At 41.6% G+C, this 115,343-nt stretch carries 95 protein-coding genes and 2 pseudogenes (1 of these 97 running past the window's edge); 47 read left to right on the forward strand and 50 right to left on the reverse strand.

The window, feature by feature from the left end:
* The 4 genes and pseudogenes from Q4567_RS13125 to Q4567_RS13140 form a co-directional block, all read right to left on the reverse strand.
* Nucleotides 1-770 (reverse strand): annotated as a pseudogene (locus tag Q4567_RS13125) (hypothetical protein); the annotation flags it as partial.
* Between the two features lie 299 nt (nucleotides 771-1,069).
* Nucleotides 1,070-1,438: a hypothetical protein gene (locus tag Q4567_RS13130; protein ID WP_303500675.1), complete on the reverse strand. Its 369-nt coding sequence runs from the start codon at nucleotides 1,436-1,438 to the stop codon at nucleotides 1,070-1,072.
* A gap of 521 nt (nucleotides 1,439-1,959) precedes the next feature.
* A complete protein-coding gene (locus Q4567_RS13135; protein ID WP_303500677.1) occupies nucleotides 1,960-3,744 on the reverse strand; it encodes a hypothetical protein in 1,785 nt (594 codons plus the stop codon).
* 27 nt (nucleotides 3,745-3,771) lie between these two features.
* A complete protein-coding gene (locus Q4567_RS13140) occupies nucleotides 3,772-4,860 on the reverse strand; it encodes a hypothetical protein (protein WP_303500679.1) in 1,089 nt (362 codons plus the stop codon).
* Nucleotides 4,861-5,056: 196 nt separating this feature from the next.
* On the opposite strand from Q4567_RS13140, the gene Q4567_RS13145 reads away from it, so the two are divergent.
* A complete protein-coding gene (locus Q4567_RS13145) occupies nucleotides 5,057-6,010 on the forward strand; it encodes a transposase (protein ID WP_303500680.1) in 954 nt (317 codons plus the stop codon).
* Nucleotides 6,011-6,304: 294 nt separating this feature from the next.
* On the opposite strand, the gene Q4567_RS13150 is transcribed toward Q4567_RS13145, so the two are convergent.
* Nucleotides 6,305-6,997 carry a DUF6090 family protein gene (locus Q4567_RS13150; RefSeq protein ID WP_303500682.1) on the reverse strand — a complete coding sequence of 231 codons (693 nt, stop codon included), beginning with the start codon at nucleotides 6,995-6,997 and terminating at the stop codon, nucleotides 6,305-6,307.
* A gap of 212 nt (nucleotides 6,998-7,209) precedes the next feature.
* Between Q4567_RS13150 and Q4567_RS13155 the strand changes: the two genes are divergently transcribed.
* Nucleotides 7,210-7,644 carry a hypothetical protein gene (locus Q4567_RS13155; RefSeq protein ID WP_303500684.1) on the forward strand — a complete coding sequence of 145 codons (435 nt, stop codon included), beginning with the start codon at nucleotides 7,210-7,212 and terminating at the stop codon, nucleotides 7,642-7,644.
* Nucleotides 7,645-7,819: 175 nt separating this feature from the next.
* Here the strand turns inward: Q4567_RS13155 and Q4567_RS13160 are convergent, their stop codons facing one another.
* A complete protein-coding gene (locus tag Q4567_RS13160; RefSeq protein ID WP_303475067.1) occupies nucleotides 7,820-8,011 on the reverse strand; it encodes a hypothetical protein in 192 nt (63 codons plus the stop codon).
* 360 nt (nucleotides 8,012-8,371) lie between these two features.
* Here Q4567_RS13160 and Q4567_RS13165 point away from each other — a divergent pair, with 360 nt between their 5' ends.
* A complete protein-coding gene (locus Q4567_RS13165) occupies nucleotides 8,372-8,623 on the forward strand; it encodes a YdcH family protein (RefSeq protein ID WP_303500686.1) in 252 nt (83 codons plus the stop codon).
* 40 nt (nucleotides 8,624-8,663) lie between these two features.
* Nucleotides 8,664-9,131, forward strand: coding sequence for a hypothetical protein (locus Q4567_RS13170; protein ID WP_303500687.1), 468 nt, complete (start codon nucleotides 8,664-8,666; stop codon nucleotides 9,129-9,131).
* 55 nt (nucleotides 9,132-9,186) lie between these two features.
* Here Q4567_RS13170 and Q4567_RS13175 read toward each other — a convergent pair whose 3' ends face one another.
* From Q4567_RS13175 to Q4567_RS13185, 3 genes are read right to left on the reverse strand one after another with little or no spacing between them, the layout of a single operon-like run.
* A complete protein-coding gene (locus Q4567_RS13175; RefSeq protein ID WP_216048639.1) occupies nucleotides 9,187-9,858 on the reverse strand; it encodes an SCO family protein in 672 nt (223 codons plus the stop codon).
* Nucleotides 9,806-10,444: a toxin-antitoxin system YwqK family antitoxin gene (locus Q4567_RS13180; protein WP_303500688.1), complete on the reverse strand. Its 639-nt coding sequence runs from the start codon at nucleotides 10,442-10,444 to the stop codon at nucleotides 9,806-9,808. Before Q4567_RS13180 ends, Q4567_RS13175 begins: the two co-directional genes overlap by 53 nt.
* A complete protein-coding gene (locus Q4567_RS13185) occupies nucleotides 10,431-11,297 on the reverse strand; it encodes a YHYH protein (RefSeq protein WP_216048640.1) in 867 nt (288 codons plus the stop codon). The genes Q4567_RS13180 and Q4567_RS13185 overlap by 14 nt, the downstream gene beginning before the upstream one ends.
* Nucleotides 11,298-11,562: 265 nt before the next feature.
* On the opposite strand from Q4567_RS13185, the gene Q4567_RS13190 reads away from it, so the two are divergent.
* The 4 genes from Q4567_RS13190 to Q4567_RS13205 all read left to right on the forward strand — a co-directional run bounded on the left by Q4567_RS13190 (nucleotide 11,563) and on the right by Q4567_RS13205 (nucleotide 15,806).
* Nucleotides 11,563-12,189 carry a LysE family translocator gene (locus Q4567_RS13190; RefSeq protein WP_216048641.1) on the forward strand — a complete coding sequence of 209 codons (627 nt, stop codon included), beginning with the start codon at nucleotides 11,563-11,565 and terminating at the stop codon, nucleotides 12,187-12,189.
* Nucleotides 12,190-12,440: 251 nt separating this feature from the next.
* Entirely contained in the window at nucleotides 12,441-13,028 is a 588-nt protein-coding gene (msrA, locus tag Q4567_RS13195; RefSeq protein WP_303500690.1) for a peptide-methionine (S)-S-oxide reductase MsrA, read from the forward strand.
* 234 nt (nucleotides 13,029-13,262) lie between these two features.
* On the forward strand, nucleotides 13,263-14,609 hold the full coding sequence (locus tag Q4567_RS13200) for a hypothetical protein (RefSeq protein WP_303500691.1): 1,347 nt from the start codon (nucleotides 13,263-13,265) through the stop codon (nucleotides 14,607-14,609).
* A gap of 255 nt (nucleotides 14,610-14,864) precedes the next feature.
* A complete protein-coding gene (locus Q4567_RS13205) occupies nucleotides 14,865-15,806 on the forward strand; it encodes a LysR substrate-binding domain-containing protein (protein WP_216048643.1) in 942 nt (313 codons plus the stop codon).
* Nucleotides 15,807-15,848: 42 nt separating this feature from the next.
* On the opposite strand, the gene Q4567_RS13210 is transcribed toward Q4567_RS13205, so the two are convergent.
* The 7 genes from Q4567_RS13210 to Q4567_RS13240 all read right to left on the reverse strand — a co-directional run bounded on the left by Q4567_RS13210 (nucleotide 15,849) and on the right by Q4567_RS13240 (nucleotide 25,213).
* Nucleotides 15,849-17,306 carry an NAD-dependent succinate-semialdehyde dehydrogenase gene (locus tag Q4567_RS13210; protein WP_303500693.1) on the reverse strand — a complete coding sequence of 486 codons (1,458 nt, stop codon included), beginning with the start codon at nucleotides 17,304-17,306 and terminating at the stop codon, nucleotides 15,849-15,851.
* Between the two features lie 94 nt (nucleotides 17,307-17,400).
* Nucleotides 17,401-18,756 carry an MFS transporter gene (locus Q4567_RS13215; RefSeq protein WP_303500694.1) on the reverse strand — a complete coding sequence of 452 codons (1,356 nt, stop codon included), beginning with the start codon at nucleotides 18,754-18,756 and terminating at the stop codon, nucleotides 17,401-17,403.
* A gap of 30 nt (nucleotides 18,757-18,786) precedes the next feature.
* Nucleotides 18,787-19,944, reverse strand: coding sequence for an iron-containing alcohol dehydrogenase (locus Q4567_RS13220; RefSeq protein WP_303500695.1), 1,158 nt, complete (start codon nucleotides 19,942-19,944; stop codon nucleotides 18,787-18,789).
* A gap of 68 nt (nucleotides 19,945-20,012) precedes the next feature.
* Nucleotides 20,013-22,655: a TonB-dependent siderophore receptor gene (locus tag Q4567_RS13225; protein WP_303500696.1), complete on the reverse strand. Its 2,643-nt coding sequence runs from the start codon at nucleotides 22,653-22,655 to the stop codon at nucleotides 20,013-20,015.
* A 74-nt stretch (nucleotides 22,656-22,729) separates the two neighbouring features.
* On the reverse strand, nucleotides 22,730-23,758 hold the full coding sequence (locus Q4567_RS13230) for an alpha/beta hydrolase (RefSeq protein ID WP_303500697.1): 1,029 nt from the start codon (nucleotides 23,756-23,758) through the stop codon (nucleotides 22,730-22,732).
* A gap of 428 nt (nucleotides 23,759-24,186) precedes the next feature.
* The gene (locus Q4567_RS13235) at nucleotides 24,187-24,780 is read right to left on the reverse strand and encodes a glutathione S-transferase family protein (RefSeq protein ID WP_303500698.1); all 594 of its coding nucleotides are present in this window, start codon (nucleotides 24,778-24,780) and stop codon (nucleotides 24,187-24,189) included.
* Nucleotides 24,767-25,213, reverse strand: a complete 447-nt coding sequence (locus Q4567_RS13240) for a VOC family protein (RefSeq protein WP_303500699.1) — start codon at nucleotides 25,211-25,213, stop codon at nucleotides 24,767-24,769. The genes Q4567_RS13235 and Q4567_RS13240 overlap by 14 nt, the downstream gene beginning before the upstream one ends.
* A 100-nt stretch (nucleotides 25,214-25,313) precedes the next feature.
* On the opposite strand from Q4567_RS13240, the gene Q4567_RS13245 reads away from it, so the two are divergent.
* The gene (locus tag Q4567_RS13245) at nucleotides 25,314-26,225 is read left to right on the forward strand and encodes a LysR family transcriptional regulator (RefSeq protein ID WP_303475045.1); all 912 of its coding nucleotides are present in this window, start codon (nucleotides 25,314-25,316) and stop codon (nucleotides 26,223-26,225) included.
* Nucleotides 26,226-26,304: 79 nt separating this feature from the next.
* Here Q4567_RS13245 and Q4567_RS13250 read toward each other — a convergent pair whose 3' ends face one another.
* On the reverse strand, nucleotides 26,305-26,619 hold the full coding sequence (locus Q4567_RS13250) for a DUF1840 domain-containing protein (RefSeq protein ID WP_216048652.1): 315 nt from the start codon (nucleotides 26,617-26,619) through the stop codon (nucleotides 26,305-26,307).
* A gap of 649 nt (nucleotides 26,620-27,268) precedes the next feature.
* Here Q4567_RS13250 and Q4567_RS13255 point away from each other — a divergent pair.
* On the forward strand, nucleotides 27,269-29,260 hold the full coding sequence (locus Q4567_RS13255; RefSeq protein ID WP_303500700.1) for a serine hydrolase: 1,992 nt from the start codon (nucleotides 27,269-27,271) through the stop codon (nucleotides 29,258-29,260).
* Between the two features lie 149 nt (nucleotides 29,261-29,409).
* Here the strand turns inward: Q4567_RS13255 and Q4567_RS13260 are convergent, their stop codons facing one another.
* From Q4567_RS13260 to Q4567_RS13270, 3 genes are all read right to left on the reverse strand, one after another.
* On the reverse strand, nucleotides 29,410-30,132 hold the full coding sequence (locus tag Q4567_RS13260) for a tetratricopeptide repeat protein (RefSeq protein WP_216048654.1): 723 nt from the start codon (nucleotides 30,130-30,132) through the stop codon (nucleotides 29,410-29,412).
* A 280-nt stretch (nucleotides 30,133-30,412) separates the two neighbouring features.
* Nucleotides 30,413-32,503, reverse strand: a complete 2,091-nt coding sequence (locus tag Q4567_RS13265) for a TonB-dependent siderophore receptor (protein ID WP_303500701.1) — start codon at nucleotides 32,501-32,503, stop codon at nucleotides 30,413-30,415.
* Between the two features lie 389 nt (nucleotides 32,504-32,892).
* Nucleotides 32,893-33,066 carry a hypothetical protein gene (locus tag Q4567_RS13270; protein WP_216048656.1) on the reverse strand — a complete coding sequence of 58 codons (174 nt, stop codon included), beginning with the start codon at nucleotides 33,064-33,066 and terminating at the stop codon, nucleotides 32,893-32,895.
* Nucleotides 33,067-33,339: 273 nt separating this feature from the next.
* On the opposite strand from Q4567_RS13270, the gene Q4567_RS13275 reads away from it, so the two are divergent.
* Complete coding sequence (locus tag Q4567_RS13275) at nucleotides 33,340-34,278, forward strand: hypothetical protein (protein ID WP_216048657.1); 939 nt, start codon at nucleotides 33,340-33,342, stop codon at nucleotides 34,276-34,278.
* 78 nt (nucleotides 34,279-34,356) lie between these two features.
* Here the strand turns inward: Q4567_RS13275 and Q4567_RS13280 are convergent, their stop codons facing one another.
* Together Q4567_RS13280 and nrtS are read right to left on the reverse strand one after the other, a co-directional pair.
* Nucleotides 34,357-36,006, reverse strand: a complete 1,650-nt coding sequence (locus tag Q4567_RS13280) for a methyl-accepting chemotaxis protein (protein ID WP_303500704.1) — start codon at nucleotides 36,004-36,006, stop codon at nucleotides 34,357-34,359.
* Between the two features lie 27 nt (nucleotides 36,007-36,033).
* Complete coding sequence (gene nrtS / locus Q4567_RS13285; protein ID WP_216048659.1) at nucleotides 36,034-36,258, reverse strand: nitrate/nitrite transporter NrtS; 225 nt, start codon at nucleotides 36,256-36,258, stop codon at nucleotides 36,034-36,036.
* Between the two features lie 446 nt (nucleotides 36,259-36,704).
* Here nrtS and Q4567_RS13290 point away from each other — a divergent pair, with 446 nt between their 5' ends.
* Together Q4567_RS13290 and Q4567_RS13295 are read left to right on the forward strand one after the other, a co-directional pair.
* Nucleotides 36,705-37,193: a hypothetical protein gene (locus tag Q4567_RS13290; protein WP_303500705.1), complete on the forward strand. Its 489-nt coding sequence runs from the start codon at nucleotides 36,705-36,707 to the stop codon at nucleotides 37,191-37,193.
* A gap of 143 nt (nucleotides 37,194-37,336) precedes the next feature.
* Complete coding sequence (locus Q4567_RS13295; protein WP_303500706.1) at nucleotides 37,337-37,720, forward strand: hypothetical protein; 384 nt, start codon at nucleotides 37,337-37,339, stop codon at nucleotides 37,718-37,720.
* A 20-nt stretch (nucleotides 37,721-37,740) separates the two neighbouring features.
* On the opposite strand, the gene Q4567_RS13300 is transcribed toward Q4567_RS13295, so the two are convergent.
* The gene (locus tag Q4567_RS13300) at nucleotides 37,741-39,795 is read right to left on the reverse strand and encodes an ATP-binding protein (protein WP_303500707.1); all 2,055 of its coding nucleotides are present in this window, start codon (nucleotides 39,793-39,795) and stop codon (nucleotides 37,741-37,743) included.
* Between the two features lie 423 nt (nucleotides 39,796-40,218).
* On the reverse strand, nucleotides 40,219-40,680 hold the full coding sequence (locus Q4567_RS13305) for a hypothetical protein (RefSeq protein WP_216048662.1): 462 nt from the start codon (nucleotides 40,678-40,680) through the stop codon (nucleotides 40,219-40,221).
* 461 nt (nucleotides 40,681-41,141) lie between these two features.
* On the opposite strand from Q4567_RS13305, the gene Q4567_RS13310 reads away from it, so the two are divergent.
* Together Q4567_RS13310 and Q4567_RS13315 are read left to right on the forward strand one after the other, a co-directional pair.
* On the forward strand, nucleotides 41,142-41,723 hold the full coding sequence (locus Q4567_RS13310) for a DUF3299 domain-containing protein (RefSeq protein WP_252729193.1): 582 nt from the start codon (nucleotides 41,142-41,144) through the stop codon (nucleotides 41,721-41,723).
* 78 nt (nucleotides 41,724-41,801) lie between these two features.
* Nucleotides 41,802-42,476 carry a DUF3299 domain-containing protein gene (locus Q4567_RS13315; protein WP_303500710.1) on the forward strand — a complete coding sequence of 225 codons (675 nt, stop codon included), beginning with the start codon at nucleotides 41,802-41,804 and terminating at the stop codon, nucleotides 42,474-42,476.
* A 14-nt stretch (nucleotides 42,477-42,490) separates the two neighbouring features.
* On the opposite strand, the gene Q4567_RS13320 is transcribed toward Q4567_RS13315, so the two are convergent.
* The 3 genes from Q4567_RS13320 to Q4567_RS13330 all read right to left on the reverse strand — a co-directional run bounded on the left by Q4567_RS13320 (nucleotide 42,491) and on the right by Q4567_RS13330 (nucleotide 44,238).
* Nucleotides 42,491-43,165, reverse strand: coding sequence for a DUF1826 domain-containing protein (locus tag Q4567_RS13320; RefSeq protein WP_252729195.1), 675 nt, complete (start codon nucleotides 43,163-43,165; stop codon nucleotides 42,491-42,493).
* A 53-nt stretch (nucleotides 43,166-43,218) separates the two neighbouring features.
* Nucleotides 43,219-43,632, reverse strand: a complete 414-nt coding sequence (locus Q4567_RS13325) for a MerC domain-containing protein (RefSeq protein WP_303500712.1) — start codon at nucleotides 43,630-43,632, stop codon at nucleotides 43,219-43,221.
* 105 nt (nucleotides 43,633-43,737) lie between these two features.
* Entirely contained in the window at nucleotides 43,738-44,238 is a 501-nt protein-coding gene (locus Q4567_RS13330; RefSeq protein WP_216048665.1) for a DUF2796 domain-containing protein, read from the reverse strand.
* Between the two features lie 308 nt (nucleotides 44,239-44,546).
* On the opposite strand from Q4567_RS13330, the gene Q4567_RS13335 reads away from it, so the two are divergent.
* Both Q4567_RS13335 and Q4567_RS13340 read left to right on the forward strand, forming a co-directional pair.
* Complete coding sequence (locus Q4567_RS13335; protein WP_303500715.1) at nucleotides 44,547-45,905, forward strand: alkaline phosphatase PhoX; 1,359 nt, start codon at nucleotides 44,547-44,549, stop codon at nucleotides 45,903-45,905.
* Nucleotides 45,898-46,917 (forward strand): GTP-binding protein, encoded by a 1,020-nt coding sequence (locus Q4567_RS13340; RefSeq protein WP_303500716.1) that lies wholly within the window; start codon nucleotides 45,898-45,900, stop codon nucleotides 46,915-46,917. Before Q4567_RS13335 ends, Q4567_RS13340 begins: the two co-directional genes overlap by 8 nt.
* 38 nt (nucleotides 46,918-46,955) lie before the next feature.
* Here the strand turns inward: Q4567_RS13340 and Q4567_RS13345 are convergent, their stop codons facing one another.
* The gene (locus Q4567_RS13345) at nucleotides 46,956-47,378 is read right to left on the reverse strand and encodes a MerC domain-containing protein (RefSeq protein ID WP_303500717.1); all 423 of its coding nucleotides are present in this window, start codon (nucleotides 47,376-47,378) and stop codon (nucleotides 46,956-46,958) included.
* Nucleotides 47,375-47,872 carry a Fur family transcriptional regulator gene (locus Q4567_RS13350; RefSeq protein WP_216048669.1) on the reverse strand — a complete coding sequence of 166 codons (498 nt, stop codon included), beginning with the start codon at nucleotides 47,870-47,872 and terminating at the stop codon, nucleotides 47,375-47,377. Before Q4567_RS13350 ends, Q4567_RS13345 begins: the two co-directional genes overlap by 4 nt.
* Nucleotides 47,873-48,083: 211 nt before the next feature.
* Here Q4567_RS13350 and Q4567_RS13355 point away from each other — a divergent pair, with 211 nt between their 5' ends.
* Together Q4567_RS13355 and Q4567_RS13360 are read left to right on the forward strand one after the other, a co-directional pair.
* Nucleotides 48,084-50,477: a TonB-dependent receptor gene (locus Q4567_RS13355; protein WP_303500718.1), complete on the forward strand. Its 2,394-nt coding sequence runs from the start codon at nucleotides 48,084-48,086 to the stop codon at nucleotides 50,475-50,477.
* A gap of 36 nt (nucleotides 50,478-50,513) precedes the next feature.
* Nucleotides 50,514-51,893 (forward strand): 5-methyltetrahydrofolate--homocysteine methyltransferase, encoded by a 1,380-nt coding sequence (locus Q4567_RS13360; RefSeq protein ID WP_216048671.1) that lies wholly within the window; start codon nucleotides 50,514-50,516, stop codon nucleotides 51,891-51,893.
* A gap of 105 nt (nucleotides 51,894-51,998) precedes the next feature.
* Here the strand turns inward: Q4567_RS13360 and Q4567_RS13365 are convergent, their stop codons facing one another.
* A complete protein-coding gene (locus tag Q4567_RS13365; RefSeq protein WP_216048672.1) occupies nucleotides 51,999-52,691 on the reverse strand; it encodes a phosphatase PAP2 family protein in 693 nt (230 codons plus the stop codon).
* A gap of 343 nt (nucleotides 52,692-53,034) precedes the next feature.
* On the opposite strand from Q4567_RS13365, the gene Q4567_RS13370 reads away from it, so the two are divergent.
* Entirely contained in the window at nucleotides 53,035-54,549 is a 1,515-nt protein-coding gene (locus Q4567_RS13370; protein WP_216048673.1) for an acetyl-CoA hydrolase/transferase family protein, read from the forward strand.
* 46 nt (nucleotides 54,550-54,595) lie between these two features.
* On the opposite strand, the gene Q4567_RS13375 is transcribed toward Q4567_RS13370, so the two are convergent.
* The 5 genes and pseudogenes from Q4567_RS13375 to Q4567_RS13395 all read right to left on the reverse strand — a co-directional run bounded on the left by Q4567_RS13375 (nucleotide 54,596) and on the right by Q4567_RS13395 (nucleotide 61,690).
* The gene (locus Q4567_RS13375) at nucleotides 54,596-55,489 is read right to left on the reverse strand and encodes a CPBP family intramembrane glutamic endopeptidase (RefSeq protein ID WP_303500719.1); all 894 of its coding nucleotides are present in this window, start codon (nucleotides 55,487-55,489) and stop codon (nucleotides 54,596-54,598) included.
* A gap of 144 nt (nucleotides 55,490-55,633) precedes the next feature.
* The gene (locus Q4567_RS13380; protein ID WP_303500720.1) at nucleotides 55,634-57,097 is read right to left on the reverse strand and encodes a carbon starvation protein A; all 1,464 of its coding nucleotides are present in this window, start codon (nucleotides 57,095-57,097) and stop codon (nucleotides 55,634-55,636) included.
* A gap of 211 nt (nucleotides 57,098-57,308) precedes the next feature.
* Nucleotides 57,309-59,492, reverse strand: a pseudogene (locus Q4567_RS13385) (TonB-dependent receptor family protein).
* A 258-nt stretch (nucleotides 59,493-59,750) separates the two neighbouring features.
* Complete coding sequence (locus Q4567_RS13390) at nucleotides 59,751-60,671, reverse strand: glutaminase (RefSeq protein ID WP_216048677.1); 921 nt, start codon at nucleotides 60,669-60,671, stop codon at nucleotides 59,751-59,753.
* Between the two features lie 41 nt (nucleotides 60,672-60,712).
* Nucleotides 60,713-61,690, reverse strand: a complete 978-nt coding sequence (locus Q4567_RS13395; protein ID WP_216048678.1) for an LLM class flavin-dependent oxidoreductase — start codon at nucleotides 61,688-61,690, stop codon at nucleotides 60,713-60,715.
* 305 nt (nucleotides 61,691-61,995) lie between these two features.
* Here Q4567_RS13395 and Q4567_RS13400 point away from each other — a divergent pair, with 305 nt between their 5' ends.
* Together Q4567_RS13400 and Q4567_RS13405 are read left to right on the forward strand one after the other, a co-directional pair.
* The gene (locus Q4567_RS13400) at nucleotides 61,996-62,772 is read left to right on the forward strand and encodes a hypothetical protein (protein ID WP_216048679.1); all 777 of its coding nucleotides are present in this window, start codon (nucleotides 61,996-61,998) and stop codon (nucleotides 62,770-62,772) included.
* Between the two features lie 370 nt (nucleotides 62,773-63,142).
* A complete protein-coding gene (locus Q4567_RS13405) occupies nucleotides 63,143-64,078 on the forward strand; it encodes a 3-hydroxyacyl-CoA dehydrogenase NAD-binding domain-containing protein (protein ID WP_303500721.1) in 936 nt (311 codons plus the stop codon).
* Between the two features lie 86 nt (nucleotides 64,079-64,164).
* On the opposite strand, the gene Q4567_RS13410 is transcribed toward Q4567_RS13405, so the two are convergent.
* From Q4567_RS13410 to leuC, 3 genes are all read right to left on the reverse strand, one after another.
* Nucleotides 64,165-64,824, reverse strand: coding sequence for a dienelactone hydrolase family protein (locus Q4567_RS13410; RefSeq protein ID WP_303500723.1), 660 nt, complete (start codon nucleotides 64,822-64,824; stop codon nucleotides 64,165-64,167).
* Between the two features lie 111 nt (nucleotides 64,825-64,935).
* Nucleotides 64,936-65,544: a 3-isopropylmalate dehydratase small subunit gene (gene leuD, locus Q4567_RS13415; RefSeq protein ID WP_303500724.1), complete on the reverse strand. Its 609-nt coding sequence runs from the start codon at nucleotides 65,542-65,544 to the stop codon at nucleotides 64,936-64,938.
* A gap of 20 nt (nucleotides 65,545-65,564) precedes the next feature.
* A complete protein-coding gene (gene leuC, locus Q4567_RS13420; protein WP_303500725.1) occupies nucleotides 65,565-66,980 on the reverse strand; it encodes a 3-isopropylmalate dehydratase large subunit in 1,416 nt (471 codons plus the stop codon).
* Between the two features lie 570 nt (nucleotides 66,981-67,550).
* Between leuC and glpK the strand changes: the two genes are divergently transcribed.
* Nucleotides 67,551-69,035 carry a glycerol kinase GlpK gene (glpK, locus tag Q4567_RS13425; protein WP_303500726.1) on the forward strand — a complete coding sequence of 495 codons (1,485 nt, stop codon included), beginning with the start codon at nucleotides 67,551-67,553 and terminating at the stop codon, nucleotides 69,033-69,035.
* Between the two features lie 133 nt (nucleotides 69,036-69,168).
* On the opposite strand, the gene Q4567_RS13430 is transcribed toward glpK, so the two are convergent.
* Nucleotides 69,169-69,948 (reverse strand): hypothetical protein, encoded by a 780-nt coding sequence (locus tag Q4567_RS13430; RefSeq protein ID WP_303500727.1) that lies wholly within the window; start codon nucleotides 69,946-69,948, stop codon nucleotides 69,169-69,171.
* A 272-nt stretch (nucleotides 69,949-70,220) separates the two neighbouring features.
* Between Q4567_RS13430 and Q4567_RS13435 the strand changes: the two genes are divergently transcribed.
* From Q4567_RS13435 to Q4567_RS13445, 3 genes are all read left to right on the forward strand, one after another.
* A complete protein-coding gene (locus Q4567_RS13435; RefSeq protein ID WP_216048685.1) occupies nucleotides 70,221-70,964 on the forward strand; it encodes a flagellar basal body L-ring protein FlgH in 744 nt (247 codons plus the stop codon).
* A gap of 19 nt (nucleotides 70,965-70,983) precedes the next feature.
* Nucleotides 70,984-72,153 (forward strand): flagella assembly protein FlgT middle domain-containing protein, encoded by a 1,170-nt coding sequence (locus Q4567_RS13440; protein WP_216048686.1) that lies wholly within the window; start codon nucleotides 70,984-70,986, stop codon nucleotides 72,151-72,153.
* Nucleotides 72,154-72,577: 424 nt separating this feature from the next.
* The gene (locus Q4567_RS13445; protein ID WP_303500729.1) at nucleotides 72,578-73,936 is read left to right on the forward strand and encodes a uracil-xanthine permease family protein; all 1,359 of its coding nucleotides are present in this window, start codon (nucleotides 72,578-72,580) and stop codon (nucleotides 73,934-73,936) included.
* A 30-nt stretch (nucleotides 73,937-73,966) separates the two neighbouring features.
* Here Q4567_RS13445 and ggt read toward each other — a convergent pair whose 3' ends face one another.
* The 3 genes from ggt to Q4567_RS13460 all read right to left on the reverse strand — a co-directional run bounded on the left by ggt (nucleotide 73,967) and on the right by Q4567_RS13460 (nucleotide 77,897).
* Nucleotides 73,967-75,640, reverse strand: a complete 1,674-nt coding sequence (ggt, locus tag Q4567_RS13450) for a gamma-glutamyltransferase (RefSeq protein WP_216048688.1) — start codon at nucleotides 75,638-75,640, stop codon at nucleotides 73,967-73,969.
* A gap of 6 nt (nucleotides 75,641-75,646) precedes the next feature.
* The gene (locus tag Q4567_RS13455; RefSeq protein WP_216048689.1) at nucleotides 75,647-77,023 is read right to left on the reverse strand and encodes a Na+/H+ antiporter NhaC family protein; all 1,377 of its coding nucleotides are present in this window, start codon (nucleotides 77,021-77,023) and stop codon (nucleotides 75,647-75,649) included.
* Nucleotides 77,024-77,387: 364 nt separating this feature from the next.
* Complete coding sequence (locus tag Q4567_RS13460; RefSeq protein ID WP_216048690.1) at nucleotides 77,388-77,897, reverse strand: EF-hand domain-containing protein; 510 nt, start codon at nucleotides 77,895-77,897, stop codon at nucleotides 77,388-77,390.
* A gap of 494 nt (nucleotides 77,898-78,391) precedes the next feature.
* On the opposite strand from Q4567_RS13460, the gene Q4567_RS13465 reads away from it, so the two are divergent.
* Nucleotides 78,392-80,725 (forward strand): TonB-dependent receptor, encoded by a 2,334-nt coding sequence (locus Q4567_RS13465; protein WP_303500731.1) that lies wholly within the window; start codon nucleotides 78,392-78,394, stop codon nucleotides 80,723-80,725.
* Between the two features lie 193 nt (nucleotides 80,726-80,918).
* Complete coding sequence (locus tag Q4567_RS13470; protein ID WP_303500733.1) at nucleotides 80,919-83,003, forward strand: TonB-dependent siderophore receptor; 2,085 nt, start codon at nucleotides 80,919-80,921, stop codon at nucleotides 83,001-83,003.
* Between the two features lie 86 nt (nucleotides 83,004-83,089).
* Here the strand turns inward: Q4567_RS13470 and Q4567_RS13475 are convergent, their stop codons facing one another.
* Entirely contained in the window at nucleotides 83,090-83,662 is a 573-nt protein-coding gene (locus Q4567_RS13475) for a prepilin-type N-terminal cleavage/methylation domain-containing protein (RefSeq protein ID WP_216048691.1), read from the reverse strand.
* 238 nt (nucleotides 83,663-83,900) lie between these two features.
* On the opposite strand from Q4567_RS13475, the gene Q4567_RS13480 reads away from it, so the two are divergent.
* Nucleotides 83,901-84,368: a Tfp pilus assembly protein FimT/FimU gene (locus tag Q4567_RS13480; protein ID WP_216048692.1), complete on the forward strand. Its 468-nt coding sequence runs from the start codon at nucleotides 83,901-83,903 to the stop codon at nucleotides 84,366-84,368.
* Between the two features lie 93 nt (nucleotides 84,369-84,461).
* Here Q4567_RS13480 and Q4567_RS13485 read toward each other — a convergent pair whose 3' ends face one another.
* Together Q4567_RS13485 and Q4567_RS13490 are read right to left on the reverse strand one after the other, a co-directional pair.
* Nucleotides 84,462-85,754 (reverse strand): NAD(P)/FAD-dependent oxidoreductase, encoded by a 1,293-nt coding sequence (locus tag Q4567_RS13485; protein WP_216048693.1) that lies wholly within the window; start codon nucleotides 85,752-85,754, stop codon nucleotides 84,462-84,464.
* Nucleotides 85,755-85,910: 156 nt separating this feature from the next.
* Complete coding sequence (locus tag Q4567_RS13490) at nucleotides 85,911-88,031, reverse strand: TonB-dependent receptor (protein WP_216048694.1); 2,121 nt, start codon at nucleotides 88,029-88,031, stop codon at nucleotides 85,911-85,913.
* Nucleotides 88,032-88,438: 407 nt separating this feature from the next.
* On the opposite strand from Q4567_RS13490, the gene Q4567_RS13495 reads away from it, so the two are divergent.
* The 7 genes from Q4567_RS13495 (at nucleotide 88,439) to Q4567_RS13525 (ending at nucleotide 97,834) form a co-directional block, all read left to right on the forward strand.
* Nucleotides 88,439-89,605 (forward strand): porin, encoded by a 1,167-nt coding sequence (locus Q4567_RS13495; RefSeq protein WP_252729208.1) that lies wholly within the window; start codon nucleotides 88,439-88,441, stop codon nucleotides 89,603-89,605.
* Between the two features lie 153 nt (nucleotides 89,606-89,758).
* Entirely contained in the window at nucleotides 89,759-91,276 is a 1,518-nt protein-coding gene (locus Q4567_RS13500; protein WP_216048696.1) for an aldehyde dehydrogenase family protein, read from the forward strand.
* 126 nt (nucleotides 91,277-91,402) lie between these two features.
* Complete coding sequence (locus tag Q4567_RS13505; protein ID WP_216048697.1) at nucleotides 91,403-92,380, forward strand: ABC transporter substrate-binding protein; 978 nt, start codon at nucleotides 91,403-91,405, stop codon at nucleotides 92,378-92,380.
* Nucleotides 92,346-93,161, forward strand: a complete 816-nt coding sequence (locus Q4567_RS13510) for an ABC transporter permease (RefSeq protein ID WP_252729210.1) — start codon at nucleotides 92,346-92,348, stop codon at nucleotides 93,159-93,161. The genes Q4567_RS13505 and Q4567_RS13510 overlap by 35 nt, the downstream gene beginning before the upstream one ends.
* The gene (locus tag Q4567_RS13515; protein ID WP_216048698.1) at nucleotides 93,155-93,904 is read left to right on the forward strand and encodes an ABC transporter ATP-binding protein; all 750 of its coding nucleotides are present in this window, start codon (nucleotides 93,155-93,157) and stop codon (nucleotides 93,902-93,904) included. The genes Q4567_RS13510 and Q4567_RS13515 overlap by 7 nt, the downstream gene beginning before the upstream one ends.
* Nucleotides 93,905-93,972: 68 nt before the next feature.
* Entirely contained in the window at nucleotides 93,973-95,184 is a 1,212-nt protein-coding gene (gene nosP / locus Q4567_RS13520) for a nitric oxide-sensing protein NosP (protein ID WP_216048699.1), read from the forward strand.
* On the forward strand, nucleotides 95,150-97,834 hold the full coding sequence (locus tag Q4567_RS13525) for a NahK/ErcS family hybrid sensor histidine kinase/response regulator (protein WP_216048700.1): 2,685 nt from the start codon (nucleotides 95,150-95,152) through the stop codon (nucleotides 97,832-97,834). Before nosP ends, Q4567_RS13525 begins: the two co-directional genes overlap by 35 nt.
* Nucleotides 97,835-97,900: 66 nt before the next feature.
* On the opposite strand, the gene Q4567_RS13530 is transcribed toward Q4567_RS13525, so the two are convergent.
* The 5 genes from Q4567_RS13530 to Q4567_RS13550 all read right to left on the reverse strand — a co-directional run bounded on the left by Q4567_RS13530 (nucleotide 97,901) and on the right by Q4567_RS13550 (nucleotide 102,417).
* Nucleotides 97,901-98,566, reverse strand: a complete 666-nt coding sequence (locus tag Q4567_RS13530; RefSeq protein WP_216048701.1) for a response regulator transcription factor — start codon at nucleotides 98,564-98,566, stop codon at nucleotides 97,901-97,903.
* A 61-nt stretch (nucleotides 98,567-98,627) separates the two neighbouring features.
* Complete coding sequence (locus Q4567_RS13535) at nucleotides 98,628-99,425, reverse strand: ABC transporter permease (RefSeq protein ID WP_216048702.1); 798 nt, start codon at nucleotides 99,423-99,425, stop codon at nucleotides 98,628-98,630.
* Entirely contained in the window at nucleotides 99,422-100,186 is a 765-nt protein-coding gene (locus tag Q4567_RS13540; protein WP_303500741.1) for an ATP-binding cassette domain-containing protein, read from the reverse strand. The genes Q4567_RS13535 and Q4567_RS13540 overlap by 4 nt, the downstream gene beginning before the upstream one ends.
* Nucleotides 100,183-101,142 carry a YVTN family beta-propeller repeat protein gene (locus Q4567_RS13545; protein WP_303500742.1) on the reverse strand — a complete coding sequence of 320 codons (960 nt, stop codon included), beginning with the start codon at nucleotides 101,140-101,142 and terminating at the stop codon, nucleotides 100,183-100,185. Before Q4567_RS13545 ends, Q4567_RS13540 begins: the two co-directional genes overlap by 4 nt.
* A gap of 3 nt (nucleotides 101,143-101,145) precedes the next feature.
* The gene (locus Q4567_RS13550) at nucleotides 101,146-102,417 is read right to left on the reverse strand and encodes an ABC transporter substrate-binding protein (RefSeq protein ID WP_216048704.1); all 1,272 of its coding nucleotides are present in this window, start codon (nucleotides 102,415-102,417) and stop codon (nucleotides 101,146-101,148) included.
* Nucleotides 102,418-102,664: 247 nt separating this feature from the next.
* Here Q4567_RS13550 and pedF point away from each other — a divergent pair, with 247 nt between their 5' ends.
* From pedF to Q4567_RS13605, 11 genes are all read left to right on the forward strand, one after another.
* Entirely contained in the window at nucleotides 102,665-103,111 is a 447-nt protein-coding gene (gene pedF, locus Q4567_RS13555) for a cytochrome c-550 PedF (protein ID WP_303500744.1), read from the forward strand.
* A 3-nt stretch (nucleotides 103,112-103,114) separates the two neighbouring features.
* Complete coding sequence (locus Q4567_RS13560) at nucleotides 103,115-104,008, forward strand: transporter substrate-binding domain-containing protein (RefSeq protein WP_216048706.1); 894 nt, start codon at nucleotides 103,115-103,117, stop codon at nucleotides 104,006-104,008.
* Nucleotides 104,009-104,433: 425 nt separating this feature from the next.
* Nucleotides 104,434-106,197 (forward strand): PQQ-dependent methanol/ethanol family dehydrogenase, encoded by a 1,764-nt coding sequence (locus tag Q4567_RS13565; RefSeq protein ID WP_216048707.1) that lies wholly within the window; start codon nucleotides 104,434-104,436, stop codon nucleotides 106,195-106,197.
* A gap of 143 nt (nucleotides 106,198-106,340) precedes the next feature.
* Nucleotides 106,341-108,431, forward strand: coding sequence for a NosR/NirI family protein (locus tag Q4567_RS13570; RefSeq protein WP_303500746.1), 2,091 nt, complete (start codon nucleotides 106,341-106,343; stop codon nucleotides 108,429-108,431).
* 223 nt (nucleotides 108,432-108,654) lie between these two features.
* Nucleotides 108,655-109,137, forward strand: coding sequence for a copper chaperone PCu(A)C (locus tag Q4567_RS13575; RefSeq protein WP_303500748.1), 483 nt, complete (start codon nucleotides 108,655-108,657; stop codon nucleotides 109,135-109,137).
* A 37-nt stretch (nucleotides 109,138-109,174) separates the two neighbouring features.
* Nucleotides 109,175-110,134 (forward strand): MbnP family copper-binding protein, encoded by a 960-nt coding sequence (locus tag Q4567_RS13580; RefSeq protein ID WP_303500749.1) that lies wholly within the window; start codon nucleotides 109,175-109,177, stop codon nucleotides 110,132-110,134.
* Nucleotides 110,135-110,205: 71 nt separating this feature from the next.
* On the forward strand, nucleotides 110,206-111,372 hold the full coding sequence (locus Q4567_RS13585) for an MbnH family di-heme enzyme (protein WP_303500751.1): 1,167 nt from the start codon (nucleotides 110,206-110,208) through the stop codon (nucleotides 111,370-111,372).
* Nucleotides 111,372-112,550 (forward strand): hypothetical protein, encoded by a 1,179-nt coding sequence (locus tag Q4567_RS13590; RefSeq protein ID WP_216048712.1) that lies wholly within the window; start codon nucleotides 111,372-111,374, stop codon nucleotides 112,548-112,550. Before Q4567_RS13585 ends, Q4567_RS13590 begins: the two co-directional genes overlap by 1 nt.
* Nucleotides 112,551-112,584: 34 nt before the next feature.
* Nucleotides 112,585-113,829: an ATP-binding protein gene (locus tag Q4567_RS13595; RefSeq protein ID WP_303500753.1), complete on the forward strand. Its 1,245-nt coding sequence runs from the start codon at nucleotides 112,585-112,587 to the stop codon at nucleotides 113,827-113,829.
* Nucleotides 113,826-114,347 carry a response regulator transcription factor gene (locus Q4567_RS13600; RefSeq protein WP_216048714.1) on the forward strand — a complete coding sequence of 174 codons (522 nt, stop codon included), beginning with the start codon at nucleotides 113,826-113,828 and terminating at the stop codon, nucleotides 114,345-114,347. The genes Q4567_RS13595 and Q4567_RS13600 overlap by 4 nt, the downstream gene beginning before the upstream one ends.
* Nucleotides 114,348-114,528: 181 nt before the next feature.
* A protein-coding gene (locus Q4567_RS13605; protein WP_303500755.1) for a BadF/BadG/BcrA/BcrD ATPase family protein crosses the window boundary here: on the forward strand, nucleotides 114,529-115,343 show its 5' portion. 79 nt of this gene lie beyond the right edge of the window; 815 of the gene's 894 nt are visible here — the first part of the coding sequence; the start codon lies at nucleotides 114,529-114,531; its stop codon lies off the right edge, out of view.

Genomic DNA, 115,343 nt, shown 5'->3' on the forward strand with positions numbered 1-115,343 from the left:
GTGTCGTCGTCACTGCCAGTGTCATCGCCAGTGTCTGTGTCGTCGTCACTGCCAGTGTCATCGCCAGTGTCTGTGTCGTCGTCACTGCCAGAATCATCGCCAGTGTCCGTGTCGTCGTCACTGCCAGAATCATCGCCGGTGTCCGTGTTGTCGTCACTGCTAGTATCATCCCCGGTGTCCGTGTCGTCGCTATTGGCTTCATCATCAATACTAGTGAGAGTGGTGTCTAAGTGCGCAACGGCATTGTCTATGGATACCATGCGTTCGTAGTTATATTCTAAGTGGCTGGCGAGTTGTGCGAGGGCAGCCGTGACTTCACTATTTTCGGCAAAGGCTGCGCTAGCAATATCAAAGCTAATGGTATAATTCTCAGCTTCTAGGCGCACGTTTTCACTAATCTCTATACCATTTGAGGGATCTCCGTCGAGATCCAAAGTTTGTAAAAATCGCGCAATATTAATGGCGATATCCGTAGAGTTTGTGGTTGCAAATGAATAGGGAGAAACAATGGCATCGCCAGTCACCGTGCCAAGTTGAATATTGCCTATCGAAAAGGTAACTGTATCACCTTCACTGTATAAAAATGTACCTTCGTCGTCAGTGATCCCCGAAGTTGTTCCCGTGGTGTATTGTAAGCCCTCTACTGCACTGTCTAGAAATACGCCCTCTATTAATTCATCACTGTCATCACTATCACTACAAGCTGTCAGTGTTAATGCGACTGAGGCACCAACGCAGATGCGCAAAAATTGATTAAACGTAGCTTTCACGATTTTTTCTCCCTAAATATTTCAGTGAACACAGTGCGAATATATCCCCATGAAGAATATAAGTTAGCGCAGCGCTGATCAATGAAACTTACGCTCGTCGATTTTTAAGTAGCGTTAACTGGCGTTAAATATCGCTGAGTATTTATACCGAGTTCACGGTGAAAGGAGATGTGTGGGCCATGAGAGATTGCAGTATTTAGCGTATCCAATATGTAAACGTATTGGTTTTACCGGGCTTGAAGTTTAGGCTATCGCCATCAGGAATTGATGGATATCACAGATTCGCAGTGGTAAGCAGTTTAGCTACCAAACCGATGGCTACTCCTTATTCGATACCAGCGTGTCTTACTTTTTAGATATACGTATTTAAGATTTTCTAGTGTATCTGAAAGGGCGCTAATCTGATCGATACTGAAGCCAAAGTACATATCTCGCTCCTCAAGGATATTACATCTGATCAACGTAGACAGCCATTGATCAACGTGGACAGCCATCAACGTAGGATCAACAACATTAACATCAACAAACATGGACAGCCACACACAACGTAACATGGACAGCCACAAACTAGACCCTAGGGAAGAGATCAACGTAGACAGCCAATAAACTGGGACGTGAGGAACCGTCAACGTGGACAGCCATAAATCACGATCAACGTAGACAGCCACAAACTAGACCCTCAGAAAACTAACTATGTTGAAGTTTGCTTAGTTGAGGTTCGACATATTCTGCTTGTCAACTTTACCCAGGTTTTCGGTCATTGCTTTTAAGAAATGCTTTTAGGCTGGAGTTACGTTTTGGTTTAAGTAGCCATATGAATAAACATTTCCATAGTAGGCATGGCTGAATGCATTAATTTGAGACAAAAAGGCATTAATTTTACAAGGGGTGAGGTGCGCCCGCTTTATTCTTTTTTGGATGGTTCGCCGCAGTACTTGTAAAACAATTTCGAAAAAGCCGACAGTGAATAAGAATTTGTGACAAAGAGTTGTTTCCACGTACTTACTAAAAAATTTACTATTTCAAGGTTGGATGCCGATATATCACTCTATATTTCCCTGTACCAATTGCACTCATGGCCAAGTTAAACCTATATTTGATGGCAAAGATGTTTCACAAAACCAATATGACGCCAAATTTTAGTAGCTTAACCCAAGCAATCAGCCGACTTTGAAGAAGGGCGCAGAGCTTATTTTATCGGTTTCACATCTGCCGGGAATGTATGAAGTGGCAACATGCCTTCTTGCGTCGCAAGGAACAGCACTACATGACTTGAAACCAATTCATATTGATATTCTCTAGCTGTCAGTTTTTTTTCAGTCAGAATTCGCTGTTTGTAGGCTTCGTGGTCTTCTGGAATGAGTTCAATAGTCATAAAGGACGCATAGCGTTTATTGTTAATTTGGGCTTTGTTTATAAGCGTTTCTGCTTCGTCTTCATCCATAGGCAAATAGGCACCATGGGACCCTCTTCCTGATAATCCCATTTTGGGTCCGATGTACATAGTTTCAAACACAGCATATTTCTCTTTGAATTTACGGCTGTAATCACTGGGCGATGTGGTTACGATTTCACCATAGGGATAGAAACCATAATCAGTGAATAGCTGAACTAGAAAGCCTTTGTCGTCGAAGCTATATTCAGACATGAGCGACCAGTTAAGCACAGCAACACGGGTGATATGTTTCAATGGTTCGGCGTACTGCATAAGTTCAGGTATTGCTTCGTCTAAAAAGGTCCTCAGTAATCGTCTTTGCTCAAACGGATTGCCATTAAATACGCTACAACGGCTAAGTGAAAAATCTACGCTTTTCATATTTATATCGGGGCAGAAGTACTTGTGTATATGTGCAACCTCTGCAGAACTTAAAAACGCTTTTTTTAGCCTTTCTAGCATCCAGTCTGCGCGGCGCTTGGCTAGAGCGACATCATAGGAGGGGGCACCGCCATTTTCACCTTTTGGGGTAGTTTTATACCACTTCACCAGTTCGTTTTTGTCAATAAATGAAGCAATGTCTAGAAAATCTCTAAGGGCTCGAAAACGTCCTTGCCAGTCAGGTACATTAGATGGAGTATAATTGGGTTGATAAGATGGCGCTGCTTTTGTCCCCGTGGAAAGAAGTCCGTTGCTGACCAGTGCTGGGATACCCTCATATACCGGCAAATGAAATGTTTTGTAGTTGAGGTTTTTGAGAGTAAAAGCGTGATCCGCGGTGGCCCATTGCTTACCAGCATTGCCTAACGGCTTAGCTGGCGGAGCATTGTGTGGTGGTTCCAACGTTTGGGTTGGCGCACCTTTAGCTACTTCATGCTGTTTAGATTTTTTTGTTGCTGGGGCAGGTGGTGTCACGTCGAATCGCTTCGCATTCTCTGCAATAATTGTTTGGCCATTCAACTTTAATCTTGCGCCACCTTGTGGCTTAAATAACGCGTTTACACTATTTCCATTCTCAAAGTGAATGCTGCCTCCCAATAGTTTTGGCTTTATGGCATAAAAATCAATAGTGTTTAACCCTAATGCACGGCACCTTTCCAGTTGTTTCTCATTGCGTATTTTCCCTTTTTTATTAACGCGATAGAAAGGAGAAAGAGATACCGAAAATGACATCTGAATTTTGTCTTCTAATGCGGTTACTACCTCAAAGGTACATGTCTTTCCATTTACCACTGCGCTAACAGTACCAAATTTAGCGGATCTTAAAAAAGGTGGGTTATTGGGGGTTGGCGGAATTTTAAGGGAATTAAAATTAATGATGATGTTTTGTTGTGAGTTTTCATCCGCCTGAATTCTGGTTACCCAAAAGCCACGGATACCTTTCGCAAATACCGAACTGTCCGGTAGGTTTACTGATTGGTTAGCCGATTTTGCAGAACTTGTCATGTCGCTCATGGTGTTACTAAGGGCATTGTGAGGTATTGCGTAAATCGTAACGATAAGTATCAGTAAAATACTACGAAGTTGTATTGGGGTCATGGTCTATTCCTTAGAGTTTACTGTGCGCTAGATACGCTTTCCTGTTCGCCAGTTGAAGGAAAAGTAAAGTTCATTAAATTGATTATTCGAGTAACAGTCGATCTGATCACTTGCCGACTCCCAAATAGGCATAAACGTTTTACCCCTCAATGTGGAATCAATGCTGTCTGCAAATATCCAATCGAGAGTTTTTATCTTAGCGAGGCAGCGTATACCTTTGTTTATGTATATTTTTTCCGCAAGTACCTCATCGACCTCTATCGCGTAAATGCTCGTTGCACGATCCAATATTTTGATTATCCCGGTTTCTGAAGAGGTGTTATTTTTATCGTAAAGCGCGGGGTTTTCGTATATTGCGGTATGCTTTAATAGTTGGGTTTTATCTTTTGGCTTGTACACACCGCCAGCATAAAAACTCAGTGATATTTCAAGCTTGCCGGTGGCAAAGTTATAGCTACTGTTTCCATTAGAAATGATATACGCGTACGCACTATCAACAGGCAGCGAAGCGTTTTCGATAGCAGGAAACGCCTCGTTCATGAACGTTTGAAAGGTTCTTTTTTGCTCAAATTGATTGGCACCGTTTCCACCCCATCGCGAGGGCAGGCGTTTTTTTCCTGGTTTGCAATTATTACCGCAAAAATAATGCAAATAATACTCATCGTTGAAAAGCGCCCAGGGTAATACATAAACAACCATTCTCGAAAAAACATCATTATTTGGTATCGTGACATTTATATAGCGTCTTTTTCGCCCATCTGAGCGTTTGCGGTAATTATCATACTCGCGGTTTGGCTGTGCGTTACTTGCACTTACTGTATCCCGCTCGAAGTAAATTTTGTTTTGATGGTAGCCAACTAAGCTAAGATACGCATCAGTGTCTTCACCCTCGATTATCAAGGTGTCTTTATAGATTGGTAAACACAAAGGGCGAAAAGCCGGGTGGGTGGAAACCATAATGCGTTTGTGAACAGCGTAACCGTTTTGGGCAGTATCACTTTGCTGACAATCGATTGCCATGTCTTTCTGCTTGCTAGGGGAGGCGAAGGCTATTTGAGATAAAAATATCGCGATGCTTACTGAAATAAAACTCGTGTAAAATGATACTCGTTTCACTGTTCTTCTCCTTAAGATCAGTACTGCATCTCATCAATGTGAGTAATCTAGGATGTGCCAAATAGAACAATAAATGTACTACAGTAAATAGCGTACCTCAACAAAAAGTACCTATTAACATGGACAGCCATAAACTAGACCTTGAGTAACCTCACATCAACTATGCTTAAAGTATTCTTAATTCAAGGAATGAATTATGCCATTACCAAGGAAGCGCCAAATCAGTCTTTCAGACACCCCTTATTATCATTGCGTATCCCGCTGTGTTCGACGGGCTTTTTTGTGCGGCGAAGATAAACTGACAGGGAAAAGCTATGAGCATCGTCGCCAGTGGGTAGAAGACAGATTGTTATTTTTGACCACTGTCTTTGCCATTGACGTGTGTGCGTATGCGGTGATGAGTAATCATACTCATGTGGTATTGCATGTGAACTCTGACAAAGCAAAACATTGGACGGATAAAGAGGTTGCTCAGCGCTGGCATATGCTTCACAAGGGCACGCTGCTTTCACAAAAGTTCACATCTGAGCAAGCTACTGAGCTTAGTGAGGCTGAACGCATCACACTTAATTCAACCTTATCGGTTTATCGAAGTCGATTAATTGATATCAGCTGGTTTATGCGAGAATTGAATGAGCCCATCGCCCGACAAGCAAACCTAGAAGATAACTGTACGGGGCATTTTTGGGAAGGGCGGTTCAAATCACAAGCTCTGTTGGATGAACATGCATTAGCTGCATGTATGGTGTATGTAGATTTAAATCCCATACGGGCTAAAATGGCCACCACCCCAGAATCATCTCACCATACCAGCATAAAACGTCGCATTCATGATTTTAAAAAAGGGTATCAGCCCTCTACGTTAATGCTCTTTGTTGGCAATCCAAAGCAGTCACAACCGGCAGGACTAACGTTTGATTTAGTCGACTATCTACAATTGGTGGACCTATCAGGGCGCAATATCAATCCTGACAAACGAGGGGCAATAGATATGAGTGAATCGCCCATATTGCAGCGTTTAGGATTCGATGAACACAGCTGGCAAGATATGTTTTTAACCTTTGAAACACATTTTAGTGTGGCTGCAGGACAAGCAGACACTTTAAAACACTACAAACGAAAGCGTCGGCAAGCGAGTTCATTGGGTTAACGCCCTCCTTAATCACTTTTCATTTCAGGCATCTTTTTGCACAAGAGGCAGGCCTAGCCTCGCGCTAAATTCACCTCAATGATACTCAGTCACCAGAAATCGATGATTGCCGTATCTATTTACCTAAAATTCGAACGCGTTAAAACGTTTTGTTAAGCCACACTAAAAATAATAAGTCGATATCACGAATACCTTAATAGTGCCTGTCCATGTTTAAAGGTGTAAAGTAAAAAAGATGCCTGTCCATGTTTAAAGCTTTGTTTATGTTTAAAGTATGCATGTTTAAAGTATGACTTAGCTTTTTTCCTTGATGAGCATGCCGTTAACTTTAGCAAAGCTTGCTTTATGATCTTTCAGCAATAGTAGTTGGCCTTCAAAAATATCTTTATAAAGGTTAATGGCGATAATTAAATCCGCTCTGGACCCTGACGATGATACAGCCTCATCCATCGGTAAAACTTGAAGTAAAGAATCTAGCCGTACAAGCGGCGTCACATATGGCCTTGACCACTCACGACTAGCTTGGCTTGCGTGCAAGTATAAGTTCGTTAAAGAAGCATGGTTCACAAGTTCAGCGCGTAAAGATTCGTTGTTTAAAACGCTCATATCACCGTTGGTTATAAGCTGCTGGTATGTATCTGAATGGCCTTCAGGAGGGGGCAAGTTGAATGCCGTTTCAAAGAAACTTTGCATCAGCTCCAAATCCGTACCTTTGGGATAATTGATAATTTGTTGCTGGAACTTTTCTATTATCGGTGCGTTAACCTCAAGAAATTCAATATACTCGTCGGTATTTTTCTCAAGCATCGTAAAGTCGGAGTGTAACCGTTCTATGATTTGTTGCTCACGTTTGTTGTCTTTGCGTTCTTCATTCCAACTGGTGATTTGAAACGCAATCAAGATGCCGGCCACGACTATGAAAAAATCGATGGCAACAGCAAACCAATTCTGTTCTTTGACGTGTTGTGAAATTCTTCGTAATAACAAATCGAATCCCTCCTGATATGTTTGCCAAGCTTAGCACAGTAGTTTTGCAATAAAGAATACAATAATAAAGAAGACACCCATCTTTTAAAAATGATCTTGAAAACAGATTAATGGGTTATAGAAAGGCTAAATTTTCCGGAGTTTTGGTGTAGTCTTTACAGTGTCAATATGACTTTTAAGTTTAAAGTTGATCGTGATGAAGGTGCAAGCCAGTGCAATTAAGAAGCAAAAAAAACCGTATATCAGAATTTATTCTCTCGTTGTTAGATAGAACCTCATACACTAGACATGAGCTGGACAAAATAATTGTCGGTTCAATTAGTCGTCGATATTTGTCTGAGCCGATGTATGCGGTAGATCACTTACGAAGAGCACTTGTTGACTACGGATACATGTCAAAGGATCCTGTTACCGATATTTACACAATAACAGAAACAACCGAAAAGCTTCAGGTACAGCATCATCGTATTGAAAGTGGACTGCAAAAGGCAATAGACGACGCACCCGAAGTGAAAGTGCAGTGTGAGTTTTGCGATAATAAAGCTAAGCCATCAGCAATGCTGAACCACTATTATAAGAAGCATTCACTGAAGGATTATTTAGATACGATTAAACAAGAGTTTGGTAATTCTTACATCAATGGTTAACTAATATCGCCATTTGCACTGTGTCTTTTTAATTAATGATTTACCTGATATCTGAAGAAGGTAGAGGCGTGTCATATCAAGGTGACAGGAATCTGAAAAGCCATGATGACAGCCTTGATTGCAGCCGATGGATTGCCGCCCTAATTACCAGAGTAATAGTGACAAGAAAACTGTGTTAATCAAACTTGCGCTTTCGTTGCTTTAGTCGCTCTTCGCGCTTTTTTCTCTGTTTTATTTTATCCCGCCAAACAGAGACAACGATTGCAACAATTATGGCTACAAACAAAAAAGCAATGCCCACTCCAGACCAAAAACACAATTGCTCGTAAACACATGGTAAGCCAATTTGAATTTCAGTGTTGTTCACAATTTTTGCTTACTCCAAACGTAATACTCTGTCCAATTCGCCAGATGTAAGTGACTTATCATTCTGACCATTTTTACTCTTGATAGAGTAGACCTGTTTTTTGTCAAAAGCCTTTCTGTTTCTGCATTATTGCGATCAAATTCAGTAGGAATCAGTAATATTAGGAAAGTCGACGACACTAACGTAGATTCAAATTTTACTTTCAAAAGCAGGGAGCCTCTAAAAGTTTTGAAAGAATTTAGACGTGCTATTAACTCAGTAGTTTATCCCGTTAAACATGACCTAGATCAATATATAAGGCTGTCTAAGGCGTACACTGAAATTGTCAAATTTAAACCATAAATATGAGGTAAATTCAGCATGCAAGTAGAAAAACATACGCTTAGTCATGATCTTCCAGAGCATAAACACACTATCCGTCATCTTAAAATGAATGATCGGCATTTTGTTAAACAGTTTGACGAGTATCATGATGTCAATAAGCAGATTCATCACATTGAAGAACAGAATGAGGCGGTCTCAGACGAATATCTAGAATCGTTAAAAAAGCAACGTGTGGTACTTAAAGATCAATTGTTTGCGCAAATAACTGAGACTGAGAAAGCGCTTTAATTTTTAGCAAGCTTTTTGACAATGACAAGGCGGCTATAAAATGAAAATGCACAAAGGTTTATTGCTCTTCTCTGTTTCCCTTCTGCTTTTTGGCGTTATGTTCATCCAGGGATGCACCAGTCAGATGGCCACCAATCTCAGAAAAGTCACTTACCCGCCAGATTTTAAATACGTTGAACCGTCGAAATTGCGTTCAGATATGGATCGCCTCGCACAACAAATGCGTGTTTTAGAGTTTGCGCTAAGCCAGCAACATGAGCCGCAAAGTGTCGGTTTTGCTAAGCAACAACAGCAAGTATTATCTACTTTGCAGAATATTGAAAAGATAGCTTCTGGATTGCGCGCAGGAGATGCGGGGGCCAGTCACCCTTTTCTTCAAGACTATATGCGTGACTTTGTAAGTAAAGTAGACAATGCACGCATTGCCGCGTCTTTGGAAAAACCGAGTTATTACTTGGCTGGGAAAGTGTCTGGTGCCTGTACTAACTGTCATAGCGTAAATCGCTAAGCTCGTTCAAAAATAGCAAAAACCTGCGGGGCAGATCCCGCAGGTTTTGTTGGTCTTATTGTTTTGCAGTGTTTGTCTTTTTTAAGCTTTCAATGTCGGCTATTAGATAGGCCACAGAGGCTTTGTTAAGACCATTGTATATGCCACGAACATGTCGGTTTTGATCAATCAATAACAGACTTTCGGTATGTAAAAAATCATCTGTGTTTTGAATGTTACCCAAATCTTCACTGGCAAAATAGGCCGACTTGGCAAGTGAATATATCGCGTCCCTATCTCCGGTGGCTAAATGCCATTTGCCACTAACGATGCCATTGGTATCCGCATAATCTTTCAACAAAGCAACTGAATCAGAGGTTGGTCTAATAGAGTGTTGAAGAATTTTCACTTCAGGATCATCAATGAACCTTTCTTGAACCGCAATCAATTTCGATCTAATCGATGGGCAAATTCCTGGGCAAGTACTAAAGAAGAATCCGGCAACATAGATTTTATTTTCAAAGGTTTTTTCGCTTACTTCTTTGCCATCTTGATCAATAAAACTAAACGGCGGAATTTGATGAAAGTTTTCAAGCTCTTTACTATCTGGCTCTAGCCAGATAGGCGTAAATTCTTCACTATTATAGTAAGGTAAAGTATCGGATGCGTGAGCAAACGCACTTAATACTAATCCGCTAAAGAGAATTGTTTGCTTGATTTTGGTAGTAATCTGGTGAAACGACTTCATCTTCAACCCCAACACAGTTATTTGCTTTTCTAAGACCATAAATCCGTCCATTTTTGTATTCAAAATTGGAAAATAGTTTTCCGTTTAATCGCCAGGCTTGTTGTAACCCTATGGGTTTGCCCGCGAGATAGTTAAATTTCTTAAACTTGGCACCGTTCCTATACCAGCGCCAAGCGGTGCCTTCTGCTTTGCCATTGACATACACAAAGTGAGACCGTGGATTACCATTGATCCACCATGTTTTGGTGTCACCGTCACGTTTACCTGAAACATAGTGGGACTCATAACCTAAAGTCCCATTTTCAAACCATTTCCTTGCATGGCCCTGACGCCTACCATTCACGAATTGGTCGCTGGTCGCGATACTTCCCGATGGGTGATAACTCACCATGTCACCATTAAAGGGTTCGTCTTGGTATACCCGCTGCCCTTGGCTGTTTATCGAAATTTCTGATTTTTCAATAACAAGCGGCGTAACAGGTGCTAATGTCGTAGCCGCCGTTATAGCGCCCACCATCAGCACTGCCAGTACACATATTGAGCGCAGGCCTAAGCAAAAAAACCTTTGCTTATCAGTTGATATCACTCGGTGTACCCTGAAAGTTACCTGGGAAGATTAAATAGTAGTCACCGTTCAAGTATTGTTCGGTTGAAACATGATAATGATATTCAGCATCTTCTTCTGATCCGCCAGTGTACAGAGTGACCGACGTATGGCCATTGGACTCATCTAGATCCGTTGGGTAGCCAGCTGTTGAATAGCAGCGTCTTCCAAATATAAAAAATCCATCGGCCATAATCCCAACCAGTGAATCATCATCATATGAAACTGCCCTAGGCTCTAAATGATAATGGTAGGTTTCGGGCCCTGTGTGAGCACCATTGCGGTCGAATCCTTGAATAACTCCTAAAGATACGTCACCGTTACCTTCTGAATCATTGAATATGGGAGCGCCGCTTATGGCAATACCAATAGCGCCAAGAGGTGTGGCAGACGAAGTTGCGGCAAGCTCAGGATTTACCGGAACGGTTAAATCATAGTCGTTAATATAATCTTCAATATCACCCGGTGAGCGTTGCTGATCAAATAATTCAGCATCTTCAGGTTCAACATATAAACCACTTTCGTTGCCTGAATCCCAATAGGACGATGTGTGGTCGGGTTTACCTGCTGATTCAAGCGCGACTGTGCAGCCATCTTCAGACAGCACAACGGTAACATTTGGTGCAGCTACGAATTCAAGAAAAGCGCTGGATAGCTCTGTCATCGGAGTGTCGCAGGTGCTGGTATCTGAACCTGTATCTGTTCCTGAACCTGTATCAGTGTCACTATCATCTTGGGCAAGCGCAGTATCTGATGAACTGCCTCCGCAAGCGACCAACAATGACAAAACACTGGCAATGCATAGTTCTCTTATTCGATATTTTTTTTCAAACATAATTCACTCACTTTTCTTCACAAAGCTACTTGTTATTCGCATTCATGCGTTTAATTCGTGTGCAATTTAGCATTAAATAAAACGCGGAAATGTGCATTTTTGGAGGAGATTTAGCGCACAATGCTGCAAACTTTATTCGACTATCCCTATATTTTGACTCATAAGAATTCTGGCTATACCGGTTTACAGGGCGTTGTATGCTGGGTAATCTTGAAAGGGTGAGAAACGAGTTTTTATACATTAGGCAATCAAAGAGCGTACATAGATGATACCCATTGAGACCTTATTCATGTTTTTGGCAGCTTCGGCGGCACTTTCTGTTGCACCTGGACCGGATAATATCTTTGTTTTAACCCAGTCGGCATTGAATGGTCGTAAAGCAGGGATTTTAGTGACACTAGGACTCTGCACTGGGCTGTTAGTGCATACTGCTGCTGTATCACTAGGTGTCGCTGTCATTTTTCAAACCTCCGAACTGGCGTTCAATATTCTTAAAGTCGTGGGCGCAGTGTATTTGCTTTACCTAGCTTTTCAGGCTTTTCGCGCAGGTGCCACTCGATTAGAAGCAGCAGGAAACGCAAAGCTAGCTTGGCAGCAGCTCTATTCACGGGGCATTATTATGAATATTACCAATCCTAAGGTAGCGATATTTTTCCTTGCTTTTCTTCCTCAATTTGCCGATCCCAGTAAAGGCTCAGTTACCCTACAAATGTTAGTTTTTGGCGCTGTTTTTATTATTACCGCGCTTGTTATCTTTAGCTTGATTGCATGGTTTGCGGGCTATCTAGGAGATTGGTTAAAAGGATCGACAAAAGCACAGGTGATTATGAATAGAATTGCCGGAACCGTGTTTACCGCGCTCGCATTGAGACTTGTTTTAAGCGAACGTTGATCAGTTCCATTCGACGACTCATGGGGTAAAGTTACCCCATGCAACCCATAGCAACTGATAATTCCCGCAAACGCAATACCCAAAACATCGTTTAACGATTTTATATAAATAATGGCGTGCAAAATTCTTGTTGGTTTTCCGAAACAAAATATTAGCAGCACACATTAATGAAAGCAGAAAGCGACTTTCCTGTTCTTTATCTTAGAGTGCCACATTTTGGTGGGTCTACGATTGTTGTTTGAAGGATGTTTATGAAAACTATTTTGTCTGCGCTGATATTCAGTGTGTCGATTTTTACGGCGAATGTGCAAGCTGATGAGACTATCCTAGCGGGTGGTTGTTTTTGGTGTATGGAGTCTGATTTTGAGAAATTAAATGGCGTATCTGATGTGGTATCAGGTTTTACCGGTGGTGATACGCCTAATCCCACATACAACGGCAATCATCGTGGACATTATGAAGCGGTTAAAATTACTTATGATGCTAATGTGGTGAGTTATCAGCAAATTTTAGATCACTACTGGGTTAATATTGACCCTTTCGATGCTGAAGGACAATTTTGTGATAAAGGTCACAGCTACTTAAGTGCAATTTTTGTTGCTAATGATGAAGAGAGAGCGATTGCTGAAAAATCAAAAGCTGCTGTACAGACTCAATTTCCCGCACAAAAACTGGTAACTCCTGTATTAGCGGCAAGCCGTTTTTACCCAATTAAAGGCGAAGAGATTGGCCATCAAGATTTTTATAAAAAAAGCCCCGTTCGCTACAAAATATACCGTTGGAACTGTGGTCGTGATCAGCGTTTAGAAGAAATTTGGGGCGAAAAAGCTAGCCATTAAAAAACACAAAAATCGCCACCTTTGTGTCATGCAGTGAAAACAATAGACGCCAGGAAACCGCAAAACTTAGCTATTTATGTGGCAAGGTTTTGCTTTACTCGTTGTTTGTTGTTTAAAATCACCGAGGTTGCGGGCTAGGTTCACTTTCCCTTATCATTCATCAAATGGCACTTGTCGGCATTTTAAATCCTTGAAATTTGTGCTGACCCCTTCACTGATATTAAGGAATATAGATTGAAAAAATCACCGATTCTGGTCGTTCTCATCGCCAGTTTATTTGGCTGCAATACTACCACTGAAAGTAACCAAGCCGTCGCCAATCAAGATGTTAAAAGTAAGATTGTGCAACGGGATTTAAATAGTATCGCCACAGACTATGTAAAACTGGTATTACAGGTAGGGCAGTTTGACGGTGATATTGTTGATGCCTATTACGGACCAGAGGAGCTCAAGCCGGATGACTTAGAGCAGGGGGCTGCTTTTCCTGCCGATGAGTTAAGCGCAACTGTCGAAATATTAATTCGTGAGATTAAAGAGCTGGCAGACGATGCTATTCCAACAGACCAGCAAGCCCGGCGAGAAATGCTAGAAAAACAGCTAATTGCGATCAAAACAAAAGTAAATATGTTAGCTGGGAAAGAGTATAGCTTTGACCAAGAAGCGAACTTGTTATATGACGCCGCACCACCCAAATTTGAGCTTGAATACTTTGACGCTCTGCTTGCTCAGCTAAACGGCTTATTGCCAGGAGAAGGGGCTTTATCGCAACGCTATGTTGATTTTACCAGCCAATTTGAAATTCCAAAAGATAAGATAGATATAGTATTTAAAACCGCAATTGCAGAGGCGCGCAAACGCACCTTAGCTAAAATTTCTCTGCCTGAAAACGAAAACTTTGTATTGGAATATGTTACCGATAAGGCGTGGAGCGGATATAACTATTATCAAGGTAACGCGCAAAGTCTTATTCAAATTAATATTGATTTTCCTATTTATATCACCCGCGCAATAGACCTTGCTGCCCACGAAGGATACCCAGGACATCACGTATACAATGCTTTGTTAGAACAGAAATTGGTGAAGGAAAATCAATGGATAGAATTTTCCGTTTATCAATTATTTTCGCCCCAGTCTTTAATTGCTGAAGGCAGCGCTAATTACGGGATCGACGTTGCCTTCCCTGGCGAATCACGACTTAACTATGAAAAAGAAGTATTGTTTCCCTTAGCTGGTTTAGATGTAAGTAAGGCCGATTTGTATTACCAAGTACATGAGCTAATCGGAAAATTAACTTATGCTGGAAATGAAGCTGCAAGACAATATTTGAACGGGATGATCACAAGAGATGAAGCGGCTGAAATAATGCAAAAATACCAGCTGTATAGCCAAGAAAAAGCTTATCAAAGAACACGTTTTATCGATAAATATCGCAGTTATGTTATCAATTACAATCTTGGCAAAGACTTGGTAGCCGAGTATGTAACATCAAATGGAGGCACTGCAAATAACGTCGATACACGTTGGCAAGTATTTGAAGAGTTATTAAGTAACCCCAAAACCGCTAGTATGATCGCGAAATAAACTGATTTGACCCTGCAGGTTTCAACGGCTTTGACCCTGCAGTTTTCAACGGCTGACTTATGGGGGACCCCGCAAGTTATCACCAGCATTTAGCTGGGCTAATTTGCTGATCTGATAGGGTTAAGATATATTGTCTTGCATATCAAATATATTGAAAAGTGACTTCCTGTAGTATTGAATTTTGGAGGAGTTTTCCTCTAAGGCTCGTTCAAGTATAGCAGTTTTAAGCTAACCAATTGGTTTTAAAGGGCTTTTATGTCTAAACGTTTGCCACCGCTAAACACTCTTTGGGTATTCCTCACCGCATCTCGTTTATTAAGTTTTACCAAAGCCGCCGATGAACTCTTCATTACTCGATCTGCAGTAAGTCGGCAGATTAAAAATTTGGAAGAGTATTTCGGATTTAAATTATTTGAACGCCATAAAGTGGGCTTAGAGTTGACTGAGCAAGGAGTCATTTACGCGAACTCCATATCGAATGTTTTTGCAGATTTAAAGGTTGCCACCGATACAGTGCATCATGGTAGCGAAAACCGAAAACTAAAGTTGGGGATCTCGGCTACTGTTAATTCAACGTGGTTAATGAGTCGGCTTTGTAGGCTTGAGCAACACCACCCTGAACTTACTTTGTCATTTTTTACCAACAGTTTCGATACCGGTAAAGATTCAATTGATTTTTCTGGTGAAAATATGAATGCGGCTATTCGTCTTGGAACAGAAGATCAATGGCAAGGTTGTCACTACGACAAGCTAATCGACGTATATGTGCAACCTGTGTGCTCCCCATCTTTGCTCGACGAATCTCATGATCCTGAAGATATCACCGCGTTAGCTAACTACAATTGGTTGCACTATGGTCATTTGTCGAAGTTATGGGCTCAATGGTTGTCAATGAGTCGCTATCCCGCGCTACAAACGGATAAAAAAAATATTGTCTTAGATAATGTTGCTGTGGCTACTCAAGCCGCTGTTGATGGTTTAGGGATTATCCCCATGTATCGACCACTAGCTGATCCTCTTTTAAAAGAAGGCAAATTAGTGGTCGCCCATAATTATATGATGCTGAAAAAAGAGTCTTACTATTTTGTTTGCCCTGAAAATTATGAAAATAATCAGACCCTCAAGATTTTTCGAGACTGGTTAGTTAACGAGTCTCAGCAAGCACAACAACAGTGGGATAAAGACTTTTTAGACTAATGCTAATGGCAGTTGTGGTAGGTTAACTACCGTTAACCTAATTTATATGCCACCCATACAGAGATATTTTATCTCGATGTAATCGTCGATACCGTATTTAGAACCTTCTCTACCGTTACCCGATTGTTTTATTCCACCAAAAGGTGCTACTTCTGAAGAAATAATGCCTTCGTTTATACCGACTATGCCATTTTCTAAGTTTTCAGAAAATCGCCAAATTCTTGCATAATTTTGGGTGTATACATAAGAAGCCAATCCTGCTTCAGTGGCATTGGCTAATTCAAGGGCCTGTTCTTCAGTATCAAATGGAATTATAGGGGCAACAGGGCCAAAAATTTCTTCTTTGAATATGCGCATTTGAGGGGTGACATTGGTTAAAATTGTTGGCAGATAATAATTAGCACCCAAGTGGGTTGCTGCTCCGCCTAGTACCTTAGTTGCGCCATTTTTTTCAGCATCTGTCACCAATCCGTGTACATTTTGTGCCGCCGCAGCATTAATCAATGGCCCGATAGTAATACCCTCATCATTGCCATTTCCCACTTTTAGTTTCTTGGCTTCGGCAACAAACTTATCGGTAAATTCTTGATAAATACTCCTTTGCACAAGAAACCGGTTTGCGCAGACGCAAGTTTGACCTGCATTGCGAAATTTGGAAGCGATAGCGCCTTGCACTGCTTTATCAATATCTGCATCTTCGAACACCACAAAAGGAGCATTACCGCCCAGTTCCATTGAGGTTTTTTTAACCGTATCGGCACATTGTTTAATTAACAGCTTTCCTACCTTAGTAGAGCCAGTAAAGGATAGTTTTCTGACCAGTGAACTATCCGTTAACGCCTTGCCTATTTCTATGGCATCAGCACCCACAACAATGGAAAGTAACCCTTTGGGTAAACCGGCCCTTTTTGCTAATTCGGCCAGCGCCAGAGCACTTAACGGCGTGGCTTCTGCTGGCTTCAGTACAACCGCGCAACCAGCTGCCAATGCTGGTGCTACTTTGCGTGTGATCATCGCATTTGGGAAATTCCAAGGAGTTATAGCTGCAACCACGCCAATGGCTTGTTTGATGGTTAATAGTCTTTGGCTAGCGTTATTACTTGGAATAACATCGCCGTAAATACGTTTGGCTTCCTCTGCAAACCATTCGATATAAGCAGCGCCATAGAGTATCTCGCCTTTGGCTTCTGCTAAGGGCTTTCCTTGCTCTGCACAAAGAATTGATGCCAAATCGTCTATGTTTTCTATAATCAGGGCATGCCACTTTTGCAATATTTTTGCTCTATGTTTTGCTGTGGTTTGACGCCATTTTTGCATGGCACTTTGAGCGCCCTGTATAGCAATATTGGTATCATTTTTATTGCCGCTAGCCAGCTTACATATTTCTGTACCAGTGGCTGGATTGAGTATTGGAAAGGTGCTTCCTGAGTCACCTTTCACCCATTCTCCATTAATAAAAAGTTGTGTTTTTAACAACAACGGATCTTTTAGAGATAGCATTTTAACCCCATTTTATATTGGCAAAGAACATCGATGATTAACCTTTATGGGTTAACCGCGATGAACAAATAAACGTTTATTTGGTTGACGATTGTTACTTAGTTGACGACTCTTCTAGCGAAACTAAAGTTGCGCGATAATGAGGTAAACATTTTCCTAGCAATAGAGCTGAGCCTGCCATGGCAAAAAATGAGACTAACAACAACGAATATCCCACCATCTCCGGTGAACCGAAAATGTAATCTGTAGATAAAGCAACCAATGTTGGACCTAGCCCTAAGCCGATTAAATTTACGATGAATAGATACAAAGCACTAAATTGTCCTCGCATATTACTCGGAACAACTTCTTGAATTGCTGCAGGCCCTAATCCCATCATGAAGTTTGCGAAAAACGTTGAAATTGCCAGGATGAGCAGAACCACGGTGAGATCAGAAATAAGGGGATAGATTAAGGTTGGAATGATGCCGATGATCATCGCCCACATTGCCACTCGCATTTTGGCATCGGTTTGGCCTTTTCTGAAACGTCTATCAGCGGCTATTCCGCCAGCAATGACACCGCCAGCACCACAAATTAAAACGATTAACCCAAATGCTAGGCCCACCTCACCACTATCCATTCCATGTACGCGAATTAAGTAGCTTGGTACCCAAGCCAACGCACCATAACCGGCAACCGAAGCTAGGGCTGCGCCAAAATTATGTAATAAAATTGTCTTTTTATTATTTTTAAAAAACTGAACAACTTCGGCTACTGGTACCGCCTTTTCTTGTTTTTCACTTCGTGCAGGTTCTTTTAGGGTAAACAGAAAGGGTACTAGCAGCAGCCCTGGCAGACCGACGGCTAAAAATACCGCTTGCCATGCATAAACTTCACCTATAATCGGTAAGGAGATGGACGAAAATGTAGAAGCCCATTGGATAACCATGCCGCCAACAATTAACGCCATACCACCACCAAGATAGATACCCATGGTGTAAACTCCAATGGCTTTGGCTAAGTGTTTTTTCGGTACGCTATCGGCGATAAGTGAATACGCTGCTGGAGATAGTCCGGCTTCACCAACACCTACTCCCATGCGTGCAAAAAACAACGACCAATAACTTTTTGCTAAACCACAGGCTGCGGTCATTAAACTCCAGATGAAAATGGACCAAGCAATTATGCCTCTGCGACTTTTACTATCAGCCAGCCGCCCTAAAGGGAGCCCCATGAGGGTATAAAATAAAGCAAACGACAAGCCTTGTAACAAACTCATTTGCGTATCGCTTATGTCCAAATCGCGCTTCATAGGTTCAACTAATAAGCTTAAAATTTGTCTATCGATAAACGAAAATGTATAGGCTAATAATAAAATAAAAATTAAATAGGCAGCATAAATACTCTGCTTCGGAGATTCGCTTAGTATTGCACTTGATTCTACTTTGCTCAGTGTTTTTTCAGTCATTTCACTATCTCATCTAACAATTAGAAGGAACTAATAAGCGGCTTGATAAATGGCTAGAATATCTGCTTCGTTCATCGGTCTGGGGTTATTAATCAATAAGCGTTCTTGTTTCATTGCATCTTTGGCCAGTGTGACTAAAGAGTCTTGGGTAACCGCCACACTCTCCAAGCGAGTGGGAAGTCCTATATCTGTAATTAGGTATTCTAAATGTTGGATAAAGGCTTCTGCTTTTTCGGTATCTGAACCAAGCGTGGAGCAGGTATCAGGAATGATGGCTTCGGCTAACTCAGCATACAAGTGCGCTGCAGCCGGCATATTAAACTTCAGTACGTGGGGCAATACCAGCGAATTACTCAAACCGTGGGGAATATGGTAATGACCACCTAATGGATAAGCCAGAGCATGAACAGCGGCTACGGGCGCATTGGCAAATGCCTGACCAGCCAAAGTTGCACCTAGCATCATATTAGAGCGTGCAGCTAAATTCTCTCCTTGATGCACAGCAGTTTGAATATTTTTCGACATCAACGTTAAGGCTTGCAGCGCGAGCATATCTGAATAAATGTTTTTCTTAATCTTACTGGTGTACGCTTCAATGGCATGCACCATGGCATCGATGCCTGTGGCAGCAGTGATATGCGGAGGGAGTTTGATTGTCAGAGTGGCATCCAGCAGCGCTATATCGGGTAGTAGTACACTCGACACTATTCCCATTTTCATTGCTTCACCTGTGGTGACAATAGAAATTGGCGTCACTTCAGATCCTGTGCCAGCAGTGGTTGGAATTTGAATTAATGGCAGTCTTGAGTTTTCAAGTTTGTCGATACCAAAGACGTCGTTTAGGGATTGCTTAGAATCAGTAAGTGCCGCGATTAATTTTGCCGTATCTAATGAGCTACCTCCACCTAGACCAATTACGCCATCGATATTGTTGTTTCTGGCAAATGATATTGCGTTTTCAATGACTTCTGTTGGAGGATCTACCTCGACCTCACTGAACACCACAAAGTTTATTGCGTTGTCTTGTAAACTGGTCGTTATTTTTTGATGTAGCCCAAGGCTGACAATACCTGGATCTGTCACTAGCAAGACATTTTTAATGTTGAGCTTGTAACAATATTCAGCTATCTCGGATGCAGCGTTAGGTGCATTAACAATTGATTTGGTGGTATTGAAAACAAATGACATATTTTTTAACTTATTGTTGGAAAGAGGGGGAAGCCCCCTCTTTGATTTCTGCAACCATGGGATCGAATTTAGAATGCTAATTTCACTTTCGCATAGAGTACACGGCCTAGTGGGTTATGTTGTTTAGGATCATAACTTAAGCTGCCTTCAGCAATATAAGCACGTGGTGGCATTTCATTGAGTAGGTTTTTAACACCTAAGGTTAATATAGCTTCACTGTCATCGGTAATATAAAAATTAGCCGAATATTGCATATCTACAGTTGTAAATGCGTCTACTGTTGAACTTTCGTTTGGTAAAGCAGACACATCTACTCCAGTGTCATAGCTTGAAACATAGTTAACATTTATTGAAGCTCTTTGGCTTTCACCCAACCAATTAAAGTTTACAGATCCTTTGGTTTCAGGCATTGAGCGAGCAAAGTTATCAATATTAAATGAGCCAGCCGCTTCAACTACTTCACCGTTATCTTTAGTCAGTTCGTACGAATTAAAATGCGATGCATTTAAACTAATATTAAACTGATCTGATAAAGTCCATGTCGATTCGAAGTCAATACCTTCAACACTTACCGACGATGAATTGAAGTAGTTAACTTTGACAGAAGATAAGAAACCAGCATCAGTACGAATAATATCTACACCATTTGGATCATCAATCAACTTCCCCTGAGCATTTTCAACAGTGATCAAATTGGTATAATCAACACGCCAGAAGTCTACTTTAAAATCCAAGTTATCAGTTGGTTTAAAAATCAAACCTATATTGTAGTTGTCAGATTCTTCAGGCTTTAAATCCTCGTTACCAGTAGCGATAACACCAACAAAGGCACTGGATTTTGCGGTACCGTCATCATTGTAATCGGTAATACTGGTAATAACTGCCGAAGAAGCATTTTTCTGTGATAACGATGCGTCTCTAAAGGCGGTACTTGCAGATGCGCGCATAATCCATTGATCAGATATTTGCCAGCGAACGGCTATTTTCGGATCGACACTTGAATCATTTTCTAATTTTTCGTAACGCAGTGCCGCTTTTATTTCAATGTCTTCTGTAACAGGGATAACACTTTCAGCAAACAGGGCAAAGGTGTTTTTATCAGCATCAACTTCTGACAAACCTTGTAGAAAGATTAAATCAACTGGGATAGGGTTGCCTTGGTCATCAAATTTGATTTCATTGACATCATCGGTTTCAACTTTAAAGCTTTCAGTTCGCGCTTGAATACCAGCCGCAAAACCAATTGTTCCGGCTGAAACTTCATATAAATCACCGCTAACAACCGCATCGAGTACCAACAAATCGGTGGTTTTCTCTGATTCTGTCATATAGGTAAAGTCATCGATAACTGATTGGCTAAGGCTAGAGCGATCAAAAGGGTTAAACAGCTCATCGTTATTCGGACCACCAACCCCTGCTAATGCTGCTACTAGTCTTGATTTCAATTGGTCTTGCTGATACTGCTTATAGTTATTTTTACTGTAAGTTAATGCTGTGTCCCAACTCCAACCATTATCAAAGTCACCTACTAAACTTAACGAGGTGCGGAAGGTATCATTTTCACGGGGTGATAAAGCGGGTTCATAATCAGCTCCTAATGGTCGACCTAACCAAACGACACCCACACCAAATGGGTTACCTGAGTCTGTAGGACCAATGTATGGAAACGTTAAGTCTGGGTAACTGGGTGATTGAGGGTTATCTTTTACCTCATTTGAGCTCCAACTAAGATCCGCAGATAAGGCAATTCCGTTGTCAAAATCATGAGATATATTGCTATACAGTTGTGCACGGGTTTCAGTATTCACTAAGTTATATAAAGGCCCATAGTTAAAACCGCAGCGTGAACCATATGCTTGGGGAATGATCATGCCTAAGGTATCATCTAAGCAGGTGGGGTCAGGTACGTTTTCATAGGCACCATAGCTCCCAGCGTAGGGTCCATCGGCTACCTCAGCATCAGCCAAAAGTAAGAATGAATTACCCAAAGAGCTAAATGCTACATCACCCAACTCAGGTCTATCAGCAATGGTTAGCGGTGTTCTGTCTAAGTAATGACCCGATACTACAATCGAGGTGTTGTCAAATTCAGCTCCCCATAAAAAGCCTATGTCAGTGTCTTTTTGACTACTATCGTCGGCTTTGCTGATTGAAGCGTTAATTTCAAACCCTTCAAAATCTTTACGTAATATAAAGTTAACTACACCGGCAATGGCATCCGAACCATAAGTAGAAGCGGCACCTTCTTTTAACACTTCAACTTGCTCAATAGCATCAATAGGAATATGACTGGTATCCACAAATACACTGCCATCATTGGTCAGTGCCCCTGAAATTGTTTGACGACGACCATTGATGAGCACCAATGTTGAACTTAAGCCTAAGCCGCGTAAATTCACATTACCTGTTCCTTGGCTAGCGGCTTGTGAAAAAGAGTCAGCTTGGTTTTCAGCACCAGAAGAAATCGCTAATTTTCCGATCAGCTCTGAAACCGTGGTGGCACCGGTAGATTGAATGTAATTGTAATCTAGTACTTGTACTGGCTCGGCGGCATCCACTGAGGTACGTTTAATGTATGAACCTGTAACTTGAATTTTTTCAGGTTCGTCTTCACTACTTGTGTTTTGTTGAGCACTTGCTGAGAAAGCTAGTGCAGCCGTGATAGAAATAGCGAGTAACTTTTTTGTAGTTAATATTTTAGTTGTTTTCATAAATTGTGTCCCGAAAGTGTGTGTCCTGAAAATTCGTTTTAAAACAAAACGCGTCTTACTAATTTTTTGGCCTATTAGCTCTGGTACATCACTGAATTGAGCACCATCGCGCACTCAGTGACAGCGTCTTTTGATTGTTGCAATACGCCAAAGTTGATAAACCCATGAAACATGTCGGTATAACAAGAGTGTTTCACTGCTACACCATTTTCGGTGAGTTTATCTACAAACATTTGCCCTTCATCCCTAAGGGGATCAAAGCCACAAGTTAAAATAAATGCAGGAGGAAGGTGTGCAAACTCCTCGGCATTTAATACGTTAAAACGGGGATCGTTTTCATCTTCTTTACTGATGTAATGTTGGTGAAACCATTTTAATAAATTTTCAGTTAACAGAAGATCTTTAGAGAATGCCTCTCGACTTGGAGTGGAATTGTTACCGACAATACTGGGATAGATTAATAACTGAAAATAAGGTTTAAATTTGTTTTTATTGAGTAAGCAATAAACGATAGCTAAATTAGCACCTGCACTATCCCCCCCTAACCCAATGCGTGTTGAATCAAGCTTTAGAGATAGTGCATTTTCCACAATCCAATCTGTAGATTCTTGGGTGTCTTCAATGGCTCCAGGAAAGACCGTTTCTGGAGCGAGTCGATAGGCAACGGAAATAATCACAACATTTGATTGCACACATAGTTGTGCAAGGAATTTGTCATAAGAATGAATGTCACCAAGGACAAAACCTCCCCCATGAAAATAAATAAGTGTAGGGTACAGATTTTCATGTGAGGAGGCTGGCCTATAAACTCGCGCTTCTAATTCATGGTTTGCACACGGAATGCTTATATCTTCTCTGGTGATATCGGTAACATCCTCATGTTCGTAGGGATTCTTCCGAAATTGCCTAACATATTTAGGTTCGAATTCGTATGCTGGAGGTAAAGAATGAATATAGTTAAGCACTTCTTGAGCATGGTCATCAAGACCAGTACTTGATGGTTCGGCTTTGTCTGAGACATTTTCTTTTGCCGTATTTTGACTTCCAAAAAATGTTTCTTTTTCAGTCTGACCTATTTGTTTATTTGCATCTTTTGACAACATTATTCCTAGCCACTGTTATTTTTTTGTTATTTTTTTGTTTTTTGGAAGTGGTAGTTTTTACATCTTAAAAATTGCGCGCTCAAGTAACATATATGAAACACCCTGTTGACATATACTCAACAGTGATGAAAAGTGCATTTGAAACAGTGGGTTATATTATGTTTTTGTATGGTTGCAAGCTAGTTTAGGTAAATAAATTGTTTGATTTATTTTGTGGTAAGTGACAAGGCCAATAACAAATAGAGGGATTATTCTTAATGCTTGTTGAATAAAATACCCAGCAAAGCCAGTTAAATTAAATGGATGGCTAGGGTCTGTAGAAAGCCGATAAAAACAAATTAGCAAAGATAAACGCAGGTTTACCTTTGCTGTGGTATTTAATCGTGAATGGCACGCTAATTTTGTTACGTCTTAAGGTGATTATCACCCTAGTTCCCAGGCATTGAAATGTAACCTGGTAACTGTTCTATTCGATCCATCCATGCGGTGATATTGGTGTACTTAATCATTGTGATATTTCCCTCATGGGCGAGGGACACATAGGGGTATACAGCACAGTCTGCTATTGTTGGTCGACCCGCCGCCAACCAGTCATTGTTTAAAAGGTGGTTATTGATTAACTCTAGAATTCGCTCGGAGCGCTGCGCGCACAGGGCTATATCACTTTGTATGTTGAATTTCTCAATGAGTCTTGCAGTGTTGGGGCCGTGTTGAATTTCATTTGCCGCAACTGACAGCCACTGCATCACATCCGCTTTTAGGTGGGGTTCACTTGGCCACCATGCCTCACCGCCAAATTTACTGGCTAAATAGACTAGTATGGCTTGGGCATCTCGCAGAACCACTTTGCCATCCTCTAAAATTGGAATTTCCCCCCATGGATTTAAGTCAAGTATGTGTTTTTCCTTATGTTCACCTTGCATAAAATCCACAGGAACTATGGTCAGAGGTATCTCTGCTAATGAAGCAAATAACCTTACTTTGTAACAGTTTCCTGAAAGTTCTAAATCATATAGTTTCATTGTTTCCTTCCTCAGGTAGTAATTGATTAAATTCAAGAACGTTTCCATCTGGATCGCGAATAAACAGTGATATTCTCCGTGGTCCTAGTCTTTTCGGTCCTTCAGTAATCATAATTCCCTCTTTTGCTAACCATGCTTGGAATTCACTCATGTCGTTAATAATGAATGCTGGATGGGTAACACCGGGTCGTTTAATTGGTTCGTCTAATAAGACATTCTTTTGCTCTTTTGATTTTGCGCCGTTAAATATCAGATTAATTCTGACGCCAGCGGAGGTGACCATTTCATTGGCTTCACCTTCTGGGATCCGATAGGTTTCTTTAAATCCAAGGCGTTCATAAAAATGGATTGCAGTTTGTCTGTTGCTAACCCTAATTCCAACATGATCATAAGCAAGGGCTGCCTGAGGATTGATAGGAAGCACAAAGCTCATTTTTTTGTCCTTCTGTGTTTAAACTTAAACTATGACACTTTGTGATTTAAAAGATAATACGGTAAATTTGGTAAAGATATTTTCATAAAGTGAAATAATAATGGATCGATTAGAAGCGATGTCAATGTTGATAAAAGTCTTGGAAGCGGGCAACTTCTCCAAAGCGAGCAAAGAGTTGAATGTGCCTTTACCAACATTAAGCCGGAAAATATCGGAACTAGAGGCTCAACTGGATGTTCGCCTGATACATCGAACCACGCGAAAACTGTCATTCACTGAGTCTGGGCTTGAATATATCAAGGCTTGTAAACGCATTCTGGAACAAGTAGAAGAAGCTGAAAGTGATTTAAAAGGCGAGTATTCAGAGCCTAAAGGGGATTTAGTGATTACGGCTCCGGTCATGTTTGGTCGCTTATATGTTTTGCCAATAGTGACGGAGTTTTTATCTTTGTATGCCAATATAAATGTGCAACTTGTGTTGGCTGATGGAAATGTCAATTTGTTTGAAGATGAGGTGGATATGGCGATTCGCATTGGTAAGTTACCGGATAGTTCCTTAATCGCAACACCAGTCGGAAAGATGCGTATCGTTACTTGCGTCAACCCTAGCCTGTTAGAGGAGTATCCGCCGTTAGCTTCCCCAGAGGATTTAGCTGGTTTTCCTTGTGTGACGTTAAAAACGAATATGACAATTCCCCATTGGAGTTTTCGACTTGCTAAGTCTACTTCCCCCGTAAGTATGAATATTGCCTCTCGTTTAACGGTTACCGACAGTGAATCAGCCGTGTATGCGGCAATAAATAAAGTGGGGGCGACACAGCAACTTCATTACCAAGTGATGCAGGGGGTGCAAGCAGGTACTCTAAAAATCGTCTTGCCTGAATTCGAACCAGAATCTGTGCCTGTGCATTTACTCCATAAAACCAGAAAATACATGCCGCAAAAAATGAAAAGCTTCCTTAATTTCGCAGCTCCCAAACTAAAAGATCGTGTTCAGGCGCTTTGTTCTTAAATGAAAGACCATTACATTTTCTACCCTTACAGGTAAAACTCTATTCGCTTCATTTTTCAATTTAACATTGGCAATGGGACTAAGTATTGTCCGTCCACTGTACGTTACTATCGTTTTTTATTGCAGCCTTTAGTAAATCGATTAAAGGTAAAGCACGGTGAGAAAGGCTAACATCAGGCGTTTCTTCGTTATCGTCAGTAAGCTCTTCTGATTCGGCGTGTTGCGTTGCTACTCCGAGCGCAGCCTCCAGGTTCGCAAGAGCTGCAGGGACATCTTTTGCTAGAATTGCACTGGGTACCGTGCCGCTATGCCCCATCATTTTTAGTAATTGCACTGCGATATCTCCGAACATAGTAATGTTGGCACCTGCTTGACTGGAAAAAATTATTAACATGATGATTTAACTCTTCGGGTTGTTCGAAAATGTAAGATAAGTGTACACCATACAACACCCTATACTTCAACTAACGAGTTTCACTGCATTGGGTTAAATACCTTCCTATCTGAAGTCTAAACATCGAGGTTATGAAAGGAATTATAAAAGGAATTATAAAGACACCCATGTTTAGGAGTTACCAAGACACCCATGTTAAGGAGTTACCAAGACACCCAGGAGGAGATACCAAGACACCCATGTTAAGGGAGGAGCTTCGATTAGCTTTAGTTGATAATCGCGCAGCGTTAGGCCGCAGGTTATAAGGAGTTCGTCCAAGTAGATTGAGTTATAAAAACTCGAGGAGTTACTAAGACACCCATGTTTAGGAGATACCAAGACACCGAGATACCAAGACACCCATGTTAAGGGGGGGAGCTTCGATTAGCTTTAGTTGATAATCGCGCAGCGTGAGGCCGCAGGTTATAAGGAGTTCGTCCAAGTAGATTGAGTTATAAAAATTCGTGAGCAACCACAAAATTAAGAAGTGTGCTTTAACCTAATGGCTATGCACCTTGTATGATTGCTACCTTGTGCTATACCTTAATTTACTTTTAGTATCGGTTAACTCAAACGCTCATATAAATTTTATTCAGTAAGGGAATACATAATGAATCACTTTATCTCTTTAGCCGTTTTAGTCACTTTGTCTGCGCCATTCAATCTTAGTGCTAAAGATACGCATGTTCTTCAACGACTCCAAAGCGTGAAAAAAGAATTAAAAGAAGGGGAGTCGCATAATTACTTTATCAAGGCGGCAGAAAATCACTTTATTTTTGGAGAAGTTGAGCAAGACACAATCGATGTGAAAATTCAGTTATTTGACCCTAAAGGGACAGAAATTAAGGCCTACAATAGCACTGAAATTGGTAGTGAGCCTTTTACATTAGATACTAAAAAGGCTGGCGATTATAAAGTCGTTGTCAGATCGTTTGATGAAAGTACCGCTGGCCGTTACTCAATACAATTAGTTCGTAATGAGGCCATCCCTGAGGACCCTGATAAACGCCTCGAACAATTACTCAGCCCATACGATAAGGAAGCGACTCCTGGTGGGGTCATTGGTGTGTTTGAAAAGGGGCAGACTACCCACGTTCATTCTGCAGGTATGGCAAATATTGCCCATGGCGTTGCATTTACCCCCGACATGCCAACCAATATTGGTTCTGTTTCAAAGCAGTTTACTGGGATGGCGATGCTACTACTTGAACAGCAAGGAAAGTTAAGCTTAGACGATAATCTTCGGCAGTATTTTCCGGAACTGCCAGATTTTAGCGCAGACATTACCATCAGAAACCTTCTTACACATACCTCGGGTTTACGTGAAATATTTGATTTTTTAGGGATGCGGGGGTGGACGGGCGAAGAATTCATAGACAAGCATCAAGCTATCGAAATAGTGAAAAAGCAAGCAAAGTTACAATCCGCGCCTGGCGAGAAAATGAATTATAACAACACAGGCTTTATTTTAATGGCACTGCTTGTTGAACGCGTTAGTGGACAGCCATTTTCAGACTGGATGCAGGCAAATATTTTTGAGCCACTCCACATGAAAAACACTTATGTAAGACGGGATCCTGGCCATATTATCCCAAATGGGGTTCAAGGATACGATAATGATAAAAATGGCTTTCGAGAAGCTGGAGATTTGTATTCCGCACCGGGAGCCGGTGGTATTTATACTACTGTTGCTGATATGGCAAAGTGGTCGCAGAATTACATCACTGGCGAGCTGGGTGGAAAGGAGCTGATCACTAAATTAACGACGCCTGGCGTACTTAATAACGGTGAACCGCAAACTTATGCATTAGGTTTGGGCGTCGAAGATTATAAGGGATTATTACGCTACGAACACGGTGGTGCTGATATGGCGCATTATACTAACTATGCATTCTTTCCCAAACTTGAAAAAGGGGTGTTTTTAAACACCAATAATACAGCTTTTAACATGGCTATGTGGAATCAAGTCGTTGACTTGTTTTTTGGCAAGGATTTTACCGAGTCATCGAAAGAAATTGATAATCAAGAAGATATAAGCAGTCTTAGTTTATCCCCAGAATATTTAGCGCAGTTAGCAGGGAAGTTCAAATCAGAATTGCTCGGAATGACTGTGGAGATAATGGTTTCAGACTTACAGCTTAAAATGGTCTTTGACGATAGTAACGCCATGCCCATGATAGCGCTCTCTGAAACGGAGTTTGCGGTGAGCGATGGACAATTCAATGTGCGCTATTCGATGAAAAATGAAAAAATAAGTGGCATCTCCATTAAACCCGGTCTCAGTTCGGATCGTTACGAGTTCACAAAACTCGACATATTTGAACCTACAAAAAAGCAATTGGCTGACTATACAGGTAAGTACTTTTCGAATGAGTTAGAGGTACTTTACACCATCGGCATGAATGAAGAGGATAGCCTCACGCTAAAACTGTACAATCTCCCTGAATTGACCTTAGTTCCGTCGGAACCAGATGTGTTCAGCGAAACGACTACTATATACAGTGATTTGAGTTTCATTCGAGATGTAAGTGGCAAGGTAACTGGAATAAGCCTCAGTAATGGCCGTACCCAGGACGTGATGTTTGAGCGTATGTCCTTGTAAGTTTTTAGAGCGGTTGTATGGGAAGCTCAGCATGCACAGTTATTGGCAAATAACTTGGGGTGAATGAGTACTTTTCCCTACAAGCAGCTTGGCAGACGAGGTCGAAACCTATTCAACCATCAAGTTAGCTCTGGATCAGAGGGACTAAATTACCTATTTAATCGCTCTAGTCGATTTAATCTGGTTAGAGCGATTTTAGCCTTGGCATAGCCTCTTTCTGCCGATTCTTGATACCAGCGTTTTGCTGTAGCGCGATCTTGAGCCACGCCTTTTCCGGCCTCATAGCTGAGCCCTAATTGGTACTGGGGAATGGCATCGCCTTGCTCTGCTGCCTTGAGCCACCACTTTACCGCTAACTCATGGTTTTGTTCAATTCCCGCTGCGAAAGCATAAGCGTTTCCTAAATTATGTTGTGCCAATGTGTTACCCAGTTTGGCTGCTCGTCGATACCATTCAACGGCTTCTTGTGAGTTCTCATTTTTCCCTAGCCCTTCGGCATAAGCGGTTCCCATCAAAAATATGGCCTCGGGAACCTGTTGCTCAGCTAATTCTTCTACTTTAGAAATCACACTCTTAGCAATTTCCTTTGCCTTGTCTTTATCTGCTGGATATCCCATTCTGCCGGTTGAATACACTCTTGCTATCCACATAACCGCTAGTGGATCTTTGGTCAAAGCTGCGGTCTCTAGCAGTGTTTTAGCCTTGCCATCATCCACTTTTCCCGTGGCACCTATGTACCATTTAATTGACTCATCTAAATTAGGGTCAATTTCATATTGCTGTGCAGCATGAGTGCGGAATGAAACAGCAATGAAAAGCACAATGAGTAATGAAAGTGATCGAAGAATAGATAATTGAAAGTAGTTTTTCATTTTACTCCTAAGGCTTATGCTTTAATGATTGAATTGTGATGGTTGAGTTGAAAATTAAACTCTGACGAATTGTGGATTGGCAGATTGTTCAACTTATTTTTAGAGTACAAGTTAATAAAGCGCGGCTCAATATACTTTTTAAAATTGAGACGGTTTGTGACCAGAAAAGAAAGAGTACGAAGGTTAGTGTTAGATAATTACCGCCCTTGTTGCGCTATGTAAACAAAGGCGGCAATGGTAAACCTTTAGCTGATTGGCTCAGCCAAAGGTTGATTCGGATTTAGAATGACGCTTTTACTGCAAGTCTTGCGGTTGCACCATCACCAATAGTAACGTTATTCGTGCCGCCACCAGCTAAGTAATCTTTATCCAAAAGGTTTTCAATGTTCAAACGAAAATCAACATCTTTACCCATTAGGTTTGCGCGGTATGTAGCACCTACATCGACTCTGGCATATGAATCTTTAGTGACCGTATTCGCATTGTCGGCGAAACGCTCACCTTGATAGAAAATACCCGCATTAAGCGCTAGTTTTTCAGATAATTCGTAACGTGACCATATGGAAGCCGACCATTTAGGGGCATCTGCAGGAGTGTTACCTTGATAGGTTTCATCTACTTCATACTCTGCATGCAAGTACATCGCTGATGTCATTACAAACCACTTGTCGGTAACGGCACCTTGTGCGGATATTTCAAACCCTTTATGGGTTTGTAAACCAGACTGAGTGGTAACAGTCTCATAATCTGGATCGTCATTTAATTGTTCAGAAATGAGTGTTCCCGATTTTTCAATATTGAAAATGGCAGTATTTAATAATAGACGATCTGATACTTCCCATTTAGCACCTATCTCAATTTGTTTAGAGGTAGTTGCATCGATTTCCATACCAAAGTTTCTATCTAATTCATCTTCAATAGTTTCACTTGATTGTGGTTCAAAACCTTCAGAATAGTTCACATAAATAGTGCTGTTTTCTACAGGGTGATAAAGCACACCAACTTTAGGTAATAATGATTCGTTGTCTGCACCTTCACGATTTTGCTTGTCGTAACGACCACCAATAGCTACTTGCCATTGTTCATTTAAGGTCATTAAGTCTTGGAAATAAACGCCATAATAATCATATTCAGTGGTGCTTAACGTTGTATCTCTGTGATAATCAAGGTCTGGAACCGTTGGTTCAACTTCACCTGGAGTAAAAGTGATTGAATCACCTCTTTCGATTAATTGACCGTAATAATAATCAAGACCGTTAGCACCAAACAATAGGTTATGTTCAATACCACCGAAGGTGAATTCACCATTTAAATCTATAAAGGCGGTTTTAAACTGCCAATCATCAAAACGATCATAAGGATTGGAAGTATAGCTATCACCCTGTTGATAACCAGAAGGTAAGGAAGGTGAAGATTCAAAACGCTGACGTTCAAATGTCTGTTCGTTATAACCAAGTTTCACTTGCCATTCCGGGGTAAAGAAATAAGTTACTTTAGCGCCGATATTTTCTACTGTTATATCAGTAAATGCCCATGAAAAGTCATTAATGGTGTGCTTCTCACTGACGATATCACCATTGCTATCTAGCCAAGCGCCTGTATCTAAACCAGCTTTATCATTAGTGCGGTCATAGTAGGCACTTATCACTAAGTCGTCGCTGAACTTGTGCTCTAGGGCAAGAGAGCCCAAAAAGCGATCTCGTTCACGGGTTTCACCGTTTTGATATTCGCGATCAAAATTAACGTCTTGTTTAACCACAACTGCACGGTAAGTTGTGTCAGCCGTGATTTCGCCACCGGCATCAAGCATAAAGCGAGTTGAACCCTGTTGATCGGTATCCGCGCTTATTTCTAACAAGCGTGTATTGGTGGGCTTTTTGGTAACCATGTTAATTAAGCCGCCCGGTGCAGATTGGCCATATAGAATACTTGAAGGCCCTTTGATAACTTCGACACGGGATAAGGTTTCAATGGGTTGTTGGTAATGGGACCAATGCTGATGGCCGTCACGTAAATAACCGGTAGATGAACTTAATTCAAAACCTCTGGAGCTAAAGACTTCACGATTTCTTTGTTTAGTTCCTGGTGACAAACTTGCGTCATTGTGCAGTACTTCACCGAGTGTCGTGGCTAACTGTTCATTGATAATCGTATCAGGAATTACGGTTACTGCTTGGGCTGTTTCTAGTAACGGAATGTTGCTACGCATGGCACCAGATGCATCTTGCACCTGATAATCATTAAAATATGTTCCATTTACACTAATGACCTCAAGGTCTTTTTCACTATCGCTGGAATCTGGTGTTTGAGCGGCACTTGAAAGAGACATTAGTCCTAAACTAACACCAACAAAAATCTGGTTAAACTGCATGGAAAGCCCTGAAATTATTTAAACTAAATTACGTGGAAGAGGATGTTAACACAAACGCGAATGATATCAATTCCTATTTGGAGGTTTTAAATAAATATAAAGGAATGAAAAAATATAAGGAAAATACACAGAAACAGTGGCGTTGGAGACAAAGGATTCAAAAAATCACTATCATTGCGTTGGGTTTGACAAAGTTGGATTCTTCATACGTTGAATAATCAAACTGCTAATAACGGCTTAATACCTTGAATTTGGAAAAGCACAATAATCATTTATATGTATAGGGAGATTTAAGTTTGAGCAATTGTGTGATTCATTGCTCAGCGTGAATTTTTATTAACGACAAGGCGGGGCTATTCTCTTTTATGATAGAGATTTAGGCCGATTAACTAGGCGTAATACATTATCAGTTGAATCACTACCATTACCACTAATAAGGGTAATATCCAGCGACTCATTTTAGACATTTGTTCACTAGACAATCTAAAGTTGGAACGTTCAAGTAACGGAATGACAACCAAAAGACTAATAAACAAAACACCCAATATAATTAAAACTGTCAATTTTCACTCCTGTTTGTGCCAACTTAAATTGCAATGCATAAGCAATTTTCAAGCGACTGTTGTTGACTTTAGCTCAAGGCGTCAATTCATACATACAAATATGGGGGGAGCGCTGCTAAATTCAAGCTAAATGAAACCGCAGGCTACAGCTTCTTCAGTCAACCGTCATTGGCAATCTACATTAACAACTTTTGGATTAGCTAATTTACTTTTTTTTCTTTGGGGCATACGACATACTTGCGCCAACTTAATTTTAGGTACAACAACGATGTCATGGTAAAACGAAGTATTTTGACACTGGTTAGCGTCTCGATAGTCATTGCAGCAATATTAATTGGCTCATCTATTCATACTCTTTACAGTAAAAAACACATTAATATTGACCCAAAGTTGCATGAAATTTCAGGGATAGAAATTGATAAAAGAAATCGTTTGTGGGCGATCAATGATAGTGGCGACGATCCTAAGCTCTATCAAATAAACACAGACGGTTCTATTGCCAAAGAAATATTAGTGACTAACGCTAAAAATATAGATTGGGAAGACATGACTCAAAATAGTTTTGGGCATTTTTTTCTTGGTGATTTTGGTAATAACGACAATTCACGCAGATGGCTAACTATCTATAAAATAGAAAATCCCATTGATATTAAAGGCAATACCACTGAAGCGGAAATTATTAAGTTTACCTATCCTGAGTTAGATGAAAATCCTGTCACGCCAGATAAGAGGAACTACGATTTAGAAGCTTTTGTTGAATTTGATAGGCATCTGTATTTGTTCACTAAGAATAGAACCGAACCTTTTGATGGTATTACAAATGTTTACAAGGTCGGTGATCATGCAGCTAACTTTGATGCTGAATTAATTGGTTCATTTAAAACCTGTACCACAATGGGCAAGTTATGTTGGATTACATCTGCCGCGTTAAGCCCTAACCGCAAACAGTTAGCCCTATTAGATTCAACTAGCATTTGGCTATTTGAAAACTTCGAGGGTGATAAGTTTTTTGACGGTGATGTGTCGCGCATCGACTTAGGTATTGTGACCCAAAAAGAAGCTATCACATTCTTGGATGACAATAGCATAGTGTTCACAGATGAATCATTTCGTGGTATCGGCGGAAATGCTTACGTTATTAAATTGGATGAAGTCTCAAAAATATCAATTCGTCACCGCATTAAAAAAGTCGCTAGTGACGTAAACGATTAAATTGCTTAGCAATATAAAACCTAGCCAAGCCAAACTATCAAAGTTGGTTTAGCTAGGCTCGCAATTACTATTTGGTCACTAACTTGTTTTAAAGAAACCGACTTCTTTATTTAGTTTTTCCGCGAGTTTATCTAAAGCAATGGTTGCTGCGTTATTCTGCTCTAACGAATAAACGGTTTTTTTGTTGATTTCATCAATTTGAGCGACAACCTCATTTATTGTGCCAATTATGACAACTTGGTCAGAAGCCGTATCTGCCACTATGGTCGCATTATTAAATGAATTGTTCGCATTTTCTTCAATTTCTTGCAGTAAATCCATGGCATTGTGCGTCTTGGTTTGACCATCTTGTACCTTGGGCAACGTATTTTGCATGACAGTTACTGCTGTGGAAGTTTCTTGTTGCACTTCTTCAATGGTCGATTGAATTTCACTGGTTGCTTCTCCTGTGCGCAAGGCTAACTGTCTTACTTCATCTGCAACCACTGCGAAACCGCGTCCAGATTCACCAGCTCGAGCCGCTTCTATGGCTGCGTTGAGCGCTAAAAGGTTAGTCTGATCTGAAATACTGTTAATCACATTGGTAATGCCACCAATCTGATTGGTTAACGCCTCTAATTTACTAATTTGTTCCACCGCTTGGGCCACTGTGGTTGCGACGTTTTGCATGGCATCGACACTCAATGCCATGGAATCGATTCCATTGCTCGCACGTTCCACCATACGTTTCGCATTAACTTTGTTTTTAGATGCGGTTTCAGACACAAAAACGATATTTTCTTTAATGTCACTCAAACGAGTACGAGTGCTCACGGTGAGTTGATCTTGTTCTTGGGCGAGTAACACTATCTCTTTCGAGCCTTGGGTAACCAATGTGGATTGTTGTTTTAAATCGTGAGATGCCGCCGCAATTTCAAGTACTGTATTGCGCAGTCTTTCCTGCATTTTTGACATCGTTGCCAACATGCTATGGTCATGCTTAGTACTGAATGATTGAGCCAAATTCCCTTGCGCAATTTGAGACAGGGATTCTGCTGCAACCGCAGGTTCTGCGCCAAGTGACGCTTTAAAGCTATTGGCGATAACATAGGCGACTAAAATGGAAAGTATTAACGCACTAAAGGTTAACACCAACATGGTAGTTTTAAAGCTAGCGGCGTTTTCTAAAATCTGATTGGTAGCAGCAACGTTTTTGCTTTCTTGCAAATCGATAAACGAATTAATCGTATCGAGCCATTGAACGAAGAGTTGGCTACCACCATTTCTTAGCAGCGACAAACCATCGTCGCTCGACTGACCTGTTTTGGCCTTTATCACTTGTTGTATCAGGCGTTCTGTTTGTTGTTGGAGATTATCGAGTTGTTGCAAAATCGATGTTTCTTGGCTGCTAAAAATAGTTCCCGCTGCTTGCATTGCTTGCATTTTATCACTGGATGAGCGGTAAAATTCGGTTAACCTATTAATATCGTCTATATGAACCTTAACATTCGCAGGGCTTTGAGCTGTGGCTAAATCGCGAATCGCAATGGCACGATCATGGACACTTCCGCGAAAGTTAATTGCGTGCCTTTGTTTTACCACATTAATGTTTGTCATTGTGGTGAGCGTGCTACCGATCATATTGACTCGATAAATGCCTACCATGGTAAGTATCACCATAAGTAAAGTGACAATACTAAAACCAATAAGCAAACGTTTATTTATACTAAAGTTATTCAACATATCCATTATCTTTCCAGTTCAAAGTTGGGCGACTTAGCCATCCAAAGGTTTTGTTTTTTCTATTGGCTTTGTATCTAATCGTGCCACGCTACTTGAGTACATCGATACACAAAATGGCACAATATAAGTAAGGATTACCTTGAACCAAATTATTTCTGCTTCGCCTAAAAACGCCTCTCCTTGATTGATTAACGTTAGTATTGTTCCTACCACTATACTAATAAAAATTGCTGTCTTAAGTTGTTTTGCCGTAAACACCGTTGTCACCTTCTGTAGTAAACTGTGTTGTAGAGTTGCCGCCTTCAATTTTTTGAAAACTCCTATGCAATGGGTTCTTAAAAACCAAGTGTATAGGGCGATATCGATGATATTGTTAAACAACTTGTTGAATCGCATCTCGTTGTGTTTTATCAATCGCTAGTTTAAGAACAATGTTATCGGCGAAAACTTTCACTTTGTTATGTTTAAAATTTTCCGCAACTCGGGAATTTAAGCCTGACAAATACTCATTGTAGTTTAAATCAGGCGTTATTCTATTAGACTAAAGCAGTGAGTATTGCTCAACACAGTTCGAATTGAACAAGTAAGGATGATTAAAAGCCATAATCATAAGCAATTTAGAAAGTTATATTTGCTTGGAACCTATGGTTGAGGTTTAGGTCAGAATCTGCGGTTATTAAAATCTGTTACTTGGAAATCGTCTTATGTCTTACCGTTTAAGTTTTGTGATTCTACTTTTTTCGTTTGCTTTGTCAGCCTGTGCAGGCAAACCTGAGCGCCATCAAGAAGCAGAAGAAATATTCACTACCAAAATTCACGCTGATGGCTCGAAGCGCTTTGTTCTGGCGATATTGTATGAACAGGGTAAAGGCGAAGGTCGTGGCGGCGAAGGTAAGCCTGAGGGCAAAAGAGGGGGCGGCGAAGGTGGCCGTTCACGGCAAGGTAGAGGTGGCCGAGGTCAATCTGAGTCAACCCAAGATACTTCGCAAGTCAGTTCGATTCAGCGCAGTGAAGGCGGTTCTGATGAAGATAAACGAGAGGCCGTCTTGGAATTGTTAGACAAAAAATTAACCGAAACAGGTTATTGTCGACATGGTTTCATTGAACTGGACTTTTCACAAATGCGCAGCAAAACTGAAATAGTCGGTGAGTGTCAGGAAAGTGCCTCACAAGAAGATAAACAACGTTGGTAATAGTGCCCTGATATGCCTGTCATTGGCCATATCAACGTTTATCGAATTGCTTGTATGCTAAGTTAATATGCCTGATAGTATGGAACTGATTACGTACAACAAATTACTTCCAACCAAGTTGTGGACCAAGCCTAGGAGGCATTATGAAATATTTGCTAATGACCATTATTGTGATGTTTAGTGGTATTGTGAATGCAGAAGATACCAGCATCGACAGTGATAGCATCTTAGTTACGGTGATCTTAAAACATCAACAAGACAAGAGTTTGACTGAACTGCAGGCCATCCAAGATAAAAACGAGTTTTGGCAATCATTTCCGCCCGAAGGTATGCAGATTGAATCTTGGTATGTGGCTATGGGCTTAGGCCAGGTTATTACTTTGCGTGTGTCACCCAAAGATTTGAGAACTTTAAATTTAGCAGTGGAAAAATCTGCATGGGGCTCGTTTACCACCGAGTTTTATCCGACCTACGAGTTTCAAGAGATAGCGAAAAAAATAAAAGCGAGTAAAGCCGAGCCGAAATGATGCATTAACTTTTTACATCGTTAAGCAAACTTTTCTATCATGCTAAACAGCTTTGCCTGCTCTATTGGTTTGGATAAATATTCATTCATTCCAGATGCAAAACACTTTTCACGTTCATCAGACATTGCGTTAGCAGTAAGCGCAATGATTGGAATTGAATTAACCGGTGCTGGTAGTTGTCGAATATGCTGTGTGGCTTGGTAGCCATCCATATTGGGCATCTGACAATCCATTAAAATGATTGAATACTCGTGCCCAAATTTGATGCCATGTTTGAGAATAGCAAGTGCTTCGATACCATCTTTCACAATGTCGAAAACGATGTGTCGTTGTTTTAACATTTCGCCGATCACCACTTGATTAATTTCGTTGTCTTCAACGATGAGTATTCGTAAGTGGCTTAGATCCATTTCTGTGGTCTGAACAGCAGAAGTGGTTGAGGTTAATTCACTGGCTTCAACTATCCCAAGGTTAATGCTTGCTTTGAATTTGCTACCTGCATCAGGGGTGCTTTCTACGCTAACGTCCCCTCCCATTAGTTGACATAATTTTCGGGTAATAGAAAGCCCTAAACCCGTCCCCCCAAACTTACGCGTGGTTGATGCATCCGCTTGATTAAAAGGTGAGAACAATTGCGCTAACTGTTCTTCATTTATACCCACACCTGAGTCTTCCACAAGAATCGTCAACATAGCGCGATTGTTGTCTTTCCGTGTTATTTGGGTCGTTATATCAACCTGCCCTTGATGAGTAAATTTTATAGCATTCGAGAGCAAATTAGAGCAAATTTGACGTAATCGCGTCGGGTCAGATACGGCAAAAACTTTATCGGTTAATTCAAACTTTCTTACTAACTTGATGGATTTGTCTTGCGCCCGTGGATTAAAGATTTCGACGCAATTATTGAGCAATTGATTGAGATCTATTGGCACTTCTTCGAGGGTTAACTTATCTGAGTCAATCTTGGTGAAATCCAAAATATCACTGATAATCCCCAGTAAAGAGGTTGCGCTATCCTTGGCCAATCCTAGAAATCGTTGTTGTTGAGAGTTAAGCGGAGAGCTCTCCAATATTTGTAACATGCCTAGAACACCATTAATCGGTGTGCGAATTTCGTGGCTCATATTGGCTAAAAATAAACTACGAGCTTCAAGTGCTAGTGAGAGTTCTTTATGCCTACTTTCCAATTCAACCCTATTGTTAACTTGCGCAGTAATATCTTGAAAAGCGCCGACTAATCTTACGCATTTGCCATTATCTAACTCTGCTTTACCCTTTACTGCTACCCATTTTTCAGTGCCTCTTTGGGTAATAATCTCAAACTCGCCAGAAAAGTGGCCACCCTTTTCTACGATGCCGTTGAGCAAAGAAGTTATTCGTCGCTGATTTTCACCAGGTTTATAAAAATCTAATCCGGATTCAATAGTTGGTTCAAAACCATCGTCTACTTCATGAATTTTTTTCGTTTCTGTAGACCAAAAAAGTTTTTCGCTTGCTAAATCCAGTTCCCACGCGCCGACATTTGCTACTTGGCCCATTTGCTCTAAGATATCTTGTTGACGCGCCATGGCTTTTTGCTGTGCTTGTAACAATTCGATCTTCTCATGACGAGCAATTTCATTCCCTATCCAATGTGAAAGTAATTCGATAAAGTCATGTTCTTCGTCGCTAAAAGGTTTTGAGCGAGGTGCGCTTGCTGAAAAATTAATGGTACCGAAACGTCTGCCTTCCACTATCAAAGGTGCACCTATATAACTTTCCAAACCAAAATTTGTATAACAAGGGTGCTGAGCAATACGGCTTTTTCCTGCATGATAGAATGACAGTGCTTGATTGGTTGCTAAAGTGTGCAAACAATAAGTTTCAGCTACATTGAAAGTGGTACCCGCAAGGAGTGAGTTATCTGGGGAAATCGCAAATCGAACCGTATAAATATCATCGTTTATTTCACTGATAATACCTAGTTCCAACTGAAAATAATCGGCACCCATTTTCAGCAGGGAAACCATTTTTTCAGAATCTGACAGCCTGTTATCTGAGGTGATTTGATACAACTGTTTTAGATTATGCACCACAATTTGTTTCCTTCTAAATTTAAACCAATAGTAGGCTTAAATTGAGCATTTAGCACTATGGAGTTTAGCTGAATTGAAAATCAATTTTCCTGATTTCCTGCACCCTACCGTTTTGATAAATAAGTTTCAAACTTTAATATACTCTAAACGGATTTTGTCCGGTTTTAGACCACTTTAAGTTTCAACCAGTTTAAAAAAGGGGGAGGAGTCTAGGATTCCAAAACAAGTTATAAAATTGGTTAATATAACAATCGTAAGTGTTGGTGTGCCAATAAATAACGGATGTATTTAATACCCATCACTTATTGGCATTAAATTGGCACTTTTGCGGCTTTCTCACAGGATTGGCGGAATTACGCCAATTAGGCGTGTTGACTATCTTTCTACTTATTTAAATCAGCTATTAATAGCCGTTATTAAACTCTATGTAGACGAAAGATTGAGTCGTTTTTCAACTATGATGGGCATATCTTTGCGCACAGCAGAAATACGAACTCGGACCTTTTGAGTATCATCAGATAGAGCTTGATATTTAAACGATTGATTCCCTTTAATACGAGTCAAATACATCGTTGAGTTATCTAATAATTTAACACCTTTACTGCTTACCACTTCTGCTTTCACATTGTGGTAATCAGGATGGATATCATAACTAATAGTGAATACTCCGCCTTTAGCTGAGGCTTGGCTATCAGTTGAAAGGGTTACGTTCAGCGGCGCGTTTTGTGGCGGCCTAAAATGCTGCAACATCACAGGGTGCAATTCTGGTGACAAAGGCGGAAATTGGGGGATCTTACTCGTTCCATAATCGTGGTACTGACAGCTAAAGCTATATGCTGAGAATAGTACGCAACAGTACCCAAGAAAAAGCGATAATTTTTTCATCTTTATGCCTATATTGTTAGTTAAGTGAGGTTTTTACAATAATTTGTCTGGCAAAAACGCGATGACTGTCTATTAGTTAGAAAAAACGACAGTGTTTCAACGTTTGTATTGGAAAAAACTGGCTAAATATCAACCCGTACTCCCATGCTGGTTGAATAATAAACTAGCAAGATGTTCGCTTATCGGTCAAGTTATATCGACGAAGTGACCAACAACAGAGACTGTTGGACAAAATATCCCGCCCAATCATTTATCCTCAAGTTGGTAATCTAGTCTTTGATAAAAACCCTAAAACACATCATCGGCTATGTTAGTTATCGTTCTTTTGAGCTAAAGCAACGCTTCCAAATTTACAACTAAGGTGTTGATAGGCACTATCTTAGAAAACTGGTATTACGATATGACAAAATTTATATTTGGGTTGTAAATTCTGCTAACTATAATTTTAGAGTGATAAAAAATTGAACAGAAAAATTGCTTTGGGTCGTTGCTACAGTATTGGATTCCTTTCATTAATATTACTCTTATGCACTTCTGCACAGGCGGAAAGTAATCCGATTTATGATGAAATTGAATGGATAGAGTTAATGCCACAGAGCGATCTCGACGCATTACTTGATCCACCTGACTTTCTGAACGAAATAAAAGACGGTAGTGAGCTAGACTCTGTTCAAGCTCTATCTGGTATGAGCGAAAAGAGTGAAAATGTAGAACGCTTTCAACAAGCGTTAACGTCAACTCGTATTATTCAGAGTTTCGACAAAAAATCGATAAGAATTCCTGGGTTTATTGTTCCTCTGAGCTCTGATGATCAGAAACGTGTAGTGGAGTTTTTCATCGTTCCGTATTTTGGTGCATGTTTGCATATGCCGCCACCGCCACCAAATCAAATCATTTACGGTAAATTTAGTAAGGGAATTAAGCTTACTCAGTTAGATGTGGCGTTTTGGTTTGAAGGTGTCATTAATATTGAAACCAATAGCAACGAAACAGGGACATCTGCTTATGCAATGACCTTGGATAATATTGAAATATATGACTGATAATTCAATCGCCAAAATAACTCTGGTTGAAAACTAAAGTATCTTGTATGTGATATCGCAGTTAAAACAGTCTTGAAAATGTCAGTATTTGCCCATCGTAAATTTGCAATTAGCATATTGTTTTGTGCCGGTTTGGGACTATTGGTTGGGCGTTTGGGTGCTGATTCTTGGCCATCCGTGAAGAATGTATTTTTTACAACGCCCCAACTGTATTTCACATCTAATAAACTGCTTCAAGAACATTACCAAAAAGCTAAAGTGATGCCCTTAGATTGGGCATCACTTTTGCCTGAAAATGAACTGGATGTGATTGCCCGGTATCAGGCAAATAAACCAGATAAAAATATTGATATGAAGTCGCAAATATTACTTTCAATCGAAGCTGCGACGGATCCTGAATACAAAGCAGCTCTGCAATCGATTAACACGGTAAATACTTTCGAAAATCACATGGTCGCTATATCGGGTTTCATCGTTCCGATCGATTTTCATCCTGACAAAACGGTGAAGAACATGTTTCTAGTTCCATACTTTGGGGCTTGTTTGCATTACCCCGCACCACCACCAAACCAGATTATTTTTGCCCGATTAGATGCAGGCTTTGCGCACTTAGAACTGAATCGAGCTTATACCCTGACGGGGCAAATTAAAATTGGATTATTTGAGGATCCTATGGGAACTTCAGCATACACACTAAATGTCATTTCTATTGTCGCTTTTAACGGCCAACCTGATGATTTTCGTAATCACTAATCTGCTAAGTTGAGTCAAGGTAAAAAATCTAAAGTCATAAGTAGACGTTTTTGGCCTCCGTTATACGGCGGGGAGCGATGGACTATTCCCGCTGACTGATTGCCAATCCATGCTTCACCTTTGAGAAGGGCAACATCACCAGTTTCGATGGTTTGTATATCTGCTTGATGACGGAAAAGACCTGAAACTTCATCCTCTAAGCCTTTACTACCATGGCCTAATTTATCCCTTTCTACCTTGTTATGCTCTAACCATTGAGTGCCCGGCCCTGCAAAGGTGGTTACTAATCTGCAAGGAACGCGATCAACGTGAAAGCGAGGGCACATAGGCGAATCAATTAAACGTAAACGCAAACCTACTTCATCAAGTTCAAATAATGTGCAGAATATATCTACTAATTCAGTTGTACAGTCTAAAAATGCATTGCCAATTTCTGTAGATTTTAATCCGTCACAAATATCGCCTTTAATATCTTTAGCTCGGATGAATGCAGATGTATTTAAGGATGTCGCTGTATCTAATAGATTTTCCACATCTGTGATTACCGCCTCGGATAAGCACCGTTTCCAGATTGCAATGTTGACATCTTGAGCATAAATGTCGGTCAAAGTGTTGATGTCTTGTGAGGACACTGAACGCCGAATTAAGGGATTTATTAGTTCTGGTTCTAAGGCTCTCGCTGTTGACATAGAAAGTTCTACCTTTACTTATTTTAGGATAATCAATCGAGTTTATAATTCATTTAAGAGGTTGCTTGGTAAGGTTGATAATTCGACTTCCTAAGACTTAAATTCTTAATGTGACCAAAACCGATTAACGCTGCGCCAGTAACAGAAGCAATCACTTCACCGGTCTCACCGAAAACATCGTGTCCAAGCACAGCTGCAAGGATTAATATGGTTATTCCTATTAATGCTGTGACTAGAACAGACAAACTACGTTGGTGCACATAACCAAATGCAATGGCAAATACACTGATGGGAACCACTGCATAAAGTAGCCAAATGTGAAAGTGTTCATCATCAACAATCGCGAAACTCGTCAAAGTCGGTAGCGCAATTAAAATTATCGGTGACAGTAGGCAATGAACAACACATAAAGTCGATATTGTAATTGCAGAGCGGTCAGCAAAAGTTAACAGTTTTTTTAACATCATATTAGTACCTGATTTTATTTTTAAAGGTGTTTGTTATCGCACTCTAATACTAAGTAAAAATAGATGTATTCGAGTTTAAGCTGGATGGCTTTAAAAGGTTCATGTTTAACGCCATTGCAATTGAGGTGCACTTGCAGTTATCAGCTTCGAACCCTGACCCAATTGCGTGCTCCATTGAACGTGTAAACTTTTTAGATTGTGGTATTGCTGTAGAATCGGAAAAGTCATTTCTGATATGGCTTGCTCGCATTCGAGTAAGTAAATAAATTCTAGATCGTGATGTTGCTTAGTTGGACTCTCATCCTGTCCAGTGGATGCCAAAGCACTTTGTGAATCGTTACGCTGAACACACGTTGAATCAAACTGAACAAGATTGTTAAAGTCTGTTCGTTTTTTCTCAAACTGGTCAACTAAATACTGCTGATGTTTATTTTCAGGGCTATGTTCAAAACCCAATATGTCTGAGGCGGGTAGTAAAAACTGTACTTGCCAGAGCTCATTTTCCTGAACAATAAAAACGCTGCCTTGTCCATGGACATGGTGTTGAGATTGCACATTACAAGCCCAGCTAGCTAGTATAAGGACTCCTAAAATGGATAATTTCATCTCTCCCCCCCATCTCGATTAAAGGTTGTTAGTTTGGTTATTGTTGAGATAATATAACATCACTTTATTAATTGATATAGTATAACGTATCAACATTTTGCTTTGTTGTTTAGTGCTCTTCGGGGCTTTTTGTCAATAAATATTATGACTGATGCTGAGATAACAATCTGTCAGCAAAGTGAAACACACTTTATGCTGCACAATAGCTAGACTTAGCACAATTAAGGTTGTGTACATGTTTATGCAATATTTTGGTGTTTGAATAAACCCAATACAGAATAATACTCACCAATATAATAGGAATTTTTATGCTTACCCGAAGACAGTTTAATCAAGGTTTTGTAGCCATGGCATTTGGTGGTCTTGCTACTCATTTACACGGTGGTGAGTTAACTCGTTATTTAACTGATGTGGCTAGCGGTAGCAATTCTCTAGGCGGTTTGGTTCCAGATCCTAAAGGCATAATTGATTTGCCGCCGGGATTTAGTTATCGAGCGATTTCACAATTGGGCGAGGTTATGAATGACGGCTTAACTGTGCCTGATCGTGCCGATGGCATGGGGTGTTTTATGGTGGATGAGGAACGTGTAGTGTTAGTTCGCAATCATGAACTCTCTCCTTCTAACGGCACAACCGGGCAGGCTCGTACAAGCGTAGATTCGGCAGCCGTTTATGATACCGATTCATCGGGCAATCCGTTGCCAGGTGGCACCAGTAATATTGTATACAACCTTAAAACACACCAAGTTGAATACCAGTGTATGTCGTTGCTTGGAACTATCCGAAATTGTTCTGGTGGTATTACTCCTTGGGGAAGCTGGTTAACCTGTGAAGAATCCGTTGCCACTGCATCTGCTAAAATTAACAAAAATCATGGTTACGTGTTTGAAGTGCCGTCTCAAGCAAGACAATTGGTTAAACCAGATCCGATAAAAGCCATGGGGAGGTTTAATCATGAAGCAGCATGTGTGGATCCTATAAGTGGAATTGTTTATTTAACAGAAGACCGCCCAGATAGTCTTTTCTATCGATATATACCAAATCAAAAAGGAGATTTAAAAGCGGGAGGTCAATTACAAGCTTTGGTAGTTCGAGGAGAGTCTAAATTTGATACCCGTAACTGGCAAGAATCGCGCATGCAGGTTAATCAACCTTATGCTTGTGAATGGATAGATCTGGATAATGTGGATAGCCCAGATGATGATTTACGGATACGCGGGTTTGCAAAAGGCGCTGCTCTATTTGCTCGCGGTGAAGGTATTCATTTTGGAACAGATGAAATGTACTTTTGTTGCACCAGTGGCGGCAAGGCAAAGCTTGGACAAATTATGCGTTATAAACCTTCACTTAAACAAGACCAGCAAACAGGCACTTTGACATTGTTTGTGGAAAGTTTAGACAAAGTCACTTTTAATTTTGGAGACAATATAACAGTCGCACCTAGCGGCCATTTAATTGTGTGTGAAGATCAATACTCAGACACGGTTAATAATCACCTAAAAGGGGTTACTCCCTCAGGTAAAGTCTACGACGTTGCTAAGGTGCGTTGGCAGACCGAGCCCGCTGGAGCTTGTTTTTCAGATGATGGTTCAGTGTTATTTGTAAATTTATATTCTCCTACTACCACGTTGGCTATAAGTGGTCCTTGGGCGTCACTTAATGCATAAAATCGAATACCTACCCACTAACATAATAACAGGCGCTTTAGGTGTTGGAAAAACCACACTTATTCAGTCTTTACTAAAACAAAAACCTAAAGAGCAACGATGGGCGGTGTTAGTTAATGAATTTGGTGAAGTGGGTGTCGACGGGGCACTTTTAACCAGTCCTGAAAAAAATGGTGTATTTATCAAAGAAGTACCTGGTGGCTGCATGTGTTGCACGTCAGGAGTGCCGATGAAAATAGCGTTGAATGTATTGCTGGCCAAAGCCAAACCACATCGTTTACTGATTGAGCCTACGGGCCTCGGTCATCCAAAAGAAGTGTTAGCCACGCTTACTTGTGCAGATTATCGAGACGTGCTGGACGTACATGCAACTCTAGGTTTAATCGATGCGCGCCGAATTCTGGATCAGCGTTGGCGTGCACACAAGACGTTCCAAGAGCAACTACAGACTGCTGATTATATAGTGGCAACCAAGTCGGATCTTTATGATCACGAATCTCAATCTTTATTGGCTAGTTATTTATCAGAAATTGGTGTTTCCACCACTCCAATTGTATATTCTGACAATGGCATTATTGACCCTATACTACTGTACAATAGGTCTCGACATGTAGAGAACATCTACGTTCATCAGCATAATCATCCTGCACATTCTATTTTGACTCCCTCGTTTGACACACCTAAAGTAGGCTCAATTAAAGTTGAAAATAGTGGTGAAGGATATTTTTCGTGTGGTTGGATTTGTGCCCATTCAGTCGTCTTCGATTATCAACAAATTATGGATACGTTAAGCGGCTTAGACGTGGAACGTTTAAAAGCCGTTTTTATTACCCAACAAGGTGCTTTGGGGTGTAACTATAGTGACGGTGTTTTACGGATCACCGAAATCGACAGTGCCAAAGATTCGCGCATTGAATTTTTAACCCAAGATAAGCAACTCGCCGAGCAAACTAGCAAAATATTAGAAACCTCGTTAGGTTTAAATTCGGTTTGTTCTAACACTTTTAGTTAATGCTGTATCTTAAGTTTCACTGTTTGATTGCTTTTTAATTAATTCGCCTTGTCTTCCGATGTATGAGGTTCTGGTTGTTTATTCATTCTCTGCAACTGATAGTTTCTTATATGGGCAAAGGCGATAATGCTCGAACCCAATACGGTTAAAGCAACTTCAGCATAGTTACCGAGTAAGTCATGGCTCAGCAGTGCTGTCACAATTAATAGTGTTAGCCCTAATGAAGCGAGCAAAAAGACTCTTCCGCTGCGATGATGGAAATAACCCATAATCAAAGCGATGACACTAATTGGCACTACCGCAAAGAGCAACCAACGGTGGAATAGCGCGTCATTGATGGCAAATAAGCCAGAAAGCGGAGGCATGATAATGAGTAAAATAGGGAAAAAAAGACAGTGAACTACACATAGGAGAGATAACCCCACCGCTACTTTATCGCTTATTTGTTGAATCTTAGTCATATAGATAGACCCCCAGATGAATTCTTTTTGTGCTTCTGTGAAGAGCAATCGTTGCAAATGCTATTTAGTTCAATTTGTGAACCTAAAATCGGAAAGCCAGCACTTTTCGCTTGTTCAGACAATGTTTTAATCAGGTCATTCGCCAATTCGATTTTTTTTATGCTCTGACAAGATTTACAAATCAAAAAAAGTGGAGGTTGGTGCTTCCACGGACCAAAAGTAGGGGCACAAATGATGTATTTGTTAATCGAATTAAGGCGATGAACTAGCTTCGCAGCTTCTAAAAATTCCAATATACGATAAACCGACATTGCGGTAATCGGTGCGCCGATTATAGAGTTATAGTGATCTGTTAATTCGTAAGCGGATACCGGCGTGTTTAGTTGGAATAACACTTCTAATACATGCTGGCGTTTTTCCGTTAGCTTACTACCCGATTCTTCACAAATTAACCTAGCTATTGAAATCAAATTTTTTGTTTCACTAGACTTCATAGTCTTTTTCCCTACCGACTTTTCGCAGTTTGAGACAGTTATTTCTAAATTAGCCACAAGGGCAGGTTTAGTTGAAATACGCTCGTTTGCGTCTGTCTATGCAAATTTCCGCACTAATATTTTTTCCAATTTATAGGATTGCCTTTGCTTTTGATACATTATAACATAACCGAATTGATTGAAACAGTATAACATAACATTGGAGAGTGAGATGTATAAAATATCGAGAATTGTGGCACTTGTTAGTGCGCTCATACCTGCGAGCGTCATGGCGCAATCTATCGAAGGGGTGGTTAAAAATAGTGATGGGAAGGCCGTTTCTGGTGCCCTTGTTAAGGTTGAAGGAACAAACGCCAAAACCCATACCGATAGCGACGGATATTTTGTAATTAACGATTTGAGAGCAGGAGTTAATGAATTTCATATCTCAGCTTCCGGTTTTGCTCACCTTCATCAAGACATCGTTTTGAATGCAGATGAAGTTACAGAATTGGCGTTAACTTTAATTCGTTCACCTATTGAGGTTATTGACGTAGTTGCGACTCCCATCCATATGTCGGTGATGGAATCAGCCTCTCCGATAAGCGTGCTTTCAGGTGAAACATTGCGTCGTCAACAAGCTTCCACCTTAGGTGATACCTTAGAGAAACTGCCAGGTGTTCAATCGAACTTTCACGGTAATGTTGCCAGTACCCCGATTATTCGAGGCTTGAGTGGGCCTCGGGTACTAATTGCACAAAATGGTTTAGACGTAAGTGATGTATCCAGAGTGGGTCCTGACCATTCAGTGGCCACTGAAGCTTCTACTTCGCAACAAATTGAAGTCCTGCGTGGACCTGCCACCTTATTTTACGGTAGTGGTGCAATTGGAGGTGTCGTCAATGTGGTTGATGGACGTGTTCCCACTGACAATTCCACGCAAGGTGAATGGTTGCTTGAAAGCAATTCCGCTGATGATAAAAAGCTCGCGAGCTTTAATCTCACCACAGGGTATGAGTCGTTTGGTTTTTACGCCGATGGTTATTGGCATGAATCTAATGATTACGAAGTGCCTGTAGAAGCTGAGATCGAAGAAGATGAACATGATCATGAAGAAGAAGAGGGTGGTGATTATGTTGTGGAAAACAGCGCTGAAAAATCAAATGGTTTCACTCTAGGCGCGAGTTATCTCTTAGATGATGGTTATGTAGGCGTTGCGGTTGAGCAATTTAACCGTGAATACGGTGTGCCCGGCCATTCACATGATGGTGACGTCAGTGTGTTTGCCGATCTAGAACAAACACGGGTGCAATTGCTCGGCGAATTAAATGTGCAATCACAGTGGATCAATAAAGTTAACCTTAGAGGTGCATTTACTGACTACGAGCATGCCGAGATAGAAAATGGCGAGGTGGGTACCTTATTCGAAAATGATACACATGAGCTCAAAGTAGACGTGATGCATAACCCATTCGTTGATTGGAATGGTGGTATCAGCTTTCATTATAAAAATAGCGAAGTTTCAGCTGTCGGTGAAGAGGCTTTCACTCCCCCTTCGAAGTCTGAGACCATTGCATTAGCTGTTATGGAAGAAAAACACTTCGCAGATGTGTTATTACAATTTGGTGCTCGAATAGAGCGTGTCACCATTGATGCCGATAACGTTTTACTTCCTGTTCTTGAAGCTCACGGGCACGACGAAGAAGAAGATGAACATGATCACGATCATGGCGATGAAGAAACCGCCACACGGGTTTTCGATGTTGCTCATAAGTTTACGCCAGTTAGTGTGTCTGCTGGTTTAGTTTGGGACTTCACCCCTGGTTATAATATTGGCCTTTCTGTTTCACGTTCAGAGCGTGCACCTTCAGCTGCAGAGCTGCTGTCTTTTGGCGCACATATAGGCACCAATAGCTATGAAGTGGGCGCTTTATTTGCGCTAGACGATGAAGAAATTGGGCTCTCTGGTGAAACCATTGACCTTGAAACTGCCAATAACATTGATTTGACACTGCGTAAGACTCAAGGTGATGTGGCATTCGTATTCAATGCTTTTTATAACCAAGTAGACAATTACTATTATCAAACCAATACCGGTCTTTATGTTGAAAGTAGTCATGACCATGATGAAGAAGAACACGATCATGATGCGGAAGAAGAAGAGCATACTGACGAGTTACCAGTATATATATTTGAAACCGATGACGTAGTCTTAAATGGTTTTGAAGTGCAAATAGCATGGCAGGCAACCGATACGTTTAAAGCCACTGTGTTCTCTGACTTTGTTCGCGCGCGATTAAAAGACGGTGGCAATTTACCCCGTACTTCACCACTTCGTTACGGCACGCAATTCGCCTACGTCGATGACAGCCTAACTGCCCACTTAGATGTGACCCGCTATCAAAGCCAAAACCATGTTTCAACGGATGAAACCACTACCGATGGTTACACCATGGTTGATGCAAGTGTTGCTTACGATATACCTGTGTCGAATCAAGACGTCACTGTGTATCTGAAAGGCACAAATTTGACCGATACCGAAGCGCGAGTACATACCTCATTTATTAAAGATATCGCCCCTCGCCCAGGACGTAGTTTCGCCGTGGGCATAAGAGGCAATTTCTAATTCGATAATCACTTTTCACACAATAAGGAATAAACAATGACAACCACACGCAAACTTTCTTTACTCGCTGCGACAATCAGCGCGCTACTGTTAACCGGCTGCGGTGATGCAGAAACGACCATTATTGAAAAAGAGTCGATTGAAGAAGTTGATGATTCAACGGAAGATGAGCATGATCACAGTGATGACGAATACCTAATTGAATCAATGGGCCGATTGGCAGTGTTATCTTCTGATAGCAATGCTGCCATATACGATTTAGATGATGGGGATGAGTTAGATTCGTTTTCATTAACCTATTCGTCGAGCACTCTAACTTCCTCTGCTGACTATCGTTATGCCGTAATTGCTAGTCGTTCTGATGATTATGTCGGTTTTATCGATAGCGGTATGTGGCGTGAGGATCATGGCGAGCATTTACATGATTACCAACAAGGTCCGGCGATGAGTGACTATCAAATCATTGGCAGTCGACCTACCCATATTATTAATCATGATGGCCAGATGGCAATTTTCTTTGATGGCGATGCAGACTCCAATACACCAGCTTCTATACAGGTTGCAACGGATACCGATATCAGTGGTGAGACAAGCCTACTGCCGACTCTGAGCTATGATATAAACATGCATGGTGCAGTTGAACCTAAAGGAGAGTATTTATTGGCAACTGTGCGTCGTGATGACGCAGAAAGTACCTCGGCGGCTAAAATATTACCTGACCAAGTTGCTTTGTATCATTTGCATGATGATGAATATGAACAAGAGCAGGTGCTTGATGTACTTTGTCCAGATTTGCATGGCAGCGCTATAAATGAAAGCTACGCTGTGTTTGGATGCAGTGACGGTATATTGGCCGCGCACGCACATGATGATGAATACGAAGCTGAAAAAATTGCCAATATTGATGTGTTGGACGGTTTGAGAATCGGCACTATTTATGGTCATGAAGAGAATGATACTTTTATCGGTATCGCTTCAGGCCACGATGCTGGTGAGGCAATTTTAATTAAAATTGCCCCTGCAGACAGTGAAATGGAAGCCCTTGAATGGCAACCAGAAAGCGATGCCAGTCCGGTTGCTTACGGGTTTTCCTATGAAGGGGATATGTTTTTGGTGTTGGACAGCCAAGGTTATTTGAATATCCTTAGTGCTCACGACCATGATGGCGAAACCCATTGGGAGCTTGAGCAAAGCCTTGATATCTCGGATGAAGATATTGCCGATATGCCTGATGGCATCAATTTCAGTATGACAATGGCACAAAATGGAAACTATGTGTATGTATCTGACCCCATTGCTCAACACGTTTTGCAAATTGATTTGGAAACTATCGAAGTTGTGAGTGATATTGAACTAGGCTTTGCCGCTTCCAGTATTGAATGGTTGGGTATCGCCGAAGAAGCGCACGATCACTAGTTATTGATTGTTGTCGACTTAGTTAGCCATGGAGAGGACTTTGATCCTCCCATGGTTATGTTTATTGGCTAAAAATCATTCGTATTATATCCACAGTTCGAGCTATTACTGATTCGATGATAAGTGTCCTTTCATTCTTAAAAAGCGTGTTACCACTAGTGTCAACAGCGCCCAGCCAACACCCATCAACCAACCCGCGACTACATCAGTAGGCCAATGCACGCCTAGGTAAACTCGGCTCACACCAATTGATAAGGTTAATATAATCGCGATCACATAGAAGTAGGTTTTGACCCGTTTGCGCACCGGCAAATACGACAGCATTCCGGCTAAGGTAAAATAAACTAAGGCTGATAGCATGGCATGCCCGCTAGGAAAACTGCTGGTATACACATAACTGCCATGAGGGACTAAATCTGGGCGAGGGCGAGTAATGCCAAACTTCAATGAAAAGCTAACCAACATTCCTGAAACAATGGTTAACACTAATAGCGCTGCAATTTTGGGTTTATTTTCGATGAGTAAGAAAAGAGTGACAAACAAGGTGAAACTGGTTAGCACTGCTACCCCACCTAAGGCAGTAATGTCCCTCATCATCTCTTCTACCCACTTAGGACCAATGGGGTCTGAAAGGTCATTAGCATCACGAAATGCTAGAATAATATTCTGATCTATCTGCGGTGTACCACCTAACACCGCAAACCCAGCTAATTCGTAAAACGCCCAAATAATCACGGCAAATAAAAAAAGCAACATAAACTGCTTAATATAGGGTTTTTCTACCACTGTTTTTAGCACTAATTGTCTCCCTAAATAGCGTAATTTTTATCATTCTATATTAGATGGCAATGAACAAACTCACCAGCCTAATCATCACTACAAACATCACATTAACTTTTGGTTAACTTAAGTGGTGACAGTATTAACAAATTTATAAAAACGACTTTCGTATATAAACTTCACTAGGCTATTGCTCTGTTCATTTCAATTATATTAAGTTGTTGTTTTTATTTATCTTTTTTGTCCAGTAAGACTAAAGTCGTAGATCCGTTTTAATCTCGGACGAGTTAATTTGAGGCGTTTTATTGGTATTCTGATATGCACATTAACCGATATAATTTACTGCAAGAGAGAAGCAATAATGTCAGCAACTTCTAGAATTCTTTGTCCGACACTTAAAGAGCGAGTTATGAGTGCAGAACAAGCCGCTGAATTGATACCCGCAGGTGCTAATATCGGCATGAGTGGGTTTACAGGGGCAGGTTATCCAAAAGCAGTACCGAAGGCGTTAGCCGAACGTATCAAACGCTTAAATGCAGAGGGCAATGATCCATTCCGTATTAGCCTTTGGACAGGCGCATCGACAGCTCCTGAGCTTGATGGTGTTTTAGCCGAAGTCGATGGTATCGAAATGAGACTGCCATTCCAAAGTGATCCTATTTGTCGCGATAGAATTAACAACGGCACTATGGACTATGTCGATTTGCATCTTTCAGAAGTGTCACAATATGCTTGGTCTGGCTTTTTAGGCAAAATGAATATTGCCCTTATTGAAGTTGCTGGAATACGCGAAGACGGTAAGCTAATTCCATCCTCGTCCATTGGTAACAATAAAACCTGGATAGAACAGGCCGATAAAATCATTCTGGAAGTGAATAGCAAACAAAATATTAAGCTTGAGGGCATGCATGATATTTATTATGGCACGGCATTACCGCCTAACCGCAAACCTATTATGCTTACCGATCCTGCTGACCGTATTGGCGAGTTCTACTTTGAATGCCCTCCTGATAAAGTGATTGCGGTAGTTGAAACCCATGCGGAAGATCGAAATTCTCCGTTTAAACAACCTGATGAGGTTTCGCAGAAAATTGCTCAGCATATTCTTGATTTTTTCCAACGGGAAATTGAAGTAGGTCGTTTGCCAAAAGAACTGTTACCTATTCAATCTGGTGTAGGAAACATCCCTAATGCTGTTTTAGAAGGTTTAGATGCGGGTCCGTTTAAAAACCTATCGGCATTCACTGAAGTGATTCAAGATGGTATGTTGAAAATGCTCAAATCCGGCACTTTGAGTGTTGCCTCAGCAACGGCATTCTCGTTGAGTCCAGAGGGCCTTAAAGAGTTTGATGACAATATCGATTTGTACCACGACAAAATTATTCTGCGTCAACAGGATATCAGTAACAATCCAGAATTGGCGCGACGTTTAGGTATAATTGCAATGAACGGCATGATCGAAGCGGATATTTACGGTAACGTGAATTCTACCCACATCATGGGCACTCGAATGATGAACGGTATCGGTGGCTCCGGAGATTTTGCTCGTAACGGTTATCTATCTATTTTCGTGTCTCCATCTATTGCAAAAGATGGTGCTATTTCATCTATCGTGCCTATGGTATCTCATGTGGATCACACTGAACATGATGTGAAAGTAATAGTGACAGAGCACGGTTTAGCAGATTTACGTGGGCTATCGCCGCGTCAACGGGCCAGAGAGATAATCAACAATTGTGCTGATCCTAGTTATCGTCCTGCGCTGCAAGATTATTATGAAAGAGCATTACATTCAGGCAGAGGCATGCATACTCCGCATTTACTAAGCGAAGCCCTTAGCTGGCACGAACGTTTTGAAAATGAAGGTCACATGTAACAACTAGTTTGTGACGTTAACCTAAAAACCTCTTTATTGAGGTTTTTTAGGTTTTAGCTCGGCGTAATCTCAGCCATTGAAAAACACCTATTCCAATGGCTAATATTATAAGGTTAATAATGCCGTTTTCAGGCCCGCCAGCGCCACCATTTAACCACACTTCAGAGGTTGGAATTAAGCGAATAATTAACGCTGCAGCATCCACATCTACGCCTGTAATTGGGATCTCAAAACCACATCCGAAAAACCAATTCCAACCAGCATGCCAACCCATTGCCGACCATATATTGTTTGTATAGAGGACCAATGAGCAGGCAAATACGGAAAACAGGAAGGAGCCCACCGCGACATACCAAGCAACACTTGAATCAAAGTGCAGTAAGGTAAATAGCAATGATGACAATGTAATGCCGATCAGAAGGTTAGACTTGCGGGTAATAGCAGAGAGTAACCAGCCCCTAAATAACAGCTCTTCAGCACTTGATTGTATACAAAAGCCAATCAGCAATAGGAATATCATCCCTAGTTCGGATGTTGAAGACCACGCCGGGAAAATCGCATCTAACTGATAACCGCCTGCCAGCGCGATTAAAAAAACGATTGTGCCGCTCATGGCAATCCCAAAAAATAGGTATCGAGGGAAGGTAGTGGTTGCCTCTTGGATAGATAAGCCAATACTAACTAGCGGACGTTTCTCAACATAACACGTCCACAGGCTAACAATCGCGATCATAAGGGCGAAGGGTAAAAGTAGAAAAAGTAACAGTCCATATGTGCCAGCGAAGTCACCTTCATCGGTCATAAAGCCCAAGCTGGTAAGAAGTAGGTGGAAAGGCAATACTGAGCCAATCACAAATACTGCACCAATAATTGGACAAAGTGCTGCCCATGGGATCCATCCGTTGGCCTCGACATCAGAATAAAGCTTGTTTGTGTGCAATTTAAATCCCTTCAGAGTATATGGAGCTAGGTTAAGTTGAAACTAACGAATAAAACTCTTTTATCTCTTTTACGGTAACAGTGACGAGTTCCATCTCCTCCTACTTTATTCTAAATTTGCCGGCAATATCGTTTTATTGTTTAGTTATCCTTTAACAGCTTTGTATTTATTGTGCATAAACACCAATAAAATAAAGCCAACTAGCACCACTCCAGCGCCTATTGGGCGTCCCAAATCAGCAGACAAATTAAACCCAATTGCGGCTGTCATGATGTAAGAAATAGTGACTCCAGTGGTGATCACAGCAGGAATACTGGCGATCCAATGAAATGTGCCTCTGTCGAACAAATATTTCGTGGCCAGCCACAACACGCTGGTAGACAACAACATATTTGAGAACGCAAAATAACGCCAAATTACGGTGAAATCGAGTTTCGTCATAAAGTAAGCAATAGCCAAAATAGGCACAGCAAGTAACAGACGATTGCGAATGCTCTGAGGAATATTAAACGCATCAACAATGGTTAGGCGCAACGAGCGAAACGCTGTATCACCCGATGTAATCGGGAACACCGCCACTGCAACAATGGCCATAATACCGCCAAATACGCCTAAGTAGCTATTTGCAATGTGGTTAACCACCAATCCTGGACCACCCGCATCCAGCATAGCTTTGAGACCCGCATAGCCTTCCGGGAAAGCGGCAATACCTGCTAACGCCCATACACAAGCAACAATGCCTTCACACATCATAGCGCCGTAATAGACAGGTCTTACGTATTTTTCATTGGTTAAACAGCGGGCCATAATGGGTGCTTGTGTCGAGTGAAAGCCACTGATAGCACCACAAGTTATAGTCACAAACAATAATGGCCAAGTGGGCAAACCTTCGGGGTTAGGGGCTAAAAAGTCGTGAGCATGGTCAGCTTCAAAATAAGCTAAGAAGTCGCCAGCGATAGGTAGATGGGGAGCATCGATTAACAACGCAATGGCAATCGTAGACGTCATAACGATCATTAATAATCCAAATATGGGGTAAAACTTGGTAATGATCTTATCAATAGGCAAAAGTGTGGCGAGAAAGTAATAGCCTAGGATTACTAGTACCCAAAAGGTATTATTGGCCAAAAAGGTATCTTGGAAAGCGTCTAGGTTACTCAATAAACCTGCTGGGCTCATGATAAAAACCACGCCAACAAAAAACAGTAACATAGCGGTGAAAATAAGCATTAAACCTTTAAATACTATGTTGAAGTAGTGCCCCGCGATTTCCGGTAAGCTTTTGCCATCTTCCTTTATGCTCATCACTCCAGAGAAATAGTCGTGAACGGCACCACCTAAAACATTACCTAACACAATCCAAACCAGTGCGACTGGACCGTATAGCGCACCAAGGATGGGGCCAAAAATTGGACCTACACCGGCAATATTCAAAAACTGAATTAAAAACGCCCGAACAGGGTGAACAGGAACATAGTCGACCCCTTCGCTAAAACGCGTTTGCGGAGTGGCAATATTGGGATCTATGCCGGCCTGTTTTTCAACAAATGGGCTATAGAGTTTGTAGCCGAGGAGCAATATAGAAATACAAATAAAAAAGATGATCATTGCTGTGAATATCTCAGTTTAGGTTTTTTGAAAAAGAGCACAGTGATCGCACTCCGCCTTCATTTTTTAATAATTTATAATAGGTTGAATGTAGTAGGAGATAATAACAAAGTCGAACATAACAGAAAACGGAAAACACGCTTAATAGAATTTAATCAACAAAAAAAGGGCTAACCATGTTAGCCCTTACAATGCATAACTTACAACGAAATTAGAAGGTATAAGTATAACCAAGGGTTGCTGATTGTGGTTTGCCTGCAAATACAGAGCCATGCACTCGTGTGGTTATGTACGTTTCGTCGAGTAGGTTATCCACGGTTAAGTAAAGTTCAGATGCATCATTAATAAAGTAACGAGCCGATAAATCAATAATAGTTCTAGCGTCAATTAACTCATTTGCAGGAATAGCACCTTGTCCTGCTTTAGTACGCATTTTTGACGTGTAGCGACCCGCTAGTGTTACTTGCCAAGAATCGGCTAGTACACCAACAGAAAGATATAACTGATCATCAGGTAAGTAGGTTAACGAGTCACCCTTTTGAACGTCATCCCAACTTTCAAAGTCTGATGAGAAGTCTGAACCAAACTCTGCACTGGTGTAGGTATAAGCTAGTCTTACCGGGAAGCTTATACTGTTATTTTGGTTAAACTCATAACCTAAACTCAACTCTAAACCACTAACTTCAACTTCCCCGGCATTGTACTGGCTACCTATGTTGTCATCGTCACAACCCTGAGCTGCAGTGCAGTTACCGTGCATGTTGCTGTAATCTCCAATAAATACAATCGCCTCAGAGTTAAATGCATTTTGGTTGTAACGAAAACCCGCTTCGTAGTTCCAACTTTCTTCTTCTTGACCATCGGCATTTCCAGGTGCCGCGGGTGAAAACCCTTTTTGCATGCCCGCCAATGCAATCAGAGAGGGGGTTACTTGATAAGTTGCCGATAAAGAAGGCAATATCGAGCTAAAGCTGTTTTCTATATCTGTATCAGCCATCCCGCTGCGACCCGGATTAGTTTTTCCCCAATCTAAGCGTTTAGTGGTGACATCTTCAAAGCGAAGACCAGCGGTTATTGCAAAATCACCTAAAGTGATACGGTCTTGTATAAATATTGCCTACGCTTCAGCACTGTCAATACGGTTTGAATCTGTTCCTGGTACGCCACTAGAAATACGAGTCATGATTTGGGTTGTATCTAATTGGTATGTGTCAGCCCACTGGTAACGATCCATCTCATCTTCATGGTAGCGCACGCCAAACGCAAGCTCATGATTTTCAGTGTAATAATTGAGTTCAGACTGAATGCCTTGTGATAAATAATCACGATTGTTAGCTTTGACGCCAACTTCAATTGGTGCGGTATTGAGACCCTGATCAAAATCAGCGGCAGCTTGAATGCCACCACTGCTTAGACTTTTACCATCAATACTATACGCTTTGTACCAATTACGGTGAAAATCATTGAAGTAAGCGGTTGTACTTAATACTGCATCTGGATTGAATTCAATCATGTGACTCAACTGAATCTGTTTGTGCTCAGTGTTCATCTGATCTTTTTGTGATGCTGAATAACGTACAAATGGTGTAGTTGCATAGTCTTCGTCAGTTAATCCCATGTAGGTTTCATCTGATACTTCATCTGCATATTTCAGTTTTAGCTCAAAAATTTGTTGATACTTAGCCGACTTGTTGGATTTGAAACGAATTTTTGTCATAACATCGTTTTTTACAAAACCGGTGTCGCCGCCAACACCATTGATATCGCGGAAACCGTCCGCTTGGTAACGGTAAACTTCGCCTACTGCATCAACACGTTCACCTTGACCACCTGCATACGCATGTATTTTACCGAAGCCATCTTGACCGGCGGCAATATCAACTTTACCGGCTAAAGCTGCCTCAGGAATTTCACGAGAGAGCATATTGATTACACCACCAGTGGTACGTGGGCCATATTTAACCGTAGAACTACCTTTTAATATTTCAACACTTTGCATACGACCGGAAGTCGGGAAGTAATAAGCCGCCGGAGATGCATAAGGTGCGGGGGCAGCTAATATGCCGTCTTCCATGATAGTGATTTTTTCAGAACGGTTTTGGCCGGTGCCACGCATTCCTAAATTAGGACGTAGGCCATAACCATCTTCTTCTTGAACATACACTCCAGGGACTGTGGCTAAAGACCGCATAATATCTGTGTACTTAAACTTATCGATTTCAATTTGGCTAATTACGTGAGCACTACCTGGTACCGTGTTAATGGGATTCTTACTACCAAAAATATGCATTTGCTCGATTTCGGTGTCTACAGCGTTATCGTCTGCAACCGAATCAAATGTAATTAATAAAGCACTTGCGATTATGCTTAAGCACAAAGTGTTTGGCTGGTTCATTAAAAGCTCCGAGACAATGAATATATTAATGTAAATAGAAATTATTCTTGTTTACATTATAGTGGCGAGCATTTTACTTAAGCAAATCTCAAAAGCAAGATTACGCAAAGAGCTATTTGTAATTTAATATTCTAATGATTGTAATTAATAATAGGATTGAGTGAAAAGTAGGACTTGCATCAATTTTAATGATGATTTTTAGTGTTTTTTCAACGACTCACGAATAGTGATTCGCAGCATTATTGTTTAGCTCAGTGGTTATTTTCCAAAGACAGACCAGCCGGTTTTATTGGCCAGCAGTTCCAATGCCATGGTACCGAGTTTACTATTACCGATATCATCGAGACCGGGTGACCAAACGGCAATCGAGGCATTTCCAGGGGCAACAGCAAGAATACCGCCGCCTACACCACTCTTGCCTGGTAGTCCGACTCGAAAAGCAAATTCACCTGAGCCATCATAATGGCCGCACATCAGCATCAAAGCGTTGATACGTTTGGCTCGTTGTGCAGAAACCACCGTGTAGCCGGTTATTGGATTAATGCCATTGTTGGCTAAAAATAAGCCGGATTTTGCCAGCTGAGTGGTGTTCATAGCAATTGAACAGTGATGGAAATAGGTGCCTAGCACTTGTTCAACAGGGTTTTCAAAGTGCCCAAATGAAGCCATGAAATAGGCCAGAGATGCATTTCTGGCTCCTGTTTCTAATTCAGATTTTGCCACTTTTTCATCAATAGCGATGCTGTCATCATCTGCAACATAGCGCATAAAATGTAAAATTTCGGCTAACACTTCCTTAGGTTCATGGCCTTGCATAATCAGATCTGCAATAGTGATTGCACCGGCATTGATAAAAGGGTTTCGGGGTTTACCGTGTTCATGTTCAAGTTGTACGATTGAATTAAAGGGATCACCTGAGGGTTCTCTACCCACTCTATGCCAAATATTATCCCCTAACTTACCTAGTGCCAGTGTTAAGGTGAAAACTTTGGATACGCTTTGAATCGAAAATAAAGTATCGGCGCAGCCTGCTCGGTAAATTTCACCGTTGGTTAAGGCCACGCTGATGGCAAATTGATTAGGGTCGACTTTAGCTAATTGAGGAATGTAGCTGGCGACTTTACCTTTATCTTCAATGGCCATCATTTGTTCGGCAATTTCGTCGACAATACTTTGCAAAGATATCTCCAATTATTTGCGGTTGGCGTTTTCTGCTTGCTTTACATACTATCTCGCAATTCTGCCATTAACCTAAGGCTTTTTAACCGAGCGTCGGAATCATGAATCGGAAATGACACTATCAATTCGTCGATGCCTGTTTTTTCAATAAAGTCAGTCAACTTTGCTTTTATCGATTCTTTTGTTCCAACTAATGCGTATTGTAGAACGTGCTCGACATTGTACATGTCAGCAATACTCCAATGAATTTTGTCTACAGGTTTAGGGAACGGAGTGTTGGCACTTGTACGCATCTGCAGAAATTTTTGTTGGACCGAAGTATATAAATAAGTTGCTTCTTCTTCTGTATCCGCCAGCACAGCCATTACCCCTGCCATTGCATAGGGTTTAGGGTTGTCAGTGGTTGCTTTGAAGTTACCTCGGTAGCTCTCTAAAGCTTGAATTAACTGATCAGGAGCAAAATGAGAGGCGAATGCGTAAGGCAATCCAAACTCTGCGGCTAGCTGTGCACTGTATAAGCTGGATCCCAGCAACCATAAAGGAATATTGGTATCTTGGCCTGGTACTGCCAATACAGGTTGAGCTTGCGGACCTAAATAGCTTTGTAACTCACGAATATTTTGTGGGTACTGATCAGCTCCAGAACCACCTTGGCGTCGCAATGCCATAAGGGTTTGCATGTCGGTTCCCGGCGCACGTCCTAAACCTAAATCAATACGATCGCCATAGAGCTCTGCCAAAGTACCAAATTGTTCCGCAATGATTAACGGTGCATGGTTAGGGAGCATAACTCCGCCACTTCCAATTCGAATTGATTTTGTGGCTGCACCAATATTGGCAAGTAATACTGCAGTAGCCGAGCTGGCAACACTTTTCATTCCGTGGTGCTCTGCTAACCAATATCGTTTGTAGTTATGCTTTTCTGCTTCTACCGCCGTTGTACGAGCCATATTTAATGCGTCAGAAACGGTTCTGTCTTCGCCGATGGTGGCCAAATCTAATATCGAAATCGGAATCATGTTAATTATCTAGTCATTGAATCGGTACTAGGATTATTGTGGCGCAAGAAGACGTTTACAAGGGGGCGACTGGTAATATCAGCGCAGAACTAAGCCGTTGTCTATAATATTCAAAATAAGCAAAATCAATAGAGCTAGATGGAAGCCTGTGGCGTTGATAAAATTAGCAAGTAATCTGTTGGGAGGAATCGCTATCGTTTCGTTGGCTTTCAGTCGTTTTCACAGTTGATCCATATTTGAATGGTGATATTGTGGTTGTTTAGAGGGCGAATAACCCGTAACCAAATATACATGAGAAGAAACTAATGAAAAAAGGACTAATCGTTTTTGCAATTATTATCCTGCTTATAGCAGGCGGCGCTTGGTATTTGTTAAGTGGTGCGGGGGACTTTATACGTGTTCAGATTGAACAGCAAGGCTCCAAATATCTTGGCACACCGGTATCGGTTTTCAAAGTCGATTTAGCCTTGGGCGAAGGTCGTTTGACGATTAGCGATATAGATGTTGAAAATCCAGACGGTTTTAGTGATGAGGATGCGTTTAGTGTTGAGAACATTACTTTAGATTTAGGCGAAGTGCTAAGTGAACCTTATGTCGTTCAAACTGTAAGCATAAACGCACCAGAAGTACTGTACGAAGTAGATGAAAAAGGCCAAGGAAATTTACTGGTCATTAAAAATAATTTGACTGCCAACCTACCTAAATCAGAAGGTCAAGCGTCTACTGAACCAGGTGCCAATCCGTTAATAATTGTGGAAAATGTGACGGTTAGCAATGTGCGTTTAAAACTCGATTTTGAAAAACTCTCCACGGGAGATTTTAAAATTGAGCAAAAAACTTATGAGATTACTTTACCTACCTTTAACGCGGGTCCTATTGGTCAACCCAATGGCATACCTGCCGACCAAGCTGGTGTTGCGATAGTAAATGCAATGCTTGATAACATCATTGCTAAAGCGAAATCTGAAGCAAAGAATAAGTTAGCAGAAGAAGCCAAAAAACTAGCGCAAGAAAAACTTGATGAAGAGAAAGACAAACTTACCGAGAAAGCCAAAGATAAACTTAAAGGTTTGTTTAATTAAGCTTGGTAAAACACTCTTTAAATAGTCTAAAAGGGTCAGATTGAATTTAAATCTGACCCTTTTTTTATCGCTATAAATCGATATTTGATTATGTGACAACCCCTCACTTTTAGCCATTTACTGATGCAGCTAAATACCAATTTTCAGTCTCAAATAACTAGAGGAAGTGAATGCTAACTTCGGTATAAGTCTCAGAAAAAAAAGAAGATTATATAAAACCTAGATGTAAATAGTTGGTGAATGCCTTATAGTGACGCTCGCATTTTCAACGATTCTTAAAATCAGGCATCCAACAAAAATGCATTCGTTGTTAGATTATTAGTGTCAATTTTTGTCACTTACCACAGGCACTCTTTTTATAAGGATCGTTATGAAATTCGCATGTATTGGACTAGGTAATGTTGGTCGTTCATGGGCTGTTACTTTTGCACGGGCAGGTTATCAAGTTCGTTTATGGGATAAAGATCCAGAATCTTTAGCAAAAGCCTATTCGCTTATACGCAAAGCACTAGAAGACTTAACCACAGTGGATCCAGATTTTGATGTGCAAAAGGCTTTTGCTAATGTGCACCTTGCTGAAACTATGGCGTTGGCGGTTGAAGATGCCGATTATGTACAAGAAAGTACGGCTGAAAACGTTAACGTGAAGGTGCAAGTGTTTAATGCGTTGGGGGATTTGGCTCCGGAAAAATGCCTATTAGCTAGCTCCACATCAGCGATTCCGGCCTCTGAATTTTTAGCATCGGTAAGTTATCCGCAACGCTGCCTTATTGTTCATCCTGTTAACCCTCCACATATTATTCCCTTGGTGGAGTTATGCGCATCGCCTTGGACCAGTCCTGAAGTTGTCCAGCAAGCTAAGTCTATGATGGAGCAATTGGGCCAATCGCCGATTGTATTAAACAAAGAAATCGATGGTTTTGTGCTTAATCGACTGCAGTGGGCCTTACTTGGTGAAGCTATGCATTTGGTTGGTGAAGGATACTGTTCAGTTGAAGATATCGATAAAGTGTTAACTAAAGGTCTGGCTTTACGCTGGGCACTTATGGGACCTTTTGAAGTGGGGCATCTTAACGCGACTAAGGGTTTAGAAGGTTACTTTGATGTACTCCAAGACGCGCTAAAACGTGTGCAAGGTAGTCTTAAAACAGATTATCCACCGAATAGTGACTTAGTCTCACAGGCCCATGATGTTATGGCTAAACGAATACCGGTAAACGAAATCGAAAACTATCAATCAGCAAGAGACCAACGTTTATTGAAACTGCGCCAGCATATTGATTGGACGGGTTGCAAAAATACCTAAATGAACCTAACAGCAAGCATTGAATACATGCTCTTCACGACTGTATTCAATGCGACTTATTGAGCTTAATCACTACTTGGGTTTAACTACGCGAGGTTCTTAGACAAAAAGTCGACCGTTCTGGTAAATGCTAACTCCGCACTTTTTTGATGATAACTAGCGCGGTCAACACAGGAAAATCCATGATTGGCTTCGGCATAAACATAAATAGGTTGTTGTGGATTAGCTGCACGAATCAATTCAATATCTTGTTGGCAAACATAAGGGTCAACTTCCCCAAAATGAAACAGCATAGGACAGCTAGGTTGCTTGCTTAAATGATCTGTAATGGCCGTTCCGTAATAACTCACCGCGCAGGTTGGTGATAATTCGTTAGCACTTACGTACGCCAAAGTACCTCCCATGCAATATCCTAGCACCGCAATTTTACCATCTACTTTAACGGCTTCCATCGCAGACTTAATATCAATTAGCATATCTTGTTGTTTGGATTTGCCCATCAGCTCGACACCTTTTTCGACATTAGCATAATCGAGAACAATGCCTGGCTCTAGTCTGTCAAACAATGAAGGCACTATGGTTTTATAGCCCAATTCAGCAAATTCCCGTGCTACCGATTTTAGATGTTCAGTGATGCCGAAAATTTCCTGAATGATCACCAAACCCGCTTTCGGATTTTCAGGCTCGGCAAGATAGGCGGTAAATTTATGGCCATCTTCAGCGGTTAAATTTATATTTTTGTTCACAGCGTTCACCTTTTATAACGTTAGATACTTTTAGCTCAATTTATCCAATGTGCATACTATTAAGCCGCATTGAAAAGCGGCGCAATTATGGATTTCAGTTAAGCAAAATCCTTAGTTCCATAACCAAGGTTGCGTTTGGCTTTGTTTATTCTCGAATGCGCTTATATCGTCTATGTCCATTGTCAGTTGTCTGGATATTTCATCTAAACCTGAGATCAACATTTGCTTATGTGCAGCTCCGATTTCAAAGGTTATGTTACTCTTCCCCTCAACTTCGATGCTCTGGGTCGCAAGGTCGATAGTGATAGGTTTTGCTTGGGCTGCGTTATCTAACAATATTTTAATCTGTGATTCTGATAACACTATGGGTAATAACATATTGTTAAAACAATTCGAATAAAAAATCTCACCGAAACTTTGTGCGATAACGCACTTTATTCCATAGTCTGTAAGCGCCCAAACAGCGGTTTCTCTGCTTGAGCCACAACCAAAATTATTGCCGGCAATGAGAATCTTTGTTTTAGAAAATTGTTGCTGATTTAATACGAAGTCGGCTTTTGGTTGGCCCTGACTATCAAATCTTCGATCATAAAATAAACATTCATGCATCCCTTGTTTGCTCAGACGAGTTAAGAAGCGTCCGGGGTAAATAACGTCAGTGTCTATGTTGTCTTCAGGCAACGCCGCAGCGATTCCCGATATTTGTTTAAAGCCTGTCATATTTGAGTTCTACTATGCTATTAAATAAGTTCACGGACGTCTGTTATTTCACCCGTAATTGCCGCGGCTGCTGCCATGGCTGGGCTCATTAAATGGGTACGTCCGCCGACGCCTTGGCGTCCTTCAAAATTTCTATTTGAGGTTGAAGCGCATCGCTCGCCCGGCTTTAGTCGGTCATTGTTCATCGCCACGCACATGGAACAGCCTGCAGCTCTCCATTCAAAACCTGCGCCCATGAAAATTTGGTCGAGGCCTTCAGCTTCCGCGTGAGCTTTTACTTCACCTGAGCCTGGGACTACAATTGCCAACACATTTTCGGCAACACTTTTTCCGATGATAACCTTGGCCGCTGCGCGCAAGTCTTCAATCCGACTATTAGTACAAGAACCAATAAAGACTTTGTTTATCTTCAATCCTTTAATTTCAGCATTGGCTTTGATATCCATATAATCTAGGGCTTTTCTCCAACTTGCCTCAGTGGAGTCGTCTTTAGCATCAGCAAGTTGTGGAATTTTATGGCTAATTGAGATGGTGTGTTCAGGGCTGGTCCCCCAACTGACATAAGGTTCAAGGTTATCAATGTCGATCTCAATTTCAGCGTCGAATATTGCATCGCTATCACTGGGTAAGGTGAGCCAATAGTTAACTGCTTGATCCCACAGGTCGCCTTTGGGGGCCATAGGACGATTTTGCAAATAGTTAAAAGTCACTTCATCAGGTGCGACCATACCAACACGTGCGCCGGCTTCGATTGTCATATTGCAAAGCGTCATGCGCGCTTCCATGCTCATTTTTCGGATCACATCACCAGCGTATTCAATGGCATAACCTGTTCCACCGGAAACTCCTAACTTAGCGATAGTCGCAAGCGCCATATCCTTAGCGGTAACATGCAATGGTAATTCACCGCTGAAGGTAATACGCATGGTCTTTGCTTTCACTTGGTTTAGGCATTGAGTAGCGAACACTTTTTCACATTCACTTGCGCCTATTCCAAATGCTAGGCTACCAAATGCACCATGAGTTGCGGTATGAGAGTCACCGCATACCAAAGTAGTGCCAGGCAATGTAAAGCCTTGTTCTGGACCCACGATATGCAAAATCCCCTGACGCTTATCGTTTACTGAAATGTAGGGCATTCCTGTATCTTCGACGTTATTTTCCAACGCAATTAACATCGCTTTTGCTTGTGGATCTGCTATGTGCTGTCTGTTGTTGCTGCTGGGTATTGTGGTTGGTAAAACGTGATCTACCATCGCCAATGCTTTTGCTGGTTGGCGTAATTTAGCACCTCGTTGCTTTAATGATGCAAAAGAAACTGGCGTGCTAACTTCTTGAACAAGATGGCGATCGATGTAAATTAGGCAAGTATCATCCTCATTTTGCTTAACGACGTGGCTATCCCAAATTTTGTCATACAGTGTTTTACTACTCACTTTAAATCACCTGTTAAAGAATGTACTGAGGTTAAGGAACTATGCAAACTGGCGACATTCGACTAGAGACCCTGTTTAATTTGCAGAGCGGGTCGTTGAGCTATGTCTATGGTTAATTGCTGACTTTTTATTGCTTCTTTTATCGATTTATCTGGATTGAGTACATCACCGTAACTTGGCAAGATTGCGCTAAATTGGTGTTCATTAGTACGGCTGAAAATAGGCAAATGGAGCTGTAGATGATCGCCCTAGTTATCGGAAACCGTTGTTATGTAAACAATTTTGTGGATGGAGTCTACCTGAAACTTAGCGCTTTAAGTAGCAATGCGTACCATCTGGCTATGTCCATTTCGTATAATATATTTAATTCACGTTAAGCTGAGTAGAGTAGCAGTTACTTTCATTGGCGTGCTGGCATGTATGCCAAATCAACCAATTTGAATTTTGAAATGGCATACAATGAAGTTGCTAAAGCACTTTATAACGCTAAAATTAATGGACTGCACAAATTAGAGGTTTGTCATTCATCGGGTACTTTTTCGATGTCCATTTTTGCCAAGGAGAATCGCGGTGCAAAACTATATTCTGGCTATCGATCAGGGAACTACCAGTTCAAGGGCGATTTTATTTTCATTGGATGGCAAACCTTGCTTTATTGCGCAACAGGAGTTTAGTCAATCCTATCCTGATGATGGATGGGTAGAGCATGATCCTGAAGAAATTTGGCAAAGCGTCCTGAAAACCTGTAAAGACGTTATTGTTGAAGCACAGATTGACGTTTCTCAAGTCGTTTCTATTGGTATAACCAATCAACGAGAAACGACAATAGTGTGGGATAAAAAAACCGGAAAAACCCTGTATCCTGCAATAGTGTGGCAAGACCGGCGAACTTCCTCGATCTGCAAGCAGTTCAGTGAAGATTCCCAGCTAGTAGAGCATATCACCGACACTACGGGATTATTATTAGACCCTTATTTCTGCGCAACTAAAATTAAATGGATATTGGACAATGTAGAAGGAGCGCGCGAAAAAGCTGAATCTGGTTTACTTGCTTTTGGCACCGTTGATACATTCTTAATTTGGCGGTTGACCAAAGGACGCTGCCACTACACAGACGCAACCAATGCCTCTCGCACTATGTTGTTCGATATTCATAAGCAACAATGGGATCCACAACTTTTAAAAACATTCGATATCCCGCAATCAATCTTGCCAACAGTATTAGACAGCGCTGACGAGTTTGGTAAAACGAATCCTACATTGCTGGGCAAAGCTATCCCTATTCAAGGAGTTGCAGGGGATCAACAGGCAGCGCTGTTTGGACAAACTTGTTTTAAAAAGGGCATGGCAAAAACAACCTATGGCACTGGTTGTTTCATGGTGTTGAATACCGGTTTAACACCGCTTAAATCTCATAATCAACTATTAACAACGGTCGCTTATCGGTTAAACGGTGAAACAACTTACGCTTTAGAAGGCAGTATCTTCATGGCTGGCGCTACGATTCAGTGGTTGCGCGATGGCTTGCAACTAATCAAAGAGGCGTCTGAAACTGAATCGCTGGCGAAGATGGCCAGTCCGAACAATAGTGTATTTTTGGTGCCGGCGTTTACTGGCTTGGGTGCGCCTTATTGGGACCCTGATGCGCGCGGAGCTATTTTAGGTTTAACCCGTGATACAGGTATTAATGAAATAGTCGCAGCAGGTTTACAGTCAGTGTGTTATCAATCAAAAGATCTGCAAAAAGCCATGGAAAGTGATGGTGCCCGTGCAACCAACCTTCGAGTTGACGGCGGAATGGTTAAGAATGATTGGTTGATGGGTTTTTTAGCTGACATCTTAGGAGCAGAGGTGGATAGACCTGAAATTACTGAAACCACTGCTTTAGGAGCAGCCTATTTGGCCGGATTACAAGCGGGTATCTACAAATCTTTAGATGAACTGAGTGCACAGTGGCGATGCGAACACACATTTACGCCAAGGTTCTCTAAACAAGAAAGGGACCATGCTTATTCTTTATGGCAACAAGCGGTGAATCGAATTCGCTGTGATTGAATGCTAAACCCTTGCACACAGATCCATCTTAATGCTGTTAGACAGGCAATAAATTGCCCATGCTCATCGCTTTTTATCCTTAAGTGGGCGTGATTTTGCCACTTAATTTCATGTGTTTTTGGCCTATTACCTACTAATAGTTTCTAGAAACAAAGCTATACGCTTTATTCGCTTGTTCAATTGTATTGGTCACCTGAGAAACCGTTGATTCTATCGTTTCCTTGTCGGCATCTTCAAACATGTAGTCTGTTACATTGTTATAGATGGATTTGCCGGAGAATGATTCAATCGCCATATCGGCAGCGGCAAACGCCACCCCTATGGGCCCCCCATAAACAAATCCACCCAATAATTCAGATACCGGATCCACACTGGTATGGGATGTATTTTGGTAAATATCAGAGACAATAGGAATGTGATTTAGAATGTTAATAGTGTCAAAAAAATCATCCATGCCTAAGCCATCTTCACCTATTACATAATTTGAAATATCTTGAATTGAACCCAACAAGGTAGTGTCAGAATTTAACGCGCTTAACTCAGTGGTGCTTACTTCCGGCTCGGCAGAAATAGCGGCAGTCGCACTACTGAAAAGGTTGGCACTGAGACTACTCAATAAAGAGGTTTGTAGGTTCGCAATTGAATCTAGTGACGTCAGTTGAGATAAAGAGTCTTCAGTAAATTGATCTAACCCAATAGCTGAAAAAAGACTTTTCTGAATGCTGTCAATTGCTGAATCCATGTTGGCGTTTTCTTCAGTGGAGTTATCACTGTCGTTTTGCTGCATCAGTGACATTAAACCACCAAACACCTGATTGATTCCTTCTGAGCTTGCTGAGGATTCACTTGCAGAAGGTGTTTCAACGGCGGTGCCTAAACCTAAGTTATTTTGTAATGTATCTATGACATTCATGGGTAATGACTACTCTTAATTTACGCATTTTGGATGGAGTTGTGTAGATGCTGATAGGCTAAAATCGTGCCAAAAATTTAGCCAAGTATCATATACTTAAACAACTTGGCTGAAATTCTATTTACATTAAAAGCGCTAGTGTAAAGTTTTAGTAAAGGTACTAAAGTGATTTATTTTTTCGGTAAAATAACCTCAGAATTTGGCATGTGAGAGGCAATTCTAATCATAAATATGTTGTTATCTTTAGATAGCAATTGAGGTTATATTTGAGTATGAAAAAGTATCACTTTATCTCTTTTTTCTGTTTTGTTGTTTGCTCATGTTCACAAACACCTAGCGTAGAAGAAGAAGTTGTCGAAAACCTGCCAACCAATCCAAAAGTTAGTCAAAGAGCCATTAGTCAAAAAGACAAAGAGATCATGCCCAATGATCCCAGTTACAGACCTATCCGCATGGAAGGGGTCGAATCTATAGCAGTCCCCACAGGATCACTTTTTCAACTAGACGATGACGCTAGCCTGTATCAGTTGCACCGCAAATACCAAGTGGGTGACATGATTTTAGTTCGACTAAGTGAGTCAACTACGTCAAAAAAATCCATCGATTTTCAAAGGGATAAAAGTAGTCGATTTGAGTTAGGACCTGTGAATGTTACTGCTGGACCTATCCAGATTGATGAAACAGACTTAAATATAGAACACAATGAAGAAAATGAGTTCGATACATCATCAGAAGCCAATCAATCTAATTCTTTGAAAGGTGATATTACCGTATATGTAAAAGAAGTCTTACCCAATAATAATCTTGTGGTTGCCGGCGAGAAGTGGATTACGCTGAACACTGGGCAAGAATACGTCAGATTTTCCGGTGAAATACGAACCGCCGATATTGATGCTTCAAATACTATTATTTCCTCTAAAGTGGGGAATTCACGCATTGAGTACAGTGGCAAAGGCGAATTGCACTCCAATCAAGAAGAGTCAGTAATCAATAAATTATTTGGCATTTTCAATTAACTGAAAAATGAATGTAACTATGATGAAAATGTTGAATTGCACAACCTTGTTGGTGCTTTTGCTGCTCTGTCCTAGGGCCTTTGCTGTTTGGCAACAAGGTGAGGCGACGGTCAAATTAGACGGTGCTGACGTTAGCGACGTAAGAGTGACAGCTATCAAAAATGCAGTTGCAGACGCATCTTTTAAAAACGGCAGTTTTGTTTCTGCAGAAGATGTGGTGTTAGATGGACTACTAGTGAGCAGTAAATCGGTGATTACCACCCAAGGCCAAATTCAGCGAGTAGAAGTGCTTAGTGAATCTGTGAATGAAGATGTATTTAATGTTATCGTCAGAGTCGAATTCTCACCTATGTTCAATTGTCCCCATGATGGATACAACCGCTCGGTGTTGCTTACCCAGTTTCAAGTGTTAAAACCCCAGCAAGCTAGCCATGGTGGTATTTTTGATATCGGTAAGCAAATAAGTAAACGCATTGAGCAACAATTGCGTGCTGAACAAACCAGTCCTAAGGTACGACTGATTGACAAGGCGTTCACTGGGGTTAACTCCTATGACCAAATCCATCTTAACGAATTAACCAACAAAGCCATTTATATGTCCAAAGAATATGGACGGCAGTTTGTCATGTTTGGGTTTATTCGCGATATCAGTTTATTTGAACAAGTCAAAGAAGAATTGCTTTCAGACGATGTATCTTTAAGACGCAATTTCACGATTCAAGTATATGTACTGGATGTTTATCGGCATACGATTATATTCCAAGAGTCTTACCATAGTGAAGCGGATTGGGAGTACAGTGATGACTACAATGTAGATACCAATAACAGTTTGTTTTGGCGCAGTGACTATGGCCGTACAGTACTTAACACTGTCAATGGCGCGGTGTCGGATGTTGCTAATAAACTTCAGTGTGAGCAGAGCTTTGCGCAAATTGTAGGAACAAATAACCATAAATTGATCATCAATATGGGCTTAGACAATGGACTAAAGTTAGGCGATAAATTCCTACTCTATAAAAAACGCTTACCTGTTAGCGCAAATGGATTGAGTCATGCGGCATTGACTGCGGTTAACCAAGGTGTATATAAAGTCGTGCAATTAGACAGTTTGACCGCTGAATTGAGTAATGATGATCCTGCCCAAGTGATAAACGGCGACTTACTCGATCTGGTCAGCCCAACTCGCTAAGATCAAAGCATAAAGTCACTTAGTGTTGGCGCGGTAATATTCAAAGACGCATATCTATTCTTACCACTGGGCTAGTTGCCCTTAACGAACACAGATACGCCAGTCATAGCTATACCTGAAACTACTCGTTTTGCATTATTAGGAATTGGTTTTGCGGCGAAATTCAACACTTCCCCCCGACTATCAAATTAGCAAGTGCATTTTTATTCCAGCTTATAGCGCATCATTTTAGTGCAATCATTTATGCTTGGGATAAGTCCAATTAGCCTAATCTGGCTGCTAGGCCTTTAAAATTAACAATCCTTAAAACTTGACCTTTTGGTCATTTTCTTGCATCGCAACCCCATTCGTTTTGGCTATGACAAATCAAACTCAATGACATCGAGTTCTAACTCTCATTTACGGGCAGACCTAAGGCAAATTAATGAAATCCAATTCTGAACTGCTCTATGGGCTTAACGATATTCCCTCTAAAAAGCAAAGTATCACCGCTGCAACCCAGCATATTCTGGCCTGTTTTGTGGGGATCATCACGCCAACCTTAATAATAGGTGGAACTCTAGGGTTGCAGGCTGAGTTGCCATATTTATTGAGTATGGCGTTATTTGTATCAGGAGTGGCTACCTTTATCCAAGCTAAAACTATAGGCCCTATTGGTAGTGGCTTGATTGCTGTACAAGGTACAAGCTTTTCCTTTGTTAGTGCCATTTTAGTAGCCGGCTTTGCAATCAAAGCCAAAGGGGGAAGCAACGAGGAGGTATTATCGACTATTTTTGGGGTGTGTTTGCTCGGAGCCTTTATCGAAGTTGTTATTAGTCAATTTATTACCAAAGTGAGGCGTATTGTTACCCCTCTCACCACCGGTATTGTGATCACAACCATTGGCTTTAGTTTAATTAAAGTCGGCATGACAGACCTTGCAGGTGGTTTTGGTAGTGACACTTTTGGCGATACGCAAAATTTATATATTGGAATTTTTGTGCTGGTGACTATCATTGTACTCAATGTCTCGTCAAACCCATGGGTTAGGTTATCAGCCATCATGGTTGGTATGGGATTAGGAACATTGCTGGCCTACTGGTTAGGTATCGTTTCGGTGGAACATATTGGTGAACAACCTTTGTTTAGCATACCCGTGCCTTTCAAATACGGTTTAAATTTTGATTGGGAGGTGTTTTTACCCGTTGCGCTGATTTATCTGATGACGGCGCTGGAAAGCTCTGGTGACTTGACGGCTAACAGCTTGTTTTGTGGTTTGCCCATCAAAGGTGAACAATACTTAAAGCGCATTAAAGGCGGTATTCTGGCCGATGGGGTTAATTCTGCATTGGCATCGGTGTTCAATACCTTTCCAAATACCACTTTTGGGCAAAACAATGCGGTAATCCAACTAACCGGAGTGGCGAGTCGACACGTCGGGTTTTATATCGCCGGTATTTTGGTGTTGTTAGGTTTGTTTCCGGTAATTGGAGGTGTATTGCAATCAATTCCTAAACCTGTTTTGGGCGGCGCGACTTTAGTGATGTTTGCCACTATTGCGGTGGCCGGTATTAAAATTCTGGCAAGTGAACCTATCGACAGACGCAAAACACTGATTATGGCCACTTCATTTGGCGCTGGCTTTGGGGTGTTAATGGAGCCAAATGCGCTTCAAGGACTACCTGAAGCGCTGCGAAATATATTTTCTTCTGCGATTACCACATCCGGCGTTATCGCCATTGTGATGAGTTTATTGATCCCAGATCCTGTTCACGAGGAGGAGAGAGTCTCCTCGCAATCTTAACCGCTCTGTACAAGTGCGGTTCAATACGCATCAGTTTGCAGATACCACTTTGGCTTTTCCTCTGCCACTTTTTTCTGAGGCAGCACTAAGTTCGCCGTCTTTTTGCAAAATCAAATGTACATCGCCAAAGCGACCTTCGCTTATGATGTAACCCATTTCTTGCAGCGAGTTTAACGTAGCATCACTGATACCTGGATGCACTCTGATGGTGTCCTTGGGCCATAATTGGTGATGAAAACGCGGGCTATTTGCAGCTTCTTCGGCGCTCATATTAAATAACAATGTGTTGAGTATTGATTGGGTAACTGAGGATATGATGGTGGTACCGCCAGGTGAGCCTGTTACCAGTTTCACCGTTTCGTCCTCAAGCACAATAGTCGGAGACATTGACGATAACATACGTTTGAAAGGGGCAATTGCATTGGCTTCACCGCCAATTGCGCCAAAGAAGTTTGGAACGCCTGGCTTAGCACTGAAATCATCCATTTCATCATTTAATAAAAAGCCTGCACCTTCCGCTACTACACCCGCCCCAAAACTCAAATTGATAGTGGTTGTATTGGCAACGGCATTACCCCAACCATCAACAATGGAAAAGTGTGTGGTGTCCTCACTCTCATGTAAGCCTGGTTTGATGTCGCTGGTGGCTGAGATAGCGGTTAAGTTAATGTCGTTTGCACGGGATTGAATATATTCAGGGAGCATTAACTCAGTTTGCGGAACATCGATAAAATCTGGATCACCTAAGTATTCGGCGCGATCGGCAAAAACTCGTTTACCTGCCTCTGAGACTAAGTGCAAATAGGCCGTAGAGTTTTGTTTAGGCAATGGATTGGTTTGAATAACAGCATCAATCATGCCTAACCACTGAGCAACGGCAATACCACCTGAACTCGGTGGTGGAGCGGTGATCAAAGTATAACCACGCCATGGAAAGCTTATCGGTGTGCGCCACTTAGCTTGATAAGAAGCTAAGTCTTCCAATGTAATTAAACCGCCATCTTTTTGCATAAAGGAAACAATGTGTTCGGCAGTTTCACCTTTATAAAATCCATCTACACCAAGATCGCGGATACGCTCAAGGGTTGCAGCTAACTCGGGCTGTTTGAACAACATACCTGACTTAGTGGCATCCGCGAAGTAGTCTTCAAAATTACTTTCAATGCCATTTTCCTTTTTACGAGCGATATAACGAGTCACTTTTTCAGCCAATTTCTCAGGCACAATAAAACCGTCTTTGGCCAGGCTAACAGCTGGCTGAACTAAACGAGTCCAAGGTAACTTGCCATACTTTTTATGCGCTTCCCACATGCCCGCTACTGTACCAGGAATTCCGGATGCTTTTGCACCAAATAATGACTGGACCGAGACCACATTGCCTTGTTCATCAAGGTACATATCTCGAGACGCTGCAGCAGGAGCCATTTCACGATAATCTAAAAAGTCAGTTTGACGATTAAAATAGATTGTCATAAATCCACCACCGCCAATATTTCCAGCTTCTGGAAAGGTAACTGCTAGGGCAAACTGGGCAGCAATAGCAGCATCTATCGCGTTACCGCCTTCGTCTAAAACGGCCAGCGCAACATCAGCACCAAATTTATCAGGCATTGCCACAGCATAGTCGCCCTTGGCTTTGTCGATACCTGTCTGAGTACAGGCACTGAGGAAAATAACAAAAGATAAAACAAATAATGTACGCATAAGTATCTATCCAATCATAAGTAAACTAGCAATAAAATAAGCAACCAGAGTTAATCCACCGGCAACCAGCGCGTAGGGTAATTGAGTGCGAACGTGCTCGAGTAAATCACACCCCGAAGCTAATGAAGACACCGCTGTACTGTCTGATATTGGTGAACAGTGATCACCAAATATTCCACCACCCAAAATCGCAGCGATGACCAACGAAGGAGGTAAACCCAGTTGTTGAATCAGTGGCACGCCTATGGGGATTAGAATAGCGAATGTGCCCCACGATGTCCCTGTAGTAAATGACATAATCGCCCCAGCAATAAACAACATTGGTACAACAAATACTAATGGTAAGTACTCACCAACCATGCCTGCTACAAATGTGCCCGTGCCTAATATTTTTAAGCTAGCGCCTAAGGTCAGAGAAAGCAGTACTATGGTTACCAAGGGTAAGAGTTCTCCCATGCCTTTAAAACCAATCTCCACCGCTTGATGATGATTAAATTGTTTGCCAGTCAACAATAAGAAATAAGCAACAACAGTAGCTAAGACCGTGGCATACAATACGGATTTACTGCCACTGCCGTCAGATAAAACGCCGTTGCCAGTCCAAAACATAAAACCTACCATGCTTAGTACCATGGTTAATATAGGGACTACCATGTAACGGGCTTTGGTGGCTGGCGCGGCAGAAAGTTTACTTTTAGTGGCATCGAGTTGCTGCTCAGCCTTTGCCATTGGACCGTGAACTTTATCCGCAAACACAGTGTAAGCAGCAATGACCAAGGTAATAATTGCATAGAAGTTGAATGCAACTGTGCCCCACAAAATACTGGCTGAAGATTCTTCTAATTCATAACCATCGAGTAAACCAAGTACAAAGGCGCCCCAACCATTCAGTAAAATTAAAATACAAACGGGCGCGCTGGTGCTGTCAATAAGGTAGGCAAGTCGCGCCCGGCTCATACCAAATTTATCAAACAAACCGCGAGCAAATATTCCAGCAGTAAGCACACTTAGATTCGATTCAATGAAGATCACTATGCCGGTTAACATCGTCAAGCCGCCTACTTGTCGGCGATTGTTGGCAATACCACGATGGGTTAACCAGTTTACGGTGGCTGTAACACCGCCTGAATCTCTGATATAGGCTAATAATGCACCCACTAGTATACTGAACAATAGAATGCGCGTATTTCCTGCGCTGGTGGCTACCGCTACCACTCGTTCAACCGAAGATATTGGTGCTAAAATCACACTTTCAGAAGCTGAAGTGAGTAATATAAGTGTCTCGGAACTTAGTACAGCCATCAATAATGCCATGATGACTTCTTTCTTCCAAAACACGATAAATATCGCAATCAATGGCGGTATGATGGAAACCCAGTCCATAAATTAGTCCCTACAGTCTTATTTTTATTAATTTGAGTACATGGAAGTATTCGTGATCTGAATGACGTTAAACCAATAGTGTATTCTTTTACTGGTGGTAATTACATGCTCTTATTCAGTCGGTCACCTTAAACCAGACAGGTTTAAAAGGGAATATGTACAATTAAGCTAATAACATAAAAATATAAAAAACATGACGTTTGTCTAGTCCTAAGATGTGACATGGACTCTATTAGCAAACCAATTTTATATGGTTAAAAAGCTAACTAAAAAGCATCAAACCTAATTTACGTACTGGGATTTTCCCTATTAGGTTTGATGACTTATGTGGGGAAGGGTTGTTAACAATCAAAACATCCCTTAATTAGGCAGTCGTATTTATGGGGGGAGCGACCTTATTCATCAATTCCACCGATTTTTGGACGCCCTCTTTTGAATAACCTTCAGATTCTAATTCGGTTAGAAGATCTTTCAAGCGTGAAGCCGTAGTCTGGTCTTTTGTATCATCAGCAATCGAAGACAACATGCTTTTGAACGAGTCAAAATTTACCGCTTTTTCTGAGTCTTTTTCACCGTACAGACCAATTTCCCCGTCCATTTGGGCCATCATTTGCGTCATTTTTTGTTCACGCTCTTGAACGGCTTTGTCATGTTCTTGTTGGCTCAAATTACCATCGCTATTTGAGTCCATGTTACTGAACATGTCAGCTGATTTGGTGCTCTCTACGCCTTCAGCTGTTAACGCTGCCATAAACTCAGTAGCGCTGACAACTCCGTCTTCATTAGTGTCAGCGATATCAAATTGTTGCTGAGCTTTTTCTTTCTCACGGGCAGCAGGATCTGGGCCACCTCCACCTATCGACATAATATTCATATTTTGCTCCGGTTGGTTAACTTCAACTAGCTACAAAGCAGATTTGATTCCAATTTGTGTAAAGATTATGTAAAGGTCAAAGGTTCAAGGTAAGTAATTGAATTTTAAAGTATTAAAAGTTATTGGTGGTGCTTTTTGAGTCACCTGTTAAGCACTCATTTTTTTAATTTTATAGCTAACACGGCATGATTTTGCCTACTTACCAAATTTGTATAAATACAACAGGAAATGTGCTGCCAGCATTGGAGGTGCTGCAATTGCCGCGATAGTAACTTTAAAACTAAGGGAAATACGAAGATTGAGGGCTAATTAGTTTGTACCTCTCTTGGTGCCACTACTACTAAAGTACCCCTTTGGTTAACCCTTTAGCCAATAGGCGTTTGGCACTCTTCTGAATTAGGATTGTTAACCAAAAGTTAATAACAAATACAAGGTCAATAGACATGAAGCGACGGAGCGTATCATTTTCGATGCTGATAATGAGTTTTTCTACGATGGCTCAGCAGCCCGGACCTGAAATTATTGAAAAGCTAGTTATTACCGGAGTATCCCCACTTGGTGTGCAAAGTGTTGGGAGTATATATTCTGTCAATCAGGTACTAGACAGCTCTGATTTGGCGCCTCAATATGGTCCGTCTTTGGCTCGTTTACTCGATAGCCAGTTATTTAGTGTGTCGATCAATGATGTGACTAATAATCCATTTCAACCAGATGTACAATATCGTGGTTTTACCGCATCGCCTTTATTAGGTCTTCCTCAAGGATTATCAGTATATTTAAACGGTACACGCTTCAACGAACCATTTGGTGACACCGTGAATTGGGATTTGTTGCCAACATCGGCATTAGAGCAAGTTTTCCTAGTCGCTGGCGCGAATCCATTGTTTGGTCAAAACACCCTTGGTGGCGCATTGGTTTTGCGTTCTAAAAACGGTTTTAACTTTGAACAGAATAAAATAAGTCTGCAAGCAGGAGATTTTGGTCAGCAGGGGATTAATTTTGAATCCGGTGGTAACAATGAAGAGTGGGCTTACTATGTGAACGTCAACTCTTACCAAGAAGATGGCTGGCGAGATTATTCTGATAGCGAAATAAAACAGCTATTTTCAACAATTAGCTACCAAGGCGATAACCACTTTTCAGAGTTGACCCTAGCTGCGAGCGATAATAGGTTAATTGGTAATGGCGCTATTCCTGTTGAGTTAATTCCATTTGAAGGACGCGACGCAATCTTTACTCGGCCTGATCAAACTGAAACTGCGCTACGCTTTATTAGTTTGAAAAATCAATGGACGCTCTCTGAAGACACCAATTTAGTGGTAAACGCTTATTATCGGAAAAATGAAATTGTCACTTACAACGGTGACGATAGTGATTATGAAGAGTGTGATATTGGTTTTGGTGAAACCCTTTGTGTCGAAGATGAAGATGCCGAAATTGCAGAATTAGATGACGATTTAGAGGGCGATGATGAGGCGGAAGAAGATGACGAATTTGAAGCCGATGATGCTGTACACTTTGTGGATTATGCCGCGCTAACCCCCCTTGAAGATATCTCATCATTTGATGCCGACGACATAGATGGCACAGCCAATACAAGTTTAACGAAAAATCAATCTTCAGGTATCAGCGCAGAGCTAAGCGGCAAGGTCGAAGCCGCCAGCCTAGTGCATCATTGGACTGCAGGACTAGGGATTGATGTGGCTTCAATTGATTTCAGTAGTGATACTGAATTCGCCATACTAAATAACGATAGCGCCGAAGATAGTCGCGATGTGATGGGCATTGGAGTATATGACCTAGATTCTATGGTTAGATTAACAACTGATGTACGCCATCTGCATCTGTTTTTCAGTGATAACATCGTTTTAAACCAACAATGGTCGTTGCAACTATCGGGTCGCTACAATCGCTCAGATATTGACATGGTAGACGGTGTAGAGACTGGTCCAGGCTCGCTAAATGGAGAACATCAATTTAATCATTTCAATCCGTCGTTTGCTGTCCATTATCAGACTGGTGATCTATCGGTTTATAGTAGTTATAGTCAATCCTCTCGAACGCCTAGCCCTGCTGAGTTAAGTTGCGCTGATGAGGATGATCCGTGTAAATTACCCAATGGTTTTGTTGCCGATCCTCCGTTAGAGCAAGTGGTGACTAATACCATTGAATTGGGTGCTCAATGGCAATATCAGAATGGCCAACTTAGCGCTGCTATTTATAGCAGTGACAGTAAGGACGATATTATCTTCCAACAAGCCGGTGATCGTCCCTCAGTTGGCTACTTCGTGAATGTGGATAAAACCCGTCGCCAAGGTATCGAGTTGGGCTTAGCCCATAGTATCGACAAGTTGGATATAGACGCGCAATTTAGTTATCTACAGGCTACTTTTGAATCGTCATTTATGTCGTTTAGCCCGCAAAATCCTTTGGGGCCAAATCGACAAGTTAATCCGCGAGACAAAATTCCTGGTCAGCCAACCACTCAAGCAAGCATATCTTTTGATTACGCGGTTAGCGAAGCGTTCGCTCTTAACGCAGATATTAACTATTCTTCAAGCCAATATTTCCGCGGAGATGAAGCTAACGAGAACCGCCAACTATCTGGTTATACAATTGTAAACCTAGCCGCGAGTTATGGGTTTGAAAATGGTATTAATTTAGCTATCCGCCTAGAAAATGCCTTCGATGAGGAGTTTGAGACCTTTGGAACCTATGGTGAAGCTGACGAAGTATTAGGAGACCTATACCCTGATATAGAATCACCTGAATTTATTGGCCCTGGGCAGCCTCGAACATTACGTTTGTATGCCTCTTATGCCTTCTAGATTAGTGTAAAGTCCTCAATAATCTTCAGTTTAGGGGATACTTAACTGAACGAACTATGGAATCGAATTCACTTAATCGATTTGCGCACAAAAATCGGTTAAGTGAATGAGATTACGTGTGATATTATTCTTTGTTCGAGCCCCGCATCAGGGACAATTTTCACACACTCTAGTTTAAAGGTATTTAATCACTGTGCGTTGTTATTATTCCACCAGACCCTCTCTTATACTCATCCTTACCCTAAGTTTGCTCGGTTCATTTAAATCACAGGGTAACCCGCTCGAATCTGAAAATGTCTCATCTAAGGTTCAGCAATCTTCGCAACAGGAAACAAATAGACAGTTTGCTGGAAATCAACTTAATGATGCTGACGAGCACGACGAGCACGACGAGCACGACGAGCATGACGACGAGGTTGAAACTATCACTGTTTCCTCTACGCGAGTTGGTCGCAACGTTACCGATGAACCTGTTCGAATAGAAGTGATTAACCAAGAAGAGCTCGAAGAAAAAGCCATGATGCGCCCGGGGAATATTTCTATGCTAGTGGCCGAAACAGGGGGCGTAAGAGTTCAAACCACATCTCCGGCATTAGGCAGTGCTAATATTCGTTTGCAGGGGCTTTATGGTCGTTATACGCAGTTGCTAAATGATGGTTTAGCCCTTTATGGTGGGCAAGCTGCTTCTATTGGTTTGTTACAAATTCCGCCAACTGATTTAGCCCGTGTTGAAATCATCAAAGGCTCAGCTTCTTCGCTTTATGGTGGTTCAGCAATGGGCGGCGTGATCAATCTCGTCTCTCGCAGACCTTCAGATGAAGCCGAAGGAGAAGTGTTATTTAATTTTACTTCCCGAGATGGACAAGACGTCACCACTTATTTAGCTACTCCGGTAAATGATTCTTTAGGCGTATCATTGACCGCTGGTGGCCATCATCAAAGCACACAAGATTTTGATGATGACGGTTGGATTGATATGGCTGGCTATGAACGCTATACCGCTCGACCTCGCTTATTTTGGGAAGGAGAAAATGGCGCGACTGTTTATGCTACCGCAGGCTACATGACTGAAAATCGTCAAGGTGGCACCCTCGAAGGTTATACCTTGCCCGATGGAAGTTTTTTCGAACAAACTCAAGACAGTGAGCGAATCGATAGTGGCATCATTGCTACCGGACCTTTAGGGGATGTCTTAACCTGGAATGTGCGCGGTTCTGCGATGCTGCAGAAACACGATAAACAATTTGGTGAAGACCTAGATGAAGATAGCCATGAGAGTTATTTATTGGAAAGTACTCTGTCTGGTTATACCGATAAATCGCAATGGGTAGTTGGCCTAGCCATGCAGTCAGATAGTTTTGAGTCAGAATATTATCCTGAGTTTGATTACACCTTTGATGTCCCAGGATTATTTGCCCAAGCTGATTATGAATTCAGCGAGCAGGTATCAACTTCATTAAGTATGCGTTTAGATGATCACAGCGAGTATGGCAGCCAGTTGAGCCCTCGAGTATCAGTGTTATACCGTCCGCAAGATTGGACCGTTAGAGCATCTTATGGCCGTGGCTATTTTGCACCAACGCCCTTTGTGGAAGAAATCGAAGCTGCTGGCCTATCACGCTTGGCACCGCTTCAAAACATTCAAGAAGAAACGGCGGTTACCTCTTCATTGGATATTGGGCGTCAATTTGATCAGTTAGAAGCAAACGTTACTTTTTTCGCATCAAATGTTGAGCATGTCACAGAATTAGAAGCTTATGCATCTGAAATCGATGGTCCCCTAGACCGCGTGCGTTTAGTAAATGCGCAAGGTGAATCAAGGATTTACGGTTCAGAATTAATGCTGCGTTATAAATGGCAGGATTTTAAAGTCACCGCCAGCTATCTCTTTTTAGATGCCACCGAGGTTGATCAAACAACTAAGCAGCGTCAACGTATCAAGCTCACTCCTAAACATTCTGCGGGTTTGGTAGCAATGTGGGAACAGCACGGGAAAGGCCGGATTGGTTTTGAAGCCTATTACACTGGAAAACAGCGATTAAGCGGTAATCCCTATCGTTCTGAAAGTAAACCTTATTGGCATCTTGGTTTGTTGGGCGAAATAACCTTAGGTCAATTTAGTTGGTTTGTGAATGCGGAAAACCTTCTGGGTATCCGCCAGACCAAAGAAGATCCATTGGTATTACTAATCAGAGCGCCTGATGGTCAATGGACTACCGATATATGGTCGCGTAATGACGGTTTCATTGTGAATGCCGGCCTAAGAATGCGTTTTTAATATATGCATTCATATTGCTAATTGTTTTGGCAATTACTTAGTGCTGAGTAGAAATTTGAGGTGCCAAATAGGGATGCTAAATTTAATTAGCATCCTGTGGTAACAGAACCCGCCCGCGCAGTGTTGTCTGTTCTATCAAAAATATGATAGGCGAAGCAATCGTCTGCGACACTCTTCGATTTTGGATAGATGATACTTGCCACACCGGGAGAAAAAGATAAATCTAAAGTCGCTGGGGCTGAACTAGTGTTGAAATACATAAAACAAAAATCCCCACTGTACTCGCAGATTTCAGTATGTTCATTGTAACCTTGGTCAAGTATATCAATGTCCATGAAATTGGTTAGCGCAGTACCAGAGTATATCCATGGAGTACCATAGACGGTAGCGATAAATACACCGTTCACAGTTACACCTGTTTCACCATCTTCAGGATCAGAATCTCTATCTTTGTTGTGTTGCTGCTTAATCACCGACTTTGCGTAGACTAAATCATTGGCTGATTGCAGTTGTCCACCAATATTCTTCAGCACAGATGCGTTTGCATCCGATGACAAATCAATGAATCGCGGGGCAGCCGTGACGGCCAAAATGCCGAGGATGACGATGACTATTATTAGTTCTATTAGGGTAAACCCTTTACTACGCTGCACTAGCATTCCTTCAAAAATCGATTTTCATAATCCTAATAGATTTTCGAAATAATTAAAAGTGACCGTAAAATAAAGCGTAGTGGAACGCAGGCATTGGGAATCAAATATTATACGGATGTATTCTATGTTATTGATAAATATATAAGTAATCATTTCACTTTGATCTTTTTTCAGCATAATATTATTTAACAGAAGATCGTTAATGAGTTAATTGGTTAAAAAGTTATTTACAAGGAGCATTGTTGTGCACAACAAAAATCATGGATTTACTCTTATTGAGCTAATAGTAGTCATCGTTATTCTTGGCATTTTAGCGGTTGTGGCTGCTCCTCGATTTATTGATCTGAGTACCGATGCTCGATTGGCCACATTAGATGGCTTGGAAGGAACATTGCGCTCAGCGTCTGATTTAGTCCACTTTAAAGCCACAATCGAGAAAAAAACCGATTGCGATACTGACCCTACTATTGAGTTGGGCAGTGAATCTATTACTTTGCGATGTGGTTATGCCTGCCCTCATCCTAGCGGGATTGCCAATGCTGTTGAAATTGATGACAGTTTTACTTGGGTCGGCGGAAATTGCAGCGGCCAGCTAGGTTCTATTGATGTGCAAATTAGCGATGCTCCTGACCCTAGTAACTGCAAGATTCGTTATGTGTCAGCACGATCGACTAGGGAGCCTACTTTCACGCAAACAATCACAGGTTGTTAATTTAAACAAACTCATACTTTGTTAGATACGACATTAAGCTGTGCTAGAAAAGCCCGACAAAATCGGGCTTTTTTGTGTCGGCGCAAGTGGCGCTTAGTGAAGTTTCAACTTGGGACCCACAATGTTCCTGACTTTGCGGAAAAACAAAATAAATATCCCTTTAAACCAGCCGTGAATAGCGAATAGGTGCATATTATAAAGGGATACATATACCAATTTGGCTAACCGCCCTTCTATAAACATACTGCTATTTGACAGTGCACCCATCAAATTTCCCACGGTGCTGTATTTGCTCAAATGCACCAATGAGCCATAGTCTTTGTATTGATATTTTTGTGCCGGTTTATGCTTAAATTCATTGATTATATTGGTTGCTGCAGTACTGGCCATTTGGTGAGCTGATTGCGCCCGTGGAGGCACCCAGCGGCCATCTTCTTGTTGGAACCCACAGCAATCACCAATGGCATATATATTTTCATCTAAGGTGCTTTTTAAATAAGGCGTGACCAAAATTTGATTCGCGCGATTGGTTTCAAAGATCCCCAGTTGAGTAATAAAATCAGGTGCTTTTACACCCGCTGACCAGACCATTAAATCGGCTTCAATCAACTCATTATCGCTTGTCATGAACCCCTCTTTTTGCGCCGAAATAACTTTTGTACCTTCTAAAACCTTAATCCCCAACTTGGTTAAAGCCTGGCGAGCTGAGTTGGTGATTTTTTCGGGTAATGCTGGAAGAATGCGCTCCCCAGCTTCAATAATAGTTACCGTTAATTTAGCGGCAGACATTTCCGGCATGCCATAGGCTCTGGCGAGATTGGCGACGTGGTGCAGTTGAGCGGCTAATTCCGTACCGGTAGCGCCACCACCTACTATTGCGACATGTAATGGTTTACTTTCTACACCTTTTTGGTTAATCCGCAGAAGTTGATTAAGCAAAGCTTTATGGAAGCTTTCTGCTTGCGCGAGTGAATCGAGGAAATAGCAGTGTTCGGCTACTCCTGGTGTACCAAAGTCATTGCAAACACTGCCAATAGCAAGAACTAGGGTGTCATACTGTAAAGTGCGTTTAGGTAAGATTAACTGCGCATTTTCATCATACAAAGGCGCAAGTTCTATTTGTTGATTTTGTTTGTCGATGTGGCACATATTGCCCAGTTGAAATTGATATTTGTTGGCAACTGCATGAATTCGATAGTTGATGCCATCTGAATTTTTATCAATAACACCTGCCGCGACTTCATGTAAAAGCGGTTTCCAGACATGATTCTGGCTTTTATCAACCAAAATGATTTCTGCTTTGTTTTTTTTCCCTAGCTTTTGACTAAGGCGTTTGACTATTTCAAGGCCGCCAGCGCCTCCTCCTACAACTATAATTTTCTTCATATATGTTCTCCAATCATTCCAGATAGGACATTTATGTTGTAAAAGGCTTATCTTGAAAGACTAGTTCGGGTTAAATAAATGCGGCAGTGAAACACTGCCGCAAAAATGATGATATTGAGCATTAACAATTCATTGTCACTGCTCTTATTTCTATGTCTACCATTTGTAATCTAGTGACATCATCAGGTTTCTAGGTCTACCAGGGAAATAACGATCTCCACCAAAACTGGTGTAATCCGCTCTTTCTGCATAACTGGTATCGGTTAAATTGTTGATTCTGGCAAATAACGTGAGCGCGTCAGTAACTTGCATTGAGGCTCTTAAATTTAATACATCATGGCCATCATAACGGTGAAGGTTCTCAGGATCAGTGTAATAGTTGCCCATGTGCTCCCATTCTAATTCGGCTCTGGCTGATGCATTAATATCCCACCCTAGGCGCGTATTAGCGATGGTTTTTGGCGCGGTATCAATGTAGTTGCCATTGATATCAATGTCACTGAGAATTTGGCTATAGGAGTAGGTGTGTTTAGCGTAGCTTGCAGCTACCATCAAATCCCAGTTTTCGGCTAATTGATATTGTAACTCTAACTCAATTCCCCGGTGTCTTGATTCACCATCGTTCACATTGTAGTAGTCACTATCCCTAAAGATGAAGTTGTCTTTATTCATGTTATAGATGGATACCACATAACTCAGTCCATCAAATTGTCCTTTTACCCCAACTTCGGCATTTGTCACTGTTTCAGAGTCTAAATCGGCGACTTCTTGTTCCCGTTGCAGGCGATAGAGTTCTGTTGCTTGTGGTGCGCGATAGCCTCGGGATAAGTTGGCGTAAAATTGTGTGTGCTGAGAAAACTGATAACGGATACCGAGCTTTGGGGAAGTATTGCTATAGCTGTTTTCAGAAGAAGGTGGACGACTGTAGCGGCAACCACCGAAACTACATTCAGTACCATCGTCTTTTGTGCGGCCACTTAACATATTATTGGTGTAGTCGTAATTCATATTTTCGTAGCGTAAACCGAATGACACTAACCAATTATCTTGCTGCCAATCCACTGATATAAAAGGTGCATATAAGGTGGCTTCGACATCATAATCATAATGCATTCCAATGGGTACCGTTGCTGTTAAAAACGCAGAACCTTCGGTTTCAGCATCTTGATATTGGCGCATACTTCCATCGGTTTGTTCTGCATCTAAACCTAGGCTAACGGTGAGGTTGTCAGAAGCGCTGTGTTTCCACATTGACTGCACACCAAAGCCGTCTTGTTCATTTTCTTCCATCGGTGTGCCAGGTAAAAAATGCATTAAGAACGACATGTTTTGGTTACGCATATAAGGTGTTATGGAGAGCACATCTTGGTCGCTTAAATTCCAAAGTGCGTTTGACCATAATCTAAAAGACTTGGCTTTTCTAAAGGCTTCTGGGTTTTCGTTGGCCTGTGCTAAGTCTTCGTCTTTGTAACTTTCGAAACCAGTAATATAGCCGGCGGTTTCTTGGTCTAAATTGGTATAAGTGAGTCCAGTGGTGAGGGTCAAGTTATCAGCTTCAAAACGATGGCGTAGGTTAACTTTTTCTTGGTCGACACTTTCTTCATCTCGATATCCTGAATCGCGGGTGACACTGGCATTGATACCGATCCCCGAGTTACCGAAGTCTGCACCTTGTCGAAATTTGTATCGATTATATCCGTAAGAACCGTAATCTATACCGAATAACCCTGCATCTACTGTGGTGTCCGGTGTGATTACGTTTATGACTCCGTGTACGGCATTTGAACCGTAAAATGCAGAGCCCGGCCCTTTGATAACATCTATGCTTTGAGCCATTTCACTGTGGGCTTCAAAAAGCTCGTTGATATTACAAAATCCCGCGGCCCGCAAAGGTATGCCATCTTCTGCGGTGAGAATGCCACCACAAGCACCTGAACCAGCCATTACTTGCGAACGCAGGGCGGGTAGATATTCTTGGCCATTTCCTCGTTGCACCCCAGCGCCGGCAATGAAGCTAAGGGCTTCTTCGATATGAGTGGGAGCTAGCAACCCTAATGTTTGCTCGTCTACTGTACTTACTACATATGGCAAGTTGGAAGTGTTGGTTGCAACTCTAGTGGCTGTAGTTGTAATTCTTTCTATTCCATCGGGCGATTCCTGCGCGATCCCGGAGAATGGCAATAAACAGGCGACTAAACCTAAGTGTGAAAGTCGAATTGATTCACTTAAGCGAGTAAGTGGTGATACTTGCTGAAGGGTTTTAGTTAGAAAAATCATATGAATACAGCCTTCTTAAACATAATTTGGGAGCGCAGTTTGACACTTACGATGCCACAATTCTAGGGTGACATTAGTTACTGAATCATATGTTTATTTTGTGTTAATTAGTAGTTAACAAGCCTGCACTTTACGCACTGTTTTTCTAATACTTTCCAGCCCTAATCGAACTACTTCCATTGGCTACTACTTTAGAACTAGATCTTTAGTCGCTTTCTTTTTGAGGACTAAAGTGCAACACAAAGAGCCCAATCGACGAGTTTCTAATTTGCCGTTAGCAAACAATACTAAATCAACAAAAAAAGTGCGTCGGCAACGTATCGATGCATAGGGTTGGAGTAACCCGGGATAGATAGTTCATGTTGCTCAACCAATAATACTAACAATCAAACAGGGTACACATGAACATGAATAAATTTACATTTACTAAAGTTAGTTTGGCAGTTTTAGGCTTAGTTAGCGGCGCAGCTTCTGCAGCAATAACAATCTATGACGATCCAGAGGTGGCAAGTGTCACAGTTGATGCGTCTTTCAATACATTTTACGTGTCTAGCAGCACAGACAACGACATATCAGGAATAGATCGCGACCAGTCTAGAGTCAAAATGGGCTTTCTACCTAACTATGTGGGTATGAATTTTAGCAAAGAAATTGACGGCGTTAAGGTTGGTGGGCGCTCTTCTTTTTGGGTCACAATAAATGACAGTAATTCAGGCGTAACCTCAACAGGAATCGATGTCCGTCAGTTTTATGCCACTTTGGATTTTGATTGGGGGCAGGTATTAATAGGCAAAGATTTTACCTTATTTAACCGTTCTAATATTTTTCTAGACGAAATATTACAAGGTTACGGCAACGTTAACGACACCCTCGGTTTGATTGATGGACAAGGTGTTTCCTTTGGAAATATTGGTACAGGTTACACATATCCAATGCCAACGGCTCAAATTACGTATCGTTCACCTGAATTTGCCGGCGGTTTTAAATTAGCCATTGGTTTGATCGACCCTGCTAATACTTCTACTGACACAGGCCCTGGTCGATCGAGTGAAGAGAGCACGCCAAGAATTGAGGGAGAATTAACTTACACCAGCAAGTTTGAAGACGGAATGTTCAATGCCTTTGTCGGTTTTCTTTCGCAAAGCACTGAGAGCGACATTCAAGGTGACGTTGATTCCACAGGCTATTCTTATGGTGCAAAACTCAATATGGGTGGCTTCGCGCTAAACGCCTCTGGTTTTACTGGGGAAGCCATCGGTTTGTTGCTCGGTCCCACAGATAACGCATTAGGTTTACAAAACTTGTTATATGAAGACGGAAATGAAGTGGATAGCAGTGGCTATCTAGTGCAAGGCTCGTATAAAACTGGCGCTAATCGATTTGTCTTGTCGTATGGCAATACTGAAGTTGAAACTCAAACCCCTTGGGAAATGGATGGCGCTCAAGTCGCGTGGTTCCATAGTTATAACAGCGCAGTGACCTTTGTTGTCGAATACGATATGAATGAAATATCCATTGGTGATGCGAGCGAAGAGGTTAAGTCCATCGCCCTTGGAGCCATTGTGAACTTTTAACCAATAGCTTTCAATTTTTGCCCCTAGGTAGGGGCAAAAATTATTTTCCGGCAGCCGGTGCCGGTGTGACTGCCAACTCAATTCTGAGTTGAAGGTGCAAAGTCCGGCAAACTGGTAACGCTTTTACTAAATATGAACACCGGAGTTAACAAAATGATATATGCACAACCTGGACAAGAAAATTCACTCGTAACTTTTAAACAACAGTATGGCAACTACATTGGTGGCGAATGGGTCGCACCGGTCAAAGGACAATACTTTGATAACGTATCGCCTGTTAACAATGAGGTCTTTTGTTCAATTCCTCGTTCAACTGAGGAAGACATTAACTTAGCCCTAGATGCAGCACATAGAGCAAAAGATGCTTGGGGCAAAACGTCTGCAACTGACCGCTCTAATACGCTTTTGAAAATTGCTGACCGTATTGAGCAAAATCTTGAAATGCTGGCGGTTGCTGAAACTTGGGATAACGGTAAAGCTGTGCGTGAAACTTTAAACGCAGATATTCCGTTATGTGTCGACCACTTTCGCTATTTTGCAGGATGTTTGCGTGCTCAAGAAGGCAATATGAGTGAAATTGATGAGAACACCATCGCTTATCACTTCCATGAACCGCTAGGCGTTGTTGGCCAAATTATCCCTTGGAACTTCCCACTTCTGATGGCTGCTTGGAAATTGAGCCCAGCATTGGCGGCGGGTAACTGTGTGGTCATGAAACCAGCAGAACAAACTCCAGCGTCGATTCTGGTACTGATGGAACTGATTGGTGATTTATTGCCACCAGGGGTGCTAAATATTGTAAATGGTTTTGGTAAAGAAGCGGGTGAAGCTTTAGCAACCAGCAAACGTATTGCAAAAATTGCATTCACCGGTTCTACACCAATTGGTTCTCATATTCTTAAATGTGCGGCTGAAAACATCATACCTTCTACCGTTGAGTTAGGTGGTAAGTCTCCAAATATCTACTTTGAAGACGTAATGAATCATGAAGATGAATATCTAAGCAAATGTGTTGAAGGAACTGTGTTGGCATTCTTCAACCAAGGTGAAGTATGTACCTGTCCTTCTAGAGCATTGATTCAAGAATCCATTTACGATGATTTCATTTCACTGGTAGTTGCGCGTACGCAGCAAATTAAACGTGGCAACCCATTGGATACAGAAACCCAAGTGGGTGCGCAGGCTTCAGAACAGCAATATGACAAAATTCTAAGTTACCTAGATATTGGTAAAAAAGAGGGTGCTGAAGTACTTATCGGCGGTGGCCCTGCAATGATTGAAGGTTTCAGCAAAGGTTTTTATGTTGAACCTACTTTGCTAAAAGGTCGCAATGATATGCGCGTGTTCCAAGAAGAAATTTTTGGTCCAGTGGTCGGTGTGACTACCTTTAAAGACGAAGCAGAAGCTTTGGCAATTGCTAACCATTCTGAATTTGGTCTAGGCGCAGGTTTATGGACTCGTGACATGAACCGTTCATACAGAATGGGACGCGCAATTCAAGCGGGTCGAGTATGGACTAACTGCTACCACGCTTACCCTGCCCACGCTGCATTTGGTGGCTATAAAAAATCAGGCGTAGGCCGTGAAAATCATAAGATGGCGTTAGGTCATTATCAACAAACCAAGAACTTATTGGTTAGCTATGACATTAACCCATTGGGCTTTTTCTAAAAGCGTTGCCTTGAAAAAGGCGTAAGTGGGGGTTTCCGCACCCAGTGCGGAAACCTTTTTCGCTTAGCGAATAACAACTTAGGTTGATGATTAACACTCATCCCGTTTAAAACAACCGGAGTATATATGCGAGTTCCAACCGCTTTAGTTTTGTTCTTGGTGTTGTTGCTTAGTGCAACGGCTCAGGCTAGTAACACTATCCGTGTTGGGGTTTTAAAATATGGCACCCTTAATTGGGAAATGGATGTTTTAGAAAAATTACAATTAGCAAAACAATATAACCTTGAGGTTGAACGAATTCCGTTAGGTTCACCGCAAGCGCTGTTAGTTGCCTTACAAGGCGGTTCAATCGATGTCATTCTTAATGATTGGTTATGGGTGGCACGGCAAAAAGAAGCAAACCGCGACTTTTATTTTTACCCCTATTCCACCGCGGCTGGTGCGCTTGTTACTCATCCCCAATCAAATATTCATGAACTTGCTGATTTACGTGGTAAAACCATTGGCATTGCGGGGGGCAATACCAATAAAAATTGGGTGCTGTACCGAGCATTCTTAAAGCAGCAAGCCAATTTAGATCTCGCTCGCGATGTGACGGTAAAGTTCGCCGCCCCGCCTATGCTCAACGCGCTAATCGCGAAAGGCGATTTAGATGCGGTTATTAATTTCTGGCATTACGCTGCGCAATTGAACGCACAGGGGATGCCGTCTTTAGTGACCATGCCCGAAGTATTGAATGCCCTAAACGTTGAAGGTCAAGTGCCTGTTTTAGGTTGGGTATTCAAACAACAATGGGCGGATAAAAATAGTGAAACCATCAATCTTTTTTTGAGCATGTCCGCGCAAGCTCGCCAACTTATGAAACATGACGACGATATTTGGCGGCAAATCCCCACGTTTAGCAAAAAGTACTCCGCGCAAGTGCAACCCTTTTTAATGGATGGATATCGACAAGGTATTCCCGATACATTTGTGCAATCGCAAAAAGTACAAATAGACGCTCTATTTCAACTCATCAAGGCAAATGACAGTCAACATGCTTTGACGGGCAACTTGGGAGGGCTTCCAGATGATATCTTCTGGCGTCACACCAGTGTTAGATAAAGCTACAAAGCCAATTCAAGTTAAATCTAAGGGTTTCCAAGGAAATACGTTTATTCGTATTGCCTCGTTATTACTATTGTTGGGTCTTTGGCAATTAAGTGTATGGTTTTTTGCAGTACAAATGTTGCCGTCGCCAACAGCGGTCTTTAACGCGCTTATTGAACATATTGCATCAAATGAACTGCCCTATCATTTGGGAGTAACTCTACAACGAGTGATGTTCAGTTTCGTCATTGCTATGTTGCTGGGTTCGATTATTGGTCTGCTCATGGGCTATTTCAAAAAGGTTGATATTTGGCTGGATAGCCTACTCACTTTGGCCCTAAATATACCTGCACTGGTCACCATCATTTTGTGCTTTATGTGGTTCGGGCTAAATGAATTTTCTGCAGTGTTAGCAGTTATTTTGAACAAAGCGCCCAATGTTGCTGTCACTTTACGTGAGGGAGCAAAAGCCATCGATAAAAGTCTGATGGAGGTAGCGAAAGTCTATCAATTACCCTGGCAGCGAACGTTAACAAAAGTATATCTACCACAGCTCTATCCATATTTTTTAGCAGCAGCGAGAACGGGGCTAGCGTTAGTTTGGAAAATTGTATTAGTTGTGGAGTTGGTTGGCTGCAGTAACGGTGTTGGTTTTCAACTGGGTAACTTTTTTCAGTTTTTCGATATCACCAGTATTTTGGCATATACCTTTGCTTTTGCTGCAATTATTTACACCGTTGAAGGGCTGATTTTAAGACCCTGGGAACGCAAAGTAACGAGGTGGCGAAAATGTTAACTGTAGATATTCATAACAAAGTTTTTGAAGCTGATGTCAGCATAATTAAAAACCTGAACTTTTCGGTGGACGAAAACGAAATTGTAGCCTTAATTGGTCCATCGGGTGCGGGTAAAAGTACCTTGCTCAATCTTATTGCTGGTCTTGATGAGCAATTTGAAGGCACTATCACTAGTCCAAATTGTGCAATGCATAATATCGGTTTAATGTTTCAAGAGGCGCGATTGATGCCTTGGTTGACCGTATTGGAAAATGTCGTATTGGTTGCTGAAGGCCGAAAGGATAAACAAAGGGTTGAGCAAGATGCGTTGGAAATCCTTAAACTGGTTGGTATGGAAGGTCATGAGAATGCCTATCCGAAACAATTATCCGGTGGCATGACCAAGCGGGTCGCCTTAGCCAGAGCATTTATGTTTAACCCAGAGGTGTTACTCATGGATGAACCCTTTGCGTCTTTAGATGCACCTTCGGCAGAGCAGTTACGCCAGAAGTTGTTGATTCTTCAACAACAAATGCATTCAAGCATATTATATGTTACCCATGACTTAACTGAAGCTGTCGCTATTGCAGATAGAATCATATTTTTAAGTGAAAAACCGATGACAGTGATCGAAGAAAGAAAAGTGACGCTTCCTCGACCGCGATATTTACATGATCCTGAGGTCGGTGACATTTGCCAATTTTTTTACCGTCAATTTCCAGATTTACTTTGCACACATGAAAATAGTGCTAAATGTATGTGAAACATGATGGCTTTTGTTGTTAAGCAATTGTGAAAGAGATAGTATTCCTCCATACATCAGGAGGAAACATGGGCAATCAAAATCTGCATTTAAATGTGGTGGAAAAATCTATCCCAGGCGTGGCAATGGCTGGTTCGGAGCATACTGACCCTGTGCTTGCTGCCGAAGAAATTTATGCTGCGATTGCGCCTTGTCAGCCAACATGTGTAGTGTTTTATTGTGGGGTTAATTATCCTCAAGCAGAACTATCAAAAGAGTTGACTAAGTATTTTTCAGATACGGTGGTAATAGGTTGTACTTCTGCTGGTGAAATTACCCCGTTGGGCTATCGTAAACACAGCATTAGCGCATTTGCATTAAGTAGCAGTGAATTTGCTGTTGAGTCTATATTAATTGAAGATTTAGCCACCTTTAATGTAGCTGAATCTGATGTTTTAGTCGGTGGAATGATGGATAAATTGCGTGAAAAAGCAGTGTCTCCTCATCCCATTGAAAAGCAGTGTTTTGCTTTGTCGTTATTAGATGGTTTGTCTGTACGTGAAGAGTTGGTGATAAATGCACTAAGTTTGAGTCTGCAAGATATCCCCATCGTTGGTGGTTCTGCAGGCGATGACCAGAACTTCCTCAACACACAAGTTTATTACGATGGCCAATTTTACACTAATGCTGCGGTTATCATGTTAGTGAATACAATTTGTGAGTTCGAAGTGTTTAGCCAGCATCACTTATCACCAGAAGACGAAAAGCTAGTGGTAACACAGGTAGCACCTAATTCCCGTGTGGTGCATGAATTTAATGCCGAACCTGCGGCGCTTGAGTACTGTAGAATTAATGGTTTGAAGTTAGAGGATTTGAACTCTAAAACTTTTGCAATGTACCCACTGGCGGTACAATTTGGTGAACAATTGTATATTCGCAGTATTCAAAAAGTGAATGACGATCTGAGTTTAACTTTTTTCTGTGCCATCGACTCAGGCGTGGTGTTAACTAAAATGATTTCGCCCGGATTGTTGCCACATACATCGCTTATTTTTAATTTATTGAAAGAATCCGTGGGTGAGATGCAGTTGGTTATTGGATTTGATTGTATTCACCGACGAATAGAAATAGAACACCATGATATTGCCGAAGAAATGTCTGTAATGTATCGAAAGAACAATGTAATCGGCTTTAGTACCTATGGCGAACAAATTAACGGATTGCACCTGAATCATACCTTTACGGGTGTTGCTATTGGATATCCATATGACCCAAACCAACGTTCCCTTACCAGAAAGTAGTGAGCTAACTGTCAAAGTAGATCATGAGAGAACTGAACTAGAACAACTGCGCTATGAAAATCAAAAACTTAGCAAAATAAACAATGTTTTGATGCGTCGCGTTGAAATGGGGTGGGGAAATCACAGTGACGCATATCAATCCTTCGAAGATGCAGCGCTACTGGCTGATAAAGTAAAAGAACGAACTCAAAAACTGCAGCAAACCCTTCATCGACTTGAAGAGTCGAACCAAAAATTAGAACAAGCACGTTTGGATGCTGAACGTAACCGGCAGGCATCAGATCAGGCACGACAAAGACTCAATGATGCAATTGAAAGTATCTCTGAATCCTTTGCTTTATTTGATGATGAACGAAAAATGGTGATGGTAAATAGCCGTTGCAGCGAGTTCTGGCGCAAACACAATATTGATTTTGAAATTGGCAAAACAACCTTTCAGGAAATCACTGCCGCGTCTTTACCTTATGTTGATAAGCAGGCAAAAGCACAAAAGACGGTGGGAATGTATCCTGATCCTATCACCCATACTATTTTTAAACTCAAAGATGGTACCTGGATTCAAATGTCCGAAAGAAAGTCCTCTGAAGGGGACTTAGTTGTAGTTTATACCGACATTACTAACATTAAACAAAGTGATGAGCTGCGCTATGAAAAAGCCATGGCTGAACAAGCTCAGGTACTAAAGTCGACCTTAGAAAACATGTCTCAGGGAATTGCCTTAGTGAATGCAAATGGCAATATTGAAACGTGGAATCAACGGTTTTTACAATTAGCAGGTATTCGCAAAAACAAAGTTCATCGTGGTGATAACTATCTTGGACTACTGCGAGGTAGTGAGTTAGATGAGTCACTTACCGAGAACCAATTGTCAGGTATTCTAACTCAAAAGGATGATTTTGAGACTGAAAAAACCTTGCAAAGCGGCAAGGTTATTCTTATCAAACGGCATTCAATAAGTGGCGGTGGATATCTGAATAGTTACACTGATATAACCGAACGCAGCCTAAACCAACAGGCTCTGCAAGAAAGTGAGCAGCGTATTCGATTAATAACCGATGCGATGCCTGCGTTGATTTCATATGTAAACAAAGATATGTGTTATGAATTCGTCAACCGCGAATTCGAAAAATGGTTCCAGCGGTCTCGCTCAGAAATCATTAGCCACCATTTGAATGATGTACTAGGTGAAGAAGAATTCAACAAACTTTATCTGTACATTGAAAGGGCGATGCAAGGGCAATCAGTCAACTTTGAGGTTGAGCACAGGCACGATGGTGGTAATCCGCGTATCTCCAACAAGACTTTCATTCCTCACTTTGACCAAGATCGTAATGTCATTGGATTTTTCACGTTAGAACAAGACGTAACTGAGCAGCGCAGAACGGCCAAAGCGTTACGCCATGCCTATGACTACATGGAGCAGCGAGTTAATCAACGCACCCAAAAAATATCTGAAATTAATCTGCAGTTGCGCCAGGAAATAGAAGATCGCCAATTGGCCGAAAAAAGTTTAATTGATGCGAAAAGCGAGGCAGACCGCGCCAATGAATCTAAAAGTAAGTTCCTAGCGGCGACTAGCCATGATTTATTGCAGCCGATGAATTCTTCGCGGCTATTTGTCGCTGCGCTGAATGAACTTAGTTTGAGTGCCGATGCTGAAAAGCTGTTGAGTTCGTTAAGTTACTCATTGGAAAACCTCGAATCACTAATCAGTGCTTTAGTGGATATTTCAAAACTTGAAGCTGGCTTGATCGAACCCGTATTAGAAGACTTTTCGATTAATGACTTATTGAATAATTTGGCCAGTGAATTTGGTCCGCAAACCGAAGCGAAAAATTTACGTTTTCGATTTAGCGGCTCTACCCGAGTGGTGCATTCTGATGCTTATTTATTGGCTCGTATTTTACGTAACTTACTCAGTAATGCCGTGCGTTACACCAATGAAGGCTCAATACTCTTAGGGGTTCGCAGACGCAAATCGGCACTGGAAATTCAAGTCTGTGATACTGGTATCGGCATTCCAGATGATAAGTTAGTGGAGATATTCCACGAATTTAACCGTATTGATGCGAAAAAGCGACGTCACGATCAGGGGTTGGGTTTAGGTCTGGCTATCGTTGAAAAGCTGGCCAGTGTTATGAATCATCGTATCTCTGTAACTTCGGTAGAAGGCCAAGGTTCTAAGTTTAGTATCTTCATTCCTTATGGCACAAAAAGCAGCCAAGAATTGTCCTTGAACCAAGCAACGGCTCAAGATAGATTCAATAGTCACCTTGAAGATGCGAATATTCTAATCATTGATAATGATATTGAAATTTGTTCCGGGATGGAGACTTTATTGCAAGGCTGGGGATGTCAGGTAACCAGTGTTCAAACTCTAGAACAACTGCAAGACCGCAACTGGTTAAGGTCATTGGCGCCACAATTGATAGTTGCCGATTTCCATCTTGATAACGGAGAAACCGGTTTTGATGCACTGAAAATTACCGAAAGTGTGTTAGGAAAGTCAGTGCCTGTGATTATGATTACGGCCAACTATACCAATGAGCTTCGCCAACAAGTGCGAGAAAAAGGTTATTCTTTACTCAATAAACCGGTGAAGCCCCATAAGATGAAGCTGGCAATTTCTAACTTACTATCTAACAACTAATCCCAATTGGCCTTATTCAGCGCTGACTGATTAAGAGCAGTTGGGATAACCGATTAAACTAAATCTTTAGCGAATTAAGTATTGGTTAAAATCAATATTAGCCGCACACAAAGCTGCTTGAATTCGATTGTGTACATTTAATTTATTTAATATCGCAGAGACATGGGCTTTAACAGTGGTTTCTGCAATATTGAGTTCGTAAGCGATTTGCTTATTCGATTTGCCTTTGGTGATACACTCGAAAACCAGTAACTGTCTTCTTGTTAGCGCACCAATTAATTTCGGATCTATTTGTTGTGCGGCCAAATCTTTTTTCGGTTCACTAACGGAACCCTTACGAATAATATCCGGTGGCAAATAGACTTGCCCAGAAAGCACTTGCTGAATGGCCGCGACAATTTGCTCACAACTCGAAGATTTAGTTATGAAACCAACGGCGCCATAAGTAAATGATTGAAGAACAACACTCTTATCTTCTTCTGCTGAAACGATCACAATCGGCACTTCAGGATATAAATTGCGAAATCGGACTATCCCATTCAAACCATCCATACCGGGCATGTTGAGATCAAGTAAAACTAGGTCGATATTCGGATTCTCTTCTGCTTGAGCAAGAGCTTCTTCCAAATCAGTACAAGTGATCGTTTGCGTGTCAGGGATATTTCGCTCTACAAAATCGGTAATTGCATAGCGGAACAATGGATGATCATCAGCTACTAATATTTCTATCATAATGAACAACCTAATTTGAGTTTAACAATTATTTTACAAGATTTGGGCGTGTACTGTCGAGTCATATCTTGGTTCTCACTTTTTGCATACTACGTTTGGGGTCGTAGCCCCAGATGGCTAAGGCGCTTAGTATTACCGTTGTTACCAAGGTTATTATCATGGCATTAAAATTCGCTGATTCATATAAGGCGAATCGAATAAGTTCTACTCCATGAGTAAAGGGGTTGTATTGAGATATCCAATATAACACTTCGTTTGACTCGCGCATTTTCCAAAGTGGGTAAAGAGCTGAGGATAAGAAAAACATCGGAAATACGACAAAATTCATTACTCCTGCAAAGTTCTCAAGCTGTTTAATTCGAGAGGACAAAAACAATCCTAGCGCTCCTAACATCAGGGCCGTGAGCAGCAGTGCAGGAAAGGCCAGCAAGTAACCCATTAGTGTCATTTTAATCCCCAACAGCCATGCTATCGCAAAAAATACATATACTTGAATAATGGAGATACTGGCACCCGCAAGCAGTTTTGCAATGAGTAAAAATGGCCTAGGCATAGGGCTGGTGAGCAGTACTTTCATACTGCCCATCTCGCGGTCATAAACCATAGATAACGAACTTTGTAAGCCGTTAAATAGCAATATAATGCCTGCCAGTCCCGGCACTATATAGACGTCATAGGTTATGTAGGTTTGATAAGGGGGGATGATCGCAATCCCTAAGGCTGCACGAAATCCGGCGGCAAATACCACTAACCATAAAAGCGGTCTGACGATAGCGCTTACTAGCCTAGCTTTTTGTTGTAGAAAGCGCAGCATCTCTCGTTTAATAATACCGTTAAAGCAATACCAGTATTGAATCATGAGGCTTCCTCTATAGTCATTTTCTGATACAAAGTTGCCACATCGCTGCAACCCTGGTCAGACAGTGCTTTTTGACAAGGAGCGTCTAGACATACCTTTCCTTGATGTAAAATAAACAGATGATCCTGTAAGGTGATTTCATCAATTTGATGGGTGGAAGACAAAACGGTAATTCCGTCTTTGGCACACAGTTGTCTGATATGTTGATTGATACTTTGTCTGGTTTCTACGTCCAAACCCACGCTTGCTTCATCGAGTAATAGCAATGTCGGTTGGTGCAGCAGAGCCCTGGCTATTTCTACACGGCGACGATGACCGCCGTTGAGATTTCTGACTTTTTCATGTTGTCTATCTTGTAAATTAAAACGACTTAATTCTGCTTGCATTCGTTGGCTGGCGATACTGCGTTTTATGCCATGCAAACTGGCGTGATACAGCAGATTTTGGGCAATGCTCAAATCTAAATCTAAGGTACTTTGCTGAAACACTATGCCCATAGATTGCATCGCACTGCGCGGCGACTTTTGTATATTTTCACCTTGCACTCTTATCTCACCATGTTCGGTATTCAATAACCGACAAATAAGTGAAAATAATGTGCTTTTACCCGCGCCATTAGGGCCCAGCAAAGCGTAAAACTTGCCCGCTTCGAGAGACAAATTGACCTGTTCTAGTACTTTCTTCTGCTGATAACGATAATTCAGATCTGTTATCTCTAGTACTCTTGATTCGGTGTGAGTGATTGCGTGATTTTGCTTCACGGTTTCACCGCTATACCCCAAGGATAACGACCGACTCTAATGGTCTTTATCACTTCTAGATCCTCGACATCAATGATGGATACATCACCACTTACCCCATTGGTCGTTAAAAGTAACGATTGGTCTTTTGCAAAGGCCAGTTGCCACACTCGTCGTCCCACTAATAAGTAATCAAGCACCTCAAAGGTTTTTGCATCAACCACTGCAACGTGGTTTGAGGGTCCTAAAGCCACAAAAGCATATTTGCCATCATCGGTTAGTTTTATTCCGACCGGTTGCACCCGATCTTTGTGTACCCCTTTCACATTAAAGCGAATGGTATGTAGTATTTTTCGCGTATCAACATCAACAATTGTGACTGTGCCACCGATTTCCGATGATGACCACAATTGTTTCCCATCTAAACTAAATTCCACATGACGGGGGCGCTGATCAACCAAGGTGTTATCGACCAATTGAAAATTGCTGGTATCAATCCAATGCAACATATTGGTAGTTTCAGTGGTATTTATTGCCCACTTTCCATCTGGGCTAATCGCCATGCCCTCAGGCTCTACACCGACATCGATTTGGGCGAGGACGGTGCGGGTTTGTGTATCGACTACCGTAACCACAGCGTCGTCCTCATTGGCGATGTATAGATGACGATCATTTTTGTGCAACGCAAATTGTTCGGGATCTTCACCAGATGGTAGGTTGTGAATAATTCTATTGGTCGCCACATCCATTACTTGCACCGCATCAGATTCACTGGCGCAAATATACAAGTAAGCAAAATCTTTACTAAAAATGATGCCCCTAGGGCGCATTCCCACATCAATGGTATCGATCACTTCTAAACTATCTAGGTCAATGATTGAGATGGTGTCATCTTTCTCGTTAGACACATAGGCGGTTTCTGCGTAGGCCAAATTTAAAATTGCGAGTAAGAATGAGATTAACAACAGGTTTTTCATGATTTATACCTTGTCCATATTGCATTTAACTTCAGGTTTGTCGTATCCGAGCGTATCGAGATCAGTCGAAGGATGCAGAAAACCTTGTTGTGGTGATTGACTAACTAACGCATTGGGCTGAACTAACGGAATGGGTTGGCGCAGTTGGCCGTTATAGTCCCGAAAAGTTAGCTTTCTACCTTTAAATGCGGCCAACTCAAATTTATCGCTTAGCAAATACTGATATAACACTTGTACATCATTTGATTTGGTTCGAGTAACTGCTTCAGCTATCGCCCTTACTGCTAACCAAGCGGCATAATCTTCGTTTTGCATATCTCTAGCAGTGAACTGATTAAATCGGTTTTGCAACTGCACCGCTCCCCACTGTTCAATACTATGATGCCAAGCGACCGGAGTGAGGCCATGAGTACCTGCTACCGGCCGGGGGAGCCAAGTGTTATATGGCAGATAAAAACCGTATTGGTTGTGCGCATCGGTGACAATAACCACATCGTAATCTTTCGACTGGGTGAGCGCTGGGACTTCTTGTTGTGCAACTCGTCTTAAGTCAGTAGTGAACGTCCATTTACGTTGACCAATGATTTTACTTCCAAAGCGTTTCGCTGAACGTTGATAGGAGGCCGCAATAGTCTGATCTTGCTGATCAGATGAACTCACGATTAACCACTTTTGCCAGCGTTTAAACACCATGAATTGGGCCAGTGCATCACTTAGCATAGCTTGACTTGGAATGGTGTGCAATAACCCGCTTTGACATTGATTAGTGCGCCAAGTATCACTTTTATTGCCAGCATTTATGACTAAGCGGCGGGCTGAATTATGGCTTAGTAAATTGGCCAAAAGCGCGTCGCTACCTACCGCTATTATTGGTCCTTGGTGATGTTGTTCCCATTTGGAAACTTGTTGCTGTAATGCACTAATGTTGGCATCTTGAAAGACTGTTAGTGCGAAATGCTGTTGTAAAAATCGACCAGTCGTATTGCTATCATTAATACCTAGTTGCGCGCCTGAGACGGCCAGATTGTCTGCCCGTAACTTACTCGCAAGGACGCTATTAGGCTTGGCTGGTTGCTCTACTACAATCGCGATTGGAATCGTTAAGTTTGCTGCACTTTGTTGTGCTTTAACCTTGGTAACCGAGCCTACACACAGCAAAGTCAGTAAACTTAAGCAGATTGTTTGATAATCAATTCGTCGCCATTGTCGCAAACCCAATAAAGTACTTGGCATTTTTGGTTGGGCATCATCGTCCGTACTGTTCAGCATAAACATGAGCGCGATTCCTTCTTTATCAGTAAGTCTGACTCATACTAATGGAAGATTTAGGCTTTATGTATGAGCAAAAAGGATGAAAGGTTTACTACCTAAGTACAATTGGAAGCTTTTTTTGAATCACCTAACGTTACCCTATTGGCTGGGATGAGATGCTCAAACGACAAACAACACGACTAAAGTTGTCTGCTTCTAGAGACCAGCTAAGACTTTTAGATGACTTTAAGACAACTTTTGGAGAACGATAATGAATAAATTAGCTACAGCTGTATGTGCAAGTTCGCTGGCGATGATGTCTGTGTTTACTTATCAAGTGTACGCCCATGGTGATGTTACGCCGCAAGCAGTTGATGTAAGTAGTTTGCCTCAATTAGGTGAGGAGTGGCGTGAGACAAATCCATTTACTGGCAATGAGCAAGCAATAAAAGTAGGTGACTCCGCCTACAACCAGAACTGCGCTCGTTGTCATGGCCTTGCGGTGATCTCTGGTGGAATAACCCCGGATTTACGTAAACTGAATGATCCTAATGAATTTTTTAGCAGTGAAGAAGCGGATGCTTGGTTCATGAGCCGTATTCGTCATGGCGCAGTAGTGGATGGCCGAGTTTATATGCCTCCGTTTGAAGGTATTTTAAGCCAAGAAGCAATGTGGGCAATTAAAGCATACATTGAAACTCGTGACGTGCCAGAGTAAGCCATGAGTAGTCAACTTGGGTGTCGCTACCTGATTGCAGGAATTGTACTCTTTATGAGTATGTTTCCTGCTGCTTCGATGGCGCGTAGTTTTGATGACATCATGGAGTCTGGTTACATCTCGGTGGCTGTCTATAACGACTTTCCACCCTATTCGTTCAAACAAGGGGACGAACCAAAGGGCATTGATGTAGATGTTGCCAAAGAAGTAGCCAAGCAGCTTGAGCTAGATATTCGCTGGATGTGGATTACCGCAGATGAGAACCTCGAAGATGATATGCGCAATGCTATCTGGAAAGGCCACATCATCACTCGGGAAAAAGCCGATTTGATGATGCGAGTGCCATACGATCGAAAGTTCAGCTACGCAATTGACGGCTATGGATTACCTAAAAACGAAATGGTGGTGATGTTTGGTCCCTATCATCGAGAGAGTTGGGCAATCCTCAAAGATACCAAAAAAACCAATAACATCGACACCTTAGCTATCTTTCAGTATGAAAAAATTGCGGTTGAAATCGATTCTTTACCGAGTTTTTTTCTAGGCGCAACAATAGGTGGACGTTTACGCGATAACATTATTCATAGCAAAGATATTTTCGAAGCAATCGACCTGCTGAAAAAACAAGAAGTTGCGGCCGTCTCTGGTATGCGTTCGCAATTAGAGTGGGGAATGCCTGATATTGAACCGCGCTTCACGATAAATGCCGCTGGTTTGGCAGCTATCAGCATTAAATCTTGGGACATTGGAATGGCGGTACAACAAGATTTTCGTCAGCTGGCGTATGCTATTGAAGATCAAATCACCCTGATGGTCGACGACAAGCGAATGCAATCTATCTTTGACAGTTACGGCATCACTTTTGAACCAGCCAGCCTGTATCAACAAAGTAAATAACACCCTTGGTTAGAGCCGCAGTGCTCTAATCAATTTTCAATCTGTAATTTCCCCTCCTCATTTGTGCAATTAGTTTTTTCAATTTGCCTAATAATCCGCAAACGCTGTTGAAAGTGAATTAACAAGCAAATAGTGAAAAAAAGTATTTACGTTGTTTGGGACTTTAGAATGCGTAATTTTTTGCTAAGTACTACTACTAACGGACTAAGAATGATAATCCAAGGTTCAATGGTTGTTAACAAGTTGTTGTTCGATACTAATTCACGACGGCTAAGGTGGTGAAAGCAGTTTAATACGTTTTACCGCAAGAGACGGACAATTACATTAAATCCCGGGGATACCAGTCAGTACGTAGGACCGCCTCGGAAAAACAATAAAGGCGGTGTAACGCCTTAAAGTACCTGTTGAACTACTGGAGAATTCTAATGAAAAGCCGAAAAATTTCAGGCCAATTGCTTAGTACGACACTTGGCCTATCCCTCGCGTTTGGGGTGTTAAGTGCAAGTGCGCATGCCGCAGTCACAGATAAAGATATTATCAACGACCAGCAAACCACAGATGATGTGGTTAGTTATGGTCTTGGTCCTCGTGGTCAGCGATACAGTCCACTTGATACTCTGAATACCAAAAATGTCAAAAAAATGCATCCTGTTTGGGCTTTCTCCTTAGGGGGCGAGAAACAACGTGGTCAAGAATCACAGCCAATAGTGAAAGATGGTGTGATGTACGTGACGGGGTCCTATTCTCGAGTGTATGCAATTGATGTGGACACTGGTGATGAACTTTGGCAGTACGAAGCTCGACTACCTGATGGCATCATGCCTTGTTGTGATGTGATTAACCGTGGTGTGGCAATCTATGATGACTTGGTTATCTTCGGTACGCTAGATGCAATATTGGTCGCCTTGGATCAGAAAACCGGTAAGGTTCGCTGGCGTAAAAAGATGGGTGATTACAAAGCAGGTTACTCATCTACTGCAGCACCTATGATCGTTAAAGGTATGGTCGTGACGGGGATATCTGGTGGTGAGTTTGGGGTAGTGGGTAAAGTTGAAGCCCGAGATGCTAAAACCGGTGAGTTAATTTGGTTGCGTCCCACTGTAGAAGGCCACATGGGATACCTCAATGGTAAAGAGAACGGGATTACTGGCGGCGAAGCAAACAAAACCTGGACCGGCGACCTGTGGAAAACTGGTGGCGCAGCTACTTGGTTAGGTGGCACCTATGATCCTGATACAGATTTGATATTTATGGGTACTGGTAACCCAGCACCATGGAACTCCCACCTACGTCCAGGTGACAACTTATACAGTTCATCCCGTTTAGCCATCGATCCTGATACTGGAAAAATTGTTTGGCATTTTCAAACCACGCCACATGATGGTTGGGATTTTGATGGTGTGAACGAAGTTATTGCGTTTGACTATAAAGATGGCCGCAAAACGGTAAAAGCAGCAGCAACCGCAGATAGAAATGGTTACTTTTATGTTCTTAACCGTGAAGACGGTAAGTTCATTCGCGGATTTCCATTTGTTAACGGGATTACTTGGGCTACGGGCTTAGATGAAAACGGACGCCCAATTTTTAGTGAAACAGGTCGTCCAGGAAATCCAGCCGACTCTGAGTCAGGTGAGAAGGGTAAATCAATCTTTTCTGTACCTGCATTCTTAGGTGGTAAAAACTGGATGCCTATGGCTTACAGTCAAGATACTGGATTGTTCTATGTACCTTCTAATGAATGGGGCATGGACATTTGGAATGAGCCGGTAAATTACAAAAAAGGTGCGGCTTATTTAGGTTCTGGCTTTACCATTAAACCTATTTTCGACCACATAGGTTCATTAAAAGCGGTTGATCCTAAAACCGGCGAATTGGTCTGGGAATTCAAAAATAAATCGCCTTTATGGGGTGGTGTATTGGCCACTGCTGGTAACTTAGTTTTCACTGGAACACCTGAAGGTTATTTATATGGCTTTAATGCCAAGACTGGTGAAGTCGTTTATAAGTTTAATACTGGATCAGGCATTGTTGGCTCGCCTGTGACTTGGGAAAAAGACGGTGAACAATACCTGAGCGTGTTATCTGGATGGGGTGGCGCTGTTCCATTGTGGGGCGGTGAAGTTGCTAAGACCATCAAAGATATCAACCAAGGAGGAACCGTTTGGACCTTTAAATTGCCACGCAGTTAATGTTGGCGCCGTGACAAGGGGGGGTCCCACCATCTTGTCACGTTTTTTATTTAAGTGGTCTGGCAGCTGTATTTGTCAGACCGTTTTTAATTTGATTACGTCAGCTTGTTTATCAACTGAGGCAAATTAGGAAGCCAATTGCCATGATGCTTGTTCGCAATTGTTTAATCATATTCGCAATCACCTTCTTGCATAGCGTAGCGCAGGCGTCTGCCATACCTGAAGAACAAATCAAACAAATATTTCCTAAAGCCACGTTAATCGGTGAAACCCTAGCGGAGTATCCGGTACAACCGGTATATCAACTTCAAGAATTACTTGGTTACGTATTTCAAACAAATGACTTAGTCGAACTTCCGGGTTTTTCAGGCGACAAAATTAACCTTTTGATTGGACTCGACACTTTAGGCAACATCAAAGGGATTCAAATTTTAGCGCATCATGAGCCAATATTTCTGCATGGTTTAGGTCCTGAGCCATTAAATGCATTCATTGCCCAATACATTGGTAAAAACGTATCCAATCGAATCATAGTAGACAAAGCCGCTAACGATACCAATCCCGATGACAACACTGTACATGTTGATGGCGTTACCAAAGCCACGGTCTCTGTGATTGTGGTCAATGACACTGTTTTGTTGTCTTCTTTGCAAGTGGCTAGAAATATGTTGGAGGGTTTTACAGTTGCGCCTTTAGCTACCCCTAACGACGATTTTCAGCCACTCACATGGCAACAACTTTTAGACAAAAACTATGTGCAAAAATGGACGCTAACCCGAGAACAATTTGAACAACAATTACATGCCGCATTAGAAGACTTTCCAACAGATACATTCACCACCGAACAAGGTGATGAATTTACTATTTACTACGCCTATTTGAATGCTCCTAGTATTGGCATTAATTTGCTTGGTGAGGGTGAATACCAACGATTAATGGACGGATTAAAGCCTAACGAACAAGCGTTTGCGGTTATGTCAGAAGGTTTTTATCACTATCTGGAAGATGATTTCAAGCCAGGTACAGTGGCAAACCAGATTAGTTTGGAGCAAGGTAGTTTACCGCTGGCAATGCGGGATTTAAATTTTTATAGCTTTACTGAGCCTAGCCTAGCGCAACAAGCGCCAATCGCCGATGATTTACAACTGTTTGTGGTTAATACGCAGTCGGGATTTAATCCTAGTTTACCGATGCAATTTTCCCTCAATATAACAGTGGCTAAAAACCACCTCGTACAACAACAAGCTAGTTTTCAGAATGAATATAAGTTGCCACTGTCTCTTTTTGATATTGCGGAGGCTGTTGAAGTTGAGGCCGCTACACCGCCATGGGTAAGAATATGGGAATCTCGGATTGCTGTGATAAGCGTTTTAGTTGTTAGCTTAATCGCCGTCACTTTTATTTTCGTCTATCAGCATCGGTTGTCTGCTAATCAAAAACTTTTCCGTGTGGTACGTTGGGGGTTCATGTTTTTCACCCTGTTTTTCATCGGTTGGTATGCGCAAGGGCAACTATCGGTAGTTAATATATTTCCAATTATTCAAAGTCTATTCAAAGGCTTTGAAATTCAAATGTATTTAATGGATCCGGTGTTGTTTATTTTGTGGATCTACGTTTTTATCAGCTTGTTTATAGTCGGCCGTGGAATATTTTGTGGGTGGTTATGTCCTTTTGGCGCATTGCAGGAAATGCTTGGTTGGGTGGCTAAAAAATTACGTATTCGCCAAAAGAAAGTGCCGTATTGGTTACACAGCAAGTTGTGGTGGATTAAATATGCAATATTGATAGGGCTGGTATTTACCTCAATTTATTCGCTGGGCACTGCGGAAGTGTTGTCAGAAGTTGAACCTTTTAAAACGACGATTACCTTGCAGTTTTATCGGTATTGGCCATTTGTTGTGTATTCCTTGGTACTACTTGGCGCGGGTTTATTTATTAATAAGTTCTACTGTCGGTATGTATGCCCATTGGGGGCTGGATTAGCTATTTTAGGCTATTTCCATATGGGGGAATGGCTAACCCGCAGGAAAGACTGTGGCTCTCCGTGCACCTTATGCCACCATAAATGTGATATCAAAGCTATCACCCCAAAAGGTGAGATTAATTACAATGAATGCGTTCAGTGTTTGGAATGTATTGTGTATTACAACAATGATGATTTATGCCCCCCGCTTAAAAAGAATAAGCGCAAAAAAATGGGTAAAGCCATCGACGTTTCTCAGCAAGCAGTTTAAACACTGTAGTTTCTATTTGGTGTTTAGTTTCCGTTCCTGAATCTATATAGATTCAAGCTTTCGGGCTTTATCTTCCGCGCTGCATTGACTAAAGATGCACTATGTTTCAATTATTTAACCCACTGAATTGCTAATAGGGTGCGACAATATGTCGCATTGTTGATAGCACTTAAGTTTCTATAATGGTCGTCAATCATCGTTTTTGTTTATATTGGAATAGGCCATGCGTATTTTGCTCTGGCAACTCACATTTGTATTTTTTTTGTGTTCTTTTAGCGTGCTTGCACACGACTTTAATGCTGGCAAATTACAGATTGAGCATCCATGGGCTCGACCGACTGCGCCTGTTGTAACAACAGGGGCCGTGTACCTAAACATCCACAATCCCAGTGCTGAATCGGAAAAGTTAATTGCCGTAAAAGTACCTGAAAATATTGCTTCATCGGTTCAAATACATCAAACCACCTTCAATCAGGATATGGCCAGAATGCGTGAAGCCCGCGATGGTTTAATTATTCCAGCTAAAGGAGAATTAGCGCTACTCCCCAAAGGCGCGCACATCATGTTGCTTGGCCTTAAAAAGCAATTACAAAAAGGCGATAAATTTATCGCGACTTTGCAATTCGAACACAGTGTAGAGCTACCCGTCGAGGTTTGGGTAGAAGATAAACCTAATCAGTCTGCCACTGAAGGCTCGCATCACTAGTAATTCATCATTAACCACTCATTATTAGAGAACTATTATGCAAATGAATGCACGTTTTATATCTACCAGTATCGCCGGATTATTTGGTCTTAGTGTTTTAACGGGGTGCGGTGGAAGCAGTTCCAGCGACGATACTTTAGTGGCTCCTGTAGCCACAGCTTTTAAACTTAACTTTAAAGCTATGAGCGGTTCTGAAGAAATCAATTGTGACACCATGCTAACAGGATACGGCAGTGATCAGAGTTACAGTGTTGGTTTGAGTGATCTGCGTTTTTATGTGAGCAATATTAAATTTTATGACCAGTATGATGTAGAGATTGAGATCACATTAGATGAAAACGAATTCCAGTATCAAAACGCTGAAGGTTTTGTTGGACTAGTAGATATGACCAGCAATTCAAGTGGTTCTTGCCAATCTGATGCAATCGCGTTTAGTGAAGGTACCGCTCGGACAAATACCTCAATAACTGGGACGTTGTTTGATACTGGCGTCACTAAAGTGACCTTTGATGTTGGTGTTCCCCAAGGCGTAATGAAAGATGTAATTGCGACCAACTCAGCTGAAGACGCTCCTTCTCCATTAAATGAAATGTATTGGTCTTGGGCAGGTGGTTATCGCCATTTCGTGATGAACTTTGCCATTGAAGATACCAATGGGATTGCTGGTGAAGGTTACTTACACATAGGTAGTCGCGGATGTGGTGGAGATGGATTGCTTGCACTTGAAGGTAAAGATGAGTGTGACTTTGTAAATACCCCCAAAGTCGAACTCATTGATTTTGATCCGGCGGTAAATACTGTGGTGATTGATGTGCAAAAGGTGTTGAACGATGTGGCGTTTGCATCAACAAATGGAACCGATGCACCTGCTGTAAGTTGCCACTCCGCGCCTAGTTCTACACAAGTGGACTGCGGCCCTATATTCGTTAACTTTGGGATTGACGGGGACACTGGAGAAGCGACTGCCAGCAGCAATCTAACCGTGAGTATGGAATGATTTTCAACGTTTTTGTTGAATCTTCGTTTTGCCTTATTAGATATTTATTTTAGTGCAATTAAAGTGATGATATGAAGTACATTTTTGCAGTCGTGATAGTGGCAATGTTAAGTGCCTGTAATCAATCGTCCACTACGACGGTGGAAGAAAGTGCGCAACAAGAAACCCTAAGGGAATTGTTGGATCTACCTGAGCATATGGCGGTGCCAGCAATTCCTGATTTTAACCCGCTCACTCGGGAAAAAATTGAACTGGGTCGTTTTTTGTTTTACGACAAACGCTTGTCTGCTAATCAAACTCAATCTTGTGAATCATGTCACGACCAGCAATTGGCTTTTTCTGATGGTTTAGAAGTGCCAACAGGCTCCACCGGCCATCAATTAACCCGCAACAGTCAAGGTTTGGCAAATGTGGTTTATCATTCGACATTCACTTGGAGCAACGATACGTTTCTGGAACTTGAAGATCAGCTAAATGTGCCTATTCGTGCCGATAATCCTATTGAATTAGGCGTTACTGACTCGGAACTTGAAGAAGTGTTAGCACGCTTTGATGCTGATCCCGTTTATGTTGAAATGTTTGCAAATGCTTTTCCTGAGAGTGATACAGGCGCCACAATCAATAAAATCATTTTTTCTTTAGCCAGCTTTGTGCGCACCATGATAAGTGCCGGTAGCGCTTATGATCAGTACTTACTGGGCGATAAAACCGCACTGACAGAACAGCAAAAATTGGGATTTCAATTATTTAATGGTGAAAGGTTCGAGTGTTTCCATTGCCATACTGGTGCAAACTTTTCTGTTTCCTATCGAGACTCCAATACAAATTCAGGCAACATCCAATTCCCATTTTTCAATAACGGTTTGTACAACGTTGATGGTGAGGGCAGTTACCCCGCAAGCGATCAAGGTTTATACGATTTAACCTTAAATGAAGCTGATAAAGGGTTGTTCAGGCCACAAAGTCTTCGCAATATCGAATTAACTGCGCCTTACATGCACGATGGCAGTATTGCCACATTGCGGGAAGTCATCGAGCACTATGCCCGTGGTGGGCGTTTAATCGAATATGGTGAAAACGCCGGTGACGGTAATTTAAGTCCGTTGAAGTCTGGACTCATCTTGGGATTTGTCGCAAGTGATGAAGAGATAGATGCTGTGATCGCTTTTTTAGAGTCACTTACCGATTACGAATTTATTAATAACCCTAAATTTTCAAACCCTTTTGAAGAGCAATAATGAAACTCAAAGCATGCTTAATTTTTGGATTTTTTGTCCCTTTTACATCGCAAGCTCACGAAGTTGAGGGCATAGCCGCGCGTCCAGACTCAGTTGAAGTGCGAACCGCAATCACTTATCGAAGCGAAGATGCGTTCTCGGATACTGAAATTTGGCAGTTCCCTGGTGTACTACTTGGCGGCGAAGCGCTTCCTGTAGAAAAAGGTGTAACTTTGGATGATGTGCAATTGTTGGGGCACTTAAACATTAAAGATGATTACTTCATTAGCACCAAAGTAGGGGCTCACAGTCACAGTGGTGAAAGCGAGTTAGAATTAGAAAACCTTTGGTTTGGGACGCGCTCTTCTATCGCAGGACAGCCATTGTTATTTGAAGTAGGTAAAATGGCAACTGAAGTGACACTGACGGCTAATTTTCACGCATCTGACGATGTATTTAGTGAAGCTCCTTTGCTCGCTGATGTCTTTTTTGGACGGCATTCCAGAGACTTAGGAGCGCGCGCTAGAATCCGTTTGATGGGAATTGATTTTGGTGCTGAGCTTTGGAATGGCGATAATTGGCCAGCGACCTCCGGAGAAGGTGCCGCAGCATTGTTCGCCCATTATCAATATGAACACGACGGGATAAATGCCACTTTAGGTAGTTGGCTAATGCATAGCCGAGCGGAGAATCGAGTTGATGAACGTTATAGCGATGGTCACAGCCATGGCGACCAAGATCTTACCGCATCAGATCTCTCATTCTCTGGTGATACCACTATGGTCGGGGCATTTGCTAATCTTGAATGGCAACTTAACCCTATCACTTTACATGCTGACGTTGAATGGATTCGAGCTGACTTCGATGCTGACCTAGCTGACACAACGCAGACAGCGGTTTTAGACGCCACTCAAGATGGTTACAAGTTTCAAGTTGGCGTGTCACTTGATAATCATACCTTACAAGCTAAGTATGAGCGTTTAGTGGTAGACAATCGATTTACTGAGACATCACAAACCTTTATCCAACAGTCAGGCTTATTTAATAATGACCATGAACCGGCAAAAGCTGCTGTGGCTTGGATTTGGCAGTTTCACCAAGACTTCAGGTTTCGTACTGAATGGTATCAAGATGATACCCAAGAAGAAGGGGTTAGTAGATGGTCTGTGGGTTTAGTTTGGCACTATAAGCTGCTATAAATAATGAAAAATAGACTAAAGTGATTTAATCTCGATGCCACACCTACAAACTAACCGACAACTATTAAAACTCATCAAACTGCGATATGGATTCATATTTGCGCAGTTGTTGGTCGTTTTACTTGCCGAATATTGGTTTGAATACACACTTCCTTATTTAACTTTAAAGTTAATTATTGCACTAGAGTTGGCGATTAATATGTTGCTATTCTATTGTTATCGAGGCAATCGAAACGCCCACTCAGGTGAATATCTGTTCCAAGTTTTGCTCGATATTGTACTTTTGACAGTATTGTTATTCTTTGCCAAAGGTGCAACCAACCCCTTTGTTTCGTTATTGTTGATACCCGTCGCGATTGCCGCAGTTACTCTTTCTCGTCGCTTGTTGCTGTTGGTCAGCTTTGCCGCTTTAGTGGCTTATTCTGTATTATTCTTTAGCATTGACCCTCATCAGATGCATATGGTCGATATGCAGCAACACTTCTTAGGAATGTGGGTGAATTTTGTTGTATCTGCATTATTGGTGGTGCTGGTGGTGGCATCTTTAGCCCAAGCTATGCGAAACCAAGAGCGTTTTGTAAGCAAGTTGCGGGAAGAACAATTACGGCAAGAACAATTGGTAGCATTAGGCACTACTGCAGCTCAATTTGCTCATCAACTGGCAACCCCCTTGGCGACGGCAAATTTGCTAACCGAAGAGCTTGAGTTTGAATTAAATGATGACAATCCTCTGCTCAAACAATTGAGCGAACAATTAAGTTTATGTAGCCGTCGTTTGGAAGATTTTCGCGAGATGTCGGAAGAGGTAAAGTTAAACACCAAAAGACTGATTCCAATACCTCAATTGTTTGTCAAATTGCAACAAGAGGTACAGCTAAATTTTGCTGATATAGAAGTCCAATACAAAATAGCGAGCTTAGAGAAATTTGCTGTTCGTGCAGATACCACTTTGTTACCCGCGTTATTAAATTTAATTCAAAATGCTGTGCAATCTAGTAAACGTAATAACTGCCAACAGATTCAAATTCAGTGTCAAGTCAATAATCATGCTAAAACAAGTCAACTGGTGCTCAGTATCCGTGACTTTGGTACCGGACTACCCGAACAGAGCTTGCTCGAGTTGGGGTCGACCTTAGTAGAAAGTCAACAAGGATTTGGTATGGGAGTATTACTTAGTCACGCTACATTAGAGCGTTTGGGAGCGCAACTGCGCTTGTATAACCATTCAGAGTCAGGGGCGGTGGCCGAAGTTTTATTAGAATTGGTAACCCTACAATGAAACTTTTGTTAGTGGAAGATGAGCAGAGTTTTGCCGATATTTTATTGCGACGACTGACACACCAAGGATATCAATGTTTGCACGCAGATACTGTGGAAAAAGGCCTAGAATTGGCACAGCAATCATTTCCAACACACCTAATTTTAGATTTAAAAGTGGGCAGCCAAAATAGTTTGTCCATCTTGCCGCAATTAAGGCAGTTATTACCCACTTCTCGAATCATTCTGTTAACTGGATATGCCAGTATTGCGACCGCAGTTGAAGCTATTAAAGCTGGTGCAGATGATTATTTGTCGAAGCCTGTAGACAGTAAAACCTTGTTAGCAATGTTAGCCGGTGACACCCCAAAAGAGGTCACACAGAATACTAATATCATGTCGCCTGCAAGGTTGGAATGGGAACACATTCAGCAAGTTCTGAAAGCTAATCAGGGAAATATTTCAGCAACTGCTCGGCAACTGGGAATGCATCGCAGAACCTTACAACGTAAATTAATCAAAAAACCGAGAAGCGATTAAGTAAAAACTAGTGCTGCTCTATCTCATTTGGCTTACCTCATTTTAAGCGTACCTAAACCCGCAAATATGGTTAACTGTTCAGCGCTAAAATAGACAAAATTATATTTACTGCAGAGGTGATTTAATCAAGCTGCAAAAATATCATGTTAGAATGCAATTTGATTGCTATGAGGACATAAAATTGCTTAATCCTTCCTATTTTTTGGGTATTGATGGTGGTGGTAGTAAGTGCAAAGCGCGCTTAGAAGATGCACAAGGAAATCTTTTAGCTGAAAGTGTCGCCGGCCCTGCGAATCCTGCACGGGATCAGCAATTGGCAATGGCATCCATCCAACAGGTCAGTGAACAGGTTGTAAAGCTTGCGGGTTTACCTAATTCCGCCTTGGCAAAAACCCACACAGCTATGGGGCTTGCTGGCTTGAATTTACCTTTTTATAAAGCGCAAATGCAAGCGTGGCAACATCCATACGCTCAGTTGACCCTGAGTACTGATTTATACATTGCGTGCTTAGGTGCTCATAATAGTGATTCAGGCGCAATTGTTATAGTTGGAACCGGTAGTTCTGCGCTTGCCTGTAATCAGGGGCTGCAGTTTGAGTACGGAGGCCATGGATTTTTGTTAGGCGATAAAGGCAGCGGTGCTTGGATGGGACTGCAAACTGTGCGTTGGGCATTAGAAAGTTTCGATGGCATTGCACCATCAAGTCCATTTGTTGAGGCGGTTTTTCAGTTTTTTAATTGTTCAGATCCCGCCCAAATAGTCGAAAAATATTTAACCTCCAGTACCGCAGATTTTGCTAAATTAGCGCCATTAGTGTTCGAATATGCAGATCAAAACGATTTTGTTGCAACAGGAATTGTTAAACAAGGAGCAACTTATTTGAGCTCTTTGGCGAGAAAATTACAGACTCATGGGCCTCAACGTACCGCCTTTATAGGTGGGTTAGCCTCACGCATCCAACCTTGGTTGGATGAAGATATTCAAGGCTCTATTCA

It is taken from the genome of Aliiglaciecola sp. 2_MG-2023, from assembly GCF_030548145.1.
Classification (GTDB): domain Bacteria; phylum Pseudomonadota; class Gammaproteobacteria; order Enterobacterales; family Alteromonadaceae; genus Aliiglaciecola; species Aliiglaciecola lipolytica_A.

Excerpts from the sequence above, each read along its gene's own strand:
- Q4567_RS13135 (WP_303500677.1), bottom strand. The coding sequence starts at position 3,744 with ATGACCCCAATACAACTTCGTAGTATTTTACTGATACTTATCGTTACG.
- Q4567_RS13145 (WP_303500680.1), top strand. The coding sequence starts at position 5,057 with ATGCCATTACCAAGGAAGCGCCAAATCAGTCTTTCAGACACCCCTTAT.
- Q4567_RS13165 (WP_303500686.1), top strand. The coding sequence starts at position 8,372 with ATGCAAGTAGAAAAACATACGCTTAGTCATGATCTTCCAGAGCATAAA.
- Q4567_RS13170 (WP_303500687.1), top strand. The coding sequence starts at position 8,664 with ATGAAAATGCACAAAGGTTTATTGCTCTTCTCTGTTTCCCTTCTGCTT.
- Q4567_RS13175 (WP_216048639.1), bottom strand. The coding sequence starts at position 9,858 with ATGAAGTCGTTTCACCAGATTACTACCAAAATCAAGCAAACAATTCTC.
- Q4567_RS13185 (WP_216048640.1), bottom strand. The coding sequence starts at position 11,297 with ATGTTTGAAAAAAAATATCGAATAAGAGAACTATGCATTGCCAGTGTT.
- Q4567_RS13190 (WP_216048641.1), top strand. The coding sequence starts at position 11,563 with ATGATACCCATTGAGACCTTATTCATGTTTTTGGCAGCTTCGGCGGCA.
- msrA (WP_303500690.1), top strand. The coding sequence starts at position 12,441 with ATGAAAACTATTTTGTCTGCGCTGATATTCAGTGTGTCGATTTTTACG.
- Q4567_RS13205 (WP_216048643.1), top strand. The coding sequence starts at position 14,865 with ATGTCTAAACGTTTGCCACCGCTAAACACTCTTTGGGTATTCCTCACC.
- Q4567_RS13210 (WP_303500693.1), bottom strand. The coding sequence starts at position 17,306 with ATGCTATCTCTAAAAGATCCGTTGTTGTTAAAAACACAACTTTTTATT.
- Q4567_RS13215 (WP_303500694.1), bottom strand. The coding sequence starts at position 18,756 with ATGACTGAAAAAACACTGAGCAAAGTAGAATCAAGTGCAATACTAAGC.
- Q4567_RS13220 (WP_303500695.1), bottom strand. The coding sequence starts at position 19,944 with ATGTCATTTGTTTTCAATACCACCAAATCAATTGTTAATGCACCTAAC.
- Q4567_RS13225 (WP_303500696.1), bottom strand. The coding sequence starts at position 22,655 with ATGAAAACAACTAAAATATTAACTACAAAAAAGTTACTCGCTATTTCT.
- Q4567_RS13230 (WP_303500697.1), bottom strand. The coding sequence starts at position 23,758 with ATGTTGTCAAAAGATGCAAATAAACAAATAGGTCAGACTGAAAAAGAA.
- Q4567_RS13235 (WP_303500698.1), bottom strand. The coding sequence starts at position 24,780 with ATGAAACTATATGATTTAGAACTTTCAGGAAACTGTTACAAAGTAAGG.
- Q4567_RS13240 (WP_303500699.1), bottom strand. The coding sequence starts at position 25,213 with ATGAGCTTTGTGCTTCCTATCAATCCTCAGGCAGCCCTTGCTTATGAT.
- Q4567_RS13245 (WP_303475045.1), top strand. The coding sequence starts at position 25,314 with ATGGATCGATTAGAAGCGATGTCAATGTTGATAAAAGTCTTGGAAGCG.
- Q4567_RS13250 (WP_216048652.1), bottom strand. The coding sequence starts at position 26,619 with ATGTTAATAATTTTTTCCAGTCAAGCAGGTGCCAACATTACTATGTTC.
- Q4567_RS13255 (WP_303500700.1), top strand. The coding sequence starts at position 27,269 with ATGAATCACTTTATCTCTTTAGCCGTTTTAGTCACTTTGTCTGCGCCA.
- Q4567_RS13260 (WP_216048654.1), bottom strand. The coding sequence starts at position 30,132 with ATGAAAAACTACTTTCAATTATCTATTCTTCGATCACTTTCATTACTC.
- Q4567_RS13265 (WP_303500701.1), bottom strand. The coding sequence starts at position 32,503 with ATGCAGTTTAACCAGATTTTTGTTGGTGTTAGTTTAGGACTAATGTCT.
- Q4567_RS13275 (WP_216048657.1), top strand. The coding sequence starts at position 33,340 with ATGGTAAAACGAAGTATTTTGACACTGGTTAGCGTCTCGATAGTCATT.
- Q4567_RS13280 (WP_303500704.1), bottom strand. The coding sequence starts at position 36,006 with ATGGATATGTTGAATAACTTTAGTATAAATAAACGTTTGCTTATTGGT.
- Q4567_RS13290 (WP_303500705.1), top strand. The coding sequence starts at position 36,705 with ATGTCTTACCGTTTAAGTTTTGTGATTCTACTTTTTTCGTTTGCTTTG.
- Q4567_RS13295 (WP_303500706.1), top strand. The coding sequence starts at position 37,337 with ATGAAATATTTGCTAATGACCATTATTGTGATGTTTAGTGGTATTGTG.
- Q4567_RS13305 (WP_216048662.1), bottom strand. The coding sequence starts at position 40,680 with ATGAAAAAATTATCGCTTTTTCTTGGGTACTGTTGCGTACTATTCTCA.
- Q4567_RS13315 (WP_303500710.1), top strand. The coding sequence starts at position 41,802 with ATGTCAGTATTTGCCCATCGTAAATTTGCAATTAGCATATTGTTTTGT.
- Q4567_RS13320 (WP_252729195.1), bottom strand. The coding sequence starts at position 43,165 with ATGTCAACAGCGAGAGCCTTAGAACCAGAACTAATAAATCCCTTAATT.
- Q4567_RS13325 (WP_303500712.1), bottom strand. The coding sequence starts at position 43,632 with ATGATGTTAAAAAAACTGTTAACTTTTGCTGACCGCTCTGCAATTACA.
- Q4567_RS13330 (WP_216048665.1), bottom strand. The coding sequence starts at position 44,238 with ATGAAATTATCCATTTTAGGAGTCCTTATACTAGCTAGCTGGGCTTGT.
- Q4567_RS13335 (WP_303500715.1), top strand. The coding sequence starts at position 44,547 with ATGCTTACCCGAAGACAGTTTAATCAAGGTTTTGTAGCCATGGCATTT.
- Q4567_RS13340 (WP_303500716.1), top strand. The coding sequence starts at position 45,898 with ATGCATAAAATCGAATACCTACCCACTAACATAATAACAGGCGCTTTA.
- Q4567_RS13345 (WP_303500717.1), bottom strand. The coding sequence starts at position 47,378 with ATGACTAAGATTCAACAAATAAGCGATAAAGTAGCGGTGGGGTTATCT.
- Q4567_RS13350 (WP_216048669.1), bottom strand. The coding sequence starts at position 47,872 with ATGAAGTCTAGTGAAACAAAAAATTTGATTTCAATAGCTAGGTTAATT.
- Q4567_RS13355 (WP_303500718.1), top strand. The coding sequence starts at position 48,084 with ATGTATAAAATATCGAGAATTGTGGCACTTGTTAGTGCGCTCATACCT.
- Q4567_RS13360 (WP_216048671.1), top strand. The coding sequence starts at position 50,514 with ATGACAACCACACGCAAACTTTCTTTACTCGCTGCGACAATCAGCGCG.
- Q4567_RS13370 (WP_216048673.1), top strand. The coding sequence starts at position 53,035 with ATGTCAGCAACTTCTAGAATTCTTTGTCCGACACTTAAAGAGCGAGTT.
- Q4567_RS13380 (WP_303500720.1), bottom strand. The coding sequence starts at position 57,097 with ATGATCATCTTTTTTATTTGTATTTCTATATTGCTCCTCGGCTACAAA.
- Q4567_RS13395 (WP_216048678.1), bottom strand. The coding sequence starts at position 61,690 with ATGATTCCGATTTCGATATTAGATTTGGCCACCATCGGCGAAGACAGA.
- Q4567_RS13400 (WP_216048679.1), top strand. The coding sequence starts at position 61,996 with ATGAAAAAAGGACTAATCGTTTTTGCAATTATTATCCTGCTTATAGCA.
- Q4567_RS13405 (WP_303500721.1), top strand. The coding sequence starts at position 63,143 with ATGAAATTCGCATGTATTGGACTAGGTAATGTTGGTCGTTCATGGGCT.
- leuD (WP_303500724.1), bottom strand. The coding sequence starts at position 65,544 with ATGACAGGCTTTAAACAAATATCGGGAATCGCTGCGGCGTTGCCTGAA.
- Q4567_RS13430 (WP_303500727.1), bottom strand. The coding sequence starts at position 69,948 with ATGAATGTCATAGATACATTACAAAATAACTTAGGTTTAGGCACCGCC.
- Q4567_RS13435 (WP_216048685.1), top strand. The coding sequence starts at position 70,221 with ATGAAAAAGTATCACTTTATCTCTTTTTTCTGTTTTGTTGTTTGCTCA.
- Q4567_RS13440 (WP_216048686.1), top strand. The coding sequence starts at position 70,984 with ATGATGAAAATGTTGAATTGCACAACCTTGTTGGTGCTTTTGCTGCTC.
- Q4567_RS13445 (WP_303500729.1), top strand. The coding sequence starts at position 72,578 with ATGAAATCCAATTCTGAACTGCTCTATGGGCTTAACGATATTCCCTCT.
- ggt (WP_216048688.1), bottom strand. The coding sequence starts at position 75,640 with ATGCGTACATTATTTGTTTTATCTTTTGTTATTTTCCTCAGTGCCTGT.
- Q4567_RS13455 (WP_216048689.1), bottom strand. The coding sequence starts at position 77,023 with ATGGACTGGGTTTCCATCATACCGCCATTGATTGCGATATTTATCGTG.
- Q4567_RS13460 (WP_216048690.1), bottom strand. The coding sequence starts at position 77,897 with ATGAATATTATGTCGATAGGTGGAGGTGGCCCAGATCCTGCTGCCCGT.
- Q4567_RS13465 (WP_303500731.1), top strand. The coding sequence starts at position 78,392 with ATGGCTCAGCAGCCCGGACCTGAAATTATTGAAAAGCTAGTTATTACC.
- Q4567_RS13475 (WP_216048691.1), bottom strand. The coding sequence starts at position 83,662 with ATGCTAGTGCAGCGTAGTAAAGGGTTTACCCTAATAGAACTAATAATA.
- Q4567_RS13485 (WP_216048693.1), bottom strand. The coding sequence starts at position 85,754 with ATGAAGAAAATTATAGTTGTAGGAGGAGGCGCTGGCGGCCTTGAAATA.
- Q4567_RS13490 (WP_216048694.1), bottom strand. The coding sequence starts at position 88,031 with ATGATTTTTCTAACTAAAACCCTTCAGCAAGTATCACCACTTACTCGC.
- Q4567_RS13495 (WP_252729208.1), top strand. The coding sequence starts at position 88,439 with ATGAATAAATTTACATTTACTAAAGTTAGTTTGGCAGTTTTAGGCTTA.
- Q4567_RS13500 (WP_216048696.1), top strand. The coding sequence starts at position 89,759 with ATGATATATGCACAACCTGGACAAGAAAATTCACTCGTAACTTTTAAA.
- Q4567_RS13505 (WP_216048697.1), top strand. The coding sequence starts at position 91,403 with ATGCGAGTTCCAACCGCTTTAGTTTTGTTCTTGGTGTTGTTGCTTAGT.
- Q4567_RS13510 (WP_252729210.1), top strand. The coding sequence starts at position 92,346 with ATGATATCTTCTGGCGTCACACCAGTGTTAGATAAAGCTACAAAGCCA.
- Q4567_RS13515 (WP_216048698.1), top strand. The coding sequence starts at position 93,155 with ATGTTAACTGTAGATATTCATAACAAAGTTTTTGAAGCTGATGTCAGC.
- nosP (WP_216048699.1), top strand. The coding sequence starts at position 93,973 with ATGGGCAATCAAAATCTGCATTTAAATGTGGTGGAAAAATCTATCCCA.
- Q4567_RS13525 (WP_216048700.1), top strand. The coding sequence starts at position 95,150 with ATGACCCAAACCAACGTTCCCTTACCAGAAAGTAGTGAGCTAACTGTC.
- Q4567_RS13530 (WP_216048701.1), bottom strand. The coding sequence starts at position 98,566 with ATGATAGAAATATTAGTAGCTGATGATCATCCATTGTTCCGCTATGCA.
- Q4567_RS13535 (WP_216048702.1), bottom strand. The coding sequence starts at position 99,425 with ATGATTCAATACTGGTATTGCTTTAACGGTATTATTAAACGAGAGATG.
- Q4567_RS13545 (WP_303500742.1), bottom strand. The coding sequence starts at position 101,142 with ATGAAAAACCTGTTGTTAATCTCATTCTTACTCGCAATTTTAAATTTG.
- Q4567_RS13550 (WP_216048704.1), bottom strand. The coding sequence starts at position 102,417 with ATGTTTATGCTGAACAGTACGGACGATGATGCCCAACCAAAAATGCCA.
- pedF (WP_303500744.1), top strand. The coding sequence starts at position 102,665 with ATGAATAAATTAGCTACAGCTGTATGTGCAAGTTCGCTGGCGATGATG.
- Q4567_RS13560 (WP_216048706.1), top strand. The coding sequence starts at position 103,115 with ATGAGTAGTCAACTTGGGTGTCGCTACCTGATTGCAGGAATTGTACTC.
- Q4567_RS13565 (WP_216048707.1), top strand. The coding sequence starts at position 104,434 with ATGAAAAGCCGAAAAATTTCAGGCCAATTGCTTAGTACGACACTTGGC.
- Q4567_RS13570 (WP_303500746.1), top strand. The coding sequence starts at position 106,341 with ATGATGCTTGTTCGCAATTGTTTAATCATATTCGCAATCACCTTCTTG.
- Q4567_RS13575 (WP_303500748.1), top strand. The coding sequence starts at position 108,655 with ATGCGTATTTTGCTCTGGCAACTCACATTTGTATTTTTTTTGTGTTCT.
- Q4567_RS13580 (WP_303500749.1), top strand. The coding sequence starts at position 109,175 with ATGCAAATGAATGCACGTTTTATATCTACCAGTATCGCCGGATTATTT.
- Q4567_RS13585 (WP_303500751.1), top strand. The coding sequence starts at position 110,206 with ATGAAGTACATTTTTGCAGTCGTGATAGTGGCAATGTTAAGTGCCTGT.
- Q4567_RS13590 (WP_216048712.1), top strand. The coding sequence starts at position 111,372 with ATGAAACTCAAAGCATGCTTAATTTTTGGATTTTTTGTCCCTTTTACA.
- Q4567_RS13595 (WP_303500753.1), top strand. The coding sequence starts at position 112,585 with ATGCCACACCTACAAACTAACCGACAACTATTAAAACTCATCAAACTG.
- Q4567_RS13600 (WP_216048714.1), top strand. The coding sequence starts at position 113,826 with ATGAAACTTTTGTTAGTGGAAGATGAGCAGAGTTTTGCCGATATTTTA.